This window comes from Candidatus Poriferisodalis sp., from assembly GCF_965208895.1.
In the GTDB taxonomy this organism is placed as follows: Bacteria; Actinomycetota; Acidimicrobiia; order Acidimicrobiales; family Poriferisodalaceae; genus Poriferisodalis.
In genome coordinates this window covers 967,843-1,083,185 of sequence record NZ_OZ242363.1, presented here as the reverse complement: position 1 = coordinate 1,083,185, position 115,343 = coordinate 967,843, and the positions used below count along the sequence as shown (strand labels likewise).

Annotated in this window: 102 protein-coding genes, 2 tRNA genes, 3 pseudogenes and 1 riboswitch (2 of these 108 only partly in view); of the genes and pseudogenes, 79 read left to right on the top strand and 28 right to left on the bottom strand. The window is 67.7% G+C overall.

Annotated features, from left to right (window positions below; all coding sequences use genetic code 11):
* Both metX and ACOGJB_RS04890 read right to left on the bottom strand, forming a co-directional pair.
* Positions 1-956, bottom strand: the 5' portion of a protein-coding gene (gene metX, locus ACOGJB_RS04895; RefSeq protein ID WP_419839689.1) for a homoserine O-acetyltransferase MetX. It extends 283 nt beyond the left edge of the window; only the first 956 of its 1,239 coding nucleotides appear in the window; the start codon lies at positions 954-956; its stop codon lies off the left edge, out of view.
* Between the two features lie 267 nt (positions 957-1,223).
* Positions 1,224-2,393, bottom strand: a complete 1,170-nt coding sequence (locus ACOGJB_RS04890; RefSeq protein ID WP_419839688.1) for a DEAD/DEAH box helicase — start codon at positions 2,391-2,393, stop codon at positions 1,224-1,226.
* Positions 2,394-2,596: 203 nt separating this feature from the next.
* Between ACOGJB_RS04890 and ACOGJB_RS04885 the strand changes: the two genes are divergently transcribed.
* A tRNA-Cys gene (locus ACOGJB_RS04885) sits at positions 2,597-2,667 on the top strand.
* Positions 2,668-2,747: 80 nt separating this feature from the next.
* A tRNA-Val gene (locus tag ACOGJB_RS04880) sits at positions 2,748-2,821 on the top strand.
* 331 nt (positions 2,822-3,152) lie between these two features.
* Here the strand turns inward: ACOGJB_RS04880 and ACOGJB_RS04875 are convergent.
* Together ACOGJB_RS04875 and ACOGJB_RS04870 are read right to left on the bottom strand one after the other, a co-directional pair.
* Positions 3,153-3,305, bottom strand: coding sequence for a hypothetical protein (locus ACOGJB_RS04875; protein WP_419839687.1), 153 nt, complete (start codon positions 3,303-3,305; stop codon positions 3,153-3,155).
* 51 nt (positions 3,306-3,356) lie between these two features.
* Positions 3,357-3,497, bottom strand: a complete 141-nt coding sequence (locus tag ACOGJB_RS04870; protein ID WP_419839686.1) for a helix-turn-helix domain-containing protein — start codon at positions 3,495-3,497, stop codon at positions 3,357-3,359.
* Positions 3,498-4,054: 557 nt separating this feature from the next.
* Between ACOGJB_RS04870 and ACOGJB_RS04865 the strand changes: the two genes are divergently transcribed.
* Both ACOGJB_RS04865 and ACOGJB_RS04860 read left to right on the top strand, forming a co-directional pair.
* On the top strand, positions 4,055-7,357 hold the full coding sequence (locus ACOGJB_RS04865; RefSeq protein WP_419839685.1) for an N-6 DNA methylase: 3,303 nt from the start codon (positions 4,055-4,057) through the stop codon (positions 7,355-7,357).
* Between the two features lie 136 nt (positions 7,358-7,493).
* The gene (locus ACOGJB_RS04860) at positions 7,494-8,411 is read left to right on the top strand and encodes a hypothetical protein (RefSeq protein WP_419839684.1); all 918 of its coding nucleotides are present in this window, start codon (positions 7,494-7,496) and stop codon (positions 8,409-8,411) included.
* Positions 8,412-8,573: 162 nt separating this feature from the next.
* On the opposite strand, the gene ACOGJB_RS04855 is transcribed toward ACOGJB_RS04860, so the two are convergent.
* Complete coding sequence (locus ACOGJB_RS04855; protein WP_419840685.1) at positions 8,574-9,746, bottom strand: ISAzo13 family transposase; 1,173 nt, start codon at positions 9,744-9,746, stop codon at positions 8,574-8,576.
* Between the two features lie 345 nt (positions 9,747-10,091).
* On the opposite strand from ACOGJB_RS04855, the gene ACOGJB_RS04850 reads away from it, so the two are divergent.
* Positions 10,092-10,649: a hypothetical protein gene (locus tag ACOGJB_RS04850; protein ID WP_419839683.1), complete on the top strand. Its 558-nt coding sequence runs from the start codon at positions 10,092-10,094 to the stop codon at positions 10,647-10,649.
* Positions 10,650-10,994: 345 nt separating this feature from the next.
* Positions 10,995-11,453 carry an HNH endonuclease gene (locus ACOGJB_RS04845; protein WP_419839682.1) on the top strand — a complete coding sequence of 153 codons (459 nt, stop codon included), beginning with the start codon at positions 10,995-10,997 and terminating at the stop codon, positions 11,451-11,453.
* Positions 11,454-11,670: 217 nt separating this feature from the next.
* Here ACOGJB_RS04845 and ACOGJB_RS04840 read toward each other — a convergent pair whose 3' ends face one another.
* Positions 11,671-12,450, bottom strand: a complete 780-nt coding sequence (locus tag ACOGJB_RS04840; protein ID WP_419839681.1) for an HNH endonuclease — start codon at positions 12,448-12,450, stop codon at positions 11,671-11,673.
* A gap of 139 nt (positions 12,451-12,589) precedes the next feature.
* Here ACOGJB_RS04840 and ACOGJB_RS04835 point away from each other — a divergent pair, with 139 nt between their 5' ends.
* Positions 12,590-12,772, top strand: a complete 183-nt coding sequence (locus tag ACOGJB_RS04835; RefSeq protein ID WP_419839680.1) for a hypothetical protein — start codon at positions 12,590-12,592, stop codon at positions 12,770-12,772.
* A gap of 127 nt (positions 12,773-12,899) precedes the next feature.
* Here the strand turns inward: ACOGJB_RS04835 and ACOGJB_RS04830 are convergent.
* Positions 12,900-13,592, bottom strand: a pseudogene (locus ACOGJB_RS04830) (IS110 family transposase); the annotation flags it as partial.
* Between the two features lie 570 nt (positions 13,593-14,162).
* On the opposite strand from ACOGJB_RS04830, the pseudogene ACOGJB_RS04825 reads away from it, so the two are divergent.
* From ACOGJB_RS04825 to ACOGJB_RS04790, 8 genes and pseudogenes are all read left to right on the top strand, one after another.
* Positions 14,163-14,393: pseudogene (locus ACOGJB_RS04825) on the top strand (transposase); the annotation flags it as partial.
* Positions 14,394-14,484: 91 nt separating this feature from the next.
* Complete coding sequence (locus ACOGJB_RS04820) at positions 14,485-15,453, top strand: IS256 family transposase (protein ID WP_419839679.1); 969 nt, start codon at positions 14,485-14,487, stop codon at positions 15,451-15,453.
* Positions 15,454-15,600: 147 nt separating this feature from the next.
* On the top strand, positions 15,601-16,980 hold the full coding sequence (locus ACOGJB_RS04815; RefSeq protein ID WP_419839678.1) for a Fic family protein: 1,380 nt from the start codon (positions 15,601-15,603) through the stop codon (positions 16,978-16,980).
* 1,267 nt (positions 16,981-18,247) lie between these two features.
* Positions 18,248-18,808, top strand: a complete 561-nt coding sequence (locus ACOGJB_RS04810; protein ID WP_419839677.1) for an RDD family protein — start codon at positions 18,248-18,250, stop codon at positions 18,806-18,808.
* A 369-nt stretch (positions 18,809-19,177) separates the two neighbouring features.
* Positions 19,178-19,996 (top strand): hypothetical protein, encoded by an 819-nt coding sequence (locus ACOGJB_RS04805; protein WP_419839676.1) that lies wholly within the window; start codon positions 19,178-19,180, stop codon positions 19,994-19,996.
* Positions 19,997-20,013: 17 nt separating this feature from the next.
* Positions 20,014-20,412, top strand: a complete 399-nt coding sequence (locus ACOGJB_RS04800; RefSeq protein WP_419839675.1) for a hypothetical protein — start codon at positions 20,014-20,016, stop codon at positions 20,410-20,412.
* Between the two features lie 112 nt (positions 20,413-20,524).
* Positions 20,525-22,237 (top strand): IS1634 family transposase, encoded by a 1,713-nt coding sequence (locus ACOGJB_RS04795; RefSeq protein WP_419839674.1) that lies wholly within the window; start codon positions 20,525-20,527, stop codon positions 22,235-22,237.
* A gap of 27 nt (positions 22,238-22,264) precedes the next feature.
* Complete coding sequence (locus tag ACOGJB_RS04790; protein WP_419839673.1) at positions 22,265-22,969, top strand: hypothetical protein; 705 nt, start codon at positions 22,265-22,267, stop codon at positions 22,967-22,969.
* A 261-nt stretch (positions 22,970-23,230) separates the two neighbouring features.
* On the opposite strand, the gene ACOGJB_RS04785 is transcribed toward ACOGJB_RS04790, so the two are convergent.
* The 5 genes from ACOGJB_RS04785 to ACOGJB_RS04765 form a co-directional block, all read right to left on the bottom strand.
* On the bottom strand, positions 23,231-24,943 hold the full coding sequence (locus ACOGJB_RS04785) for an IS1634 family transposase (RefSeq protein WP_419839672.1): 1,713 nt from the start codon (positions 24,941-24,943) through the stop codon (positions 23,231-23,233).
* A gap of 200 nt (positions 24,944-25,143) precedes the next feature.
* Positions 25,144-25,509, bottom strand: a complete 366-nt coding sequence (locus tag ACOGJB_RS04780; RefSeq protein ID WP_419839671.1) for a hypothetical protein — start codon at positions 25,507-25,509, stop codon at positions 25,144-25,146.
* A gap of 23 nt (positions 25,510-25,532) precedes the next feature.
* A complete protein-coding gene (locus ACOGJB_RS04775; protein ID WP_419839670.1) occupies positions 25,533-25,892 on the bottom strand; it encodes a DUF5678 domain-containing protein in 360 nt (119 codons plus the stop codon).
* Between the two features lie 478 nt (positions 25,893-26,370).
* Positions 26,371-27,795, bottom strand: a complete 1,425-nt coding sequence (locus ACOGJB_RS04770; RefSeq protein WP_419839669.1) for an ATP-binding protein — start codon at positions 27,793-27,795, stop codon at positions 26,371-26,373.
* Between the two features lie 86 nt (positions 27,796-27,881).
* Positions 27,882-29,171: a serpin family protein gene (locus ACOGJB_RS04765; protein ID WP_419839668.1), complete on the bottom strand. Its 1,290-nt coding sequence runs from the start codon at positions 29,169-29,171 to the stop codon at positions 27,882-27,884.
* 366 nt (positions 29,172-29,537) lie between these two features.
* On the opposite strand from ACOGJB_RS04765, the gene ACOGJB_RS04760 reads away from it, so the two are divergent.
* The 5 genes from ACOGJB_RS04760 to ACOGJB_RS04740 all read left to right on the top strand — a co-directional run bounded on the left by ACOGJB_RS04760 (position 29,538) and on the right by ACOGJB_RS04740 (position 36,745).
* The gene (locus ACOGJB_RS04760; RefSeq protein WP_419839667.1) at positions 29,538-30,932 is read left to right on the top strand and encodes an ATP-binding protein; all 1,395 of its coding nucleotides are present in this window, start codon (positions 29,538-29,540) and stop codon (positions 30,930-30,932) included.
* 130 nt (positions 30,933-31,062) lie between these two features.
* Positions 31,063-32,265 carry a CaiB/BaiF CoA transferase family protein gene (locus tag ACOGJB_RS04755; protein ID WP_419839666.1) on the top strand — a complete coding sequence of 401 codons (1,203 nt, stop codon included), beginning with the start codon at positions 31,063-31,065 and terminating at the stop codon, positions 32,263-32,265.
* 198 nt (positions 32,266-32,463) lie between these two features.
* Positions 32,464-33,531, top strand: a complete 1,068-nt coding sequence (locus ACOGJB_RS04750) for a 6-phosphofructokinase (RefSeq protein ID WP_419839665.1) — start codon at positions 32,464-32,466, stop codon at positions 33,529-33,531.
* Between the two features lie 144 nt (positions 33,532-33,675).
* A riboswitch (TPP riboswitch) is annotated at positions 33,676-33,784 on the top strand.
* Positions 33,772-34,908 carry a thiamine ABC transporter substrate-binding protein gene (locus ACOGJB_RS04745; RefSeq protein ID WP_419839664.1) on the top strand — a complete coding sequence of 379 codons (1,137 nt, stop codon included), beginning with the start codon at positions 33,772-33,774 and terminating at the stop codon, positions 34,906-34,908. It overlaps the preceding riboswitch by 13 nt.
* A 115-nt stretch (positions 34,909-35,023) precedes the next feature.
* Positions 35,024-36,745, top strand: coding sequence for an ABC transporter permease (locus tag ACOGJB_RS04740; RefSeq protein WP_419840684.1), 1,722 nt, complete (start codon positions 35,024-35,026; stop codon positions 36,743-36,745).
* A 14-nt stretch (positions 36,746-36,759) separates the two neighbouring features.
* Here the strand turns inward: ACOGJB_RS04740 and ACOGJB_RS04735 are convergent, their stop codons facing one another.
* Together ACOGJB_RS04735 and ACOGJB_RS04730 are read right to left on the bottom strand one after the other, a co-directional pair.
* Positions 36,760-37,188: a hypothetical protein gene (locus ACOGJB_RS04735; RefSeq protein ID WP_419839663.1), complete on the bottom strand. Its 429-nt coding sequence runs from the start codon at positions 37,186-37,188 to the stop codon at positions 36,760-36,762.
* A gap of 140 nt (positions 37,189-37,328) precedes the next feature.
* The gene (locus ACOGJB_RS04730) at positions 37,329-39,455 is read right to left on the bottom strand and encodes an acetoacetate--CoA ligase (RefSeq protein WP_419839662.1); all 2,127 of its coding nucleotides are present in this window, start codon (positions 39,453-39,455) and stop codon (positions 37,329-37,331) included.
* Positions 39,456-39,614: 159 nt separating this feature from the next.
* Between ACOGJB_RS04730 and ACOGJB_RS04725 the strand changes: the two genes are divergently transcribed.
* From ACOGJB_RS04725 to ACOGJB_RS04695, 7 genes are all read left to right on the top strand, one after another.
* A complete protein-coding gene (locus tag ACOGJB_RS04725) occupies positions 39,615-40,394 on the top strand; it encodes a TIGR03084 family metal-binding protein (protein ID WP_419839661.1) in 780 nt (259 codons plus the stop codon).
* Positions 40,395-40,407: 13 nt separating this feature from the next.
* Positions 40,408-41,103: a dephospho-CoA kinase gene (coaE, locus tag ACOGJB_RS04720; protein WP_419839660.1), complete on the top strand. Its 696-nt coding sequence runs from the start codon at positions 40,408-40,410 to the stop codon at positions 41,101-41,103.
* On the top strand, positions 41,100-42,050 hold the full coding sequence (locus ACOGJB_RS04715) for a hypothetical protein (RefSeq protein ID WP_419839659.1): 951 nt from the start codon (positions 41,100-41,102) through the stop codon (positions 42,048-42,050). Before coaE ends, ACOGJB_RS04715 begins: the two co-directional genes overlap by 4 nt.
* Positions 42,051-42,157: 107 nt before the next feature.
* On the top strand, positions 42,158-43,075 hold the full coding sequence (locus ACOGJB_RS04710) for an HAD family hydrolase (RefSeq protein ID WP_419839658.1): 918 nt from the start codon (positions 42,158-42,160) through the stop codon (positions 43,073-43,075).
* On the top strand, positions 43,068-43,604 hold the full coding sequence (locus ACOGJB_RS04705) for a hypothetical protein (protein WP_419839657.1): 537 nt from the start codon (positions 43,068-43,070) through the stop codon (positions 43,602-43,604). Before ACOGJB_RS04710 ends, ACOGJB_RS04705 begins: the two co-directional genes overlap by 8 nt.
* A 118-nt stretch (positions 43,605-43,722) precedes the next feature.
* Complete coding sequence (locus ACOGJB_RS04700) at positions 43,723-45,000, top strand: acyl-CoA dehydrogenase family protein (RefSeq protein ID WP_419839656.1); 1,278 nt, start codon at positions 43,723-43,725, stop codon at positions 44,998-45,000.
* Between the two features lie 180 nt (positions 45,001-45,180).
* Positions 45,181-46,575, top strand: coding sequence for a hypothetical protein (locus ACOGJB_RS04695; RefSeq protein WP_419839655.1), 1,395 nt, complete (start codon positions 45,181-45,183; stop codon positions 46,573-46,575).
* Positions 46,576-46,726: 151 nt separating this feature from the next.
* On the opposite strand, the gene ACOGJB_RS04690 is transcribed toward ACOGJB_RS04695, so the two are convergent.
* The 6 genes from ACOGJB_RS04690 to ACOGJB_RS04665 all read right to left on the bottom strand — a co-directional run bounded on the left by ACOGJB_RS04690 (position 46,727) and on the right by ACOGJB_RS04665 (position 55,958).
* Complete coding sequence (locus tag ACOGJB_RS04690) at positions 46,727-49,201, bottom strand: hypothetical protein (RefSeq protein ID WP_419839654.1); 2,475 nt, start codon at positions 49,199-49,201, stop codon at positions 46,727-46,729.
* Positions 49,202-49,595: 394 nt separating this feature from the next.
* Complete coding sequence (locus ACOGJB_RS04685; RefSeq protein ID WP_419839653.1) at positions 49,596-50,306, bottom strand: PaaI family thioesterase; 711 nt, start codon at positions 50,304-50,306, stop codon at positions 49,596-49,598.
* Between the two features lie 6 nt (positions 50,307-50,312).
* The gene (locus tag ACOGJB_RS04680) at positions 50,313-50,858 is read right to left on the bottom strand and encodes a nuclear transport factor 2 family protein (RefSeq protein WP_419839652.1); all 546 of its coding nucleotides are present in this window, start codon (positions 50,856-50,858) and stop codon (positions 50,313-50,315) included.
* Between the two features lie 166 nt (positions 50,859-51,024).
* A complete protein-coding gene (locus ACOGJB_RS04675) occupies positions 51,025-51,837 on the bottom strand; it encodes an ABC transporter ATP-binding protein (protein WP_419839651.1) in 813 nt (270 codons plus the stop codon).
* 6 nt (positions 51,838-51,843) lie between these two features.
* Complete coding sequence (locus ACOGJB_RS04670; protein ID WP_419839650.1) at positions 51,844-54,012, bottom strand: ABC transporter ATP-binding protein; 2,169 nt, start codon at positions 54,010-54,012, stop codon at positions 51,844-51,846.
* On the bottom strand, positions 54,006-55,958 hold the full coding sequence (locus ACOGJB_RS04665) for an ABC transporter ATP-binding protein (RefSeq protein WP_419839649.1): 1,953 nt from the start codon (positions 55,956-55,958) through the stop codon (positions 54,006-54,008). Before ACOGJB_RS04665 ends, ACOGJB_RS04670 begins: the two co-directional genes overlap by 7 nt.
* A gap of 97 nt (positions 55,959-56,055) precedes the next feature.
* On the opposite strand from ACOGJB_RS04665, the gene ACOGJB_RS04660 reads away from it, so the two are divergent.
* The 3 genes from ACOGJB_RS04660 (at position 56,056) to lysS (ending at position 60,338) form a co-directional block, all read left to right on the top strand.
* A complete protein-coding gene (locus ACOGJB_RS04660) occupies positions 56,056-57,513 on the top strand; it encodes a hemolysin family protein (RefSeq protein ID WP_419839648.1) in 1,458 nt (485 codons plus the stop codon).
* Entirely contained in the window at positions 57,510-58,634 is a 1,125-nt protein-coding gene (locus ACOGJB_RS04655) for a hemolysin family protein (protein WP_419839647.1), read from the top strand. Before ACOGJB_RS04660 ends, ACOGJB_RS04655 begins: the two co-directional genes overlap by 4 nt.
* Before the next feature lie 138 nt (positions 58,635-58,772).
* Positions 58,773-60,338, top strand: a complete 1,566-nt coding sequence (lysS, locus tag ACOGJB_RS04650; RefSeq protein WP_419839646.1) for a lysine--tRNA ligase — start codon at positions 58,773-58,775, stop codon at positions 60,336-60,338.
* Here lysS and ACOGJB_RS04645 read toward each other — a convergent pair.
* Both ACOGJB_RS04645 and fabI read right to left on the bottom strand, forming a co-directional pair.
* Complete coding sequence (locus tag ACOGJB_RS04645; RefSeq protein WP_419839645.1) at positions 60,318-60,524, bottom strand: hypothetical protein; 207 nt, start codon at positions 60,522-60,524, stop codon at positions 60,318-60,320. The two genes, lysS and ACOGJB_RS04645, sit on opposite strands and share 21 nt — an antisense overlap.
* A 26-nt stretch (positions 60,525-60,550) precedes the next feature.
* Positions 60,551-61,330: an enoyl-ACP reductase FabI gene (fabI, locus tag ACOGJB_RS04640; protein WP_419840683.1), complete on the bottom strand. Its 780-nt coding sequence runs from the start codon at positions 61,328-61,330 to the stop codon at positions 60,551-60,553.
* Between the two features lie 217 nt (positions 61,331-61,547).
* Between fabI and npdG the strand changes: the two genes are divergently transcribed.
* From npdG to ACOGJB_RS04610, 6 genes are all read left to right on the top strand, one after another.
* Complete coding sequence (gene npdG, locus ACOGJB_RS04635) at positions 61,548-62,384, top strand: NADPH-dependent F420 reductase (protein ID WP_419839644.1); 837 nt, start codon at positions 61,548-61,550, stop codon at positions 62,382-62,384.
* A 66-nt stretch (positions 62,385-62,450) separates the two neighbouring features.
* Positions 62,451-63,536, top strand: a complete 1,086-nt coding sequence (locus ACOGJB_RS04630) for a cysteine--tRNA ligase (RefSeq protein ID WP_419839643.1) — start codon at positions 62,451-62,453, stop codon at positions 63,534-63,536.
* A 40-nt stretch (positions 63,537-63,576) separates the two neighbouring features.
* Complete coding sequence (locus tag ACOGJB_RS04625) at positions 63,577-64,212, top strand: hypothetical protein (protein ID WP_419839642.1); 636 nt, start codon at positions 63,577-63,579, stop codon at positions 64,210-64,212.
* Between the two features lie 2 nt (positions 64,213-64,214).
* Positions 64,215-64,808 carry a CDP-alcohol phosphatidyltransferase family protein gene (locus ACOGJB_RS04620; RefSeq protein WP_419839641.1) on the top strand — a complete coding sequence of 198 codons (594 nt, stop codon included), beginning with the start codon at positions 64,215-64,217 and terminating at the stop codon, positions 64,806-64,808.
* Positions 64,809-65,011: 203 nt separating this feature from the next.
* Complete coding sequence (locus ACOGJB_RS04615) at positions 65,012-65,965, top strand: phosphatidylinositol mannoside acyltransferase (RefSeq protein ID WP_419839640.1); 954 nt, start codon at positions 65,012-65,014, stop codon at positions 65,963-65,965.
* 144 nt (positions 65,966-66,109) lie between these two features.
* On the top strand, positions 66,110-67,189 hold the full coding sequence (locus tag ACOGJB_RS04610; RefSeq protein ID WP_419839639.1) for a glycosyltransferase family 4 protein: 1,080 nt from the start codon (positions 66,110-66,112) through the stop codon (positions 67,187-67,189).
* A 19-nt stretch (positions 67,190-67,208) separates the two neighbouring features.
* Here ACOGJB_RS04610 and ACOGJB_RS04605 read toward each other — a convergent pair whose 3' ends face one another.
* Positions 67,209-67,415, bottom strand: a complete 207-nt coding sequence (locus tag ACOGJB_RS04605; protein ID WP_419839638.1) for a hypothetical protein — start codon at positions 67,413-67,415, stop codon at positions 67,209-67,211.
* Positions 67,416-67,506: 91 nt separating this feature from the next.
* On the opposite strand from ACOGJB_RS04605, the gene ACOGJB_RS04600 reads away from it, so the two are divergent.
* The 12 genes and pseudogenes from ACOGJB_RS04600 (at position 67,507) to secF (ending at position 79,713) form a co-directional block, all read left to right on the top strand.
* Positions 67,507-68,313, top strand: a complete 807-nt coding sequence (locus ACOGJB_RS04600) for a M48 family metalloprotease (protein WP_419839637.1) — start codon at positions 67,507-67,509, stop codon at positions 68,311-68,313.
* A gap of 96 nt (positions 68,314-68,409) precedes the next feature.
* Positions 68,410-69,315 (top strand): pyridoxal 5'-phosphate synthase lyase subunit PdxS, encoded by a 906-nt coding sequence (gene pdxS, locus ACOGJB_RS04595; RefSeq protein WP_419840682.1) that lies wholly within the window; start codon positions 68,410-68,412, stop codon positions 69,313-69,315.
* 24 nt (positions 69,316-69,339) lie between these two features.
* Positions 69,340-69,993, top strand: a complete 654-nt coding sequence (pdxT, locus tag ACOGJB_RS04590) for a pyridoxal 5'-phosphate synthase glutaminase subunit PdxT (RefSeq protein ID WP_419839636.1) — start codon at positions 69,340-69,342, stop codon at positions 69,991-69,993.
* A gap of 219 nt (positions 69,994-70,212) precedes the next feature.
* Entirely contained in the window at positions 70,213-70,986 is a 774-nt protein-coding gene (locus ACOGJB_RS04585) for a YebC/PmpR family DNA-binding transcriptional regulator (RefSeq protein ID WP_419839635.1), read from the top strand.
* A 93-nt stretch (positions 70,987-71,079) separates the two neighbouring features.
* A complete protein-coding gene (gene ruvC, locus ACOGJB_RS04580; protein WP_419839634.1) occupies positions 71,080-71,610 on the top strand; it encodes a crossover junction endodeoxyribonuclease RuvC in 531 nt (176 codons plus the stop codon).
* Entirely contained in the window at positions 71,607-72,227 is a 621-nt protein-coding gene (gene ruvA, locus ACOGJB_RS04575; RefSeq protein WP_419839633.1) for a Holliday junction branch migration protein RuvA, read from the top strand. Before ruvC ends, ruvA begins: the two co-directional genes overlap by 4 nt.
* A 67-nt stretch (positions 72,228-72,294) precedes the next feature.
* Positions 72,295-73,356 (top strand): annotated as a pseudogene (gene ruvB, locus ACOGJB_RS04570) (Holliday junction branch migration DNA helicase RuvB); the annotation flags it as partial.
* Positions 73,357-73,654: 298 nt separating this feature from the next.
* A complete protein-coding gene (locus ACOGJB_RS04565) occupies positions 73,655-74,935 on the top strand; it encodes an S-adenosylmethionine:tRNA ribosyltransferase-isomerase (protein ID WP_419839632.1) in 1,281 nt (426 codons plus the stop codon).
* Positions 74,932-76,365 (top strand): tRNA guanosine(34) transglycosylase Tgt, encoded by a 1,434-nt coding sequence (gene tgt, locus ACOGJB_RS04560; protein ID WP_419839631.1) that lies wholly within the window; start codon positions 74,932-74,934, stop codon positions 76,363-76,365. The genes ACOGJB_RS04565 and tgt overlap by 4 nt, the downstream gene beginning before the upstream one ends.
* 167 nt (positions 76,366-76,532) lie before the next feature.
* A complete protein-coding gene (yajC, locus tag ACOGJB_RS04555) occupies positions 76,533-76,847 on the top strand; it encodes a preprotein translocase subunit YajC (protein ID WP_419839630.1) in 315 nt (104 codons plus the stop codon).
* Positions 76,848-76,891: 44 nt separating this feature from the next.
* Positions 76,892-78,532 carry a protein translocase subunit SecD gene (secD, locus tag ACOGJB_RS04550; RefSeq protein WP_419839629.1) on the top strand — a complete coding sequence of 547 codons (1,641 nt, stop codon included), beginning with the start codon at positions 76,892-76,894 and terminating at the stop codon, positions 78,530-78,532.
* A complete protein-coding gene (gene secF / locus ACOGJB_RS04545) occupies positions 78,529-79,713 on the top strand; it encodes a protein translocase subunit SecF (RefSeq protein ID WP_419839628.1) in 1,185 nt (394 codons plus the stop codon). Before secD ends, secF begins: the two co-directional genes overlap by 4 nt.
* Positions 79,714-79,764: 51 nt before the next feature.
* Here secF and ACOGJB_RS04540 read toward each other — a convergent pair whose 3' ends face one another.
* Positions 79,765-81,054 (bottom strand): ATP-binding protein, encoded by a 1,290-nt coding sequence (locus ACOGJB_RS04540; RefSeq protein ID WP_419839627.1) that lies wholly within the window; start codon positions 81,052-81,054, stop codon positions 79,765-79,767.
* 322 nt (positions 81,055-81,376) lie between these two features.
* Here ACOGJB_RS04540 and ACOGJB_RS04535 point away from each other — a divergent pair, with 322 nt between their 5' ends.
* The 6 genes from ACOGJB_RS04535 (at position 81,377) to ACOGJB_RS04510 (ending at position 89,189) form a co-directional block, all read left to right on the top strand.
* Positions 81,377-82,570 carry an HNH endonuclease family protein gene (locus tag ACOGJB_RS04535; RefSeq protein ID WP_419839626.1) on the top strand — a complete coding sequence of 398 codons (1,194 nt, stop codon included), beginning with the start codon at positions 81,377-81,379 and terminating at the stop codon, positions 82,568-82,570.
* A 229-nt stretch (positions 82,571-82,799) separates the two neighbouring features.
* Complete coding sequence (locus ACOGJB_RS04530) at positions 82,800-85,073, top strand: RelA/SpoT family protein (RefSeq protein WP_419839625.1); 2,274 nt, start codon at positions 82,800-82,802, stop codon at positions 85,071-85,073.
* 52 nt (positions 85,074-85,125) lie between these two features.
* Entirely contained in the window at positions 85,126-86,532 is a 1,407-nt protein-coding gene (gene hisS / locus ACOGJB_RS04525; RefSeq protein WP_419839624.1) for a histidine--tRNA ligase, read from the top strand.
* 31 nt (positions 86,533-86,563) lie between these two features.
* On the top strand, positions 86,564-88,378 hold the full coding sequence (gene aspS / locus ACOGJB_RS04520; protein ID WP_419840681.1) for an aspartate--tRNA ligase: 1,815 nt from the start codon (positions 86,564-86,566) through the stop codon (positions 88,376-88,378).
* Between the two features lie 81 nt (positions 88,379-88,459).
* Positions 88,460-88,885, top strand: a complete 426-nt coding sequence (locus tag ACOGJB_RS04515; protein ID WP_419839623.1) for a hypothetical protein — start codon at positions 88,460-88,462, stop codon at positions 88,883-88,885.
* Position 88,886: 1 nt separating this feature from the next.
* On the top strand, positions 88,887-89,189 hold the full coding sequence (locus ACOGJB_RS04510; RefSeq protein WP_419839622.1) for a hypothetical protein: 303 nt from the start codon (positions 88,887-88,889) through the stop codon (positions 89,187-89,189).
* Between the two features lie 84 nt (positions 89,190-89,273).
* Here the strand turns inward: ACOGJB_RS04510 and ACOGJB_RS04505 are convergent, their stop codons facing one another.
* Both ACOGJB_RS04505 and ACOGJB_RS04500 read right to left on the bottom strand, forming a co-directional pair.
* A complete protein-coding gene (locus ACOGJB_RS04505) occupies positions 89,274-89,438 on the bottom strand; it encodes a hypothetical protein (protein ID WP_419839621.1) in 165 nt (54 codons plus the stop codon).
* Positions 89,435-89,710 (bottom strand): hypothetical protein, encoded by a 276-nt coding sequence (locus tag ACOGJB_RS04500; RefSeq protein ID WP_419839620.1) that lies wholly within the window; start codon positions 89,708-89,710, stop codon positions 89,435-89,437. The genes ACOGJB_RS04505 and ACOGJB_RS04500 overlap by 4 nt, the downstream gene beginning before the upstream one ends.
* Positions 89,711-89,839: 129 nt before the next feature.
* On the opposite strand from ACOGJB_RS04500, the gene alaS reads away from it, so the two are divergent.
* The 21 genes from alaS (at position 89,840) to ACOGJB_RS04395 (ending at position 110,323) form a co-directional block, all read left to right on the top strand.
* Entirely contained in the window at positions 89,840-92,470 is a 2,631-nt protein-coding gene (gene alaS, locus ACOGJB_RS04495) for an alanine--tRNA ligase (RefSeq protein WP_419839619.1), read from the top strand.
* A gap of 34 nt (positions 92,471-92,504) precedes the next feature.
* Positions 92,505-92,933: a Holliday junction resolvase RuvX gene (gene ruvX, locus ACOGJB_RS04490; protein WP_419839618.1), complete on the top strand. Its 429-nt coding sequence runs from the start codon at positions 92,505-92,507 to the stop codon at positions 92,931-92,933.
* Complete coding sequence (mltG, locus tag ACOGJB_RS04485; RefSeq protein WP_419839617.1) at positions 92,926-94,344, top strand: endolytic transglycosylase MltG; 1,419 nt, start codon at positions 92,926-92,928, stop codon at positions 94,342-94,344. Before ruvX ends, mltG begins: the two co-directional genes overlap by 8 nt.
* Before the next feature lie 86 nt (positions 94,345-94,430).
* A complete protein-coding gene (locus tag ACOGJB_RS04480) occupies positions 94,431-95,336 on the top strand; it encodes a shikimate dehydrogenase family protein (protein WP_419839616.1) in 906 nt (301 codons plus the stop codon).
* Between the two features lie 110 nt (positions 95,337-95,446).
* Positions 95,447-96,145, top strand: coding sequence for a hypothetical protein (locus ACOGJB_RS04475; protein WP_419839615.1), 699 nt, complete (start codon positions 95,447-95,449; stop codon positions 96,143-96,145).
* Positions 96,146-96,200: 55 nt separating this feature from the next.
* Positions 96,201-97,400 (top strand): 3-dehydroquinate synthase family protein, encoded by a 1,200-nt coding sequence (locus ACOGJB_RS04470; RefSeq protein ID WP_419839614.1) that lies wholly within the window; start codon positions 96,201-96,203, stop codon positions 97,398-97,400.
* Positions 97,401-97,408: 8 nt separating this feature from the next.
* Positions 97,409-97,915, top strand: a complete 507-nt coding sequence (locus tag ACOGJB_RS04465; RefSeq protein ID WP_419839613.1) for a type II 3-dehydroquinate dehydratase — start codon at positions 97,409-97,411, stop codon at positions 97,913-97,915.
* Positions 97,916-98,003: 88 nt separating this feature from the next.
* Positions 98,004-98,570, top strand: a complete 567-nt coding sequence (gene efp, locus ACOGJB_RS04460; RefSeq protein WP_419839612.1) for an elongation factor P — start codon at positions 98,004-98,006, stop codon at positions 98,568-98,570.
* Positions 98,571-98,608: 38 nt separating this feature from the next.
* Positions 98,609-99,034: a transcription antitermination factor NusB gene (locus ACOGJB_RS04455; RefSeq protein ID WP_419839611.1), complete on the top strand. Its 426-nt coding sequence runs from the start codon at positions 98,609-98,611 to the stop codon at positions 99,032-99,034.
* A gap of 311 nt (positions 99,035-99,345) precedes the next feature.
* Positions 99,346-101,256 (top strand): hypothetical protein, encoded by a 1,911-nt coding sequence (locus tag ACOGJB_RS04450; protein ID WP_419839610.1) that lies wholly within the window; start codon positions 99,346-99,348, stop codon positions 101,254-101,256.
* Entirely contained in the window at positions 101,253-103,529 is a 2,277-nt protein-coding gene (locus ACOGJB_RS04445) for a hypothetical protein (RefSeq protein ID WP_419839609.1), read from the top strand. The genes ACOGJB_RS04450 and ACOGJB_RS04445 overlap by 4 nt, the downstream gene beginning before the upstream one ends.
* The gene (locus ACOGJB_RS04440; protein ID WP_419839608.1) at positions 103,526-104,257 is read left to right on the top strand and encodes a hypothetical protein; all 732 of its coding nucleotides are present in this window, start codon (positions 103,526-103,528) and stop codon (positions 104,255-104,257) included. Before ACOGJB_RS04445 ends, ACOGJB_RS04440 begins: the two co-directional genes overlap by 4 nt.
* Before the next feature lie 3 nt (positions 104,258-104,260).
* Entirely contained in the window at positions 104,261-106,297 is a 2,037-nt protein-coding gene (locus ACOGJB_RS04435; protein WP_419839607.1) for an ATPase, T2SS/T4P/T4SS family, read from the top strand.
* Entirely contained in the window at positions 106,291-107,064 is a 774-nt protein-coding gene (locus ACOGJB_RS04430; RefSeq protein WP_419839606.1) for a hypothetical protein, read from the top strand. The genes ACOGJB_RS04435 and ACOGJB_RS04430 overlap by 7 nt, the downstream gene beginning before the upstream one ends.
* 55 nt (positions 107,065-107,119) lie before the next feature.
* A complete protein-coding gene (locus tag ACOGJB_RS04425; RefSeq protein WP_419839605.1) occupies positions 107,120-107,887 on the top strand; it encodes a type II secretion system F family protein in 768 nt (255 codons plus the stop codon).
* Between the two features lie 178 nt (positions 107,888-108,065).
* Positions 108,066-108,263 carry a hypothetical protein gene (locus ACOGJB_RS04420; protein ID WP_419839604.1) on the top strand — a complete coding sequence of 66 codons (198 nt, stop codon included), beginning with the start codon at positions 108,066-108,068 and terminating at the stop codon, positions 108,261-108,263.
* Positions 108,264-108,321: 58 nt separating this feature from the next.
* Positions 108,322-108,738, top strand: a complete 417-nt coding sequence (locus tag ACOGJB_RS04415) for a hypothetical protein (protein ID WP_419839603.1) — start codon at positions 108,322-108,324, stop codon at positions 108,736-108,738.
* A gap of 48 nt (positions 108,739-108,786) precedes the next feature.
* On the top strand, positions 108,787-109,326 hold the full coding sequence (locus ACOGJB_RS04410; RefSeq protein ID WP_419839602.1) for a hypothetical protein: 540 nt from the start codon (positions 108,787-108,789) through the stop codon (positions 109,324-109,326).
* 70 nt (positions 109,327-109,396) lie between these two features.
* Positions 109,397-109,786 carry a hypothetical protein gene (locus ACOGJB_RS04405; RefSeq protein WP_419839601.1) on the top strand — a complete coding sequence of 130 codons (390 nt, stop codon included), beginning with the start codon at positions 109,397-109,399 and terminating at the stop codon, positions 109,784-109,786.
* Between the two features lie 4 nt (positions 109,787-109,790).
* Positions 109,791-110,012 (top strand): hypothetical protein, encoded by a 222-nt coding sequence (locus tag ACOGJB_RS04400; RefSeq protein WP_419839600.1) that lies wholly within the window; start codon positions 109,791-109,793, stop codon positions 110,010-110,012.
* Complete coding sequence (locus tag ACOGJB_RS04395; protein ID WP_419839599.1) at positions 110,009-110,323, top strand: hypothetical protein; 315 nt, start codon at positions 110,009-110,011, stop codon at positions 110,321-110,323. Before ACOGJB_RS04400 ends, ACOGJB_RS04395 begins: the two co-directional genes overlap by 4 nt.
* A gap of 45 nt (positions 110,324-110,368) precedes the next feature.
* Here the strand turns inward: ACOGJB_RS04395 and ACOGJB_RS04390 are convergent, their stop codons facing one another.
* Both ACOGJB_RS04390 and ACOGJB_RS04385 read right to left on the bottom strand, forming a co-directional pair.
* Positions 110,369-110,785, bottom strand: coding sequence for a PIN domain-containing protein (locus ACOGJB_RS04390; protein ID WP_419839598.1), 417 nt, complete (start codon positions 110,783-110,785; stop codon positions 110,369-110,371).
* Positions 110,782-110,988, bottom strand: coding sequence for a CopG family transcriptional regulator (locus tag ACOGJB_RS04385; RefSeq protein ID WP_419839597.1), 207 nt, complete (start codon positions 110,986-110,988; stop codon positions 110,782-110,784). Before ACOGJB_RS04385 ends, ACOGJB_RS04390 begins: the two co-directional genes overlap by 4 nt.
* Positions 110,989-111,407: 419 nt before the next feature.
* On the opposite strand from ACOGJB_RS04385, the gene pyrR reads away from it, so the two are divergent.
* The 4 genes in view from pyrR to carA are tightly spaced (each overlapping or abutting the next) and all read left to right on the top strand, a layout consistent with a single transcriptional unit that may run on beyond the window.
* Entirely contained in the window at positions 111,408-111,953 is a 546-nt protein-coding gene (gene pyrR / locus ACOGJB_RS04380) for a bifunctional pyr operon transcriptional regulator/uracil phosphoribosyltransferase PyrR (protein WP_419840680.1), read from the top strand.
* On the top strand, positions 111,950-113,023 hold the full coding sequence (locus ACOGJB_RS04375) for an aspartate carbamoyltransferase catalytic subunit (RefSeq protein ID WP_419839596.1): 1,074 nt from the start codon (positions 111,950-111,952) through the stop codon (positions 113,021-113,023). Before pyrR ends, ACOGJB_RS04375 begins: the two co-directional genes overlap by 4 nt.
* Complete coding sequence (locus ACOGJB_RS04370; RefSeq protein WP_419839595.1) at positions 113,016-114,377, top strand: dihydroorotase; 1,362 nt, start codon at positions 113,016-113,018, stop codon at positions 114,375-114,377. Before ACOGJB_RS04375 ends, ACOGJB_RS04370 begins: the two co-directional genes overlap by 8 nt.
* A protein-coding gene (gene carA, locus ACOGJB_RS04365; RefSeq protein WP_419839594.1) for a glutamine-hydrolyzing carbamoyl-phosphate synthase small subunit crosses the window boundary here: on the top strand, positions 114,374-115,343 show its 5' portion. It continues 209 nt past the right edge of the window; 970 of the gene's 1,179 nt are visible here — the first part of the coding sequence; its start codon is at positions 114,374-114,376; its stop codon lies off the right edge, out of view. The genes ACOGJB_RS04370 and carA overlap by 4 nt, the downstream gene beginning before the upstream one ends.

The following is a 115,343-nucleotide window of genomic DNA, read 5'->3' as shown; positions in this document are numbered from 1 at the left end:
ACGTCGTGCAGGTCCATCATCTTGTTCAGCACCAGGTAGGTGTTGGCGTCGAAGCGGGGCACGAACTTTGCCCCCTGGTAGTCGAGGTAGCTCTCCACGTCGAAGCGCTGGCCCCCTCGCAGCGGGAGGATCGGGTCTTCGCTGTGGCGGTCGAACCGGCGGTCGAACTCGTCGCCCGAGCGGTAGTGGATCATGGCGATCCGGCGTGCGTTGGCGAGGCCTCGATGCGGCCCGTCCCCATCGGCGGCGTCGTAGTAGCGGCCGCCACGGAACTTGGGATCGTCCAGGATTGCTTGGCGGCCGACCTTGCTCCAGGCGATCTGCTGCGCGGAGGCTTCGGCCGCGGACGCGATCACCACCAGCGAGCCGACCCGTCGGGGATAGGTGATGCCCCACTCCAGCACGGTCATGCCGCCCATCGAGCCGCCGACCACCGAGAGCCAGCGGTCGATGCCCAAGTGCCGTCCCAGCGCCCACTGCGACCGCACGACGTCGCGGTTGGTGACGACCGGAAAATCGGGCCCGTAGCGCTCGCCCGTCGCCGGGTTGACCGACGAGGGGCCGGTGCTGCCTTGGCAGCCGCCGAGCACGTTGGCGCACACCACGAAGTAGCGGTTGGTGTCGAGGGGGCGGCCGGGGCCGATGAAGTCGTTCCACCAGCCTTCGGTGGGCTGCGACGGCGGATGTGCGGGGCCATGCGCGTGCGCGTCGCCGGTCAGCGCATGGCACACGAGCACGGCGTTGGCGGCGTCGGCGTCAAGGGCGCCCCATGTCTCATATGCGAGTACCGGGCACTGCAGGGTGCCGCCGCCCTCCAGCGTGAACGGACGATCCGGGGACAGCTCGTAGAAGCGCCGCTCGGCCGCGCCGAGGCCCGGGTGCCATGCACCCGAGGCGGGCAGCGGCCAGGCCGCCGCACCGTCGTTCGGGGCGCTTGTGCGCCTCGCACTGTCCACAGCTGAGCCTTCGTCCTGGGCCTTCGAATCCGGAGGGCCTACCTCCAGCGGTCAATGTGCCGCTGGATAGGCAAGGGTACCGGTCGTCTCCGGCCTGTCTAAAGGGAATATCAGCGGCCTGCACCCTGCTGCTGAGGAACCTCTTGCCTCCCGCTCTTGTTCGCTGCGCTCACGGGCCGCTGGGGCCACGGCTTCGCCCTGTGCTTCCCGCGCTAGCTCGCTTCGCTCGCGGGCCGCTCGGGCCCGGGGCTCAGCCTCTGGCGGATATCAGCGGCTGGCGTTGTCGTCGCTGGCGGCGAACGCTGCGAGGTCGTCGAGCCGTTCGTCGTTCGAGAACACGTCATGCAACGGCAGCCGCAGGCCGAGCCGCCGCTGCAGCTGGCGGACCTCGAGCTCTTCGTCCCACAGGAACATCGTCACCGCGGTGCCGCTGCGACCCGCCCGAGCCGTACGCCCCGAGCGATGCAAATAGGTCTTGTGCTCGGGCGGAACGTTGTAATGCACCACCACGTCGACTTCGTCGATGTGCAGCCCGCGAGCGGCGACGTCGGTGGCGACGAGTGCGGCCAGCTTGCCCTTGGTGAAGTTGGCGAGCGCACGTTCCCGCTTGACCTGCGGCAGGTCGCCGTGAATGGCGCCCGCTTGCACGCCGGCCTCTCGCAGCTCACGGGTGAGCTGGTCGGCACCGCGCTTGGTGCGGGTGAACAGCAGTGTGCGCCCGTTCGCCTCGATGATGCGTGCAGCGACTTGCACCCGGTTCATCTTGTGGACAGACAGGAACAGGTGGCCCATCTCCGAGACGGTCACCTCGCGTTCGGTCACTTCGTGGAAGACCGGGTCGCGCAGGTGTCGCTTGACGAGCGTGTCGACGACACCGTCGAGCGTCGCTGAGTAGAGCAGTGTCTGGTGCTGGCCGTCGATGTGGCGCAGCACCCACTCGACTTGGGGCAGGAACCCCATGTCGGCCATGCGATCGGCTTCGTCCACGACGACCCGCTGGATGCCCGACACGTTGACTGCACCGCGGTCGATGAGGTCGATGAGCCGCCCCGGTGTGGCGATGACGACGTCCATGCCGGCTGCCAGCAGCTCGATCTGGCGGTCGAGGTTCGTGCCGCCGTAGGTGGCGATCGAACGCAGGTCGGCGGCCTTGGCCAGCGGCTCGACCACGGCGGCGATCTGGTTGGCCAGCTCGCGGGTCGGGGTGAGCATGAGGGTGGTGGGGTGGCCGTTCTTGGCCCGGGGGGTTAGCGCCAGCATCGGCAGGCTGAACGCCAGCGTCTTGCCGGAGCCCGTCTTGGCCTTGCCGCAGACGTCGCGGCCAGCGAGCGCTTCGCCGATGGTCAATTCCTGAATGGCGAACGGCTCGGTGATGCCTTGATCAGCCAGGGTGTCGCACAGGGGCGCAGGTACGCCCAATTCACTAAAAGTTGTCACGGGGGTCTCTTCGAAGGTGGTGGCCCGCAGGGTTGCGGCGCCGCGACCTCGGCTGCGACAACGCTGGGCAGTGGGGCCACACGGCGAACTGCCTTGGCTGCCGAGTGTATGGGACAAGCCCTGATCGCGGCGGATCTCGGGCGAGTGCCGCCGCGATAATCAGCGTTCAAGTCGGGGCGGGGCCACTACCCTGCGGACACCCTGGCGGAGTGGCCGAGTGGTTAGGCAGCGGCCTGCAAAGCCGTGTACGCCGGTTCGAATCCGGTCTCCGCCTCGCCGGCCGGGCCGGGTGCCGAGTGGGCCTGCGGCGATGGCCGGGCGAAGTGGGCACGGTGCTAGCGTGAGTCGCCCTCCGGGCGATTGGCGCAGTTGGTTAGCGCGCTTGCATGACACGCAAGAGGTCACAGGTTCGACTCCTGTATCGCCCACCCCGGGCATGTTTGCGATTTATTGGGTCTGATGTTTGCGAGTTAGCCGGACTCGCGCGTCTTGAGGGCAGTCGACGGCGCGTGCGTTGAATTCCTGGGTCCAAGGGGGCTGCGCCGCCGTTCGGTGAGCGCGGCTGCATGCGTTCAGGGCGCTTTTGGACGCGACAATGCATGAATCACACCGGTTTTGGTGGAGACTCTGGGGGTCCCTGACTTTGGTGGAGGAGGATTACTTGATTCATGCTGCCGGTTTGTGTTGGTGTCGCCGCTTGGTCTTGGGCGACCCGCGGCCATGCACCCGCCAGCCGCCACCAGGCGGGACCTTGCCGACCTACTTGACGTCGAGATGGACCAGCTCGCCCGGAGACGGCCGCTCATAGCGGCGAATCACCTGCCCGGTGGGGCGGTCCATCCACGACAACCGGTTCAGCCCATGACGCTTGAGAACCCGCCAGATCGTCGCCTGGGGCACCCCGGTGCGCATAGACAGATACGCCGGGCCGCGCTTGGTGCTGCGACGCACACGGCAGATCCGCTACTCCACGTTGGAGTCGGTGCGGCGAGGGGTCCGATGGAGCCGGCTGGAACGATCCCGAAGCCCCGCCTCGCCCTCAGCCCGATAGCGATGCCACCACTTCGCGACCGTGTCCCTCGGCAAATGCATCTGGCTGGCCACCTCGACCTAGGTCGTCCCCGCCTCGATCCGCTCGACCAAGATCAGCCGCCCAGCGGGCGTCAAACGAGCATTGGCGAGAGAATTCGAGCCTCCTGATGTGTTCGCGGTTGTTGTCGCCAACACCACGCTCGCACAGGAGGCTCGGCCCATCACCCTGCCACGAACCTCTATGTCCAGTACATTTGGTTTCTTCAAGAACGGAATATAGAAACGTTTTCGACATTGGGGGCATAACTCCCAGGCGATCGCCCAGTATTGTGAGTGTGGGCGTTCTGGCATACCGATTGATACCGAATAGAGCAGCATTTCTTTGTCGAATCGTCGACGATATATGCGAAATGAGTTAAGTCAAGTAATTCAGTGTGTGTGGGCTCGCCGCTTTATTTCTTGCGCAGGCGCTACGGAGGCAAGCTCTCAACTAATGGCATTTCACCGTGAGCGAGTGACCTACTTCCGGGCTATTGGCGGAGTGCATTGACGTTTGGATCGGTGGAGCGTGGGCGGACCGCTATACTGCCGATCCGACTGACGGTCGTGACTCACGGAGGCACCCATTGATGGTGGATACAAGTAGCGAGGCGCCGCAAGACCAGCTCGCTGTGGCGTGTGCTGCAGCGAAGGACGGCTGGAACGAATCCGACTTGCGTCACCGTTTATGGGAGTTCTTTGGACCGTGGGCGCGCGAAGTGCTTGAAATGCCCGACAGTGCTTTGAAGCAAGAAGGCACTGGTCGTGCGGGCAGGTATGACTCGCGTATCGGTCGGGCGATCATTGAGTACAAGACGCCAGGATTTCTCGCTGAAGGGAATGCCGCCAATCGCAGAGATGCTGCCGTGCAGGCGCTTGACTATATCGACGACCCGCAGATGGGTGCGGACGTTGTAGTCCTGACAGATGGCAGAGTATGGGCGCACTACCGTGACGCCTCGTCAGGGGTTGAGATCAACGAGCAGGGAAGCCTTGATCTTGGTTTGGACGCTGGTGAGCGTCCAGCAGTTGATCGATTTCTGTGGCGTTCGAACCATCCCGAGAGTCTGGCGAGGATTCTGAGTCTCGTCGCCACGGTTCGTTCCGAGCCTGTCACCGTCAGCACTATCGCTGACAAGCTCGGCAGCAGCAGGTCCGAGGTGCAGCGTCTGATCGAGGCGCTCGCTGAGCAGCTTCGGCGGCGGCAGCCAGATGACCGCACTGACGTTTCCTTTCGGCAATGGCTCCAGATGTCCGGTGTCTCGTATGGAATCAACGCGGTCGACAGTCCATGGCCGAATCGAAAGAGTGCCGCCGAGATGCTCGGCTCCGAACTCGACAAGCTGCTGCGCGGCTGTACCTATGCGGAGTCGCTTTATGTGCTGCACACCTACATCGCTCTCGCGGCGAAGATCGTCGGCATCGAACTGCTCGCGCTGGGCGCGAACAAACCAGAGAGGAGACCGACGAGCTGGAGTTCGCTGAGCGATGGGGATCTGATCGGGGAATTGCGCCGTGTTGAAGACGGCACTCTGCTGAACGAGCTGCGTTCACCGGGTCTGTTCGCTGGCGATCTGTTCGGCTGGTACGCGTTTGCGCCGCTCGATTCCGCCGAGTTCGTGGCCCATGTGCGTCGTTTGCTGATCGTTCTCGACGAACTGGCGTGGATGCGCGTCGTGAACCGTGCGACTGGTATCACCGGTGACGTGATGCGCGAGTTCTATATGCACACGATTCCGCGGCCATTGAGAAAGGCGCTTGGTGAGTTCTTCACCCCGCAGTGGCTAGCCGAGCACACCCTGAGCCAAGCGATCGCTCTCTCGGACACGAGCGACGGCGAGTGCCGCGTGCTTGACCCGGCTTGCGGCTCGGGGACGTTTCTTGTCGCAGCATTGAGACGGGCGCTGGTTGTGGCAGAGTCGCAGGAAGGCTTGAGTCCCGCTGAGGTTGCCCGGTCGGCGCTGGAGAGCGTCACTGGCTTCGACATCAATCCGGTGTCGGTTCTCATGAGCCGCATCAATTTGCTGCTCGCGTTGGGCGATCGCATCGAGTACTTGACCGAGGTAGTGCCGCATGTCTATCAGACTGACTCGATTCTCATTCCTGATGTCAAAGAGCACAATCTCGACACCGCAGACATCGAGCTTCTCGAAGTCAGCTTGTCGGTCGGCGCTTTTGCCATTCCGAAAGTGCTCGCGACCTTGCATCGGATCGGCATTCTCCGCGAAATGATCGAAACAGGTGTTCGGCTCGGACGCGACATCGACTTGTGGAACGTGCAGATCAAGGCGGCGTATTCGGACGAGGGCATCCCGGAGGGCGATCTTCCCGCAGTGATCGACGCATGCGAAGCCGTCTATCACCAGATGCGTCGCCTGAACGAAGAGGGCAGGGACGGCGTATGGGCGCGGGTGATCGAGCAGTTCTTCGCGCCGACGATGTTCGAACCTGCCGACGTAGTCGTGGGTAACCCTCCGTGGATTAACTGGAAGCATCTTCCCGACAGCTGGCAAGCTCAATCCGAGATAGCCTGGGTTCGGTGGGGTCTGTGGGCAACCAAATCAGGCAAGGGCGGCATCCCACTCAGCGACATCTCCGTGCTGCTCCTCGCTCGAAGCATCGCCGACTACGCGAAGCCCGGAGGGATCGTCGGATTTGTGATGCCCGAGTCCGTACTGATCGCAGATCCCGGCAACAGCCGTATCCGCAGGTGCTCGCTGGGACCGAAAGACGAGACTGCACCTCCGGTTGCGTTCCGACCGGTACACGTTGACGACTGGACTGCGCTCAATCCGTTCAGCCCTGACGCGGCGAACAAACCGGTGAGCATTTATGTCAAGAGCGGCGAAAGCCAGAAGTGGCCCGTCGAGAAGATCGTGTGGCAGCGGAAGCGTCCTGGGTCACGTCTCCGATCTGGGGATTCCTGGGGCGAGACGGCATCGTTGTTGAAGCAATCGTCGAACAAGATCGGACCTTTGGACCCCAACGAGCCGGGTTCCCGCTGGGTTGTTCCTCCCGAGCCGGGGGTGCTGCGGTCGGCGGTGCAGAGGCCCGGATATCGATGGGGACTTGGATTTCATACCCACGGTGCTGATTCGATATTCACAGTCAAGATGCTGAGCGCTGCTCCCGATCAGGGACTGGTGTCGGTGCGACGCGTAGACAACGCTGGAAGCAACAGCGCGATCCCGGAAATTTCTGAGGGCAATGCGGAGATACCCGATCAGCAATCTCTGGAGGCTGCATACTTGTGGCCGCTTATTCGCGGCGGAAACGTGCAGCCATTCCGTGTCGAGAGTTCCAATCAGTACATGATTCTCGCCCATCACCCTGACGACCTTCGCAAAGTTATGTCCGACGCTGACTTAGCAGCGAACGCGAAACGGCTATTGGACTATCTGGCACCATTCAAGACGCAACTTTCGCAACGATTCATCTATCAGCCGCTTGACCCGACGGCGGACCCATATGGCGTTCGCGGCCCGACCGCGCACATCACCCGAACCAAGCCCCTCGTCGTGAGCCGGTATATGGAACCCAATCGTCGTCCGCCAGCGGCAGTGATTCTTCCCGTGCACGACCAACGGCTTGGCTTTAAAACTGTTAGTTACCCGAACAACAAGTGCAATGTTCGGGTCTGCGAGACTGAAGCCGAAGCATACTATATGGCAGCTTGGGTCAATTCCGAACCGGCGCAGTCGGCGATAGCCGCGATTTCGTCCTCAACGACGATCGGACCAAACGTGCTCGAACGCCTCGCAATGCCCCGCTACAACCCCGATGACGAAGCGCACGCTGCCCTCAGCGAGTTCGGCAAGCAGGCTCACGAAGCACCCGACTTCGACGCCCAACAGCTCGATGATCTAGTCAGGGCGACCCTCGGAAGCCAGTGAACGAGAACAATGTGGCAAATCGGGCTTGAACATCTTGGCTGCTAACGTTGAGCACCGCGACAGAGTTTTGTCATCAATACGTGAGCCGAACGGTTAACTGCACTAGAAAATATTGCAGCTGAATTATCCCTGTGCGATGGAGAAGCGGCCGATGCCCACTACACCTGACGAAAATGTCATGCAATACATGTCGTCAGGTCTGCAGGCAATTGCGACACTGGACAATGTCTATTTCGACACGAACAGTGTCCGCACAGACTCGCCATCGGAAGCGGAAGACCTCCTGTCTAGACGAGACGGTGTAGATCCGGTGACCGATATTGTCTCGATACCTGGCACGCGTCTTCATTTGCGAATGAAGCTCTACGCCGTTCGCGAGCATCTGCTTGGCGCTCTGTATTTGATCGGGTCGCAAGCGGAGCGAACGCCTGCTAACCCGATCGAAGTTCTTGCTAGGAGTGCAATGGAAGGGTCCGCAATCTCCCTTTGGTTGTGCAACAATCACATATGTTGGGATGAACGACTGCGAAGACACAGTCAACTGCACCTCAATTCAACCTACACGAGCCTGAGAGAAGCTGGAATTGATCCGAGTCACGCTTCAAATCTGTCGGAACGGCACCCAGCAATTGAGGAGACTGTGGCAGAATGCAATACGATTATCGAATGGGTGATCGGGCGCGGCTGGACCTGTCGAAAGGGAAAGAACAAGGGAAAGCCCCCGACACCAGCCAGGTGGGTCAAGGAACTGCCGAGCTTCACAGAGATAATTCAAAGCGCCGCGGACTTCCTGCCAATTGATCCCGAACTACTGCGAGTGCGCTATTCGATCTCAAGCAGGTCGGTGCATACGGATCCTGTAACAGTTGCAGATGATTCCTCAGAAGAGCATGAGCGGATGAGGGTTTTTCGTGCCCTCAGTGCAACCTCGACAGCCATAATGTTCTATGCGTTGGCGTGGAATTTGGTAGCCGGTTGGAGTGGCGTCCCCTATCCAGAAGACGACATCAAGCGCCAACTGACTGCACTGGATGACTCCGTGCCGAGCGTGTGATGAGCACCGGGGCACTCTGCCGCGCCAACCCGCCGCGTTCTTGTTTGTCCCTGTCTGAACGGACAGCACGGACAAACGAGCGACGCTCTACCCAGTGACCGACGCTCGCCAACGTCTGCTGCGCTCGGCAGCCTGCCGTCTGCGCTTAGGGTTCGCCGCGGGTTAGGTCGCGTGGTTGGGTGTGATGGTGTAGTTCCATTCGCCGTGCCATTGGTGGGGTTGCAGCGGGATTTGTTTCATCTGTTTGTCGGTGATTTTGATGCCGCGTTGGTACCAGTTGGGGTCGTGGGCTGCTTGGACGGTGAGTCCGGTTTGGGTGGTGGTGGAGGCGATGAGCTCGACGATGGTGGCGATGTCGGTGAGTGGTCTGCCTCGCCAGTTCATGGTGATGAAGCTGAAGAGGCGGTGTTCGATCTTGTTCCATTTGCTGGTGCCGGGCGGGTAGTGGACGACGGTGATCTCGAGGCCGGTGTCGGCGGCGAGGCGGGCGAGGAACCATTTCCAGGCGCGTGGCCGGTATCCGTTGGATCCGCCGGCGTCGGCGGTGATGAGCAGCCGGGTCGCGTCGGGGAACCGCTGCTGTCCGAGGGTGTCCCACCAGCGGGCGATGGAGTTGACGGCGAACTCGGCGGTGTCTGCGGTGTCGCCGACGCTGACCCAGCCGTCGTTGTTGGCGAGGTCGTAGACGCCGTAGCCGATGGCCTTGGCGAACTCGCCCAGTGAGCGGTCCGCGAAGTCGTGCACGTTGACGCGCTGCGGCTCGCCGGCGGGCTGCCATTCGGTGCCTTTGTTGGCGTAGTTCCCGATCAGCTCTTTCTTTTTGGTGTCCACGCTGACCGCGGGCTCGCCGGCGTCGAGGAACTCCTGCGCTAGGCCGTTGAGATAGGCGAACTGGGCGTCGCGGTCGGGATGGGACGTGCCTTCGTTCTGCTTGGCGGGCGCCTGCAGCGAGTAGCCCATCTGGTGCAGGAGCCGCCGCACCAGCTCCGCGGACGCCTTGAAGCCCTGCGCGGCGAGCTCGCGTGCGAGCTGATAGGTCGACTTCAAGGTCCAGCGCAGCGCAGAGGTCGGGCTGCCGCGCGTGCTGGGATGCACCAGCTCGTCGAGCGCCTCGGCCAGGCCGGGCTGCTTGACGACCGCCGGGCGGTCCCCGCCGCCCTCCGCCCGCTGACGGTGCGACGGCTCGACCCCGGCGCGCACCTCGCGCACCGCCCGCGACACCGTCGAGGTCGACATCGCCGACGCCTCCACAACGAACGCCTGCCCGCCGCGGCCCAGCGCCTCGGCCAGCGCTCCTGCCGCCACACGCCGCTGACGCTCGCCCAGATGCGGCATCACCGTGTCGAAGAACACTCCCGCCGCGTCCGCCGACAACTCCACACACCCGACACTACACCACACGATTTATCTTATGGCGAACCCTTACGGGACCTGGACATCGTGACGATTCGTGACAGACCGGCAGAGAGCCGCGTGCGGGAATCCTTTCGGCAAACCGTTGCTCGTCAAGGGCAACTTGAGCGAGAATCCGACGTGATCGCTGTCGGAGAGACCTGAATTAGCAACCGGGCATCACGACAGCCGATGAGGTGATCAAGGTGGCGAGGCGGGTTTGCTGTCGGGCGGGTGTGAGCACAGCGGAGTCGCTGACAGCGGACACGCCGTCGCTACGGTGCCGGTGTGGCTGAACGATCATCTCCGCAGAACCGGTACCGGGTCGAATTCCCGACAGACGGTTCGGAGCCGTTCGTGCGGTTGCCTCTCGGGAGCAACTGGACAAGTCATCCCGAGGCTGCGGCGATCGGCGTTGAGCTTCCTGGGCGGCAACGCTCCGGCAATCATCAGCGCGCTATGACAGTCGCCGACTGCGTTGAAGCGGTCGTCGTGGCACGACGGCACAGACGTGGTGATGACGCCCACAACAATCCGGTGGCGGCGAAGGTCAGCGATGGCGCAGGACGTGTCGTCAAGAAGCTCCAGCGCTGTCTCGAAGCTCTCGCTGATGCGAATGTGGAGGGAGCAGCCGAGGCGTTGCGCGACGTATTTGAAGACGCCTCCGAATCGCTGCCAGCGTCAGGGTCTCAAATGCCATCACCGTCGGCGGACTTCGACGCCGCAGCGGCGAGCGATGCGACTGCTTGGGTTGTGCGCAGCGGACGTGAGGGCTTGGACACGGTCGATTTCAATCTGCGCGAAGGCGTGGTGACGCTGGGCTGGGGCGACTGGGTGTTCGATTAGGCAGTCGGCGAGCACGGCGATCGAGCGGCGCTGGACCGTCACTTCGCCGAGCATTTCTCGCGTGAGTCCGTCAAGCACAGGCGCAATGCGCGGAACTCGATTCTGAGTTTTCGCGACAAGATCTCGATCGGGGACATCGTCGTGATGCGCCTCGGAGAATCGCGGGTCTCGACGGGCTGGATCGCGATCGGGCAAGTGACCGGCTCGACGGTATGTGACCCACAGCTGGACTATGGCAAGCGGCTTCAGCGTTCAGTTCGATGGCTGCATACCGACGTACCCGACGACGACAATGTCGGGCCAGACCTCCGCGCGTCTGTCAACGGTCAACGCACCGTGCATCGCGTGCTGGCACCGAATTCGGTGCAACGTCTGGTCAGTCTCGCGGAGCGCGGCTTCGACCCCGGTCCTGACGGCATCAGCGCGCTGCACTTAGCAGGCGAGGCAGCAGGTGTGCTCGACGCCGATGGCAACGTGATCGAGGGTGCGAGCAAACGCGTTTCGGTTCTGCGATACGAGACCGACCGCCGAGCACGAGCACAATGCATCGCCGAGCACGGCACAACCTGCCAAGTCTGCGACATCGACTTCGGAGCGGTCTACGGCGATTTTGCCGACGGCTACATCCACGTGCACCACAAGACACCGGTGCATCAAGCCGCAGCTGACGGCGAATACCAACTCGACCCCATCAACGACCTCGTACCGGTCTGCCCGAACTGCCACGCCATGCTTCACCGCCATCCCGACAAGCCCTGCAGCGTGGAGGAACTGCGGCGGCTGATGGAAGTGGTGCAATCGTGACTCGTGCGGAGTGCACCAGCGGGCACCCTGGCAGTTTGTTCCCAGACTCGCTTGTGGACGGGGCGCGACGCTTTGGCGAATGCGGATGTGCTCCTGACGACCCTGTGAGTCCAACGCGCAATCCCACGTCGACGTTGAGAATCCGGAATCCGCACTCGTCCTCTCCGAGCCTGAACGGTGGTGGTGTTGTTGCCGACGGGAGCGCGCTGCTGGCCGGTTAGGTTTCTTTCAGGCGAGCGAGCAGGTAGTCCATCGACCTGTTGCCCTTGATGCTGTTGCAGTTGTTACAAAGCAACTGAAGGTTGTCGGTTTCGTTGCCGCCGCTTTTAGACACCGGTTTGATGTGGTCCAGCGTCAGGTCTTTGGGTTCGTAGCTGATTTCGCAGCCGTTACACCGCCCCTGCTGATCTGCGTATAGCTGCCTGCGGGTGTAAGACGACACAGCGTTCCCCATGTCGGGCTTGCGATGCCCCATCGCACGGCGGATACCGGCCCCCGCAGCCTCCGCTCCCGCTGCCACCCGCTTGCCCACCGCAGTCCCCGACGCCGCGATGGCTATACCGGCCACGGACGCGCCGGCTGCGGCTCCCTTGCTGACAGCAGGTGCTGCCTTAGCCGCTGCTTGCTTGACGGTCTTCATGGCCTTCGCAGCGGTCTCGTCCACGGGCACGCCAAGACCCTTCAACGCGAGAACAGTCCCAGCACCGATCAGCGCTCCGCCCGCTATGACCGGACCCGCCGCCACTCCGAAAGCGCCACCAGCCATCGCCACCCCGATCCCACCAGCGCCGGTAGCCAACGCCGCCGCCGTGCCACCCACAGCGCCACCCACAGCGGCAGTAGCAGCCGCCGTCGCGACGGCCGCTCCCGTGCCGTCACCCGGCCCCGATTCATCTCCGGCGTCGCTGTCTCCGTCAGACACAGACTCAGACGCAGGCTGGTCGTCCGACCCGTCATCCATCTCGGGGTCGTCCGAACGCTCAGAACGGGAGGACATTTCAGCCAAAGGTAGCCGCCCAGTTGCGCCGAATACGGGGTGCTACGAGTTCGCCGCGCGATCTGATTAAGTCTCGGGGCGCCGAACCGAGTGCGCAAGTCCGCGTCGTTGCAGGGAAATGGGCCTGTCGGACGCTCCCTTGTCAAGCGGCGAGCGCGAATGGTTGTTTTCGGGCGGTTTCGTCGCGCCACATTCGGCGGATGACGCGGTTGGCGAGCTGGCGTTTGTGGGCTCGTCGGGCTTCGCGTCGGGTTTTGCCTTCGCCGGCTTTTTTGGCGAGGTAGGCGACGGCTTGGGGCTGGGTGCGCTGCTGGGTGACTGACGCGATGTGCAGCACTGAGTTGATGCGCCGGTTGCCTGTGAAGTCGAGCCGGTGCTTGACGGGGTCGCCGCTGCCTTCGCCTGAGGAGAGCGCGACGGCGCCGGTGCCGCACCAGCGTGCGAACTCGGGTCTCGCGGTCGAAACGTGTGGGGTCGCCGACTTCGCACAGCAGTGTGGCTGCGGCGATGGGGCCGATGCCTGGCTTGTCGCGCAGGGTGGTGCCGTGGGTGTCGAGCAGCTCGTCGATGAGACGTTCGAGGCGGCGGATCTCGCTGCGGGCACCACGGTCCTGGCCGATGAAGTTCTGGAGCCAGGCGAGCCGATATTTGCCCGCTGGGGTCGTGCATGTGGCAGGGTCGATCTGCTCGAGGCGGCGCAGTCGGGCTTCGATCTTGCCGGTCGTGGCGGGCTGGTCGCGTATCTCGGCGCCAGCTCGGGTGATCTGGTCCGCGACGTGGTGACCCATCAAAGTGCGAGCAGCCACAAGGCTTTTGCGGTGTTCGAGCACTGCCTCGATCTCGGCCACGAGCGGGTCGTAGACCTCCAGAGCCTGCACCGGTCCCAAGGTCGGCTCGGCCAGCAGCGCCCTCGCTGAGGCGACGGCGTCGGTCTTTTCGAGCCGCCGGCTGCGGCGCTGCGCCGCGGAACGCGACGCAGGCACCTCGCGGGCGTCGAACCCTGCCGCTGCGAGCGCGACTGCGACGTGCGCGCCCCACTTGGCGGACCCTTCCACGCCGACCTGGCGGACGCTGTGAGCGTCGAGCAGGTCGATCGCGGCGCCGTAGCCGGCGGCGGTGTTGTCGAACGTGTCGTGAGTGATCTCGACTCCGTGATGGTCGACGATGCCGACGGTGAAGGTGTCCTGGTGGGGGTCGATATCCGCCGACTGGCGGTGTCATGGGGTGCTCCTGCTGGAAGTGAAACTCCGGTGGGTCCGGGAACGGCAGGGGCGCTTCGTCACAACCGAGTCGAGACAGTCAGGCTCCCTACTGGACAGGAGCGCTCCTGCGGGTCCCACGCTCGACGCGACAGGTCTGACAACAGGCACACGGCCAAAATTTTGTGGAGTCATCGCCGAGCGCAGGACCGGACCGCAGCCCCCTGGCTGGAGGCCCCGGCGACATCAACAGTGACACTCGGAAAGTTTGTGTAAGCGGCGTGGTCTGAGGGTCCGCAGCGATGGGCTGTGGACTGGGACCGATCATGTCTGCGGCTGATCAGAATATGGGGGCTGTGCCGGCGGGAGAGGCCGTCGGCGAGACGGCGATGACCGACTGGGCCGAGCTTTTGGTGGCCCAGGCACGCGCTGAGGGCGTGGAGCCGGCCGGCGACGGCGGCCTGCTGACCGGGCTGGTGCGCCAGGTGCCCCCGGATCGGCCTCGAGGTCGAGATGAGCGAGCATCTGGGCTACGAGCGTCACGCCGTTGCGGGCCGCGGGTCGGGCAACTCTCGCAACGGGTCGACCCCCAAGACGGTCACCACCGAGATCGGCGAGGTCGACCTTCGGGTGCCTCGTGACCGTGCGGGCACGTTCTGCCCTGTGACGGTCCCCAAGCACCGGCGCCGGCTGGACGGCCTGTCGGGCAACGTGATCAGCCTCTATGCGAAGGGGCTCACCACCGGCGAGATCCAGGACCATCTGGCTGAGATCTATGACACCTCGGTGAGCCGGGAGACGATCCCGGTAGATCACCGACGAGATCGTCGCCGACATGGCGGTGTGGCAGAACCGCACCGCTCGACCCGGTCTATGCGGTGCTGGGTTCGACGCGATCGTCGTCAAGGTCCGCGACTCCCAGGTCGCCAACAGGCCCGTCTATGTGGCCATAGGCGTGGATCTTCAAGGAGAACGCGACGTATTGGGCATGTGGCTGGGCCCATCGGGCGGCGAGGGCGCCAAGCAGTGGGCCACGATGCTGACCGAGCTGCGAAACCGGGGTCTCGCCGACGCTTTGATCGTGTGCTGCGACGGCCTCAAGGGCCTGCCCTCGGCGATCCGGGCGACCTGGCCCGAAGCGACGGTTCAGACGTGCGTGGTGCACATGGTCCGCAACAGCCTGCGGTACGCGTCCCGCAAGCACTGGAGCCAGATCACCAAGGCCATGCGCGACATCTCTGCACCTCAGCGACCGTCGAGGCCGCCCAGACGCGGTTCGCCCAGTTCGCCGACGACTGGGAGGACACCCTGCCCCGCGATGATCCGGTCGTGGCGCAACTCCTGGGACGAGTTCGTGCCGTTCGGGGAGTTCCCCGCCGAGCTGCGCAGAGTCGTCTATACCACCAACGCCATAGAAAGCCTCAACGCCAGATTCCGACGGGCAGTGCGCCATCGAGGACACTTCCCCAACGAACAGGCCGCGATGAAAGTCCACCTGCCTCATCGCCACCGCCAGACGCAAGAACCGAACCAACCTCACCGGCAAGACCAACGGCTGGAAAGCCATCCTGAACACCTTGATCGTCCACTACGGCGACCGAATCGCCGACCACATCCGATGAAAACCACCACAGCCGGATACACAAAAAATATGACAGTCCCCCCACGCCCGCCAACCGCCAATCGGTGGATTCAGGGTAAGTGCAACCAGCACAACATCAGCCTGGGCGGCGCAGACGGATCGGCGCAACAACCCATCCACGCCACCATGCGGAGAGCTTCCCGGGGACTCGCCTCCACCTAAGTCAGGGACCCCTAGAGCCTGCGCAATGGCCGGTGAGGTTCGATGCCGACGAGCGGCTCGGCGCTGTTGCGACGCAAAGGCGACGGTTTGCGTCATTGAAGTGCAGAATGTGTCGCAAATGCAGTCTGTTCGGTTACGCTCGCCGGCATGGGCAGCATGGTGCCGCAGCTGCACGCCTACTGGTTCCGGACTTCCCAGCAGGTCGATCATTATGAGGCGTACCTGCCGCATCCGCTCACCGGATGGACTCCGAGAATCCAAGCAGAGACCGTTGCGCGCGGCCACGAAGCAGCAAACCGTCTCGCGGCGACGAGCGCACGAATCGCCAGCACGCCCGAAGCAGCCCTGTGCCTCGCTCGCGCGGACGGCATCGCGTCCAGCCGCATCGAAGGCATCATCGCTTCGCTGAGAGAAGTCTCGCTGTGGGACACAGCGCGCCCGAATTCGCAAGCTCGGCGAAGCGGCCGCCTCGTCGACGGCGCCTCACGGATCGCCGTCGCAGCCCACGCCGTCGGCAGCGACCGTCGCGAGCCGATGCGAACCAACGACCTGCTCACCCTGCACAAGACGCTTTTCGAGGACGCGGGCGCCGACATCGACGCAGGGCGGTTCCGCACCGGCCCGGTGTGGGTCGGCAGCAGCGCAACGAATCTGCCGAGCAGGGCACGGTTCGTGCCGGCCCCCCATGCCGAAGTGCCCGCACTCGTCGACGATCTTCTCGCGTGGGCCAGCAGCCGGCAATGCATGGCAGCGGCCGGGCCAGTCGGCGCTGCTGCTGTCGCCCACGCACAGTTCGAGACCATCCATCCGTTCGAGGACGGCAACGGACGAGTCGGGCGGGCGTTCATGCACGCCTGCCTCGCACGGCACAGCCCTTACCCTGCGCCGTTGCCGGTCTCCGCAGCCATCGATGCCCGGAAAATGGCCTACATGGACGCGCTCGGATCATTCGACAGCTACCTCGGCGGCCCCGACGACGACGAACGCTCCCAAAGTGTCACGATCATGATCGAATGGACAGCGACAGCCGTCGAAGTCGCATGCGCCTATGCCGAAGCCGTCGCCGACGAAGTTGACGCCTGCGTCCGACAGGCCGCATCCATGCGTCACGGAACCGCCCGCCGCGCCGTCTTGGACCAGTTGATCTCATCGCCGGCAGCGGCTGTCCCCGACCTGGCAGCGCGACTCGGCCTGTCGCCGAGAACAGCCCAGAGAACCGCACGCAGACTCGAAGACGACGGCCTCGTCCGCGTCACCCGTGAACGATCACCCGGCGAACCGCTCGTCGCAGAAATCCCGTCGCTGATCGACATCGTGGACACACGCACAGCGCTGCTGACAGCCCTGTGGCAGCAGACCGACAACGGACAAGCCCCAGATACTGCAACGGCTCTCCACGACATCGTGCCGAGAGTCGAATTGCCCGAACCCGCGCCCGCAGGGACATGCCCTCATATCGGCGTGCGTTCCCGAGTGCGATGCGTCCTGTCTTCGGGACACAACGGCCCCCACAGATACGTCTGCTGATCCCGTTCGCGACGCGAAGCTGCGACCCGGTTTCGGACGGTTCGACGTGCTGCTGGCAGTCGGAATCGGGACCGAAAAGCGTCAGGCAAACCGGCTAAGCCCGTTCGGCAAGCCGGCTGTCGGCACCCGATACCACAGGTCAGCGAATTTCCCGCAAACCCCCGTCCTCATCCTCGCGGCCGAAATCGCCGCAACAGCCGACGGCACGCACGCCTGAACCCAAAGCGAAGATGCCCGAAGCAGCGCATCATGCACGTCACTGACAGGCTCCACATTTGGCATCGCGACGCTGTGACCAGCACGAACACCTGCCGCCGCAAGCTTCCGAAGACGCAGAATCACGCACGAAACGGCTCGCAGAGGGCATCGGATGCGCCTCGACGCGCCAACAAGAGCGCTCTGCACATTGGCGATACGCGCCAAAATGTCATCTGACCTGCACAAACGCGACTCAAGGGCGGCGCGGAACGGCCCGGAGAGGGCAGATCGCAAATGTGGAGTACCCCCTGTTTGAAATGTGGAGCCTCCTTCTGGAGCCTCAGCAGGCCGAGCAAACCCGCAGGTCAGAGGCACCGGGCGCTAACCCGCAAACAAGCCACCCTGGTCAGGGCGTTGATCTGGTGGCCTTGATCTGAAGCCCACCACGCGGGCCGGGCATGCGCACAGACTCTGTAATAGTCATTGGGCAATGAAGGCGTCGGAGCCAGCAGAGACCGCTCGCGAGGCGCTTCGGCGTCTGCACGAGCTGCATCTGACTGAGTCCGAATCGGAAGCAGTGGTGGAACTGATCTTTGGCACAGAGCTCGGAACACGGCCCGCGACTGTTGCTGTGTCGGGTCGCGATCTGACAAGCGGCCTCAGAAGGTCCGAGATCATCCGCGTGGACGATTTGTTTCCTCCAGACGCGGGCGTCCCGACGGTCCGTGTCTAGCTGTGGGTTCTCGTGAGGTTGTGTGCGCGTGATGCGGGTGGGCCGCCAACAGCGGTGTGGTGTCGGCCTCGATCCGCTCGACCAAGAACAGCCGCCCAGCGGGCGTCGAGCGAGCATTAGCGCGAGACATCGAGCCTCCTTGTGCGTTCGTGGGTCTCTTCCAAGCACCACGCCCGCTCAGGAGGCTCGACCCATCACCTTGCTACCGGCCGCTATGTTCACGACATCTAGCAGCCTGTTGATTCCTCGGCGACTCAGTAACTCAGATTTCGCACCATAGTGCGGTAGCGGGCTTCAGAGATCGTGTAAGAATGATTATCCGTGAGGGGCGCATTCATGACCAATTCCTCTCCAGATCGAAAACCTGCGGAAAACCAAGAAGTGGAATGCGCCGATCTCTTTGTGCGCTTCAGTGCCTGGATAGTCGATTTATTGCTGCTGATCGTCATGTTTGTTCCTGTCTTGATCTTTCTTCTGTTCTATTGGTACGCGACATATGGCAACCCTGTTGGTGGCGGACATAGTTCGGAAGAACTGACGGTAATGTGGCTCGTTCCAATAGGAACACTAGTTGTCTACGGCTTTCATCGGGTCTATCGCCTTGTCGTCAGCGGCCAATCGCGGGGGATGCGGCTTTCTGGAATCGAGATTGTCCGCCTTGACGATGGCAAGCGTATTTCCTTTCCCGGAGCCCTCGTACGAACGGCACTTTCGCCTGCAGTCGCGGCGCTCGGGTTCACTGCGGCGACACTTGCAGGTTTCGAGTATCCCCTGTGGGGAGTGCTTCTGTGGCTGGTGTTTCCGATTCCGGCACTTTGGAATCCAGCGAATCGCGGGTGGCATGATCAGATTGCGGGAGCCGTTGTCGTGACCAAAAGGACCGCAAGCCAGCATTGACGGACCTGGCCACCGTCACGCCCCAGCAGGCAATTTGTCAGACGACGGCATCGTCAAGCCGCTGTCGTGGACACAGAGGTTGGCAGCAGGGCGATGGGCTGAGTCTCCTGCGCGAGCGCGGCATGGTGGACACTGATGCGCTGGTCTGTGGCATGGCGTGTCATGAGGGCTGTACGGTCAGCGGCGAGGGCGGGGCCGATGGTGCGAGCTGAGCGACCGATGCACATCGGCGGCGGTCGGCCGAGGCGTGCGCAGTCGCGGTGGTGGCTGGTCTTGGCGGCCTGCTTGGCGGTGTCGGTGCTGGCAGTGTCGGGGGTGGGGGCCGCTGAGGAGCCTGAGAACGCTGTGGAGTCCGACGGTGATGCGTCTGTGTCCGCAGACTCGGTTGAGGTTGTTCGGGGTGTCGCTCCTGAGTGGCCTTTTGTCGGCATCGCTGAATCACGGTATGACTGGGAGCATGGGGAAATCATTGTGGAGTATTGGGATTCGAACACCGGCGCTTTCCGCGAAGTCCTTGTGTCTGATTTGCCAGCCGACAGTTGGGTACTTGGTTGCCCTGGCAGTCTCTCTGTGAGCCCGCTTGGCGTCCTCTATTCGACTCATACTGACTTAGGCTATTTGGAGGTTGTCGTTCCGTGGGATGATGACGCATATCCGGTCTTTTGGTCGGAACGGTTTATCGACCACTATGCCCCTGCTGGCCAGCTTCACACAGACGGCAGCGATGCCAGGCAACTGGATATCGACATGCAGTACGGCATTCTGCGGGTGGATAACTCGGCCGATGTCGGCTACTACGTGTTGGAGTATATTCTCGAAGGAGCCGGGCAAGAACTCGTTCCCGTCGGTCCGCGCGAGGGCGAGGAAGCCTTTGCGTCCGAACCCGATGATGAAGAAATGACGTGGGGGTCCATTAGTCGAGAGATCGGCTCTGCGGGCTTCTATTACGGCTTCGAGGTGCAGCATTCCGAGCCCGCCTGCATACAAGCGGCTACCTATGTCGTCGACGGGCGGAACGGCGAACTGGTGCAGTGCTCCGTATATTTCGGAGGCCGCTCGCTGGTTTTCATCGGGGCATCTTCGCTCCGCACCCTTGAACTTCCGAAACCTCATTCCAGCGCAGCATGTGATGGCTTCGACTTGGGAAAGCTCGATCCGAGCGGCGAGCACGAGCGAGAACCAGGCTGATGCCCCGCTCACGCGTCGTGTCCCTATCGGTCGCACTGATGGTCCTCTATGGCTGCGCGAGCGAAGAACCCGCAAACACGCCGCCAGCGACGCCTGAGACCTCGACGACTCCGTCGGGCACAACGCCGTTGTCGACGACGCCGACATCCACCGATGCGGAACCGGTGCAGAGCGCGCCTGCGCCCGCTCAGGGCACCGAGGCTGTCCCTGAGACCAGTGCACCCGACACCACCACCGGCAGAGCCGAAGACGGTGTTGCCGATGCCGAAGGCACGCTTGAAGAGCAGGACGCCGTCGCAGAGCCTCGTGCACTGCGCTTCAGCACCGGCAGCGCGCCCGAGTGGCCGTTTTCTGGACTGATTCAGCTCTGGGCCGATGTCTATGACCCGAATTTGGCGCCTTGGGGCGGTTTTTGATGGGTGTCAGGTCTGTGACCTGCGGTTTTGTGTTCTGCGGGGTGTTTCGTGATGGAAATGTAGGGGCGACACATTGCCGTCTTCGGCGGCGTTTGCGTGCTATGGTTTGGGCATGTTCGTGAAGACGACGCGGCGTCGCAGGGGCGACAAGACGTACGAGTACCTGTCGTTGGCGGAATCGGTGCGCGAGGGCGCGAAGACCCGTCATCGGACGCTGCTGCGCCTCGGCGAGGTCACCGAGCTGCGCCGCTCGGGCCGGCTGGACCGCATCGTCGCGGCACTGGCGAAGCATCTCGAGGCCGAGGAGGCCGAACGCGTCGATGTGTCCGCGCTGGAATCCGACGGGGCGCCCGCGGCGGGCGGCGTCGCGTGCGCCGCGGCGCTGTGGCAGCGACTGGGCCTCGACGGCTGGTTCGCGGCTGCCGGCGCGGAGCGCGACGCGGACCGGTTCGCCGACGCGGTGTTCGCGATGGCCGCGAACCGTCTGGCGGCGCCGTGCTCCAAACGGCGTCTATTCGAGTGGGCCCAGGCCGATGCGGTGATGCCCGAGGGCTGGCAGGCGCCGTCGCCGTGGCAGTACTACCGGGCCTTGGACGCTGTCGCGGATCTCAAGGAGGGCACCGAGGAGTTCTTGTTCGCCCGGCTGTGCGACCTGACCAGCATGGACCTGAGATTCGTCTGCTACGACCTGACCTCCACCTATCTCGAAGGCACGACCGCGCCCTCGGAGCGGTTCGAGTCCAAACGGTTCGGCTATTCCCGTGACCATCGCGGCGACCGGCCCCAGGTCGTGATCGGGCTGCTGTGCACCGGCGACGGGATCCCGATCGCGCATCACGTGTTCGCCGGCAACACCTCCGACGCGTCCACCCTCGCGGGCGTGCTCGCCGATCTCGCCGAACGGTTCGCAGTCGGCCGGATCTGCGTCGTCGCCGACAGGGGCCTGATCTCCGCCGGCAACGTCGCCGCTGTCGCCGAGGCCGGCTGCGACCACGTTTTGGCCACCCGCCTGCACCGAGACAAAGCCTGCCAGGAGGCCCTCGAGACCATCGACGACACCACCGAATGGGCCGACGCGGCCGGCTTGAGGTGCCGCGCCGCCGAAGCGGCCCTCGCCGACGGCACCCGCGCGGTGATCGTCGAGTCCGACGCCCGCATGAGACGCGACACCAAACGAACAGCCGAGCCCCTCGCCCGAACAGAAACCGCGCTGCTCGCCCTCGAAGAACGCGTCCGCGCCGGACGGCTCACCGACCCCGCGAAGATCGGACGCGCCGCCCAGCGCATCATCGGCCCAAGCGGCGTCGCCCGCCTGTTCGACCTCGACATCGGCCCCGGACGATTCGTGTATCACTACGACCCCGACGCCCACGCCTACGAAAAGCTGCTCGCGGGCCGCTACGTGCTCACCACCAGCCTCACCACCGACCAAGCTTCGACACAGCGCGTGGCGGCCGCGTACCGCCAGCTCGCCGACGTCGAAGCCCGCTTCCGCACCCTCAAAGACTTCCTGCGGCTGCGCCCCATCCGGCACTGGACCGAACAACGCGTCAGAGGCCACATCGCAGTGTGCGTCTACGCCGCCGTCATCGAGACCCTCATCACACGCGACCTGCAAACCGCCGGAATCGCAGACCCCGACGTGGGCGGCCAGCACCTCACCGCCGCCCGCGCCCTGCGAGAGCTCGACCGCATCCGCGAAGTCCGCCTCCACGCAGACCACAAGCCGGTCACCCTCACCACCCGCCGCAGCGCCTTGCAGACAGCGATCCTCGCCGCCACCCGCACCCCCACCCGCCACTGGGACAAAGCCCGCACCGGCTGACACACCACCCCCCTCTGAGACGATGTAGTGGAAACACCCATCCGCCGCGCCCCCGCTGACCAGCACAAACGCAAAACACGCGCCAAATTCGGGGCTGACGACGAATCGGTCTGGCGCGTCCGCTACTGGCACTGGCCCTCGACACACATCGACGGTTCTGAGGTGCTGCTGCGCGGCTTCGAAACGGACTGCGTCGGCCAGACATCTGTCGTGGTGCACGGCTCTGACGGCATCGAGATCGGCGTCTCGGACGGTAATGCCCAGTCCTCCTACTGGCTCGCGTGGGGCGAAACAGCGCACGCAACAGAAGCACCCACCGAAGAACTCATCAACGAAGCCGCGACACGGGCCTCCAACGTCGAAGTCCGCACCGAAGGCGACCTGCTGCACCTTGCCATAGGGGAGCAGTCACAGACGTATGTCCTGCGCGAGCCCGTGCGAACCGATGGCCAGCGATGGATTGCCCAAGCCCGCCACGACGGCGATGTGCTCGTGATCACTGTGCACCCCGCGCACCTGCCGTGCTTCTCGGGCGTGACGTGGCTCAGCGACGCGCGCACCGGTGAACTGGTCGGCTGCGGCGCCAGCACCCATGTTGTGCGTTTCGTCTCACCAACGCCGCCATCGGATTACGGCCTCGTCCTTCCCGACCCGGACGCGTTCGGCACATACCTCGATCTCTCGTGCGCGCCACCGTTCGATATCAGAGCTGTCGAGCTACTGATCCGATGACCCCCCAATGCCCCGAAACCTCGACGGCGATCTACTGGATCTACTCGCCGCCGCTGGGCCTCGCTGTACGCCAAGTCGTCGCCGTGAATCCGGTGAGGTTCACCTCTTGCACTGCTGGGCGACGCAACGCCATTCTCGGTGCCCCTGCGTGTGAGACATGGTTGTCAGACCCGAGTTTGGCGCGTGTTTTGCGTTTGTGCTGGTCAGCGGGGGCGCGGCGGACCGGTGTTTCCACTACATCGTCTCGGCAGGTGGGGTGTGTCAGCCGATGCGGGCTTTGTCCCAGTGGCGGGTGGGGGTCGCGGTGGCGGCGAGGATCTGTGTTTGCAGCGGGCTGCGGCGGGTGGTGAGGGTGACGGGTTTGGCGTCGGCGGTGAGGCGGACTTCGCGTATGCGGTCGAGTTCGCGCAGGGCTCGGGCGGCGGTGAGGTGCTGGCCGTCCAGGTCGGGGTCTTCGATTCGGGCTGTTTTGAGGTCGCGTGTGATGATGGTCTCCGCGACGGCGGCGTAGACGCATACCGCGATGTGGCCGCGGACGCGTTGTTCGGTCCAGTGCCGGATGGGGCGCAGCCGCAGGAAGTCCTTGAGGGTCCGGAAGCGGGCTTCGACGTCTGCGAGCTGCCGATAGGCGGCCACCACGCGCTCGATGGATGCTTGGTCTGGGGTGAGGCTGGTGGTGAGCACGTAGCGGCCAGCGAGCAGCTCCTCATAGGCGTGGGCGTCTTCGTTGTAGTGGTAGGTGAACCGTCGGTCGCCGATGTCGAGGTCGAACAGACGCGGCACACCGCTTTGGCCGATGATGCGCTGCGCGGCGCGTCCGATCTTCGCGGGATCGGTGAGCCGTCCCGCGCGGACGCGTTCTTCGAGAGCGAGCAGCGCTGTTTCGGTTCGGGCGACGAGCTCGGCGGTTCGGCGGGTGTCGCGTCTCATCCGGGCGTCTGACTCCACGACTATTGCGCGGGTGCCGTCAGCCAGGACGGCCTGCGCAGCACGGCACCTCAAGCCGGGCACCTCTGCCCATTCGGTGTCGTCGTCGACGGTCTCGAGGGCTTCGCGGCATGTCTTGTCTCGGTGCAGGCGGGTGGCCAAAACGTGGTCGCAGCCGGCCTGGGCGACAGCGGCGACGTTGTCCGCGGAGATCAGGCCGCGGTCAGCGACCACACAGATCCGGCCCGCCGCGAACCGCTCGGTCAGGTCCGCGAGCACGCTGGGCAGGGTGGACGCGTCGGCGGTGTTGCCGGCGAACACGTGATGCGCGATCGGGATCCCGTCGCCGGTGCACAACAGGCCGATCACGATCTGAGGACGGTCGGGGCGGCGGTCACGCGAATAGCCGAACCGCTTCGACTCGAACCTCTCAGAAGGACTCGTTGCGCCCTCCAGATAGGTCGACGTCAGGTCGTAGCACACGAATTTCAGGTCGATGTTGGTCAGGTCGCACAGCAGTGCGAACAAGAACTCCTCGGTGCCCTCTTTGAGGTCCGCGACGATGTCGAGGGCCCGGTAGTACTGCCACGTCGACGGCGCCTCCCAGCCCTGGGGCATGACCACATCGGATTGTGCCCACTCGCCAAGCCTCCGCTTGGAGCACGGCGCGACCAGACGGTTCGCGGCCATCGCGAACACCGCGTCGCCGAACCGGGCCGCGTCGCGCTCGGCTCCCGCAGCCGCGAACCAGCCGTCGAGGCCGAGGCGCTGCCACACCGCAGCGGCGCACGCAACCCCGCCCACCGCAGGCGCCGCCTCCGCCGACAGCTCGGCCACGTCGACGCGTTCGGCCGCTTCGGTCTCGAGGTGCTTTTGCAGTGCAGCGACGATGCGGTCCAGCCGGCCCGAGCGGCGCAAAGCAGTGACCTCGCCGAGGCGCAGCAGCGTGCGATGACGGGTCTTGGCGCCGTCTCGCACCGACTCCACCAACGACAAATACTCGTACGTCTTGTCGCCCCTGCGACGCCGCGTCGTCTTCACGAACATACCCGCACCATAGCGCGCAAGCACCGCCGCAGACGGCAATGTGTCGCCCCTACATTTCTGTCACGAAACACCCCCGCAGAACACAAAACCGCAGGTCACAGCCCTGACACCCACCAAAACCCGCCCCGAGGCGCCAAATTCGGGTCAGATCGCGTTCGGCGAGTGGCGCTGACAACGATGTCGAGAGCGCCGGTTCGCTCCTAGGTCGGCCATTCAAGAGCGAGGCGGTCGGCCGGCATGTCGAAGTCCAGCCGGGCGACGCTCAGGATGTCGCGTCCGAGCAACGACGGGACCCGAGCCGTCGTATCGTCCAATGCGATCTTGGCGTGGATGAGTTCCAGCAGCAAACCGTTGTTCTCGGTGCGGAAGTAGAACTCTGCGTCCTCGGTGCCGTACTGGACGGGCGCGCCGGCGATCCCCGACGCGTCGCTCTGTCCAGCGAACGTCGTGTGTTCGGGGAGCGGCTTGCCGTTGGCGTCGCGCAGTCTCTTGCGGTCGGCCCAGTGGATGGATGTGGCGTCCGCGCCGGTGTCCACCAGCAGGCGCATGTCGGCGAAGACGCGCAAGCGAGGAAAGTGAACGCGCGCAATTACATACGGGCGTCGCCTCGTTCCGCTGAACGCGCCCTCCACGCGGCGCATCGGCTCCCTTCGACAAGCAGCCAGGTGGAGTCCTCGACGCCTGCGTGGTGAAGCACGGCACCGCTGACGTCCTCATCGGCCTCACGGAGTTCTGCCAATACGTCGTCCGCAGTGTCTCCGTGCGCTACGACCCGCAAGTGCACGATTCCGATCCACTGATCCGGATACTGCTCCTTCAAGCGCTCGCGGTTGTTCTCCAGGTATTCCTGATCGGCCTTGAACCGGCGTTCGCCTTCAAGGATGGCTTCCAGGCCGCCAACGGACGCGGCCATCTCGCGAACCCGATCCTCGGAAACGACGGTGCTCACCTGATCTCACCTCCGGATCGAGACAGCAGGCAAGGATGGTGCCAGCTAACCCACGCGCGACCGAGCAATGCCTGATGTTGGTCTGTGCGTTGCCTGTCGCACAACACGAGTTTACCGAGGGCACGGTCCGCGCTACGGCCAGAGCTGGGATCTTCGAGACCGCAGCAATTTCGGGAACCTGACCTGCGCTTTCGCGAATCCCGGTGAGCACTCCAAATGCAAGACCGATCTGGGTTCCCCCAGGATTTAGGAGGCGTGCTCTACGAATAACACGGGAGCTGTTCCTGAGACAAGAAGATGGTTCGATCCGGAGTTCCGTGCCGGTGCGGCTGCGGCGACGCAGTGACCTGCGGGCTGCTGTTTCGCCGAGCGGCGGCAGGCACGAGTCGGCGCCGACTCGGCTTGATGCATCTCCTGCACAGCAGTACCACTCGCAGCGTGGAGGCCGGAGAGCGCGAGTCGAATAGTCCGCTGTGAATCAACCGAGTGGGTTTCGCACCCTCCAGAAGGCCTGCGGATCAGTGCGTGATTGGCCCACCCACTCGATGAGGCCCAGGTCTCGGAGCCGGCGCAGGTCCCCGAGCACCGCAGGACGGGACCGGCCGCTCGCATCGACCGCATCGCCGGTGGACAGCCCGTCATGGGCGCGCAGCAGGGTGAGAAGCTGCTTCTGCGGCGCGGTGAGCTGCTGCTCGAGTTCCACGTTCACCGTGAAGCTCGACAGCGTGAGCTGTACCGATGTCGATGTCTGGGTGTAGGTGGGGTCGGCGAGCCCGGCGCCTCGCATCTCGTCGAATATGCGCCTGATTCCCTCGCCGAGTTCCTGTCCGTAGCGCAGCTCGGCGCACACGCGGGCGATCCGCGGATTCTGGGCAAAGCGCATGACCTCGCGCGGATCGCCGAGGTCGGACAGGCCGGGAAAGCGCCCTGGGCTGTGAACCTCGATCCGATCGTCGAAAATCTCGAAGCGAATGTGGTCGCCCCCGTAGCTGTAGGAGCGATGAACCACCGCGTTCACCAAGCCTTCGAGCCACGCATCTGCGGGAATAATCGGCATGTCCACAAAGCGTCCGCCGCGCCCCAATGCGCGTCGAGTCGGGACTAGGCGCGCTGCGGTCTCTCGCGCCGCTTCGAGCTGGTGTGGCAGCGGTCCGTCGATGCGCACGTCGTCGACCATCTGCTGGCGACTCCCCGTTCCTCGTTCACGGCCGCGGTAGCGCACGATGCGAACGTCTGCATGAGGCAGCCAGGTCTGCGGTGCCCGGGCGAACAGCAACGCGGCGGCAACGGTGACCGTGCCGCCGTCAGTCACGAGTCCTCGGGCGGTCAGGAGCCGCCGGACGTCCGAAGAGCCTGTCGCCTGCGCATATTCATCAAGAAGCGCCGCATCGAGGTGCTCGATGCGCAGGTCGGGCAGCGGTGTCGCCTCGTAGGCCGCTTGCCCCTTGTCGGCCAGCAGCTCACGGCGCTGGTCAAAGCGCAGCTTGCGCGTTTCATCGCCGACTCGCAAAAACGCGGTGTCGTCGGTGGTGGTGTGCACAACGCCGGATGCCTGAATGCGTATGACGAGCAGTTGGTCCTGCTCGCCGCGGTGATTGATGCACTCCACGAGCCGGGCCTCGCACGGGACAGTCGGCATCGTGAAGTCCATGGCGGCCTGCTGCCAGCCGGACAGCCACTTGGGCCCCGCAGCATTGATGCCCTCCACCCGTCCGTCCCCGAGTCCGACGACGATGGTTCCGCCGTCAGCATTGGCGAATCCCACGAGCACCTCGCTGAGCTGTCGCGCCCCGAGCCGCGGGCCTTTGCGGTCGAACCACTGGTCTTCGGCCAACTGGAGCAGCAGCGCTCCGCGCAATCGCACCTCGGCGGCCAAGGCGAGGTCGGCGGTCCTGGCTGTCATGGTCAGGCTCCCGATGTCGTGTCCCCTGCTCTAATCTACTCTTAAAGATTTAGAGTAGATTAGAGCAGGCCCGACACCCGAACCGCTCACGCGGGGTTGGTGAGGCGGCCGACGAAGAGGATGGCCTGGGTGTCGTTGTGGATGATCGCCCACAGGAACGGGCGGTCGGCGACGACGGTCAGGTCGGGCGGCGGAGGCATCGACATGTCGCCCTCAATTACCGTCGCTGCTGCGGCTTCGGTGCCCTTCTCGTCGACGATCACCTTGGCGCCGTGCAGCGCTGCGGTGATGAAGATGCCCGGAGCGATGCCGTCGAACCCGGCGCCGGCGCAGAAGCCCCGCGGGCACAGCCACTCGAACAGGTCGGCGGGCGGAAGCGTCTGTTCCCACTTAGGCATAGTGAGGTCGACCGTGCCTGTTCGGGCAATCCCGCTCAGATCGGCCAATGCCGCTGCGTCGAGTGAGGCCTCGACGGCCGCGAGGCCGTCAGACTCATGCGGGACGATGAGCCACATGGCCAGCTCGCGGCGAACGTAGGGCAGCTCCACCGCGTCGGCGCCCTCCAGTTGGACGTAACGGCGGATGATCGCTTCGTCGTCGCGCATGAACGGCACGGTCACCTGCTGGCCAATGCCGGTTGTGAAAGTGCCGTCGCGGGTGAGATCTGCCCAGAAAGGCGTGCGCCAGTCGGCCTTGAGGTACACGGTGTTCACCAGGACCAGTTCTTGGTCTTGCACTGCGGCCTGGTTGACGATCACAGGGATGAGGCCGCGGGTGCGCCCCGACACCCAGTCGTTGATGACGCCAGCCGCAGCGTCGCCGTCGGCGGTGTCGACTGGCTGGATGGTCGCTCCGTAGTGCGCCGCTGCGGTCTCCAAGAACTCGGGCCGCGGCGAGAAGCCATCGTCGGGGAAGAGACGGTTAGCCACCTCCACGATGTTCGGTTCCGCCGAGGCCTCGGACAGCGAGAGATCCACGGCGTTGGCGGCGCCGTGGTTGCCCTGTTCGGGAAACCCGAAGATCTCATCGAGCACCGCGGCGGTGTCTGCCGACGCCCCGGCCCGGCTCAGGCTGAATGCGACGCCGATGCTCAGCGGGCTGGACACAGCGTTGCCCCCCAAGTGCCGGTGGAAGTCCCAACCGGCCGCGTTCACCCCGGCGACCCACTCGGCCATCGGCGACTCGGAATCAACCGCCAGACGGTCAGTGACCGGTTCGAACGCTGGGGGGACAGCGGGCTCAGCAGCGAGCGTGCCGGAGGACTTCGCCGGGGTGGCGCCTGACCCGTTGGCGGCGGGAACGTTGGAGTCCGCCGAGGTGCCACAGGCCGCCACCACGAAGGACAACACGACCAGGAGTGCGAGCAACCTGTTCACGCCAATTCGACGCTACAGCGGCCCGTCGGGTTCCCGAAGACGCTGACAAGCAGTTCATGCTCGCATGCCGAGGCGTCGCGAGAAGTACCCACCCAGCCAGATGACTTCGGAGGGCCGAGCGACGCTGGCCGCTGGAGCTGCACGGTGCTGCAAGCAGGCGAGTCGGTCACGCTGCGCGGCTAGACCATCACCGTCACAGTCGACGACAGCGCAACCCACGCCATCACCATTTCCCGCAGCGACTGAATCAACCCTCCGACAGCGACACTTCTGCAACCATCTCGGCATCCTTCGGCCAGCCTCATTCTCCTTTTTTCGAGGCGAATTTGGTGATAATTTCTCCTTTTGAAAAGGAGAAACTGCGTCATGGCATCATCGTCGGACGACGACTGGAAGCGAACGGCCGCGGCGCAGGCGCCTTCGTCGCAACTTCGCCACACCTTCTTCGCTCGGCTGGAGGAGGTGCGCCGGCCCGCCGCGCTCACCCCGCGTCGCATCAGCGGGCGGACGGTGTTCGCCGGCAAGGCAACTGCCGTGATCGGCATGCGCCGGGCGGGCAAGACGACGTATCTGCACCAGCTGCGCGCCGAACGCACCGACGCCGGCGTCCCGGCCGAGCTCCTTCCTTTTGTCTCCTTGGAGGACGAACGCCTCGGGGGACTCGAAGCGCCGACGCTGGGCGCGCTGATCGACGAGTACACCGATCGGCATCGAGCCACTGCGTTGGAGAGGGCACACACTCCGATGTGCTGGTTCCTCGACGAGATCCAGGTCGTGCCGGGATGGGAACGGCTCGTGCGGCGATTGCTCGATGCCGACGGCGCTGAGGTGTTCCTCTCAGGTTCCTCGGCGGCCTTGCTGTCTCGCGAAATCGCTACCGAGCTCCGGGGCAGGGCATGGCAGGTCCTCATGCATCCGTTCGGTTTCGACGAGGCATTGCGGCATCGAGGCGCAACGCTGCCTGAGTCCCCCCGATTGATGCGCCGCGCTGAGCGTGCGGATGTCGAGACAGCGTTCGTCGAGTGGCTCGAGACCGGCGGCTTCCCGGAGGCACAGGGATTGGACCTCGCGACACGGCGGCGCTTGCTGACCGATTATGTGGACGTCGCCCTGCTGAGGGACGTGATCGATCGTCACGGGGCGACCAATGTGGTCGGGCTGCGATGGCTGGCACGTCAGCTGCTGGCCAACGCCGGTGCAATGTTCAGCGTCGAGAAGTTCCATCGATCGCTGCGTTCTGGGGGCATCGCGATTGCGCGAGACACCGTGCATCAGCATCTGAGCTGGCTTGAGGACAGCTTCTTGGTGCGGACGGTGTGGATGGAGGCCGCATCAGAACGGCAGCGGATGGTCAACCCCCGCAAGGCGTACCCGGTCGATTCGGGCCTCATCGCAGTCTTTGACCGCACAGGGCGGGCGAACACGGGTCATGCCCTCGAGACGGCAGTCCTGATCGAATTGGAGCGTCGCGGCAGCGAGGTCACCTACTTCCGAACGCCCGAAGGCTTCGAGGTTGACTTCTTGGCGCGCCATCTCGACGGGACCACCGAGCTCATCCAGGTATGCGCGGACGCCACCGAAGCGGGCACGGCCGCGCGGGAGTTCCGTGCTCTCGCTGCAGCGGGGCAGGCATTCCCAGCTGCTGAACAGACCTTGCTCACGCTCGACCACCGAGCCCTTCCCGACCAGGTGCCCACCGGCGTGCATGCTCAACCCGCCTACGAGTGGATCCTGAACGCCGCGGTCGAGCCGGCGTGCTAGTGCCAGCGAAGACTGGGATGCTGGCGCCGGCCGCTCGCGCCGTTGGCAGGTGCAGCGCTGTTGCGCGTCGCGTTGCCGTGCCTCATCGCTGAGCGTGCGCCGCGTGAGCCGTGCCAGAATTCGCGGCGCTATGTCAGACGCACACCAAGGCGCAGCGGGGGAGCGGCCGCTCGACGGCATCCGGGTGCTGGACTTCACCCGTGTGGTGGCGGGGCCGCTGGCCACGCGGATGATGGCCGACCTGGGGGCCGAGGTCATCAAGATCGAGCCGACCGACGGCGACCTCAGCCGCACCTTCCCGCCCTATGTGCCCGGCGATGTCAACCCGTACTTCTCCCAGCAGAACGCCGGCAAGCGCTTCTGCTCGATCGACCTGCGTGCACCTGGAGCCACCGATCTGGTGCGTGAGCTCATCGGCCGCTGCGACGCCGTGGTGGAGAACTACCGCCCGGGCGTGATGGCCAAGTTCGGCCTGGGCGCGGAGGAGATGTGCGCCGCTCACCCGGCGCTCGTGTACTGCTCGATCACGGGCTTCGGCCAGACCGGGCCGTGGGCCAACAAGCGTGCCTATGCACCCGTCGGCCACATGGAATCGGGCTACATCGACTACGCCATGCGCGAGACCGGCGCCCAACCCCAGAATCCGCCGTTGGTGGTGGGCGACATCGTGACCGCCATGTCGGCCGCCGCGACCGTCAACGCGATGCTGGTCAAGGCGGCGCGTACGGGCCGCGGCGGCCACATCGACGTCTGCATGGTCGAAGCGATGGTGTACATCCAGGAATGGTCGGCGCTGGAGCTGGCCGGCGGCTGGGAAGGGCCCAATGCCGGTCTCGCCCACGAGTGCCCGATCCTGGTGCTGCCCGACGGGCGGGTGTGGGCCATCGCCGGCAACCCCGCAGCGTGGTTCGACGACCTGCTCAAAGCCATGGGCCGGCCCGAGCTGGCCGACGACCCTCGATTCGCCACGCCTGCCGCACGCATGGCCAACCGCTACGAGCTGTACGACGAGATGACCCAGTGGGCGGCGGGCTTTGCCGACGTGGAGGCTTTCCGGCGCACCATCGAGGCCGGCACTCCGTTCAGCGTGGCCGAGATGCGCTCGCTCACTGAGCTGGCGGAGACCGACTGGGCCGCGCATCGCGGGCTGCTGGCCGAGACTGCCTCGGGCTTCAAGGTTCCCGCGCGCCCCGCGCTCGGCTCGGGCATCGGCACCGACGGCCATGTCGCCGCCCGCGGCGCGGACAACCGCGATGTCATCGGCGAGCTACTCGGGTACCGGGACGATCGGCTCGACCAGCTCGAATCAGCCGGCGTGCTCGTCACCGCCTGAGTCCGGTCGTGCTGTGCCCAGCACCCTCCGTCGCGATGCGCCCGCTCACGGGCGTGCTGGCTGTGACGGCATTGGTGTGCGAGTCTCGGGCCGCTCTCGTTCTTGGCACAAAAGTGTTCGCTATGCGACGATTCTTGTGCCAAGAAGTGCAGCGTGCCCGTAAGCGGAGGTATCGGGGCGCGCCAGTAGCGTGAGCCCGTGCAGATCGGGGTGCTCACCGGCGGCGGCGACTGTGCCGGGCTGAATGCGGCACTCCGGGCGGTGGTGCGCATGGCCGGCCACGAGCTCGACCGCAACGTCGTCGGCTACCGGCGGGGCTGGAACGGCGTGCTCGAGGGCGACACCGTCACGCTGGATGCCGAGGCGATGCGCGGGGTGCTGCCGCGAGGCGGCACGATGCTCGGGACATCTCGCAGCAGCCGTCGGCTGGAGACCGAGGGCCCGACGCCGCTGATCGCGCAGCTCGAGCGCGACGGCGTCGAGGCGCTGGTGACGATCGGCGGCGACGGAACGCTGATCACCGCCGGTCGACTGGCCGATGCCGGATTCCCGGTGGTCGCGGTGCCCAAGACCATCGACAACGACGTGTGCGGCACCGACATCTGCATCGGCTTCGACACTGCGCTGGGCGTCGCCACCGAGGCGGTCGACCGGCTGCACACCACGGCCGAGTCGCACAACCGGATCATGGTGCTCGAGGTCATGGGACGCGACGCCGGACACATCGCGGCCGGTGCAGGCATCGCCGGGGGCGCGGCGGCCGTCCTGGTCCCCGAGGTGCCCTTCAATATCGACGAGATTGCCGAGCGCCTGATCGCCCGTCATGACCGTGATCGCAATGCGTCGATCGTGGTGGTGGCCGAAGGCGCCATTCCCGACAGCAGCGTCGAGACCCCCGACACGGGATCCGACGAATGGGGCAATCGCGTCCTGGACGGCATGGGGCAGTTCGTCGGCGACCTGCTGGCGGAACGAACCGGGTTCGACACTCGCACGACAGTGCTGGGCTACATCCAGCGGGGCGGGCCGCCCACGCCGGCGGACCGGCTGCTGGGCAGCCGGCTCGGCGCGCGAGCCGTGGAGGTGCTCATGGAGGGGCAGTCGGGCTGCCTGGTGGGGGTCCACTCCACCGGCATCGCACACCCGCCGCTCGACGAGGTCGCCGGGCGCACCCGCTACCTGAGCGCAGACCAGCTCGAGCTGCTGGATTACATCTCGACGGCGCCGGTGTTGACCCGCCACAGCCCCTCTCGTCGCTGGTTCTGAGCCTGACCGATCACCTGGCTCGACGGAGGCTCGCACGCAGCGAACAGCCACGATGCTGGCCGGCATTGCGTCGGTATCGACCGACCACGCCGCGCACGCAGCGAACAGCCAGCGAAACGACGCCGCGCGGTAGGGTGAGCGCGACAACACACACCGGGGAGCCCGTGGGGCTGAGAGGGCGACAGCAAGGCTGTCGCCGACCCGAGAACCTGATCTGGGTAATGCCAGCGGAGGAAGCACATGACCGAACACCGAATGCGCAGACCGTTTCGTCTCACCGTGGCTGTCGCGGCCACGATGCTGCTCGTCGCGGCATGCGGCGACGGCGACGTCCCCGAGACCGATTTTCCGGCCCCGCCGCCCGAAACAGAGTCTCCGTCGGCGGCCGCTCCCCAAACCGATGAGCCGGCCGAAGAGGCACCGTCGATCGACGGCACGACGGTCACGCTGATCACTCATGACTCGTTCAATCTGTCGGACGGCACGCTCGAGGAGTTCACGGCACAGACCGGTGTGACGGTGGAGCTGCTCGAGGTCGGAGACACCGGCACGCTCGTGGCCGAGGCGATCTTGACCAAGGACGCACCCCTGGGCGACGTGCTGTTCGGCATCGACAACACGTTCCTGCAGCGCGGCCTCGACGCCGGCATCTTCGAGCGGTACGAATCACCGGCGCTCGCCGGCGTGCCCGAGGAATTGCAGCTCGACCCTCGCCACCGGGTCACCCCCGTCGACTACGGCGACGTGTGCGTGAACTACTGGAAAGATGCCGTGCCGTGGGAGCCCGTGACACTCGATGAGCTGGCCTTCCCCGAGTTCGCCGACCAGTTGGTCGTGCAGCATCCCGAGACTTCCTCGCCGGGCTTGGCCTTCCTGCTCGCCACCATTGCCTTCTACGGTGACCGCTGGGAGCTGTACTGGGAGGACTTGCGGGCGAACGGCGTCGCGGTGACTGCTGGCTGGGAAGACGCCTACTACGGGGAGTTCGTTGCCGGCGGCGGCGACCGGTCGGTGGTCGTGTCCTATGCGTCGAGCCCCCCTGCCGAGGTGATCTACGCCGACCCGCCGACCGACACCGCGCCCACGGGGGTCATCACCGACTCGTGCTACCGCCAAGTCGAGTTCGCTGGCATCCTGCGGGGGACCGACAACGAGGCGGGCGCACAGGCGCTCATCGACTTCATGCTGAGCGAGACGTGGCAGAACGACGTGCCGCTCAACATGTTCGTGTATCCCGTCATCGAGAATGCGACGCTCCCGCCCGAATTCGTCGAGCACACCGCAGTGCCCCCGCATCCGCTGATGCTCGACCCGGCCGAGATCGAGGCCAACCGCGACGCGTGGACCGAGCGCTGGGTGGAGATCGTGCTGCGCTAGCCCATGTTCAGACGCACCCCTGCAGGGCTGCAGCGGCACTCAACGTCGGCCAGTGCGAGCAGGGGCAGATACTGAGGCCGTGAACGCTGTGCCCTCCCGAGGGGCTCTGGCCGGCATGCGGTCGCCGCAGCGCATGACGCGACTGGCGGCGCTGGCCGTCTGGGTGCTCGCCGCTGCTGCACCGCTCGCCTTCGTGGCGGTGTTCTTCGCGTACCCGGTGCTCACCGTCATCGGCGACGGGTTCAGCGGCCTCGGCGATGTGCTGGGCCGCTCCGCGATTCGGGGCGTGCTGTGGTTCACGGTCTGGCAGGCGGTGGCCTCCACGGCTCTCACACTGGCCGTCGGCATTCCTGCTGCAGCGGCGTTGGCGCGCCTGAAACCGAGGACGCGACGAATCGCTCGCGCCGTCATCACCGTGCCGTTCGTGCTGCCGACGGTGGTCGTGGCCGGCGCCTTCGAAGCGGTCTTCGATCGCTTCGGCCTCAAAGACGGCGCCCTGCCGCTGCACCACACCGTGTGGGCGATCCTGCTGGCGCACGTCTTCTTCAACTACGCCGTGGTCGTGCGGACGGTCGGATCGTGGTGGGCCGGCCTCGACGGCCGCAACGCCGATGCAGCAGCCGTGCTCGGGGCGACGCCGGTGCGCGCTTTCCGGCACGTCACCTGGCCGCTCTTGCGCCCGGCTGTCGCGGCTGCTGCGGCGGTCACGTTCCTGTTCTCGTTCACCTCGTTCGGGGTGATCCTGATTCTCGGCGGGCCTGCCCGGGCCACGGTCGAAACCGAGATCTACCGTTACGCCATCACCCGGCTCGACTTCGAGACGGCCGCTGCGCTGGCGCTGTGCCAGCTCGTTGCCGTAGCAGCGCTGGTCACGCTGGCAGGCGTAGCCGAGCGGCGCCGGGCGGTCGCTCGGCGGGCACCGGGGCGCACAGCACCGCGGCGCCGGCACGGTGTGATCGCTGTGAATGCCGCAGTCGCGTTCGGGCTGCTGGGCGTGCCGATTCTCACACTGGTGGAGCGGGCGTTTGCGACCGGCGAGGGCTACGGCGTGGCCAATTTCGCTGCGCTCGCGGAACGCGTGCAGATGCTGCCGACTTCCGCGCTTGCGGCACTGCGCCATTCGCTGGGATTCGCCGTGATGGCAACGGCGATCGCCACGGCGGTCGGCTCGCTGGCGTCGGCGGTCGTAGTGGGCAGCCGGCCGAGCACCGCCGGGCGCCACGTCGCCGTCCGGCGAGAGCCCGTGACGTCGCACGGTGCCATGCGCCCTCGGATGCGCGGCGGGCCACACCGCCGGAACGGCACGGCATGGCTGCGGCGCCTCTTCGATATCGGATTGACGCTGCCGCTCGGCGTGTCTGCGGTGACCGTGGGGCTCGGCATGCTGCTGGCGCTGGACACGCCGCCAGTGAACTTCCGCACAGCGTGGTGGATCATCCCCGTCGCTCATGCCCTGGTCGGCACGCCGTTCGTCGTGCGGACGCTGGTGCCGACGCTGCGTTCGATCGACGACCGGCTGCGAGAGGCAGCGTCTGTGCTCGGTGCGTCACCTCTGCGCACCCGCCGCGAGGTCGACGTGCCGATTGCGTCGCGAGCGGTGGCGGTGGGTGCAGCGTTCGCCTTCGCCGCGTCGCTCGGCGAGTTCGGTGCGACGGCGTTCCTGCCGCGGCGACCGGACACGCTGACCGCCCCGCTGGCACTGTTCCGCCTCCTCGGCACGCCGGGTGAGAGCCTGCGCGGTCAGGCGATGGCGCTCGCGGTCGTGCTCATGGCTGCAACAGCAGCATCGGTGCTGATCATCGAAGGATTGCGGCGCACCGACGAGTCGCTGTTCTGAGCTTCCCCGGCGGCTCAGGCTGACTTCCAGAGTCGGTGCCCTTCGATCCACAGCAGCACGGGCAGCGTGGTGTCGATGATGTGCCAGATGGTGCCATTGCCCCCGTGCGCCCACGTGGCAGAGAACCAGTTGGGCATGAAGGCGATGGTCATGACGACCGTGGCTACGAACATGGCGCCGGCGTTGCGATCTCGCGGACTCGCCGATCGCCGCCGCCAGGTCGTGAGCAGCGCCGCCGCCAAGGCGACCGCCATGAACCAGTTCAAGACGAGCCACAGGTCGGTGTTCGCGGGATCGTCAGGGCTGTCGCCCGGCCCGTAGAACGGGTAGACGAAGAAGTTGACTACCACGGCGGCGGCAACCAGTTTGAAGTAGACCGCCACAGGCTTGGCAATAATCATGGGTTGGGGCTCCTCGGTCAGCACGCTCGGTTCCATCACCATGGTGCATGCTGCGATGAGGAAGCGCCAATAGGTGAACACTTGCGATGTTGCACCAGTCGCTTCCCGCTCTTGTTCCCCATCCTCATGCGATTGGGCTCACGGGCCGCTCGGGCCACGGCTTCGCCTATCGGCTCAGCCTCCTATGTGTCCAGTGCGAGATGGTTGGCGAAGTGGGCGAGCGCATCGGGGTCGTCGATGGCCTCGATGTTCGTCACCGAGCGGCCTTCGACGATGTCTCGAATCGCCAGTTCCACGAGCTTGCCCGAACGGGTGCGGGGGATCGCGGGCACTTGGGCGACGACCGCAGGGACATGTCGAGGTGACGCTCCTGAACGGATCTGCGAGCGGATTTTGCCGGTGAGCGAGTCGTCGAGCGTGAGCCCGTCGCGCAGCTTCACGAACAGCACGACCTGAATGTCGCTGCTGGCCGTCGATCCGTCGCCCGCAGGCACTCGCTGGCCGATGACCACGCTCTCGAGCACCTCGTCGACCTGGTCGACCTGCCGGTAGATCTCCGCGGTGCCGATGCGTACTCCACCGGGATTCAACGTCGCGTCGGAGCGTCCGCTGATGATCATCCCGCCGCTCGGGGTCCATTCGGCGAAGTCGCCGTGATGCCACACGCCGTCGAAGCGCTCGAAGTAGGCAGACCGGTAGCGAGCGTTGTCGGCGTCGTCCCAGAAGCGCAGCGGCATAGACACGAATGCGTTGCGGCACACCAGCTCGCCCTGGGAACCCGCCCCGAGCGACGCACCATCGGCAGCCGCCACGTCGACATCGAGGCCGAGCGCAGCCACCTGGATCTCGCCGCAGCGCACCGGACCCGTCGGGTCGCCGATCACGAAGCCGCCGCAGATGTCGGTGCCGCCCGAGAACGAAGCCAGGTGGACGTCGGCCTTCACGTGGGAGTACACCCAGTCGAAACCCTCCGGCGCCAAGGGAGAACCTGTCGAAGAGATCGTGCGCACGGTGTCGAGCGCATGGGTCTGCGCCGGTCGCAGGCCGGCCTTCATGGCGCCTTCGATGAACTTGGCGCTGACGCCGAACAGCGTGACGCCGCAGTGGTCGGCCACGTCGAACAGCCGCGCCGGACCGGGATGGAACGGCGACCCGTCGTAGAGCACCAGCGATGCGCCGCTGGCCAGCCCGGCGACGAGCCAGTTCCACATCATCCAGCCGGTGGTGGTGAAGTACATGACACGATCGCCCGGGCGGACATCGAAGTGCAGGCGCTGCTCGCTCCACAGCTTGAGCAGCGCGCCGCCGGCCCGGTGAACGATGCACTTCGGCTTCCCGGTGGTGCCCGATGAGTACAAGATGTACACGGGCTGGTCGAAGTCGAGCCGTTCGAAGGTGAGATCGTCGCCGGTTGCGGCGCGGTGAGGCGCCAGCCACTCAGCCCACGATGTCGACGATTCCGGCACGTCGCCGGATGACTCGGCCGCGCCGCGGTCGCCGCGCGAACCGGCTGCGCTGCGGCCGGTGCTGGCGTCATCGCTGCGGTCGTAGGGAGCGATGACGAGCCGCCGCAGCGATGCACCCGAGCTCGCCAGGCTGGAGGCCACCTCGACGGCTTTACCTGCGGTGCGGTGGCGCGTGCCGTTGTAGAAGTAGCCATCCACGGCAACCATCACGGTCGGGGAGATCTGGCCGAAGCGGTCGAGCACGCCGTCGATGCCGAAATCGGGGCTGACCGAGGAATACACCGCGCCCAGCGACGCCGCGGCCAAGAACACGATGAGCGCCTCGGGGCCGTTGGGGAGCATGGTGGCGACCCGGTCGCCTACGCCGACCCCGTCAGCCGCCAGCGCCCGTTGGCACGCCGCCACCTCGGCCCGCAGCTCGCCGTGGGTCATGGTCAGCTCGGTCCCGTCCTCGCCGATGAAGGTCAGGGCGGTGTGAGTGGGTGACGGGCCGCCCGCAGATGCCGGCCGCAGGTAGTGCTCGGCGATGTTCAGCCTCGAGCCGGCGAAGAATTCAAGACCAGGCCCTGGCAGGCCATTGCTTCCCCCGCCCGACCCCTCGCCCAGAAATTCGGGGCCCAGCTCGCCGATGCCGTCGCAGAACTCCCACACGGCGCGCCAGAACGCCCCGGGATGGCGCACCGACCACGCGTGCAGTTCCGCGTAGGAGTGGCTGCTGAGCCCCATGCCGACCTGTTCGGCGAACTGCCAGAGTTGGGTCGAGGCGCATCGCGGTGCGTCGGGCCGCCACAGCACGCCTGCGTCGGCGACTGCGGATTTGTCGCTGTCTCGAGAGCTGCTCATCGAGCGCAACATAGTCAGCCGCTGTCACACGCTTTGGTCTGACGGCCCGCTCGGCAAACCCAGCATCGCCCGGGGGCGTGTGGGCGGAGCCCGTTACCAGAGCAGTCGGCGCTGATCGCCACAGAATCGCCTGCAGGGGCGCGGGTAGGGTCCGCACCCATGGACGAGATCTGCGACGACCTTCAGGCAGAAACCGACGCGCTCGGCGATGTGGTCAGCGACCTCAGCGAGGAGCAATGGCACCTGCCCACGCCTGCGGAGGGCTGGGACAGCCGCGAAACGATGGTGCACCTGGGCATGACCGACTGGGTGGCGACGCTGGCTGTCGTCGATCCCGAGCGTTTCGGCGGGTTCACGGCCGCGGCCGAACGGGGCGAGATGGACCTGCACACCGCAGCGGGTTTCGACTTCGCCTCCATGTCGGGAGCGGAGATCTGGGACTGGATGTGCGCCGAGCGCTCCAAGATGCTCGATGCGGTGCGCCCGCTTGACCGCAAAGACCGGATTCCGTGGTTTGGCCCGTCGATGGGCGCCCTGTCGTTCGTGACTGCCCGGCTCATGGAGACGTGGTCGCACGGCCATGACGTGGCCGACACCCACGGTCGGGAATTGCCGCGCACCGATCGGCTGCGTCATGTCGCCCACATCGGTGTGGGCACTCGTGGCTGGAGCTATGCGAACCGGGGCCTCGAGGCGCCAGACGGTCCCGTGCGGGTGGAATTGGATGCCCCGAGCGGGGCTGTGTGGACGTGGGGGCCAGACGACGCTGCCGACAAGGTGAGCGGCGACGCCTATGAGTTCTGCCTGGCAGTGACCCAGCGGCGTTTCCACACCGAGACGGGCCTGTCGGTCACCGGGCCACTGGCGAAGGGGTGGATGGACATCGCCCAAGCCTTCGCCGGCCCGCCCACTGACGCCGAGGGCCGCCGCACAGAGTGACCGGGGTGCTGATGTGCGCGCAGGGTGCGGTGCGGGTGCGCGCTCTGGGTGGCGCGATGCTGATGTGCGTGCGGGGTGCGCCGTGCTGATCGTCGGTTTGACGGGCGGCATCGGCTCCGGCAAGAGCACGGTCGCGCAGCTGCTTGGCGCACACGGCGCAGCAGTCGTGGACGTCGATGCGCTCGGGCGCGAGATCGTTGCCCCAGACGGCTCGGCCGTCGAAGCGGTGCTCGAACGATTCGGCCGCCATCTGGCGGGTCCCGATGGGGGCATCGACCGTGCTGCGCTCGCGGCGATCGTGTTCAACGACCCTGACGAGCTCGCTGCGCTCAACGCGATCAGCCATCCGGCGATCAACGAGCTCCTCGACGAGCGCGTCGGCGCCATCGCCGCCGCCGGTGCCACCGATGTCGTGGTGCTGGACATGGCGGTCCTGGTGGAAAGCACGCTCGGCCGTGACACAGCGTTCCCCTATGAAGTGGTGGTGACAGTGGAGGCGCTGCCCGACGTGCGCATGGAGCGGCTGATCCAGCGGGGTATGTCAACCGATGACGCCAAGGCCCGCCTGGGGTCGCAGGCCACCGACGAACAGCGCAGGGACGCGGCCAACTTCGTCATTCACAACGGCGGTGGCGCCGACGAGCTTGCCGATGCGACGGCTCAGCTCTGGGATGCTCTGCGCCGGCTCGCTGACGAGCGGGCCGCATGAACGCCGAATCGGCGCCGAGCGACCGGTTGAGCGGCGCTGAGGCGGACAGGTCAGGCGGCGACCGCGAGACCGTCGACAATCCGGCGCCCGCCAGCCCGTCGGCGAACAGGCCGGCCCGCTACCCGCCGCAGGATCACATCCTGCGGCACCTGCGCCTCAGCCATCAGATGACGGGCGACGGCACGCTGACGGCCACCATGCCCATCCTCGACGATCTTGCCGACAGGCCCTTGGCCGACGGCGGCTGGCTGCGGCTCGGCGCCGTCGCCACGCTGGTGGATTCGGTGGCGGGGCATCACGCCGTCCTGCAGGTGACGCCCGACTGGTCGGCCACGCTGCACCTGTCGACGGTGCTGGCCGCACGGGCTGAGGGTTCGCTGGCGATCGCCCGTTGCTCGCCGCTGCGGGTCGGCCGGAACCAGGTTGTCACCGAGACGTCGGTGACCGACGAAGCCGGGACCGAGATCGCTCGCTCCACGTGTACCTATGCCCGGCTGCCCCGCCGGGACGACACCCCGGTGGTGGACTCCACGGCCCGGGAGAACACCGTCGACTACCGCGAGGACCACGAGCTGGATCCCCGACCGCCGCTGGACGACTACTTGCGGATCACCCCGGTGCCCGGCGAGGCCCGCATCGAGCTGCCGATGCACAACCGCATCCGCAATTCGTTCGGCTCGCTGCAGGGCGGGGCGTCGATAGTGGTCGCCGAGGTGATGAGCACGCACCTGGCGCAGATGAACGACAGCAGCGGGCGCCCGTCTCGTTGTGTGTTCGCTGACATGCACTACCTGGCGCCTGGCCGCGGTGGGCCATTCCGGGTCGAGGGCGAGGTGCTGGCAAGCACTGGCCACCTTGTGACAACCCGGACACGCATCTTCGAGACCGCCGGCGAGACCGACCGGCTGCTGCAAACCGCAACCGCAACCGCCGAGTACCTGGACTGAGCTCAGGGTCCGGTCCGAGCTCGAGGTACCGAATCCTCCGGGACCTCCGCGCACCGGGCCGAAAAGGCGAGTGACGTGTGTCACACCGGCCCTCTACCGTGCATGCCATGACCACCTCGCCACTTGGCACTTCGGCTCGGCCTCCAGCCGAATTGCCGCGGGTGGCGGCGTTCGACATCGACGGCACGCTCCTGACTCGCCACGGGACGATCACCGAGCGGACCGCCGCTGCGCTCGGGGCGCTTGCTGAAGCCGGCGTCATTACGGCGCTGGCCACCGGCCGGCCGTGGCCGCAGGCAGCTTGGGTCCTGCGCAGGGCGGCGGGGCTGTCGTACGCGGTGTGCCTCAACGGTGCGGTGGTGATGGATGCTGGGGCCGGGGAGCAGATCGCAGACCGGTCCATGACGCACTTCGAGGCCATCGAAGCTGCCGAGATCGCCCGCAAGCTCCTTCCCGCTGTGAGCCTCGGGCTCGACATGGCCGACGGCCGGCACTTGTGGGAGCACAGGTTCGCTCCCCAGATGCCAGCCGACCTGATCGCAGACCTCAGTGAGTCGCGAGTCGCCGACGCCATCGCAGCAGTCGACGGGCCGGTGCTGACCTGGCTCGTTCACGTGCCGGGCATGAGCACGCTCGACATCGTGGACGAGCTCTCGTCACATATGCCGCTGGGCACCGAAATCCGCCCTTCCGGTTTGGACATGGCAGAAATCGCAGCCGCGGGCGTCAGCAAGTCGACCGGCCTCGAGATCGTCTGCCAGCGGTACGGCATTGCAGCTTCCGATGTCGTGGCGTTCGGTGACGGCCTCAACGATGTCGACATGCTGCGGTGGGCGGGCCACGGCGTCGCGATGTCGAACGCTGCGCAGATGGTCCAGGACGCAGCCGACAGCATCGCACCGAGCAACGAAGACGACGGCGTGGCCGTAGTCGTCGAGGCGATGCTGGCCGGGGAGAGCTGGCCCCCAGTCCCGGGCGGCAGTACGTTCGCTGCGACATCGCCGGACGGGGGGCCCGATGGCTGAAGGGGACAGCGGCACGCCAGCGGGTGAACCACCTGCGCGGAACAGCTCTGGTGACAGCAGGTCCAGGCGACCGTCGATATGGGAGCGGATGCGTCGCGGCATGGCCGACCACAACGCGACGGCACCCAGTGGGCCTATGGGTATTCCCGATGCCCCCAAGTCCTCCTCCGATGATCCCGACGCCATCGGCGATGACGCCGCCGGTGGGGACGACGGCCCGACCACCGAGTTGGTGCTCGAGCGCATCCATCACTACCGAGACACCATTCGCAGTTATCAAGTGCTCATCGAGGGTCAGCGCGTCGGACTGATCCGCGACAGCAAATCCGAGAGCTTCGTGCTGCGGCCCGGCAGCTACACACTGAGGTTGCAGCTTCTGTGGATCTTCAGCCCCAAGATCGTCGTGGAGCTGCCGGCGGGAGGGCAGACGCGGATGGTCTGCGGCCCCAACGGCGGGATCTTGCACGCATGGCGGCTGTTCTTCGCCCCGACCACGGCGATCTTCCTGAGGTTTGCCGAGGAGGCGTGACACCTGCTCCGTTTTGCATACGAATCGTGGCACAGGCTCCGTTTTGCGGAGGAAGCGTGACACAGCCTGAGGTTTGCAGACGAATCCTGAGCAGGGGTCGCCGGTAGGGTTCGGCGCCATGAGCGTGCGGCAGGCATCGGCCAGCGCGACCTCGGGTGATGAGCTCAGGTCCGAGCTCGACGCGTGGCTCGCAGACAACTGGGATCCCGGCATCAGCGTGCGGGAGTGGTGGGGTCGCCTCGCCGCAGCGCGACTGTCCAATCCGACGCTGCCCGAGCCGTTCGGTCGGGGCTGGGGGCGCGACGAGACACGCGTGCTGGTCGAAGCCATCCGCGCTGCGGGCGCCATCGGCTCACCGGCGGGCCTGGGCATGCTGCTGGCGGCGCAAACCATCCTTGAGCACGGCACACCCGATCAGATCGAGCGCTTCGTACCGGCCATTCTGAACGGCACCGAGTCGTGGTGCCAGCTGTTCTCCGAGCCTGGCGCCGGCAGCGACCTCGCCGGCCTGCAGACCAAGGCCGTCCGTGATGGCGACGAGTGGATCATCACCGGTCAGAAGGTGTGGACGTCGGAAGGCTCCCACGCAGATCTGGGCATGCTCGTCGCGCGCACCGATCCCGAGTCGCCCAAGCACCGCGGCCTCACCTGGTTCGCCTTCGACATGGCCCAAGACGGCGTGGAAGTGCGCCCCTTGCGCGAGATGACCGGCAGGTCGCTGTTCAACGAGGTGTTCATCGACGGTGCCCGGGTGCCCCACGCAAACATCATCGGCGAACTGAACGACGGCTGGCGCGTGACCAACACGACCCTGATGGTCGAGCGAGCAGGCATCGGCGGCAGCCACGGCCTTGCGTTCGCAGCGGCGCATCCTGGCACGGTCGCCGGTCATCTCGACCGGCCGGCCGGCACCTTCCGCGGCAAGCGGCTCGCGCTGGCGGCCGGGGGAGTGGGCGCAGGCACGTTCAATCAGCTCAGCGAAGAGGCCCGCACCCGCGGCCGTCGCGGCGACCCGGTCGTCCGCCAGGAGCTCGCAGCGCTGCATACCGACCTCGAGGTGATGCGGCTGTCGGCAATGCGCAGCCGGCAAAAGTCTCAGCGCACCGGCGGCGAAGGCAATCTGGCGAAGCTGCGCATGACCGCGGCGCTGCGCCGGGCCCGGTCGCTGGCCAGCACCATTCTCGGCGCCGATATGACCCTGTGGGGCGCCGAAGCGGCCACCGACGGGGTGCTGCAGGAGATGACGGTGTTCTCACCGGCGCCGTCGATCTACGGCGGCACCGACGAGATCCAACGGAACATCCTGGGCGAGCGGGTGCTGGGGCTCCCCAGGGAACCCGGCCCCGATCCGGCCACGCCGTTCCGGGAGCTTCCCCAGAACGCCACGTCGTGGTAGCGCGCCGTGCTGGCAGGACGCGCCAATAGGTGAACCTTCCCGTGTTCGCACCAGCGTCGAGCGCTCGCGTTCGCTGCCGCTCACGGGCCGCTGCGGCCGCGGCTTCGACATTCGGCGCAGGCTCTCAGCTCGAGGCCATCGGAACGTGCGGCCCCAGCAGGCGGCACAGAATGTGATCCGGTGAGCATCCCCGAACCGCCGCAGGGCACCCAAGCGCCGCATGGCCTCGAGATCCTGCCCGAGAGCGGGGCCGACTTTGCCGGCGTGCAGGAGACGGTGATTGAGCGACGACCATCGTCGGCACCGCGCCTGGCTGCTTTCGCAGCACTCGCAGCGGCACTGGCCGTCGCTGCATTGGCCGTGGCGTGGGTGCGCAGCGGCGGCGACGAGCCCGACGCGGCGATTGCGGCGACCACCACGACAACCGAGCCCCCGGCCACCACCACGACGGCCGGTCCCACTCGGCCGCCGCGCACGACGCTGCCGCCGCCGACGGCACTGGACGGTCCCATCGGCGACTTGCCGCCCGCACGCCCCGCCGCCGAGTTGGTTGCCACGCTCGCCGGAGATCCCACCGGCAATGTCCGCGGCTTGCTGTTTCAGCTCGACCTGGTGAGCGGAGCGGCGCAGTACGTGCCGCTGCCCCGCCTGCCGCACACCTTGTTCGAGCTCGACGGCGAGATCGTGGTCGGTATCGGGCGTGACGTGCTGCGCGTCGATACCGCCACCGGAGACCTCGTCGTCATCGCTGAAGACGTGACCGAGATGCTGCCTGCGCACAGCCCGCCGGGGATCGTCGCGGTGGTGCGCGGCAGCGAGCATCTCTTCGCCCGTGTGGTCGGCCCCGACGGCGTGTTCCGCTCCGCAGTGCAGATGCCCAACGCGGCCGTCGTGCATGGTGCTCTCGGCGACCATGTCGTGGTGTCCATGGCGGGCAGCGTGATGGCGCTCGACGGGCGAAATCAGGCGCTCCAGCTCGGCCCCGGCCGGGTGCTTGCCGTCGGCGACGGGCATGTCGTGCGATTGCAGTGCGAGGAATACGGCTGTCAGATCACCGATACCTCATTCAGCGCCAGCGTGGGCCCCGATCGACGCGACGACTGGTGCGACGACATCTGCGCAGAAGCCTCAGGCCGCTTCGGCGAACGCGACGACCAAGCCGAGATGGAGGAGAACTGCTCGACGCTGTGCGAGGACTACCCGATCGTCACCGGCGCGATCACCGAACGGCGGGTGGAACTGCCAGCGGAGCTGCTTGCGGCGTCGCCGGATCGCTGGAGCGAGCAGGGTCTGATGTCGCCCGATGGCAACCGGATCGCGTTGAGGCTCCTGCACGGCGACGGAGCCCCGGCGGGAGTCGTTGTGGTCGACCTTGAGCAGCAATGGGGTCGCCACTCGCCCGAGATCGGCGTCGATCTCGGAGACATGGCGTGGGCGCCCGACAGCCGGTTCCTGCTGTACACGCTCGACAACGACGTCATGGTGTGGGACGTCGAGGCCGCCGAGGGCGAGCTGCCCTCAGGCCGCGCGCATATCGGCGAACCACTGGAGCAGATCATCCTACGTGGGTCCTGAGCTGCGATCCATCGGCCGGGCTGCCTGCTGGGCCTGCGCCGGGTCTGGAGTGATTCGGGTGCCGGGATGAGCCGGTTCGCTTCGTGGACCGAGTGATCTGGGCTTTGAGATGCGTCGTTCGTGCTGATGAGTGGGCTGGCCGGGACCCGGGTCAGCCGGCCTCTTGGAGCCTCATGAGTTCTACGAGGACCGGGAACCAGCGGGGCCAGCCCATGTCGACGTATGACCGGGCTTCTGCGACGGTGATCGGCTCGATGCCCGGATAGTCATTGGCGCCCAGCGCTTCCAGCGCCCGCTTCCAGCGCGTGACGTGCTCGGCGCCGAGGTGGGTCTCGGCGACGTAGCTGCGGACATCGGTGATCAGCTGCGGGTCAGGGGCCGGCGCCTGCGGTTGGGTGCCGCCCTGTTGCTGAGTTCCCTGAGGCACCTGCTGGGTGCCGCCTTGTTGCTGGGCTCCCTGAGGCGCCTGCTGGGTGCCGCCGCCTGGCTGCTGCTGCTGTTGTGCGTCCTGCTGGGGTTGTTGCTGTTGGGTGCCGACGTCTTGTGGTTGCTGTTGAGGCACGTCCTGCTGCTGCCCGTCCTGCTGCTGTGCATCCTGCTGCTGTGCATCCTGCTGCTGTGCATCCTGCTGCTGTGCGTCCTGCTGCTGTGCATCCTGCTGCTGCTGCTGTGCGTCCTGCTGCTGTGCATCCTGCTGCTGTGCATCCTGCTGCTGCTGCTGGGTGCCGCCGCCTGGCTGCTGCTGTTGCTGTGCGTCCTGCTGGGGTTGTTGCTGTTGGGTGCCGACGTCTTGTGGTTGCTGTTGAGGCACGTCCTGCTGCTGCGCATCCTGCTGCTGCTGGGTGCCGCCGCCTGGCTGCTGCTGCTGTTGTGCGTCCTGCTGGGGCTGCTGCTGCTGCTGTTCGTCGTCGGCCGGTTGGGTGTTGAGGGTGGTGAGATGCTCGACGGGCAGCTCGGTGAGGTGTCGTTTGTCGAGGTAGTGCAGCAGCCGTCCGTCGGTGTTGTCGGTGTCGCGGTACATGCGCACGTACACCCGTCGTGGGGTGTTCCAGTTGGAGCCGTTGAACGAATAGGTCCGCGACCGGTGCGACTCGGCGTTGTAGTTCCGCCTGAACAGGCTGTCGGCGGGGAACGGCGCGTCCCACATCGCGAACGGCTGGGCTCCCTTGTTCCATTTCTCGGTGATGGTGCTCACCTTGAGGCCGACGCTGCTCGAGGGGCGGTGGCTGAGCCGCACCGTGTAGAACACGTCGGAGTCGCCGGGCTGCCAGCGCCGTGTCCCGAGCAGCAGCGGGTTGTCGGCGCCGAGCGGGTTGCCGTCGGCGTCCTCGAAGATCACCTGCGTGTTGGCAAACGTGTCGTCGTCGGCGACGTGGCCGACGATCCCGAGCCGCTCGGGGGCGTCGTTCACCAACGTTGATCGCCACGTCCCGCCGAACGTGTGCTTGACCACGAACGTCTCCCAGAACATGTCGTCGTCGTGCGCGGCGCGTACCGTGAACGACTTGGTGGTCTGCCAGTCCGCCGCGGTCCACGACAGCATCGGCGGGTCGAACGTCACCTGTGCCCGCTGCCATTCCGGCGTGTACAGCAGCTCATAGATCGCCGAGGTGTCAAACGAAGGCGTCACTGTCTGGGTCACCCCAGCCGCTGGGGGGGCGGTCAGCTTCACCGAATAGGTAGCCGACCCGCCCTCTGGCACCCGCAGGCACGGTGCGTTGAACTGATTTGGGCCCGTGCACCCCGACACCGACCCGGTGAACTCCGGGTGGCCCACCTCGTCATCGAGGATCCGCAAGCGCACTGGTGCCACCCTGGTGTTCGGCATCCCGTTCACCGTGATGCGCAGGTCCACCACCCGGTCGCCCTTGCGCAGTTCGTCATCAGGAACTCTGAACAGGACCGTACGCAGGTGCTCCGAGATGTCGGGTGTGAAGAGGTCGTAGTTCAGATTGACGGTCGCGACGTAGCCGATAAGCGACAGCAACCCACCCGTGGACAGCTCGAGGCCGGGTGCCGAAATCCGCACACTCGCGCCGTTGGACAGCCCGCCGGGCACTGTGCCGAGGATCAGTACGCCTTCCCCGCCGGCGAGGTCGGAGTCTTGGCCCTCGCGCAGCAGAACCTCTGGAGTGCTCACTCCGATAGTGGTGATCTGCGGGTCGTTCTCCACGATCGTCAAGGGCGCCCGCCCGACCCGCACTGCGTGACCGCCGCTGAGCACCTCCACCGAACCGATCACCGTCCGGTCGCCGTCGTGCACGTCGTCGTCGCGAGTCTCGATATTGAACTGGTGCAGGGCGTTCGCCGACCCCGCGGTGATCGTGGTGCGGTTGTCGCAGCGCTGCGTGGTCAGCACTTTGTCAGTCGAATCGGTGGTGCTCTGCTTGTATGCCTTGAAGTCCCATCCGCCTGAGTAGCCGAACTGGATCGCCGTGCCGCCCCACAGGCACACCCGAAGCTGCACATCGGCCGACGGCCCCGCAGGATCCGACCAGGCGACCGTGAACACCGCCGTGCCGCCCTCAGTCAACGAACTCGGCGTCACGGCGATCACCACGCCTGCGGCGGTCTGCGCTCCCGCAGCACCCACACCCGCTAGCAGCCCCGACACTGCCGCCAGCACCGCTGCCGCCGCGACGGCACGCCTGAGGGGACGCCGACGTCCGCCGGTCAGACCGTGTCTGTCACCACCGGCACCGCCAAGCCGCTCCGCCGGCTGTCGATCCTGGGGGGGGGGGGGTCGTCGCGTCGTCGAACATCATCACGTCACTCCTCGATGGAACAAACGCAGCCCCGCAGCGGCGTAGACGCGGAGACTACAAGCCACGAGCACCGCGGTCGCGGTTCGACGCGTCGAGCTTGCGCGGCGGCGTGCGCACACACGCGGCCCGGCTGGCGCTTGGGGCCGCCTGTGGGTCCGAAGCGGCGTTTCAGCTCGGGACGAAGCCGAGGGGGCGGTGACCCCAGCAGGTCAGGGTGGCGGAGACGGTCAGCCCGTACGAAATGCTGCGGCCGCTTCAGGTGTTGTCGGCGAGCTGATCGGCGGTGACTATTACGAACAGGCCCGCTGCCTCGATGAGTGGGGGAGCGTCGGGCGGCGCGCCCGCAGTGTGCACGGTGAGTTCGACTTGTGACTTGCGGCCTTCGCGGCTGGTCTCGTGCGCGATATAGGTTACGGGTTGGTCGATTGGTACGCCGCCTCGGTAGTCGATCTCTAGGCGGGCGGTGTAGGCGGCGATTCCCAAGCAGACCATGAGGTAGCCGAGCACGTCGTCGGCTACGGCACACACTGCGCCGCCATGGACCCGGCCCGGGGCGCTCTCGAAGGCAGCACCGAAGGTCACCGTGGCACGGACGCCTTCGCCGTGGCGGCGCATGTCCATGTCCATGGCGGTCGGATTGGCGGGGCCGCTGAATGCTCGGTCGCTGAACGCCATGACCTCAGCGCCGTCGGGCGGTCTCGGATCGGCGTAGCGGCGGGCGAAGTAATCGGCCGGGCGCGGCACTGCTGCTGAGCCGGCTTCGAGCCGCCCGGCGGTGGCGTCGGCCCACGCGGCGATCTCCGCCAGCGTGTCGGCATCGGTGCGATGCCTCACGAAGGCATGCGCTAGCCGCCGCAACGCCCCCGCCGCCGCGCTGCGCTGCGCGAGTTGAGGATCGGGATAGATCAGATGCAGGTCGCTGCGTGCATCGACGCTGGTCTCGTCATGGGGCGACAGGTCGTCCACGGGGCCTCAGCCGCCGAGCCGGCCGGGCTCGCCGTAGGGATAGTCGACCAATTCGCTGGAGAGGTGCTCGAGATCGAACGTCCAGTACTGGCGGATCTCGGCAATCAGCCGATCGCCCCCCTCGACGTGCGGGCCGAAGTCGTAGTGCTCGCTGCCGCGCACCGCGAACGGCACGCCGCCGCTGTGCGCCTCCGGGCCGTCGGCGTCGCTGCGCGTCGCGGGGTCGCTGGAGTCGCTCCGAGGTGCAGACATCGTGCCGGACATCCTCCACTCGATCGCCGCAGTGTCGCCGTCGGTGACCAGCCGCTCACAGTGCCACGATGCGCCCTGCCACTTGGAGGCAATGCGCGACCAGAAGCGACCGATCGTCGCTGCCCCCCGCACGGGTGCGTGGTTGGTGTCGTACACCACGGCGTCATCGGTGAAATGGGCGGCTACGGCCGCGGCATCGCCGGAGGTGCATGCGTCGAAATAGCCGGTGATCCGCGTTTCGATGCCCGCCGCTGCGCTCGCAGCTTCGCCGGTGGTGTTCGTGTCAGCCTGCTCGCCCATGTCGCCAGTCTCACCGATCTGTGTGCAGAAATGCTGCTCGTCACGGCAATTCTGCACACAGAATCGGTCCCCGCCGTTCCCTTTGCAGCGATGCCGCCCGTGACGGCATCTCTGCACGCAGAAGCGAGCGTGCGCGGGGCTGACCTGCCCGCACGCAACAGCGGCGCTATGTCACCGCCCAGGACAGCCAGCGGCCGTCACGCCGTTCAAGGCGCAGCTTGTGCGAGAAGCACTCCGACAGCGTCTCGGCGGTGAGCACCTCGCCCAGGGCTCCGCACACGAGCGGCGCGCCGTCCCGCAGGAGCAGTCCATGTGTGAACGACGGGGGGATCTCGTCGGTGTGATGGGTCACCAGCACGGTGGCCGGCGTCTGGGGGTCTGCGGCCAGCGATTCCAAGCTGGCCACGAGCTGTTCGCGGCCCGCTAGGTCCAGACCGGCGGTCGGCTCGTCGAGCAGCAAGAGCTCGGGGCGACCCATGAGCGTGCGGGCGAGCTGCACCCGCTGCTGCTCGCCTGACGACAGGGTGGCGAACGCCCGATCAGCGAGCCGGGATGCTCCGACGCGCTTCAAGCAGGCGAGCGCAGTCGCCCGGTCTGCCTCGGTGTAGGTGTGCCACCAGGTCTCCAGCGCCGCGTAGCGCGCCGTCATCACGATGTCGAGGGCGCTGATGTCTGCCCGGAATTGGTCTCGCAGCGACGAGCTGGCCAGCCCGATGCGCCGACGGTGCTCCCGCACGTCGACCGAGCCCCAGCGCTCGCCCAGCACGTCGACGGTGCCGGTGGTGGGGAAGCGGTACAGCGACAGGATCTTGATGAGGCTCGTCTTGCCCGAGCCGTTGGGCCCCAGCACGATCCACCGCTCGTGCGGGGCGATGTCCCAGTCGAGCGGCCCCAGCACGGTCGTGCCGTCGTAGACGACCGACACATTCCGCAGCGAGGCGGTCGGCTGGACAGTGGGCTGATGCCGGGCGTCACTCACGAGTGCTCACTTCTCGTTGGGGCGGCCCTCGCCGGCGTGCGACACCCACGTGGCGTACATCTCGGCGTACCGGCCGCCCAGCGCCACCAGCTCGTCGTGGGTGCCCAGCTCCATCACGCCGCCCTCGTCGATGACCGCGATCCGGTCTGCCCGCATGGCCGTCGCCAGCCGGTGGGCGATCAGCACCGCCGTTCGGCCCTCGAGCAGCAGGTCGAGTGCGCCTTCGATCTCGGCCTCAGTGCTGAGGTCGACGCTGGAGGTTGCCTCGTCGAGCACGATCACCCGGGGCCGGGCCACGAACGCCCGCGCCAGCGCCAGAAGCTGCCGCTCGCCTGCCGACAGCGACACGCCCCGTTCGTGCACCGGCGTGTCGGCCCCCGCGGGCAGGCTCTCGATGAGCCGGCGCAGTCCGACCAGGTCGAGCGCGGCGTCGATGTCGGCGTCGAGCTGGGCGTCGTCGTCTCGGCCCCTGCGGCGCAAGCCGAAGGCGATGTTGTCGCGGATGGTGCCGTGGAACAGGAATGGCTCCTGGGGCACCACGCCGAGCTGCTCGCGCAGCGACGACAGCGTCACGTCGCGCAGGTCCCAGTCGTCGATCGTGATCCGGCCCTGCGTCGGGTCGTAGAAGCGGATGATCAGCTTCGCGATCGTGCTCTTGCCCGCCCCCGTCGGCCCCACCAGGGCGAAGGTCTCTCCTGGGCGGATGTCCAAACTGACGTCGCTCAGCACCTCGGGCAGTTCGGGTTCGACGGGTTCGCCGCTGTCGACGTCTCGGCCGTCGCCGCCGTGCTCCGCTCCGGCGCCGTTGCCCAGCGCCGGCAAGCCCATCGGGTCGAATGACGCAGCGAACGGTCCAGCGGGCTGTCTCGCCGCGCCGTCGGCGCCCGCACCGTGGGGTCCCTCGCCGGTGCCCCCGTCGCCGTCGCTGTCGCCCGACGCAGCATCGTCGTCGTAAGCGAATGACACGTTCTCGAGCCGGATGTGACCGCTGACCGGCGGCAGGTCGGCTGCGTCGGGGTCCTGGCGCACGGTCGGCTGGGTGGCCAGCACCCCGCTGATCTTGCGCAGACCCGATTGACCTTGCTGGTAGGTGCTGTAGAGCTGCGCGAGCTGCTGGATCGGGGCAAAGAACGTCGTGACGTACAGCACGAATGCGCCCAGCTCCCCGATGGTGAGACCGCCCCGCTGCACCATCGCCCCGCCGATCGCCAGCACCAGCCCCTGGGCTGCAATGCCGATGGCCTCGGTGCTGGGCCCGTAGATGGCCTGGACCCTTGACATCGACAGGTTGGCGTCGCGGAAGCGAGCGGTCACTTTGCGGTGCCGCACGGCGTTCTCCAGGCGACGACCCGTGGCCGCAATCACCCGGATTCCCGCCAGGTTCTCCGACAGGTCGGCCAATACGTCGGCGATGCGGTCGCGAATCTCGCCGTAACCGGTCTCGCTGCGGACTCGGAACCACAGCGTCAGTGCCACCAGCGGCGGGATGATGCACCCGAGCAGGATCATCGCCAGGAGCGGGCTGTAGAGGAACAGCACGACGGTCACGACGGCCACCGTGAGCACCTGGATGAGCAGGTTGACGAAACCTTCGTTGATGAGCAGCCCGACGTACTCCATGTCGGAGGTCATGCGGCTGAGCAGCACCCCGGATTTCGACGTCGTGTACCAGTCGAGCGAGAGCCGCTGGTAGTGGCTGAACAGGCGCAGCCGCAGGTCGAACATGACCTGTTCGGCGATGCGCCCGTTCAGGCGCTGACGCAGCCGACTGAGCAGGATGCTGATGGCCACAACGCCCACAAACACCAGCACGACCATGTTGAGAGCGAAACGGTCGCCGGCCCTGATGCCGCGATCGATGCCCTGCTGGAAGAGCACCGGCACCGCCTGCATCGCCGCGGTCTCGGCGCCGAGCAGCAGCAGCGCCAGCGAGACGCCCCAGCTATGGGGCACCAGCATGGCTCGAAGGTCGAACGGGCGGCCTCGCCGGGGGTCGGCGCGCTCTGCCACGTGGTCGAAATCGACGTGGGGCTCTGGGTGTTCGGGCTCGTGCGCCAGCAGCCGGTTGGCGCCTTCCTGCATCTCGGTGGGGACACCGGCGAACGGCAGCCCCGCCGCGGCGCTGGCCTGCGTCGCGGTCGGCCCCATGTGCCCCGGGCCGCCGACCATCACCATGATCTGCCGCTCCGCAGCGTGCCGTCGCCTGCGACGGCGAGCGGCTCGGGGTCGTTGGTGTCGCCGCCCGCAGCCAGCACCTCGACGTAGCGCGGCTCGGTGGCCATGAGCTCTGCGTGAGTGCCGTTGGCCGCCACTTTCCCGCCGTCGAGCAGGATCACCCGGTCGGCCAGGCTGATCGTGGACAGCCGGTGAGCGATGACGATGGTCGTGCGCTCGGCGAGCAACTCGGTGAGCGCGTCGTGGATTCGTGCCTCGTGTGCGACGTCGATGGAACTCGTGGCGTCGTCGAGGATCAGCACGGCAGGATCGGCGAGGATCGCCCGCGCTATGGCGATGCGCTGGCGCTGGCCGCCCGACAGGTCGTACCCGCGCTCGCCGACCACCGTGTCGTAACCCTCGTCGAGCTCGCTGATGAAGTCGTGGGCCTGCGCGGCGGTGGCGGCGGCAATCACGTCAGACCGGGCGGCACGGGGGCGCGCATAGGCGATGTTGTCGTGAATGCTGGCTGAGAAGAGGAACGGCTCGTCGGGAACGAGACCCACGGCTCGGCGCAGGCTGTCGCCGGTGAGGACGTTCACGTCGTGACCGTCAATGGAGATCGTGCCGTCGCTGAGGCTGTAGAAGCGCATCAGCAGCCGGGCGAGCGTCGACTTGCCGCAGCCGGTGCGCCCGACGATGGCAACTCGCTCACCGGCGCCGATGTGCAGGTTCAGCCCGTCGAAGACCTGCGGCACGTCGCGTTCGGCACTTGCGGCTCCCGCGACGCCTCCCACCGTCTCGGTGCCGTAGGCGAAGCGGACCTGATCGAAGCGCACCGGAATGCCCGAAGGCCGTCCGGCGGGGCCTTGGCGCTGCGGCAGGTCGACCGCGCCGGGCCGATCGGCGACGAGCACCGGCTCATCGAGCACTTCGAAGATGCGTTCTGCGGACGCCTTGGCCCGTTGGCCGAAGATGAAGATCATCCCGATGAAGCGGAACGGCGCCTGCAGGAGCAGGATGTACAGGTAGAAGGTGGCCAGGTCGCCCACTGAGGCCGAGCCGCCGATGATCAGGTGCCCGCCCACCAGCAGCACCATTGCCATCGCGAGGCGTGGAAGGTTCTCGATGACCGGCGTGTAGTGCGCCCTGGTGTTGTGCTGCATCAGGTTGGCCCAGCGCAGCCGCTGCGTCGCTGCGGCCATCTCCTCCACCTGCCGTGCCTCGGCCGCGAAGGCTTTCACGACCCGCACGCCGTTGACGCTCTCGTGGGTCACGGTGGCGACCTCGGCGTTGCGCGACTGGATGATCCATGACAGCGGGAACATGATGTGCCGCAGCCGCTGGCCGAGCACGTACACGGCGGGCATGATCAGCATCGTGATGGCGGTCAGCGGCAGGCTGATCCATGCCATGACCGAGATCGCCACCACAAAGCTCAACAGCTGCACCGACACGATCGGCGCGAAGGCCAGATACATCTGCACCGAGCGGATGTCGGAGTTGGAGCGCGAGATGATCTCACCGGTCTGCACCCGGTCGTAGAACGCGAACGACAGCCGGCTGAGGTGAGCGAACAGCAGCGTGCGCAGCTGGAACTCGACCCGGTGGCCCATGGCGAAGAGCCCGTAGCGGTAGATGTAGGTGAAGATGCCACGGGCGACGCCGAGCACCACCAGTGCGATGACGAACGCCCACAGTGAGCCCCCCCCGGTGCCGTCGGTGCCGCTCACCGCCGCATCGACGGCGTAGCCGGCCACTCTCGGCGCGATGGCGCCCGCACCCGTCGCCAAGATGGCCGCGATCAGCGCGACGACGACGCGTGCCCGCTGACGTCGCAACAGCGGGCTCAGCCGCCGGATCCAGCTCAGCGAGCGGTCAGCGCGGATCCAGTCCCCGTCGAATTCGTCGTCGGGATGGGGTTGCGCGCCTGGTTCCGCGGGCGCAGTGCTGGGGGCTACCCGCATCCCGGCGAGGCTACCGGCGGCCCTGTTCGGCGAACCGGATCGACCCCGGTACCGTAAGAGGCTGAGCCGATAGGCGAAGCCGTGGCCCGAGCGGCCCGTGAGCGACAGCGAACAAGAGCGGGAAACAACTGGTGCGACAGCGGGAAGGTTCACCTATCCGCGCATCTTCTCAGAGCGTGCACGGTGGCGCTCGGGGGTGCTCGGCACTGGCATGACGCTGGGACTCATTGCAGGACTTGGGATTGTCGTCGCGCTCATCGTCTTGAACGGCGTGTACGTGGCGGGCGAGTTCTGCCTGCTCGCTGTCGACACCTCCCAAGTCGACGTTCGGGCCGCCCAGGGGCAGCGTCGGGCCCGCGGCGTGAGAGCCCTGCTGCGGCGGCTCAATTTCCATCTCGCCGGCGCCCAACTCGGCATCACGCTGACCTCGCTGGTGCTCGGCATCATCGCCGAGGACACCATCGGCGGGCTCATCGAGTGGTTGCTGGGGGGCTGGGGCGCCACGTTGGCATCGGCCGGGGCGGTCGCGGTGGTGGCGATCGCGCTGGCGGCGGTCATCCAGATGGTGTTCGGCGAGTTGCTCCCCAAGAACCTGGCCGTGTCGCGCCCGCTGGGCACCGCGCTGTCGCTGGCACCGGTGCTGCGGCTCTACGGCACGATCGCTGCGCCGGTCACGCTGGCGTTCAACGGCATCGCCAACGCCACGGTGCGCGGGCTCGGACTCGAGCCCACCGAGGAACTGCGCATCGTGCGAACACGCGACGAGCTGGAGTACGTGGTGCGCTCGTCTCGCCGCAGGACGCTCAGCGACGGCCAAGCCGATCTGCTGGTGCGAACGCTGCGCCTGGGTCGCAAGGACGCCGCCGACGCACTGACGCCGCGCACGGCGATGTCAGCAATCGGCGCTGCGGCGACTCTGCCCGAACTGGTCGAGCTGGCACGCGCCAGCGGGCACTCGCGCTTCCCGGTTCTGGGCGCCAGTTCCGACGACGTGCTCGGCGTTGCCGAAGTGCGCGACGTGTTCGGCATCGATGCAACCGAGCGGGACGTCACGCGAGTGGAGGCGATCATGCGTCCGGTCGTGGCGGTAGCCGAGAGCCGCAAGCTCGACGGCGTCCTCGCCGACATGGCGGCGTCGGACTGCCGTTTGTGCGTGGTGGTGGACGAGCACGGCGGCACTGCGGGGATCGTGACGCGCGAAGACATCGCCGAGGAACTCGTGGGCGACATCGCCGATGAGTTCGACGAGCCCGCCGTGCTCACCGCCCGGCGGCCCGGCCAGCCGGTGACGCTGGCGGGCACAACGACGCTCGACGAGCTGGAGGAGGCCACCGGTCTGGCCGCACCCGAAGGCCCCTATGAGACGCTGGCCGGATTCGTGCTCGAGCAGCTCGGCGAGATCCCTGCTGCGGGCACATTGATCTCGTGGAACGGTTGGCGACTGGCCGTCACCGAGATTGACGGGCTGCGCATTGCCGAAGTCGGCGTCAGCATCGAGACACCCCCCACGCGTGACGCGGATGCGAACGGGGCGCCCGACGGAGGCGGCCAGTGACCACGCTGGCCATCGCGGTGGGTCTCGTGCTGATCGTGTTCAACGGCGCGTTCGTGGCGATCGAGTTCGGCCTCATCGGCGCCAAGCGCGCCGCAGTAGACGGCCACGCGGCGACCGGCAAACGCTCGGCCCTGGTAGCCCAGCGCATGCAGTCCGACGTGCTGACCACTCTCGGAGGCGCCCAGCTCGGCATCACCCTGTGCTCGCTCGCGGTCGGCCGCCTCACCGAGCCGGCCATCGCGAGGCTCATCGAGCGGGCAGTGGCCGGAATCGTCGAGATCCCCGATGCGGTGCTGCACACCATCGGTTTCGGCATCGGGCTGGGAATCGTGACCGTGCTGCACATGGTGTTCGGCGAGATGGTGCCAAAAAACCTGGCGCTCATCGGGCCCGAGCGCACGCTGCTCGTGCTGGCTCGGCCGATGGCTGCGTACCTCTACGTCGCCCGCCCGATCGCCGCGGCGCTGCAGTGGGTGGCCAACGGCATGACCCGGATCCTGCGCGTCGAGCCCACGTCGGAGCTGGCCGATGTGGCGACGCCAGCCGAGTTGGCGCTCATGGCGCGTGACTCGTTGGCCGAGGGGCATATCGCATCCGCCGACGTGGCTCTGCTGGAGCGGGCCATGCGCTTCGGGGCGACACAGGTGAGCGACGTCATGGCGCCAGCAGGCGAAGTCGCGGCGGTGCGGTTGGACGATTCGATTCCCGAGGTCGAGCAGGAGTTCGCCCGCACGGGCCACTCCCGCCTGATAGTGCTCGGAGCAGGTCCCGACGACGTGCGGGGCATGCTCCACAGCAGCGATTTGGCGGCGTCGACGCAGCGCGACGCTGCGGACCTGGCCGAGGCCGACCGGCGCGTCGCTGCGGGCCAGCGCCACGGTCGCGGTCTCGTGCGCCGGATGCTCCAACTCGGTCCTCAGGTAGCGCTCGACGAGGCACTGCGCCGCATGCAGCGCACGCGCATCCACCTCGCTGTCGTCGCCGACGCCGGGGGCCGCACTCTCGGCGTGGTCGCGCTCGACGACCTGCTGCGCAGCTTGATCGGCGATCCGGACGCCGCCGACGAGGAGAAAACTGCCGCGACAGGCGGGCCCGGGAGTGGCACACTCCGTTCTGAATAGGCCCGTCTGGTTAGGCTTCGACGCTCGTTGCGAGGCCCCGTGCGGCCGAAGGCCCCACATCATGACTTGGATCGACAAAGCGCTCGACGGCTGCCTGTTTCGCCGCCAGACCCGAAGCAGCCCGCTGCACACTGCGTCATGACTTGGATTGACAAGGCTCTCGACGGCTGCGCTGGGCAAGTCGTGATCAACGATTCCAAGACGCCCAGCGGCCGTGCCCACGTCGGCTCGCTGCGGGGCGTGCTGATCCACGATGCGGTGGCCCGGGCGGCCCGCGAGCGGGGTTTGGACGCCATCTTCATGTACGGCTGCGACGACATGGACGCGGTCGACGAGATCCCCCACGGAACCGGCGAGCACTTCATGGAGCACCTCGGCAAGCCGTTGTGGAGCGCCCCGCCCCCGCCAGGCCTTGACGGCGCGTCGATGGCCGAGGCGTACTTCACCGAATTCACCGCGACGTTCGACAAGCTCGGCGTCGAGGTCGACTTCTACCGAATGAGCGACATCTACCGGTCCGGCCAGCTCGACGGAATCATCGACACCTTTCTGCGAGCCGCCCCCAAAGTCCGCGAGATCTACCTCAAGCTCAGCGGCGCAGAGCGTTCCGAAGACTGGCTGCCCTTCCAGCCGATCTGCGAAGCCTGCGGCCGAATAGGCACCACCTACGCCACCGACTACGACGGCAAGACCGTCGCGTACGAGTGCCGAACCGATCTGGTGACTTGGGCCGAGGGCTGCGGGCACAGCGGTCGGATCAGCCCGTTCGGCGGCAACGGCAAGCTGCCTTGGAAGCTCGAGTGGGCAGCCAAGTGGAAGCTCTTCGGCGTCTCGATCGAAGGCGCCGGCAAAGACCACATGGCCGCCAGCGGATCCCACGAAGTCTCCTCCGCGCTCGCCCGTCAAGTCCTGCAGTGCCAGGTGCCCATACCGGTGCCGTACGAGTTCTTCACGCTCGGCGGAGCCAAGATGAGTTCTTCGCGGGGCATCGGCATGACCGCATCAGAGCTCACCGAACTGCTCCCCCCCGACCTCCTGCGCTACCTAGTCCTGCGAACCCAGCCACGCCGATCCATCAACTTCGACCTCGACGTCCCCAGCCTCAACAAGGCATTCGTCGAATACGAACGCCTCTGGCGCTCCGCAGCAGCCAAAGACCCCCGCCCCAACGAAAGTCAGCTCTACGCGATCTCGAGCGCAATCCCAGAGGCGAACGTGGCCCCGGCGCCCAACTTCAGCCCACCATTCGACTCAGTACTCAGCCTCGTCCAGCAACCCCACGTCAACCTGACGGCCCACGTAGAGGCACTCGGCGTAGCCATGGCCGAAGCCGAAGCCAACTGGCTCGTTGTGAAGGCGAACACAGCGCAGGGGCTCATTCGCAGCCGTCCGGACCTAGCCGGCCAGCTCAAGATGCTGACGCAACCCGAGGCAGCGAAGCAGCGAAGCGCACTGGAAGACCGCCAACGCGACTTCCTCGAACAGCTTGCACAACGCTTGGACAAGCTGTCCGCGTGGGAAGCCCGAACTATCCAGGACGCCGTCTTCGAATCAGCTCGCGATGTGGGCATCGACCCAAAGACCGACGCAGCACTCGTATTCGAAGCCCTGTACAAGGTGCTCTTCGGCGCCAACACCGGTCCAAGAGCAGGCAGCTACCTCGCCTTCATAGGACGAGAAGAATCACTCCACCGCCTGCGCTAACCAGCCGCTCAGCACACATGCCGCCACCGGTAAGGGCACAGATGCCAGAGCTGGGGAGGCGGCAGGAGACTCTGCGACGTTGCGACCGGTTCCAGAGGTGATGCACCGAGATGCGTCGATGACGTCGGTGAGAAATGCGGTGCGGTACGCATCTCTCGCTGCCGGATCGCGGGAGCAGAGGCTCATGCCGCCTCCCCAGCGGGCGCAAAAAGCTAAGCACCCATAGCGTGATACCCACCATCCACATGCACAATCTCACCAGTAGTCCCGCAGAACCAGTCCGACAGAAGTGCAAGCGTGCTGCGAGCCACCGCCTCGCTGTCGGTGATGTCCCACCCCAGCGGAGCACGCTCAGTCCAAGCATCTTCGAACTCGGCAAAGCCGGGAATCGACTTGGCGGCCATAGTGCGGATCGGTCCCGCGGAGATCAGATTCACCCGGACGCCTTGGGGCCCCAGCGACTTGGCCAGATAGCGAGCCGCCGATTCGAACGCGGCCTTGGCGACGCCCATCCAGTCGTAGACGGGCCACGCCACGCTCGCATCGAAGGTGAGCCCCACCACTGAGCCCTTGGCCTCGGCCAGCAGCGGCGCCATCGGCGATGTCAGCGAAGCGAGGCTGTAGGCGGAGATGTTCAGCGCCGTGGCGACATCGTCCCAGGGGGCGTGCAGGAAGTTGCCGCCCAAGCAGCTCGCAGGCGCGAAGCCGATGGCGTGCAGCAGGCCGTCGAGGCGACCCCACCGTTGTTCCAGATCGGCGCGCACCGCCTCGATCTCGTCGGGCACGGTGACATCGCACGGCAGCACGTCGGGCGGGTCGGGCAGCCGCCGGGCGGCTCGCTCAGTGAGCCGGATGCCGCGTCCGGCGCCGGTCAGCACCACCTCGGCGCCGTGTTCTTGTGCGAGGCGGGCCACGTTGAAGGCCAGCGACGCATCGGTCAGCACGCCGGTGATGAGGAATTTCTTGCCTTCCACGATGCCGCTGCCCGCCACGCTCTTGCCTCCGGTCTCGTCATCGCCACGGCAGCCTGCGGTGCCGCCCACCGCCGGACGCTACCGCCGTGCCGTTCACGGGTTCGGCTCCCCGGGCGTTTGCGCGCATGTCCATCCGATCCCGCCGACGCACCGATCACCGGGTTCGGCCTCTCGGGCATTCGCGCATGGCGCCCCGCCATTGCCGTAGAGCGCGCCCGCCCGTACCGTGGCTGCCGTGCCAGCAGACGCGACCGCCAACGGAACCGCGGACGGGGTCGCAGCAGCCGAGCCCGCCAGCAGCGGCGAACCCACCCGCATCGGCATCATCGGCGGCACCGGGCCGGCGGGCGCGGCACTCGCGACCCGGCTGGCCGACATCGGCTGCGAGGTGACGCTGGGCTCGCGTTCGAAGTACCGCTCGATGGAGGTGGTCGACAACATCTTGGACCGCTGGCCCGACCGCCACCTGTGCATCCATCCCGGCGCCAACAGCCTCGCCGCGCAAGAGCCCACGGTGGTGATGGCAACGCCTTGGGACGCGGCAGCCATCACCGCCAGGGGTGTGGCCGAGCACCTGCGCGGCAAGGTGGTGGCGACCATGTCCAACGCGCTGGCCCGCGTCGACGACGAGTTCGTGCCGCTCATCCCGCCGCGGGGCTCGGTGGCGGCGTCGGTCCAGGCCAGCCTGCCCGATTCCTTGGTGGCGGCTGCCCTGCAGCATGTCCCGGCGACCGAGCTCGGCAATCTCGACGAGCCCGTGCACGGCGACATTCTCATTTGCAGCGACCACCGCGAGGCCACCTGGCACATCGCGGAGATTGTCGATCGCATGCCCGGCGCACGTGCGCTCGACTGCGGCAACCTGTCCAATGCCACCGCCATCGAAGCGTTCACCGCCGTGCTGATGCAGCTCAACACCCGCTACCGCACCCGTGTCGCGCTCCGACTCGTCGGGCTGGATCACGTCCCGATCAGCGTGCTGGGCGGCGGTCCGAGCCGCCCTGAAGGCCATGAGACGGCCGATGTGACCGCTGAGACCGCTCAGCCCGATGCCGAGACGGTCCTCGACTGAGCACCCGATGAGCCGAGCCCGCGGCGCTGGGCGATGAGGCTGTACGAGACGCGGCAACGGGCTGTCGTGCCGCTCGCCGCGAGCCCCGCAAGCACGGTGCGCATGTACGTGTGCGGGATCACGCCCTACGACGCGACCCACGTCGGCCATGCGGCCACATTCCTGGCCTACGACGTGCTCCAGCGCAGGCTGCGCGACCTGGGCTGTCGCACCCGCTGTGTGCGCAACATCACCGACGTGGACGACGACCTGCTGGCACGGGCGCGAGCGATGGGCGTGCACTATCTGGATCTGGCGGCAGGTTCGCTGGCCGCGTTCGACGCCGACATGGCAGCGCTCGGCCTGCTGCCTGCCGACGCCGAGCCGCGCGCCACCTCGGCCATATCCGACATCCGGCGACTGATCGGCAGAGTGCTCGACAGCGGGCACGCATATCGCAGCGGCGACGACGTGTTCTTCGACATCTCGACGGTGCCCAGTTTCGGCGAGCTGTGCGGTCTCGACGCCGCGGAGATGGTGGTGCTGGCGCGCAGCCATGGCGGACGACCCGACGACCCGAACAAGCGCAACCCGCTCGATTTCGTGCTCTGGCAGCGTTCGGCACCCGGCGAGCCGGAATGGTCCTCTGCGTGGGGCCTGGGCCGACCGGGATGGCACGTGGAGTGCTCTGCGCTGGCACTGGCGCACCTCGGCGAGACGATCGACGTGCACGGCGGGGGCAGCGACCTGGTGTTCCCCCATCACGAGTGCTCGCAGGCGCAATCGCAGGCCGTGACGCGGCGACCGTTCGTGCGCCACTGGATGCACACGTCGATGGTGTGCCTCGGCGGCGTCAAGATGTCGAAGTCGGCGGGCAACCTGGCGTTCGTGGCTGACCTGCGTGAGCGCTGGGATCCCATGGCGGTGCGGCTGGCGTTGCTGGGCACGCACTACCGGACAGATTGGGAGTGGTCCGAGGGCCGGGTCGCCGACGCAGCCCGGCGTCTGGAACGCTGGCGCGCCGCGGGCCGCGGCGACGGTGCGCTGGCGCATGTGCGTGAGCGCCTCGACGACGATCTTGATACCCCCGGCGCACTCGCAGCCATCGACGCAGCCGTCGAACAAGGCGCGCCGGTCAGCGACGCAGCAGCCCTGCTCGGCGTCGTGCTGTAGCCGGCGGTCGGCTGGGGGAGCGGCGGTAGCGTTGGCGCCGATGGCCGAGGCATCCGATCGCCCCGCCGGCGCCGATTCTGCGGAGGCGCCCGGCGCCACGGCAGCCGAACTCGACGATGTGCGTGACGTGCTTCCCGACGACTTGGATCGCGGCTTCGTCGGCGAGTACAAGTTCCCCGACAACTCGCGGCGCAGGATCACGGGCGCGCTCCTCTTTGCGGCAGGCGTCTGGGCGGCCACGGCGGCACTCGCCGCGGACAGCGAGGCGGTCCTGCTCAACACCGGAGTGGTCACGGGCGGCGTGATGCTCGCCCTCGCCGGCTTGTACCAGTTCGCCGCAGGACGCCGATTTGGGGTCAATGAGAACGAGGCTCTGGTTGCCGCAGTGGCCGACGTCGGCTTCACTGCCGGGCACGCCAGCGCGCAGCTCGGCTGGCGCGGCTGGCTGAGCCGCCCGACCTGGCGGGTGCTCGTGTACTCCGCAGAAGATCCGCCTGAACGCAGGGGGTTGGTGCTGGTGGACGCCTTGGGCGGCGCCGTGCTGGAGAAATGGGTGGAAGACAACCCCGAGACCTGGATCGAGACGGCACCCGCACCCGACGCCGACGAGCCGCACGAGTCTGAGTCCGCCAGCAACGCCGCTCCAGCGACCTCGGGGCCTGCCGACGGGGGCTGACGATGTTCGACGGCGTGTTCCGCAAGGGTGTCGACAGCGTCACGGCGCCGATCGGGCGTGGCCTCGCCGCCATCGGCCTGAGCGCGGACGTGCTCACCGGTCTTGGACTCGTCATGTCTGGCGCGAGTGCGGTTGCCATCGGCGCCGGCAGGCTCGGCCTCGGCACCGTGCTGCTGGTCGTGACGGCGCTTGCTGACCTGTTCGACGGGCCTGTGGCCGCTGCTCGGGGGACGTCGTCGAGCCGGGGTGCCTTCTTCGACTCGACGGCCGACCGGGTCACCGACGGCTTGCTGCTGGGCGGCATTGCCTGGTATCTGGCCGGCGAGCACGGCGCCCAGTGGGCCGTGCTGCCGATGGCGGTGCTCGGCGTCAGCGCAGTGATCTCCTACGAGCGCGCTAAGGCCGAGCTGTTGGGCTTCGAGGCCAAGGGCGGTCTGATGGAACGTGCCGAGCGCACGGTGGTGCTCGCCGTCGCTGTCGCCTTCGAAGTGTTGCTCATCCCCTTGCTCTGGGTGCTGCTCGGGCTCTCGACGATCACTGCGGTGATGCGCTTCGTGAAGGTGTGGCGCCAGGCCAGCGCACGTATGTCGCAGTGAACGCAGTGTCGCCTCGAGAGCGCGCGCAGGTCCTCGTGCGCCGCCTTCCAGGACGGCCCACGAAACGCCGCTGGCAACGACGGCATCCAGCATTCAGCGAGCAGGGGCCGGGCAAGACGCGCCGCGTGCGAAGCCGCAACAGGGCACGCCGCCTGCGAGGGCGGGACAGGGCACGCCGCCTGCGAGGGCGGGACAGGGCGACAGTGCTGGCGTACCAGGTGGGCGCGTCGGCTGCCCGGCTGGCTCCGCTGTGGCTCACCGAGCGTGTTGCCGGGCTCGCCGGGCCGGCACTGGCCCGCCTGATGCCGGCCAAGGCCGCGATGGTGCGGCGGCACCAGGCCCGGGCACAGCGCTGGGTCGCCGACGGAGCCGGGCACCCTGATACCGTCCCGGCAATTGCTCCCGCATCGGCCACAGACTCCCCAGACGATCTGCAGCGGGCCACTGCGGCGGCGTTCAGCTCCTATGCCCGCTACTGGCTGGAGTCGTTCCGCCTGCCGGCGCTGAGCGAGCTGACGCTGGATCGCGGCATCGACGTCCCGGCGTACCACCACGTGGAGGAAGCCCTCGAACGCGGCAACGGCGTCATCTTGGCTCTCCCGCACTTGGGGGGCTGGGAGTGGGCCGGGTTCTGGATGGCCACGGTCAACCGGCTGCCGATCACGGTCGTGGTCGAGCCCCTGCAGCCGCTCGAGTTGTTCGAGTGGTTCGCCGACTTCCGTGAGCGACTGGGCATGCGCGTCGTGCCGCTCGGACCCGACGCCGGCCGCGAGGTACTCGGCGCGCTGCGACGCAACGAGATCGTCTGCCTGCTGTGCGACAGAGACATCAGCGGCGACGGCATCGAGGTGACTTTCGGCGACGAGCGAACGACCCTGCCCGCGGGCCCGGCGATGCTGGCGCTGCGATCAGGAGCAGCCCTGCTGCCGACTGCCGTGTACTTCCGCCCCCGCGGCCGGCACCTGGGCACTGTCCGCCCGCCGATCGACGTCACACGCCACGGGCGCCTGCGCGACGACGTCACCGCAGTCACCCAAAGCCTCGCCGACGAGCTGGCGAACCTGATCGCCGCAGAACCCCACCAGTGGCACCTCTTCGGCCCAAACTGGCCATCAGATCAATCCGCCGACACCGCCGACACAGCCGAGGACTCCTGAGAGTTTGAGCCGTGGCGCGATCGCACTTGTTGGGGCATCTGCGCCGCGCCTAGCGTCAAGTCGGCAGTGAGGTTTCCCGCGCGGATGGCCGGCGACGTTCGCCCGTCCGTTGCGACCGTCCATTCGACAGTGAGGAACGACCGAGTGAGGATCGGGATCATCTCGCCGTACAGCCTGACCAGCGCCGGTGGCGTTCAGGTGCAGGTGCTGGGCTTGGCCCGCGCGTTGTCCGCGAAAGGCCACGACGCCCGGGTGCTCGCTCCGTGCGACGGCGCGCCGCCCCAGACCGGTGTCACGCCGCTCGGCGCGAGCATCCCTACGTTCGCGAACGGTTCGGTCGCGCCGATTGCTCCCGACTTCGCCTGCACGCTGCGCACGGTGCGCGCGCTGCGCGACGAAGCGTTCGACGTCGTGCACCTGCACGAGCCGCTGTGCCCCGGGCCGACGCAGACGGCGCTGTTCCTGCGCAGCGCACCCACCGTGGGCACCTGGCACGCTGCAGGGGGCAGCCTCGCCTACCTCGTGCCCGGAACGCGCTGGCTGGCGACGCGCATGGAAATACGGGCCGCGGTCTCAGCCGATGCCGCCGAGATGGCCCACGACGGCGTCGGCGGCGAGTACGAGCTGGTGTTCAACGGCGTCGAGCTCGACCTCTTCGACAGCGCGAAACCGAAGCGAAACGGTGCGCCCACCATCGCCTACATCGGTCGCCATGAGCCGCGCAAGGGCCTCACGGTTCTGCTTGACGCCATGTCACGGCTGCCCGAGGGCATCCGGCTGTGGGTGATGTCGCGCGGCCCGCAGACCGAAGAGCTGCAGCGCAGGTACCAGCGCGACACGCGCATCGAGTGGCTGGGACGGGTCAGCGAGACCGAGAAGCTGGCGCGCATCAAGGGCGCCGACGTGTTCTGCGTGCCGTCGCTGCACGGCGAGAGCTTCGGCGTGGTGCTGCTGGAGGCGATGGCGGCGCGCACGCCGGTCGTAGCCAGCGACCTAGGGGGCTATCGCAACGTGGTGCGCGTCGGCGACGAGGCCGTGCTGGTGCCTCCCGGCGACCCCGCAGCGCTGGCGTCGGCGCTCATCGACGTGCTCACCCAGCCCGACCGAGCCGCCGACCTCGTCGCTGCGGGCCGCCAGCGAGCCGAGCAGTTCTCGATGTCCCGGCTGGCGGACATCTACCTCGACATGTACGAGCGCGCCATTGCGCAGCGCACTTCAGCTTGACAACGGCACCGAGCGGCCTTCACTCGCTGAGCTTGCCTACCTTGTCGGCGATGCTCAGCAGTAGCTCGGTATGGCCTGTCAGCGCCTCAGCTGTCTCGCGCTGCGATGCCTCGATATTGCGCTGCGATGCCTCGACCCGTCGCAGGGCGGCACGCTGGACTGCGAACGTCGCGTCGAGTGCCTCGCCGACTGGCGGCAGCGAATCGGGGACTTCCTCGTCGGCCATGGCGTCAACATACCGCGACACCTCATCGTCAGCGCGCGCATTTTTCGTGCCTGCTGTGTTGCAAGTGCGCGGACACGGTTGAATGCAACGCGTGGACCCGCTGTTCGCCATCTATCGCAGCCGAGCCGACAAGCTGCTGGCGGAGTTCTGGGCCGTGCACGTCGTCGCAGCCGCGCTCGCGGGTGTCGCGGCGGCACTGTTCACGTCGCTCGGCTGGTGGGTGGTCCCGCTCGCGGTGGTGGCTGCGTGCGGGTTGGCCGCAGGGGAGCTGGCGGTCGGGGAACGGCGCCTGCGCAAGTTGCTCGTCGGCACCAGCTCCAGCGAGCTCGATCCCCCCGACGAACCTCGCTTGGCCAACGTCGTCGACGGTGTGTGCCTGCTGGTGGGCGTTCCCGTGCCGGAACTAGTGGTCGCGCCCAGCAGTGCGGTGAACGCCACTGCGTTCGGCCGGCGGCCTGGTCAATCCACCGTCGTCGTCACCAGGGGCTTGCTCGATTCGCTGAATCGCATCGAGCTCGAGGCGGTAGTCGCACGGTTGGCGACCCAGATTCGTGACGGGCGTGCCGCCTACCTCACCACCCTTGTCACCACGGTCGGGCTTCCGGCGCTGCTGTGGCCCGCCCTGTGGCCGCTGGTGCAGGCCCGCACCGAGCGCGAGGCCAGCACGGGCAGCGACTTCCACGACGACGCCGAGGCCGTGCGGCTGACGCGCTACCCGCCGGGCCTCGCAAATGCGCTGGAGTCGATGTCGTCGGCAGGCGTACGCAGCGACGCGCCGCGGGTGACCTGGCCGCTGTGGCTGGCCGATCCCCGATCCGCGGAGACGGCGGCCACCGACGACCTGCCCGACTACCGGGCAGACCTCGAGACGCGGGTCGCTGTCCTGCGCGAGTTCTGAGCGCAGCGTGCGCATCCCCGGGGCAGCACCGGGGCCGCTCCCTACACTGACCCCATGAATTCAGGCCCCACGAGCACAGGCCAGGCTGGCATCTCGATGCCCTCCCATGCGCAAGCCGCAGAGTCCCAGATGGTGGGAACCGTGCGGGTCAAGCGCGGGCTTGCCGACATGCTCCGCGGCGGCGTCATCATGGACGTGGTCACGCCCGAGCAGGCCAAGATTGCGGAAGATGCCGGGGCGGTCGCCGTCATGGCGCTCGAACGGGTTCCCGCCGACATCCGCCGCGACGGCGGTGTGGCCCGCATGAGCGACCCGGCAATGATCGAGGGCATCCAGGCGGCAGTGACGATCCCGGTCATGGCCAAGGCTCGCATCGGCCACTTCGGCGAGGCCCAGGTGCTCGAGGCGCTCGACGTCGACTACATCGACGAGTCTGAGGTGCTCACGCCCGCAGACGAGACCCATCACATCGACAAGTGGGCGTTCACCGTCCCGTTCGTGTGCGGTGCCACGAACCTGGGCGAGGCGCTGCGACGCATCTCCGAGGGCGCCTGCTTGATTCGCTCGAAGGGCGAGGCAGGCACTGGCAACATCGTGGAGGCCGTCCGGCACCTGCGCTCGATCACTGGCGACATCGCCAAGATCACCCAGGCCGATTCCGCCGAGCTGTTCGATTGGGCGAAGCAGCTGCAGTCGCCGCTCGGCCTGGTGCAGGAGATCGCTGAGACCGGCCGTTTGCCGGTGCCTCTGTTCTGCGCAGGCGGCATCGCGACGCCCGCCGACGCTTCGCTGGTGTGCCAGCTCGGCGCCGAAGCCGTCTTCGTCGGGTCGGGGATCTTCAAGAGCGAAGACCCTGGGCCACGCGCCGAGGCGATCGTCGAGGCCACAACGCACTACCGCGATCCGTCAGTGGTGGCCAAGGTCAGCCGGGGGCTCGGCAGCGCCATGCCGGGTCTCGAGATGGAAGGTCTCGAAACCAAGCTCGCCGATCGCGGCTGGTAAGAGGCTGAGCCGTCCGGCAAAGCAGTGGCCGCGAGCAATAGCCAGTCGCTGATCGGCGTCGTCGCGCTGCAAGGAGCAGCGGCCGAGCATGTCGCCGCCTTCCGGCGCGTCGGAGCGCGAGCTGTCGAAGTGCGTGTGCCCGCAGACCTCGATGGCGTCGATGCGGTGGCGCTTCCCGGCGGAGAGTCGACCACGATGTCGCACCTGCTGCGCACCAGCGGTCTGTTCGATGCGCTGTCGGCCCGTCTGGCCGACGGCATGCCGGCGTTCGGCACCTGCGCGGGCATGATCCTGCTGGCGGCGGAGGTGCTCGACGGTCGACCCGATCAGCGATGCTTCGGCGCCATCGACATCTCTGTGCGCCGCAACGCCTTCGGCCGCCAGGTTGCGAGCTTCGAGGCGAGTCTCGCCACCCAGGGCCTCGACAAGCCCTTTCACGCCGTGTTCATTCGAGCCCCATGGGTGGAGCGCTCCGGTGACGGCGTGGAGGTGCTCGCCGAGATCCGGCCCGCCGCAAACTCGACGGGCCGCGATGTTCACGCACCTGTCCCGGTGCTGTGCCGATCAGGCCCGATCTTGGTGTCGAGCTTTCACCCCGAGCTGACTGCGGATGATCGCATTCACCAGATCTTCCTGGACATGGTCGTTACTGCTGCTGCACCGGGCCGAATGCCGTAAGGCTTCTTTCCAAGAGGGATCCCCAGCAAGCGGCCCCCTCTCCCACGGATGTCTGTTCGAGCACTTGGGCGCCGCGCCCGAGGGCTTGGAAGTACAGCAGCATCGTGTTTGTCGCCAAGACTTCGGCTGAGCTGGCGCGTCGGGCAGACTGTCCGAACTGCTACGAGCGCATGCGTTGCGGCGCACGCTGCTCGGCATGTCTCATGTGGGAGGGGGTTTGTGTCCGGTCATTCCAAGTGGGCGACGATCAAGTACCGCAAGGGTGCCGCCGACAAGGCGCGCGGGAAGCTGTTCGCCAAGCTGATCCGCCAGGTGGAGGTTGCGGCGCGTGAGGGCGGCGGCGACCTCGACTCCAACGCCACGCTGCGCACGACGTACCAGAAGGCCCGTGACAACTCGGTGCCGCTCGACACGATCGAGCGGGCCATCAAGCGGGGCACCGGCGAGCTGGAGGGCGTGTCGTATGAGCAGGTCACCTACGAGGGCTATGCGCCCGGCGGGGTTGCCATGTTCGTGGACGTGCTCACCGACAATCGCAATCGCACCGGCTCGGAGATTCGCAGCGTGTTCACGCGCGCCGGCGGCTCGCTGGCCGAGCCGGGCGCTGTCGCGTGGCAATTCGAGCGCCAGGGCGTGGTGGTGGTGCCCGCGGTGGCATCGGAGCCTGACGCGGCCGATCCCGATGAGGACGAACTGATGCTGGCGGCGCTGGACGCAGGCGCCGAGGACATCGAGCGCGAGGGCGACACCTGGCGCGTCATCACCGAGCCGGCCGACACCATGGCAGTGCGCGAGGCAATCGAGGCGGCGGGCATTGCGGTGAGCTCGGCAGATCTGACCTATGCGCCGCAGAATCTCATCGAGCTGACCAGCGTGTCGTCGGCCAAGCAGGTCATGGCAGTGCTCGACGCGCTCGACGACCACGACGACGTGCAAGGCGTCTACGCCAACTTCGACATCAGCGAATCCCTGCTGGAGTCGATCGCCAACTGACGCAGGCGCCGGGCTCGCAATGCCGATCGCGCACGGGCCGCATGCCTGTCCCATACCCGGCCGGCGAGGCGGCAAAGGCTACGGTTCGTACTGATGTTCGTACTTGGGATCGACCCTGGACTGTCGCGCTGCGGATACGGCGTGATCGAACAGATTCGCGGCTCTGGCGCGCAGCGCACCCGCAATGAGGCAGTGGCGCTGGGCGTTGTGCGCACCGATCCCGCAGAGCCCCAAGCGGTGCGGCTGGCCGCGCACATGGCAGAGCTGCAGAACCTTCTTGGCGAGTTCCAGCCCTCGGTGGTGGCCGTGGAGCGTGTCTTCTTTCAGGTGAATGTCCGTACGGCGATCGGCGTGGCGCAGGTGGCCGGCTTGGCCATGGCACTCGCGGCGGCCGCGGGGATCGAGGTGGTCGAGTACACGCCGACCCAGATCAAGCAGGCCATCTCCGGCTGGGGCGGGGCCGACAAAGACCAGATGAAGCGCATGGTCGGCGAGCTGCTGGCGCTGCCGGGGCCTCCCGAGCCGGCCGATGCCGCCGATGCTGCTGCGGTTGCGCTGTGCCACCTGTCCCAAGCGTCGTGGCAGCTTGCTGCGGCCTCGCCCCGGGCAGGCTTGCGAGCATGATCGGCTCGGTGCGCGGGCGTCTGCTCGACAAGGATCCTGGCGGCGAACTGCTGATCGAGGCCGGCGGGGTGGGGTACCGCGTCACTGTTGGGGCCGCCGCGCTGGCCGGTGCGGGACCGGTGGGCGACGAGTGCTTCGTGTACGTCCACCATCACGTGCGTGAAGACAGCTCAGACCTCTACGGGTTCGCCGAGCTCGATGAGCGACGCTGCTTCGAGGCGCTGCTGAGCGCGCACGGCGTGGGGCCCGCGCTGGCGCTTGCGGTGCTCTCACACCTGCCGCCCGACGAGCTGCGGCGGGCAGTTGCCGCCGATGATGCCGCCGCGCTGGAGCTGGTGCCCGGCATCGGCGCCAAGACGTCCAAGCGCATGGTGCTCGACTTGAAATCTCGGCTCGGCGCGCCCGAGATGGCCGGGGGTGCTACGGCGGTTGGTCCCGGCGGCGACGGTGCGGGCAGCGCCGTAGCCGAGGTTCGTGCGGCGCTCGGCCAGATGGGATTCGGGCCCGCCGAGATCCGTGAGGCCATGGCCGCCGTTGCGGTTGAAGCCGCACGTGACGGGGCCGCCGACACGGGTGCCCTGCTGCGCGTGGCGCTGCAAGAGCTGGGTCCGCGATGAGCGGCATCGCCAAGGGTTGCCCATCGGTGTCGGTGCATGCACGCCGAGGTATGGACCGGTTGCAGCGATGAGCGCTGCGAGCGGGCGCAGCGAGGGTTACCGGCGGGTGGAATCGGCGGCGCAGCCCGACTCAGGCCGGAGCGAGGTCACCGATCCGGCGCGCTCGGTGGCCGACGACGGCGACGCCGAGACAACGCTGCGGCCCCGCTCACTGGATGAGTTCGTGGGCCAGCCCGAAGTGCGAGAGCATGTCGCCATCACGCTGCGGGCGGCGATGGCCCGCGGCCAGTCGCCCGACCACCTGCTGTTCGCCGGCCCACCGGGGCTCGGCAAGACGACGCTGGCGGCGATCATCGCCCAGGAGCTGAACGCGGCGCTGCATCAGACGTCGGGCCCAGCCGTGGAGCGGGCAGGCGACCTCGCGGCGATCCTGACCAATCTGGCCGACGGCGATGTGCTGTTCATCGACGAGATCCATCGGCTGCCCAAGATCGTCGAAGAGGTGCTCTACCCCGCGATGGAGGACTTCGCGATTGACATCGTGCTGGGCAAGGGACCGGCGGCGCGCTCCATCCGATTCGACCTGCCCCGCTTCACCTTGGTGGGCGCTACGACCCGTACTGGGCTGATCTCGGGACCGTTGCGTGATCGCTTCGGCCTCGTCGAACGTCTCGACTACTACTCCACCGACGATCTGACGGCGATCGTGACCCGTGCCGGGGGGATTCTCGGCGTGCAGATCGACGGCGACGGCGCTGCGGAGATCGCCTCGCGCAGCCGGGGCACGCCGCGGATCGCCAACCGGCTGCTGCGCCGCGTGCGTGACTTCGCCGAGGTGCGCGCCGGCGGTGCGGTCGACGTCGCGGTGGCCCGCGAGGGGCTTGCCGCGTTCGGCGTCGACGAACTCGGGCTCGACAAGGTCGACCGCGCCATCCTGGATGCGCTCGCGGTGACCCACGCCGGTCAGCCGCTGGGCCTGTCGACGCTGGCCATCACCGTGGGCGAGCAGACCGAGACGGTGGAAGACGTGTACGAGCCGTTCCTGATCCAGCGCGGGCTGCTGCAGCGCACGCCCCGCGGCCGCATTGCCACCGCTGCGGCCTACGCACACATCGGCGTCGACCTGCCGCCCACCGCGGCGTATGCGAGCAGCCCCGCGGTAGCCGACGCCGAGAACACGTTGTTCGAAGCGCCGGACTCTGCCGCCGCATTCGAGGATGCGGCGCCCGCTGAGTCTGAGGTTGAGGCTTCGAGAAGGGACTCGCTGGCTGCACCCGTCGACGTTGAGCCTGCGGATGCGCCGGTACAGGTCGACGATGCGCCCTGGTGAGACTCCCGCAAGCGACGCGCTGTTGCGACTTCGGCAGGCTTGCATCGCATCGCCCGGCAGCGTTCCGATTCGTCGTCAGCCGTAGCCTCGGCTGGCGATGAGCGGGCCGCGGCTGCGGATGGACGAGTTCGGCTACGAGCTGCCACCGTCGGCGATTGCACATGTGCCCACCGAGCCGCGCGACGCGGCCCGCCTGCTGGTGGACCGCGGCCCGGGCAAGGCCCCTGAGCACCGCCGCATCAGCGACCTCGGGGCGCTGCTGGAGGCGGGGGACCTGCTGGTTGTCAACGAGACGCGGGTGATGCCCGCTCGCCTGCCGCTTCGCAAGCGCACCGGCGGAACGGCCGAAGTGCTGCTGCTCGAGCCCCTGGCCGCGGGTGCCACCGCAGGCTCACTGGCTGCCGCTGCGAGGCGTGCGGCAAGCGAGATCGTGCCGGATCGGGCGGGAGGCGAGTCGCTGCGTGCTGCGGGTGCCCCCGGTGGCGGCTCGGTGTTGTGGGCTGCGCTTGTGCGGCCCTCGCGGCGGATCGCCGACGGCACCGTGCTGGTGTCCGAACGCGACCCGAACGTCGAGGTGGTCGTTGGCACGCGACTGGATCGCCAGCGTCGGGCGGTGAGAGTTCTCGTCGGCGGTGCGCCCCTGGTCGATGCATCGCAGACTCGGCTGCTCGAGCGCGCCGGGGAGACGCCGCTGCCGCCGTACATCGATGCCGACACCGTGCGATCAGCGGTCGCGCAGCGCATCGGAGTGGACGCCCCCGACGGCGACGCAACCCGGGCAGCTCTGGCCGACCGCTACCAGACCGTCTATGCCCGCGCTGATGGATCGGCGGCGGCACCTACCGCGGGGCTGCATCTGACGGAGCGCGTCCTGGATGCGCTGCGATCGAAAGGCGTGGGTGTCGCTACTGTCGACCTGACCGTGGGGTTGGCGACGTTCGCGCCGGTTACTGCTGAGTATGCAGACGAGCACGAGATGCACACCGAGCACTACCGGGTGCCTGCGGAGACGCTTGCCGCCTGCGCCGGCGCCGAGCGGGTGGTGGCCGTGGGCACCACCACCGTGCGAGCACTCGAGGCTGCGGCCCGTCAGCAGCGGCTCGCGTGCCGCCACGACGGTGACGACCCGGGCGCTGACGATCGGCGTAACGCTGACGTGTGCGGCTCGACCGATCTGTTCCTGCAGCGCGGCGAGGAGTTCTTGGTGGTCGACGCGATGCTCACCAACTTTCACCTGCCGCGATCGTCGCTGCTGTTGCTCATCGATGCGTTCATCGGGCCGCGCTGGCGGGATCTGTACGAGGCAGCGCTCGCGGAGGGTTACCGCTTCCTGTCGTTCGGCGATGCCATGCTGCTGCGTCGCGGCGGTGAGCAATGAGCCGCCCGAGCGGCGCCGCTGATGGCACTCTCGGCGCGGCATCTGCCGTCGCAGCGTCGTCCGGAGCAGGTTCGGCCAGCAGGGCTGCGTTCGAGTTGCTGGCATCGGACGGCTCGGCCCGGCGGGGGCATATCACGACTGCCCGAGGAACCATCCAGACGCCGGTGTTCATGCCCGTGGGGACCCGTGGTGCGGTTATCCATCTCGACGCCACCGACTACGAGCACCTGGGCCTCGCCGTGGTCCTCGCCAACACCTATCACTTGCTGGCGCGGCCGGGTGTGGAGGTGGTGGAGTCGCTCGGCGGGCTGCACAAGTTCACCGGCTGGGACGGACACTTCCTCACCGACTCCGGCGGCTTCCAGATCATGTCCCTCGGCCGCCGTCCCGGCGGCGGGGACCAGCACAGCCGCCGTCCCGGCGGCGGGGACCAGCACAGCCGCCGTCCCGGCGGCGGGGACCAGCACAGCCGCCGTCCCGGCGGCGGGGACCAGCACAGCCGCCGTCCCGGCGGCGGGGACCAGCACAGCCGCCGTCCCGGCGGCGGGGACCAGCACAGCCGCCGTCCCGGCGGCGCGGGCACTTCCCCGCAGGATGCGAAATCCAAGGTGGACGACGAGGGCGTGACGTTCCGTTCGACCTATGACGGCACCCGGATGCGGCTGACGCCCGAGGGTGCCGTGGATGCGCAGCGCCGCCTGGGATCCGACATCCAGATGGCACTCGATGTCTGCCCAGAGTTGCCCGCGCCTCCCGCTGAAATCCGCCTGGCGACCGAACGCACCCACCTGTGGGCAGCCAGGGCCGCGTCGGCTATGGATGACGCCCGCCGGCGCGGCACCGCTGGCGGGCAGGCGTTGTTCGGCATCTGCCAGGGCGGGATCGATCCGGGGCTGCGGCGCAGCAGCGCAGAGACGCTGGCCTCGATCGGGTTCGACGGCTACGGCATCGGCGGACTCTCGGTGGGGGAGTCTCGCGGCGAGATGGGTCCCGCCCTGCGGGCAGCCACCGACGTGCTGCCCGTCGAGAAGCCCCGCTACCTGATGGGCGTTGGCGATCCGGCCCGCATCGTTGACGCCATCGCTGCTGGGGTGGACATGTTCGACTGTGTCCTGCCCAGCCGGCTCGGCCGCCACGGCACTGCGCTCACGCCGCAGGGTCGGATCAACATTCGAAATGCCCGATTTGCTCGCGACCTCACGCCGCTTGACCCCCGCCCGGTCGCCGGCGACGGGCGCCCGCAGCCGGGCGCTCGCTTCAGCCGCGGCTACCTCCGGCACCTGATGAGCGTGAACGAACCGACGGCCAGTCGCATCTTGACGTTGCATAACATCGCATTCTTGAACGACTTGGTCGCCGACGCACGCGCCGCCATCGAAGCCGGCCAGTTCGGCGCATTCCGCGAGCGGGTCAATGAAGTCTGGAGATGAGCCGCTGCCGGCGCGGGCAGGCCGGTACGCTGACCCGCCGTGCCGGCCTCGAATCAGCAGCGTGCTGCACTCAGGGTGCTGCGCTTGGGGGCCTTCCGCACCGCGCCACGTGCCAGCAGTTGCTGGCGAGAAGCCCCACCGATCGACGCCACGCCGAGGAGCACGTCATGAGTTCGATCATCTTGCTCGTTGCCCTGTTCGGACTCATGTACTTCCTGATGATCCGGCCGCAGCGCAAGCGCGCCGCAGAGCGCGCCGCGATGCTGCGCGCCGCCGACATCGGTGACGTGGTCGCCACGGTCGGCGGGGTCATCGGCAAGATCGTGGCGGTCGAAGAGCCCGGCGAGGTTGTCTGCATCGAGGTCGACAGCGACGTGGAGCTGCGGGTGCAGCGCCGCGCGATCGGCGAGATCGTGACGCGCGCCGACGATGAGGTCGCCGGCGACCCGCCTCCATCGGATGACGTCGACGCACCGGAGTGATCCCGGCTTGACGCGTCCCGGCCCTCAACAACGCTGCATCTGAAATGCGCCGTTCGCAGATCGTCTCGCTCCTGCTCGCGATCCTGATCGGATTCGGCTCGCTCGCCGGCGTGCTGGCTGCGGGCTGGGCGCCGGTGCTGGGCGTGCAGCTCCAGGGCGGTGTGGAGGTGCTGCTGCGCCCCACAGCGCCGGCCGACGATGAGCAGCTCGATCGTGCGATCGAGATCATCCGGTCGCGTGTCGACGCACTCGGCGTGGCGGAACCCGACATCACACGTCAAGGCGAGCAAGTCGTCGTACAGCTCCCTGGCGTCAAGGACAAGCAGCGTGCCGTCGACTTGGTCGGGCAGACGGCCGAACTGCGCTTCCGTCCCGTGCTGCTGACGTTCAGTGCTTTCGATGAGGCCGAGTTCCGCTCGGCGCTGGACTTCGCCGACGCGTACAACGGCTCGATCGGCGCAGTCGACGGGGCCGTCGAAGCTGCAACCGACTCCGACACAGATACTGAGTCTGCGTCCGCCAGCGAGGCTGCCAGCGACTCATTGGGCGATTCCCCCGCCGATCAGGCGGGCGGGCCGCCCGAGACCCTAGAACCACCCGAGATCATCGAGCCCGAAGCCGCCGAATCGACCGCTGACGACCCGGTCGAGATCGAAGTCGAAGAGCGGCTCGACTTCACCTCTGCCGAGGACGACATCGCCGATCATGCCGTCGTGATCGGCGACCGCGGCGGGCTGACCGGTTACGTGCTCGGCCCGGCTGAGCTCACCGGCGAGGCAGTCGCCGAGGCAGCGGCGACGTTCAACAACGAGTGGGTCGTCAACGTAGATCTCACAGACGAGGGAGCGGTCGGCTTCGACGAGATCGCCGCCAGGTACTTCGGCCAGCAGGTGGCGATCGTGCTCGACGGCGTCGTCGAGTCGGCCCCCGTCATCCGTGCCACAGAGTTCGGGGGCACTGCGGTCATCTCGGGCACCTTCGACGAGCAAGGTGCGCGCGACCTCGCCGTCGCGCTGCGCTTCGGTGCGCTGCCTGTCGAATTCGAGCAGGACGACGTGCGGACCGTGTCGGCCACCCTCGGCGAGGGCACGCTGCGTGCGGGCGTGATCGCCGGCATCGTCGGGCTGATCCTCGTCGGCCTGTACATGCTGTTCTATTACCGGCTGCTCGGCATCGTGGCCGTGGCCAGCTTGGCCATCAGCGGTTCGATCCTGTGGTCGCTCATCAGCTGGCTCGGCGAGAGCCGGGGCCTGGCGCTGACGCTGGCCGGCACCACCGGCATCATCGTGTCGATCGGTGTGCAGGTCGACTCGAACATTGTCTATTACGAGCGGATCAAAGAAGAGGTGCGGCGTGGTCGGGCGGTTCGCTCGGCGGCCGATGCCAGCTTCAAGGGCGCGTTCGCAACCATTGTCTGGGCTGACTTGGCGTCGCTCATCGGTGCGGGCGTGCTGTACCAGCTCACCAGTGGCACCGTCCGCGGCTTCGCCCTGTATCTCGGGCTGGCAACGCTGATCGACTTGGCGGTGTCGTACTTCTTCATGAGGCCGCTGGTGGTGTTCGTCGCCCGGCGGCTGGTGAGAGAGCAGCCTCGGCGCTTGGGCGTGCTGCCGTCGGAGGGCGACGATGTCGCTGCGACTGCCGCGCCAGGTGCGGCCGCCGCGCCCGCGGGAGGCACATCGTGATCGCAACGCTGCGCAGCTTCTACCGAGGCGAGAACAGCTGGGACATCTTGCGTGTGTCACGCAAAGTGCTCATCGGCTCGGCGTTGGCGGTGCTCATCTGCGTGGTGGCGCTGGTCGTGCGGGGTCTGAACCTCGGCATCGAGTTCGAAGGCGGCTCGGTGTGGGAGATTCCCGCGTCGTCGGCCGCCGAGGGCCTCGATAACGGGTCGGAGGCCGCGGCCGGCGAGGACGCGGCAACCGACGGCGCGGCTGGGAACGATAGAGCGGCCGGCGAATCCGAGACGTCAGCCAGCAGCTCCGGCGACGACGTGACGACCGACGTCGTGGCCGCTGTGGCCGCGGCGGCCGGGGTGCCCGATGCGCGTGTGCAGTTCGTGGTGGTGACCGGCGCGCCCGACATCTTCCGGGTGCGCGGCGTGCTGGGCCCTGACGCCGACAGCGCTGCGGTTGCCACAGCGCTGGCCGATGCCGTCGGCGTCGACGTGGAGAGCCTGTCGACTCGCCAGGTCAGCCCGTCTTTCGGCGACGAGGTCGCCGGCAAGGCACGCCGGGCGCTCGTGGTGTTCTTCGTGCTGATCGCGCTGTACTTGTGGTTCCGCTTCGAGTGGAAAATGTCAGTCGGTGCGCTGATTGCGGTGGGTCACGACATCGTGCTGACCGTCGGTGCCTATGCGCTGTTCGGGTTCGAAGTGACGCCGGCGACGGTGGTGGCGTTCCTCACGATCATGGGCTACTCGCTCTACGACACGATCGTTGTGTTCGACCGTGTCAAATCGAATGAGCGGTCCTTGCCGGCGCGCAGCCACTTCACGTACCACGCGCTCGCGAACGTGTCGCTCAACCAGGTGCTGACGCGATCGGTGAATACATCGATCACCTCGGTGCTGCCGGTGTTGTCGTTGCTGGTCGTGGGCGCCGGGTTCCTCGGCGCCGGCACCCTGGCGGAGTTCGCCACCGCACTGCTGATCGGCCTGCTCGTGGGTTCATACAGCTCGATCTTCGTGGCGATGCCGACGGTCGCGTGGCTGAAGGGCTACGAGCCGGGCTGGGCTGCTGCGCAGGTCGCAGCCGATGCCGCCGGCCGCCTCGATTCGATGGAAGCCGCCACCCAGGCGCTCGCCGCAGAGAACTACACCCGCAGCGCCCCGCCGCGCCCCCGCAAGAAGGGCCGCCGCCGCTAGCGCACTCGCCGCCGTCGCCGTGCTCCATACGCGCGCCCGGACGGCTGAGGTTCAGGGGCCGAGGGCTGTGATTGGCACCACCGTGACGCCGTCGGGGCGTTCGTAGCCGTATCCCGCGGCGGTGATCACGAGCCTCTTCGCTGGCTCACCTGCCTTAGATACGTCGATCTGCTCGCATGCACGATTCAGCGTCGCCGCAGCTTCGTCCAGCCGTTCTCCCGAGCCCAGCTTGACTTCCACGGCCAGCCACCTGCCGTCGCCATGAATGACGACTGCGTCCAATTCGTGGCCGTTGCTGTCCTGGTAGTGGTGAACCGTGGCGTCGTTGGCCTCGGCGTAGATGCGTAGGTCGCGCACGACCAGCGACTCGAAGGCCTGACCCAGATAGCCAGTGTCGCGCCATAGACGCTCTGGGCCCGCGCGCAAGGTGGCCGCTGCCAACGACGGATCGGCAAGGTGGCGCTTGGGTGATCGCCGCAGTCGTGCCCGAGATCGCAGGTGCACTGCCCACGCGGGCAGGTCTTCCACCACGAATACTCGCCGCAGTGCCTCCAGGTACGCGGCCACAGCGGCCCTCGACGGCGACCCGTCGCCTGCGATGTCCCCGGACAGTGTGGTTGCCGCCGCTGTCGTGGCAATGTTGCGGCTCAGCGATTCCAGCAGTCTGAGTACCGGTTCAGGACGGTGCAGCCTGCGGCCCAACCGGGGAATGTCCGCTCGGGCGACTTCTGCGAGATAGGCGCGACACAGCGCTTGAGCGCTTGCCACCGGCATATCGACGTGACGGGGCCAGCCTCCTCGACAAAGCGCCTCGACGACGTCTTCGATGGTGGCGCCGGGCGACGCGCCCGAGCAATCGTGGCCCCCGAGCATCGAAGCCAGCGATACCTGCGCTGTGGACTCGCCTGATTCCGCCAGGGACATCGGGCGCATCCGGACTCGCATCACCCGGCCAGCGCCGGAGTGGCGCGTCCGGTCATCGGGGGGATGAGCCGAGCCTGCGAAAATGAATTGGCCCGACCCGGGCTCAGCGTCGACGGCATGTCGGGCGAAGTTCCAGAGGCTCGGCGCCAGTTGCCACTCATCGATCAGTCGCGGCTTGGCTCCCTCCAGCACGCTATTGGGCCGCAACAACGCAGCTTCGGGGGCACCCGGATCGCTGTCGAGCCGAACTTGGCTGTGTGCATGACGCAGGCCGGTCCACGACTTGCCCGTGCCTCTGGCGCCTTCGACGACCACGATGGGCGCCGCAACGAGCGCCTGGGCCATCACCGTGTCGGTGACCCGCGGCAAGTACCCCTGCGGCATCAGCGGCGACGGCTCGCCTTGGTGAGCGATCATCGCCGCAGTGTAACTGGCGTCACGCTGTATCGAACAGATTGCAGGACTATTACCTGACAGATTGCAGGTCTTGTAGAGTACACATTGCAGGGGAATCTCCGTACGAATTGCAGAGATCTTGGGGGTCCCTGCGACAGGGACTGTCGAGTTCTTGTGTATCCGGTCGTGGTGGTGTTCATCGGATGTGGTCGGGGGCTGGACGGAGACGGCCGGCGGTCTGGGTGGGGCTGGGCGTCGGGGAGCGCGAGACCTCGGAGCGGTGGGCGCGACGGGATCTCATTGAAGCCTGCCGCCGGGAACTGCGGAGTTACTCTCTGCCGCAGTGGCGCTTGAGCCGATCGTTGCCGCTGTGAGACGGAATCGCGGGCGCCGCGCTCTGGTCTTCGTGTGTGCAGTGCTGGCTGGCGCTTGCGGGATTGGCGTCGAGCCTGCCAACGACGTCACCGCCACGGCGGCCCCGGCTCCGAAGCCAGTAGCCGCGACGGCCGCGAGCGGTGGCACCGCTGCAGCCGAGCCGTTGGCGCCGCTGTCGAGCGAAGGCACAGGCGCGGCTCACGCTTTGGTGCCGTCAGCGACCCCGCAGACTGCCGGAGCTGACGCTGCGCGGGGTGGCACCAGCCAGGCTTCGCCACCGCTGACGTCCACCGACGAGTCGTCGTCGGCTCGCGGAGATGCGGAGATAGACCGAGCGGAATTCCCTGACGCAACATTCCCCGAAGCGTCGGTTCGCGACCCGCAAGCCGAGGCGGCCGATCTCGAGCGGCGTCGCAGCGTCATCGGCCTCTTCGAGCGGCTGCGCGTCGAAGCAGAGCGCCGTGGCGGCTACCGACGCGATGCAGTCTTTGCCGGATGGCTGTACAGCGCAGGCCAATCGACGAGAGACCATGTGCTTGCCGAGGAACAACTGGCGAACGGCACGTGGCTCTCTGCGTATGACGCATCGGTCGTGGCTGCGTCGTCTGAGTTGGACATCGACCATCTCGTGCCGCTGGCGGAGGCGTGGGAGTCTGGCGGGCACGAGTGGGCAGCCGAAACGTGGACTCGCTTCGCCAACGACAGCGCGGACCCGCGCTCGCTGATTGCGGTGAGTGCGGCGACCAATCGCAGCAAGGGTGCACGAGACCCTGCCGAATGGTGGCCGCCGAGTTCGTCGTATCGCTGCCAGTACGCAGTCGACTGGATCGCCGTCAAGACCCGCTGGGATCTTGCGGTGGATGCTGATGAACAAGCATCACTCGATGTGCAACTCGGCCAGTGCGCCGGTGCCGATTTCACCTTCTCTGCCCCCGCGCCAGCGCTCGTTGTTCGGGCGTCTACGGCACGAGCGCCGACGGAGACCGCATTGCCGGCGACAGGCAGGTGCCACCCTGCCTACGAGCCCTGCATTCCGCACCGTGCCGGTGACGCGCTCAACTGCGGCGATCTGAGCCGCGATCAGCGGCCCGTTTATCTGATCGACGCAGGCGATGACCCGTACCGGCTCGACCGTGACGGCGACGGCATAGGCTGCCAGTAGCACCTGCGACCGCATCAGTTCCGGCTCGTGCGGGACTGCCGCTCCAAGACGGTGAGGCCGTGGTCTGGCTCGTTCCCCACGTCTTCATGCTCACGGACGCTGCGATCTGGTCGGTTGTACGAGCGTTGTCAACGGCGTTCATGTCGGGCACGGCAGAATGAGAGCGTGAGTTCCCGCCGGTTCGACCCTGCTCGGGTCGAACACCACCTGGGTCAGCTTGGCTAGGGCCATGCCTGCGGTGTCGCGCGTTCTGCCGTGGCGGCGCATCGCGAACACGGTCGCGGCCGACATCTCGCCGGTGGTCGAGCGCTACCGCCAGCGCTGGCCGAGGCGGTCGCCCGAACTGGTCATCCGGGCCTATGAAGCAGCCGCAGAAGCGCACGAAGGCCAACGCCGAAAGACCGGCGAGGCGTACATCACCCATCCCGTGGCAGTGGCGGGCGTTGTGGCCGATCTCGGTCTCGACGACACCTCGATTGCCGCAGCGCTGCTGCATGACGCAGTCGAGGACACCAGCGTCGAGCTGGTTGGGCTGGCCGACGACTTCGGCCCCGAGGTCGCGGCCATTGTGGACGGGGTCACCAAGCTCGACCGGGTGCGGTTCGCCTCCAAGCAGGCACAGCAGGCTGCCACGCTGCGCAAGATGCTCGTAGCGATCGCGAACGATCCCCGAGTGCTGATGATCAAGCTGTCGGACCGGCTGCACAACATGCGCACGATCGGGGCGCTCGGTGCCACCAAGCAGGCCGATGTGGCCCGCGAGACCCTCGACATCTACGCCCCGCTCGCCAACAGGCTGGGCATGCAGCAGGTGCGCGACGAGCTCGAGGATCTGGCCTTCGCCGCGCTGTACCCGAAGCGTTACGCCGAGATCGACCGGATGCTCGCCGATCGCACTCCCGAACAGGAGCGCTACGTGGACCGGGTGCTGGAAGAGGTCCGCTCCCAGCTTGGCCGCATGAAGATCGAGGCCACGGTGACCGGGCGCAAGAAGCACCACTGGAGCGTCTACGAGAAGATGGTCATCAAGAACCGCTCGTTCGACGAGATCTTCGACCTGGTGGGCATCCGGGTCGTGGTGCCGACCATCCGTGATGCCTACGCCGCCCTGGGCTCCATTCACGCGACGTGGAAGCCGGTGACCGGCCGGTTCAAGGACTACATCGCGATGCCCAAGTTCAATCTGTACCAGTCGCTGCACACGACCGTGGTCGGCCCGTCGGGCACGGCTGTCGAAGTGCAGATCCGCACCGAGGAGATGCACCAGCGAGCCGAGTTCGGGGTGGCGGCCCATTGGCGCTACAAGGCCGAGCGCAACGGCAGCGGCAGCAAGGGCAGCAAGTCCGAGCGGCACCCCAGCGCAGCCGCCGAGGCCGACATGCCGTGGCTGAGCCGGCTGGTCGAATGGCAGGCCGAATCTGACGACCCGGCCGAGTTCATGCGCACCATTGCCAGCGACCTCGGTCACGGCGAGGTGTACGTGTTCACGCCCAAGGGCGACGTGGTGACGCTGCCGACCGGCGCCACGCCCATCGACTTCGCATACGCCATCCACACCGATATCGGCGACTCGCTCATCGGCGCCAAAATCGACGGCCGGCTGGTGCCGCTGGATCGGCCATTGCGCTCGGGCGACACCGTCGAGGCGTTCACCTCCGACGATCCCGGCACTCGGCCGTCGCGTGACTGGCTCGAGGTCGCTGTCACGCCGCGGGCCCGTTACAGCATCCGTCGCTGGTTCGCCCGTTCTGACCGGTCCGAATGGGTGGCTGCGGGGCGGGAGGCGGTCTCCGACGAGCTGCGCTCAGAAGGGCTCAAGGCTTCGCTGGTCATCGACGGCGACGAGATGAGCGCCGTGGCGCAGCAGTTCAGTCGGGCCGACCTCGAAACGCTGTTCGAAGCGGTTGGCAAGGGCGACGTGGGGGCCCACTCGGTGGCCAAGCGACTGGTCAGCAACCTGCGAGGCGAGGGCGACGGCGCGCAGCTCCCGGCCCGTCCTGCCCGTCAGCGGGGCTCACGCCGCCGCCGCTCCGCGGGCGTGCACGTCGACGGCCACGACGACGCGCTGGTGCGGCTGGCCCGTTGCTGCAGCCCGGTGCGCGGCGACGAGGTCTTGGGGTTCGCGACCAGCGGGCGTGGCCTCTCGGTCCACCGTGCCGACTGCGCCAACGCGGGCGAATTGGCGACATCGTCCAATGCCCGACAGGTCGAGGTGGAGTGGGACGAGAGCTGGGCGGGCGAATACGCCGCAGCGCTCGAGGTCCGCGGCCTGGACCGCAACCGCCTGCTGCTCGACGTGGTGCAGATCGTGTCGGGCCGTCACGGCCTGTCGATTGCGAGCTGCGACACGTTCGTGGGCGACGATCAAGTAGCGGTGATGCAGTTCGAGGTCGAGGTCGGCGATCCGATCCTGCTCGACCAGCTCCTGGCCGCATTGCGCGAAGTGCCAGGCGTGTTCGACGCCTACCGCACGATCGAAGGCCTCGCCCGCACCGAGTACTGAAGGCTCGCGACAGCTAGGACCCACGGCGGCAGGGCCGTAGCCTTCGCTGGTCATGTCCGCTATGCCTTCGACGCCAGCCAGCCCTCCTGACGGCGGCGATGCGGCGGCCCCGAAGTCGTTCCGCACGCCCATCGGGACGCACGACTTGGCACCGCCTGAATCGGGCCGCTGGGTGGCGCTGCTGGGCACGTTCATCGCCGCGGCGGACCGTGCTGGGTTCGGTTACTTGCAGACGCCGATCTTCGAGGACATCGGTGTCTTCGCCCGCATCGGGGAGGGCACCGACGTGGTCGGCAAGGAGATGTACGAGTTCTTCGATCGCAGCGACCGCCACCTGGCGCTGCGACCCGAGTGCACGGCGTCGGTGTGCCGTGCCTTCGCGCAGCACCGCCCCACCACGCCGTGGAAGGTCTGGTATCAGGGGCCGTTCTTCCGCTACGAAGCGCCCCAGGCCGGCCGTTACCGCCAGTTCCACCAGATCGGGGCCGAAACGCTCGGCACCGACGACCCTGACGCCGATGTCGAGATCATCGCCCTGGCTGCGGAGTTCTTCAGGGCGATCGGGCTGCGGCGGGTGCCGCTGCTGGTGAATTCGATGGGCGACGCCGACACTCGCGCCGCATACAACGACGCGCTCAGCGCCTACCTGCAACAGCGGGCCGGCGACGTCGACCCGGCGGATCGGGACAAGATCGAGCGCCACCCGCTGCGCATCCTGGATTCCAAGCGTGCCGCCACCGCTGCAGTCGCCGCCGAAGCCCCGCAGATCACCGACTATCTCTCTGCGGACACGGCGGTCCACTTCGAGCGGGTGCGTGAGGGCCTGGACGCGCTCGGGATCGAGCACGCCGTGGAGCCCAAGCTGGTGCGCGGGCTCGACTACTACACACGCACCACGTTCGAGTTCCGTGCCGCGAGCTTGGATGCTGCCCAGGACACGATCTGCGGCGGTGGTCGCTACAACGGGCTGGTGGAGGCGCTCGGCGGGCCGCCGACGCCCGGCATCGGCTTCGCGCTGGGCATCGAGCGTCTGCTGCTGGCCTGCGATGCCGAGGGCGTGTTCGACGTGCCGACGCAACGGGCGGAAGTGTGGGTGGTCGACACGGCGGGCGGCACCGCTGCACGCGATCTCACCCACGAGCTGCGCTCGGTCGGCATCCGGGCCGACCGCGCCTTCGACGACCGGTCGATACGGGCGCAGATGCGCGCCGCGAACCGCTCGGGTGCAGAGATCGCGCTCATCGTGGGAACCGACGAAATCGATGCCGGCACCGTCACCGTCCGGCCGCTGCGGCGCCCTGACGGCGGCGACGCCGACATGGCGCAGCAGGCCGTGCCGCGGTCTGAACTGCTGAGCACACTGCGAGCCACGTTCGACGCGTTGAACGCCCCAGCGCTGAATACCCCAGCGCCAAATACCCCAGTGCCGGCCTCTGATGACACCTCAAGCCCAGCTTGAACCCCGAAGGACTGACCGAGTGAACACCCTGATGCGAACCGACTACTGCGGGCGGCTGAGCCGCGCCGACATCGGCCGGGAAATCACCGTGTGCGGCTGGGTCTCCCGGCGGCGTGAACATGGCGAGCATCTCGCCTTCGTCGACTTGCGTGACCGCACCGGCATCGTGCAATGCGTGGTGGATCACGCGCACGACCTGCGCTCGGAGTACGTGCTGTCGGTGACGGGCACCGTGCGCGAACGACCCGAAGACACCGCCAACGCCGATCTGGCCACCGGCGAGATCGAGATCGGCGATGCAAGCGTCGAGGTGCTCTCTCGCTCGGAGCCGCCGCCGTTCCAGATCGACGGCCGCACCGAGGTCGACGAGATGCTGCGCATCCGCCATCGCTACCTCGACCTGCGAAACCCTCGCATGCACTCGAACCTGGTCAAGCGGGCACGGGTGAACGCAGCGATCCGCCGCTCGATGGAGGCTGCGGAGTTCATCGAGGTCGAGACGCCCACGCTCGTGGCCTCCACCCCCGAAGGCGCCCGCGACTTCGTGGTGCCCAGCCGGCTGCATCAGGGTCGCTTCTACGCATTGCCGCAGAGCCCCCAGTTGTTCAAGCAGCTCTGCATGGTGGGCGGCATCGACCGCTACTACCAGATTGCGCGCTGCCTGCGAGACGAGGACCTGCGGGCCGATCGGCAGTTCGAGTTCACCCAGCTCGACTTGGAGATGAGCTTCGCCACCGGCGCCGAGGTGCGGGCCGTGATCAGCGAAGCAGTGGCCGAAGCGGCCGAAGAGATCACCGGCGTGCGCCCTGCGGCGATGGATGAGATCACTTGGCACGAGGCGATCGACCGCTACGGATCCGACAAGCCCGACCTGCGATTCGGGCTCAAGCTGGTCGAGCTCAGCGACCTGTTCGCCGAGACCGGCTTCAACGCCTTCAAGGCGCCTGCGGTGCGGGGTATCCGGGTGCCCGGCGGCGGCGACATCAGCCGCAACGCGGTCGACGATCTCACCAAGCAGTGCCAGCGATGGGGTGCCAAGGGTCTCGTGTGGATGCGCGTCAGCGCCGGCGAGCCGCTGGCCGAAGGCGCCCGCAGCGCGGCAGGCGGCCGGCTGGCGGTCACCTCGCCGGTGGCGAAGTTCATGTCCGACGCCGAGATCGACGGCGTGCTGGAGCGCCTCGGGGCCGAGGCCGGCGACATGTGCTACTTGGTGGCCGACACCTGGCGCAGGGCCAGCGGTGTGCTCGGCCTGCTGCGGCTGGAGCTGGGCCGCCCGCCAGTCAACGAGGGCGGCTTGCACTTCTTGTGGGTGGTCGACTTCCCGCTGTTCGAGGATGTGAACGCCGACGGGCTCCCCGTTCCCGCACACCATCCCTTCACGATGCCTCACGTCGACGATCTCGACGCTGTCGCCGCGGCCTCGCAGCGCATGGCCTCGGGCGGGGGGTTCGATGCCGACACGCTGCTGGGCGTGCGATCGCAGGCCTACGACCTGGTGCTGAACGGCTGGGAGCTCGGCTCGGGCAGCGTGCGGATCCATCGGGGCGACATCCAGCAGCAGATCTTCGATCTGCTGGGCATCGAGCCGGCCACGGCGCAGGAGCGTTTCGGCTTCCTGCTCGATGCATTCCGCTACGGCGCTCCGCCCCATGCCGGCTTCGCGTTCGGCATCGACCGTCTGGCGGCGCTGCTGTGCGGCGAGGAGAACATCCGCGAGGTGATCGCGTTCCCCAAGAGCCAGTCCGGCGCCGACCCGCTCACCAACGCCCCGTCTGCCATCTCAGCGGTACAGCTCGACGAGCTGGGTCTCACGCTGGCCGCCGTCGATGAGTCAGGAGACGAATGATGGGAGTCTGGGACGGGGCATCTGCGGGCGACAGACGAAGGGGACGGTGACGGCAATGCCAGAGCATCTCTGGGGTCACCCATGAGCAGCAGCGATCTCGCAGCCGTGGTGGTGACGGTCTGCGTGGTGGTCGCGTTGGCGGCGCTGATCGTCGTGCTGACCCAAGCGTTCGCATTGATGCGGGAGTTCCGGCGCAAGCTCGCCGACTTCGACGCCAAAGTCGGCCCGGCGCTGAGCCAGCTGGCGGACACTGCCGAGATGGCTCAGGCTGAGATCAGCCGCCTGCGGGACCTGCTGAACATTGCACAGAAGGTCGCAGGGATGGCCGACGCTGCCGGGGGTGCCGCTGCGCGCGTTGCCGGAGTGCCGGTCGACAAAGTTCGCTCGGCAGTCGCAGCGCTGCGGGGCAAGGCCGCTGACGAGGGGCGCGAGAATGCTCGCGGCGGCCAGGACACGTCTGCCGGCTCTGCGATCGCATCCGCAGGCCGCGACCACAGGGAGCGTTGACATGCTGAAGCGGTTGCGCTGGCTGACCTTGGGCGCCGGACTGGGCGTGGGTGCCTCGCTGTGGGCGCAGCGGCGGCTGCGATATCTCCTCGACCGTTACGCACCAGTTCGGGGCACCGCGACGGTGCTCGGTTCGGCGCGCCGGATGCGACGCGACGCGACCGACGCTTGGCAGGAGCGGCGTCAGCGCTTGGAGGGCGCGTGGGAGGACGGCAGGCGGCAGATGCGCGACGCCGAACAGCGACTACGAGACGAGCGAGAGCGCCGCTGGGCCGAACGCCGCCAACGCCGCGAAGCCGCCTGAGCTGACCTCGTTGAATTCGGCGGGCGGTGCCGACGCCGCGGCTCGATCAGTGCCGCCCTGACGAGTCGCGATGCCTCGGGGCTGTTACGCCCGGTCGGCCGTCGCGGGCCTTGGCAGCGGGCGCCAAGTCGAGAGCATGCGGTCGAGTTCCTCGTCGGTGAACTCGCGTCTCGCGAACTCCTCCGACCAGCGCGTCCACTTCTCGGTGTTCTCGTCGTCGATGATCGTGATCTCGTCAGCTTCGCTCATAATCTCAGCTTCTTCAGATGGACTCGAAGGCGACCAGTCAGCGCCATAGCGTGGATGACAATGGGTTCGTCAGCGGGGTTGTCGTCGGCTTCAAGATATACCAACTCCAAGAAGTTGCCGGCATGGTCGGGGCTGATGCGGAGCCGTTTCGGGGGATCGTGTCCGGCATCCACGGATAGATCGCCAACCCCGAATTCCCATGCGTGCTTGATCTCCGAGGCCGCGATGCCGTGGCGCAGCGCTGATCGATGTATCCGCACCCGACCCACCATAGGGGGATACTTCCATTTATTTCAGTATATTTTGTTCCCGAACGCCAGTCGGGGAAGCAGGAGTGCTGCCAACGCCGCGAAGCCGCCTGAGCCACGGAGGCCGCGAAGGCTCCTCGGTATCCTCTGGGAATGCGCGCCGAGGAACTGCGTGAAGCCTTCAGCTCGTTCTGGTCGGAGCGGGGTCACGAAGTCCGCGCCTCTGCGAGCCTGATTCCCCACGAGCCGTCGCTGCTGTTCACGGTGGCCGGGATGGTGCCGTTCATGCCGTACTTCCTCGGCGAGGAGGTGCCGCCGACGCGCCGCATGGTCACCATCCAAAAGTGCGTCCGGGCAGGCGGCAAGCACAACGATCTCGACGACATCGGCCGCACCAACCGGCACTTCACGTTCTTCGAGATGATGGGCAACTTCAGCTTCGGCGACTACTTCAAGGCCGAAGCCATCGGTTGGGCGTGGGAGTTCGTCACCGACGTGCTCGGCCTGGAACGCGACAAGCTCTGGGTGACCGTGCACGTCAGCGACGACGAGGCCGCAAAGATCTGGCAGAGCGCCGTCGGTGTTCCGCCCGAGCGCATCCAGCGGCTCGACAAGGACAACTGGTGGGCGGCAGGCGACGTCGGACCGTGCGGGCCCTGCAGCGAGATCTTCTACGACATCGGGTCCGAACATGGCGCCGACGGCGGCCCTGCACACGGTGGCGAAGACCGCTTCGTGGAGATCTGGAATCTTGTGTTCATGCAGTTCGCCGCCGACGGCACCGGCGAGCTGACGCCGCTGGAAGCCCCCGGCATCGACACGGGTGCGGGCCTCGAGCGGATCCTGGCGGTGCTGCAGGGCGTGCCCGCAGCGTGGGACATCGACCTGTTCGCGCCGCTGCTCGCCGAGGCCGAGCGCATCTGCGGCAAGACCTACGGCGCTGATCCCGAGACCGATGTCTCCATGCGCATCTTCGCCGACCACGCCCGCACGACGGCGATGCTCATCTCCGACGGCGTCTTCCCCTCCAACGAAGACCGCGGCTACGTGCTGCGGCGCATCATCCGCCGGGCCGTGCGCCACGCCTGGGTGCTCGGTGTCACCGATGTCGTGATGCCTCGCCTGGTCGAGATCGTGGTGGACGTGATGGGCGGCCACTACACCGACCTGGTAAAGAACCGGCAGTTCATCGCCGACGTCGTGGCCCGCGAGGAGGAGCGCTTCCGCACCACGCTCGCCGCCGGCGTGAAGATTCTCGACGAGGCGACGACCGGTCTGGACTCGGGCGATGTGGCCAAGGCCGTGCTTGAGGGCGAGACGGCCTTCTTGCTGCATGACACGCATGGCTTCCCGGTGGAGGTGACCGAAGAGATCCTGGCCGAAAGGGGCCTGCGCCTCGACCGCGAGGGTTTTGAAGCCGCCATGGATAAGCAGCGGGCACGAGCCCGTGCGGGACGGGCAGGCGGCCCGACGTTCGCAGACGGGCGCTACCGGGAAATCCTGGCGCAATTCGGCGCCACCCATTTCGTGCGAGACAACGCGACGGTGCCCGATGCCCGGGTGCTTGCGGTGTTCGAGCTGCCCCAAGGCGACGAACACGGCACCGATGCGCACGACGGCGACCGTCTCGTCGAAGTGTTCCTGGACCGCACGCCGTTCTACGCCGAGAGCGGCGGGCAGATCGGCGACATCGGCACCATCACCGGCGCTGACGGCGGCATCGAGGTGCGCGACTGCACCTATGCGCTCGCCGGCCTGCACCGCCACGTCGGGCGTGTCGTCGGCGAGGGCGTCGACGCCGGATCGCTGGTGACCGCAGAGATCGACGACGAACGGCGGGCGGCGATACGGCGCAACCACACGGGCACCCACGTCTTGCACTGGGCGCTGCGAGAGGTTCTGGGCGACCACGTCAAGCAGGCAGGCTCGCTGGTGTCACCTGATCGCCTGCGATTCGACTTCAGCCATTACGAGGGCGTCAGCCGCGATCAGCTGCGCGAGATCGAGCAGGTAGCCAACGCCGAGATCATCGCCAACGGCCGCTGCCGCCACTACGAGACGTCGATGAGCCATGCGCAGGCCATCGGCGCCATTGCGTTCTTCGGCGACAAGTACGGCGACATCGTGCGGGTGCTCGAAGCCGGAGAGCATTCGGTGGAGCTCTGCGGCGGCACCCATGTGGCCGCGCTGGGCGACATCGGTCACCTGCGCATCGCGTCCGAGTCGAGCATCGGCTCGAACATGCGCCGCATCGAAGCAATCACGGGCCTTGCGACCGTCGATCGGCTCGCCGACGCCGAGGACACCCTGGACTCGCTGGCCGAGATGCTGAACGCGCAGCCCGACGAGATTGCGTCCGCCGTGCAGCGGCGCCTCGACGAGACCAAGGAGCTGCGCCGGCAGGTCCGTGACCTGCAACGTGCGATGGCGTCGTCGAGGGCCGACGAATTGGCAGCCGCAGCCGACGACGGCGTCGTCATTGCCGACCTCGGCGACCTCGAACGCGACTCGCTGAGGGATCTGGCTGTGTCGGTGCGCGACCGCCAAGGCATCCGTGCTGTCGTGCTGGCCTCCGCGCCCGCAGCCGGGGGAGTGGCCTTGGTCGCAGCGGTGGACCCGGCCGGCGATCTGTCTGCAGGCGACCTGTTGCGTGACGCCGCCCGCACGGTCGGCGGCGGTTTCGGCGCCAAGGGCGACCCGCCGCTCGTCGTGGCGGGCGGCCGCAACCCCGACGGCATCGGCGACGCCCTTGCCCAGGCCCGAGTGGCGGCACTCGGGGCGTGAGGCGCACCGCATCCCCGGACTCGACAGGCCAGCCGTGCCGGGCCCCATGATGCGGGCGATCGGCGTCGATCTGGGCTCGGTGCGCATTGGTGTGGCCTTCGCACCTGCGGACGCTGCGGTGGCAGTGCCCTATGAAGTCCTCGAGCGCAGCGGCACGCGTGCCCGTGACCACGAAGCGCTCGCAGGTATGGTCGCTGAGGTGGCTGCGGAGGTGGTCGTCATCGGTCTGCCGACCTCGCTTGACGGCAGCGAGGGACCGTCCGCCGCCGCCGCACGGGCCGAGGCCGGTGAGATCGCAGCAGCCCTCGATGTGCCGGTGGTCTTGCATGATGAGCGCTATACGACGGTGACGGCGGAGCGCATCCTTGCCGACCAGGGCGTGCGCGGCCCTGCCCGTCGCAAGGTCGTCGACAAGGTGGCGGCCGCCGTCATCTTGCAGTCGTGGCTCGACGCACGTGACTGACGGCCGCACCGAAGCTCCCCGTGGCGGTGACGAGCCCAGCGGCACGACTGCCGACAGCGGCCGTGCAACTGCGTTGAGAACGCCGCCGGCGGTGAGACGGCTGGCGGGACGGCTCGTCGGCATGGTCGGCCTGGCGCCGCAGGGCTCCTCGCCGGGTGCTGAGCCGGGCCTCGCGCCGGGTCCGGACGTCGGCGCGGAAACCGGCGCGGCTTCATCACCGGAGCGGGCGCGACGATCGGCGGAGGCGAGGACGCCGGGATCGCAGCCGGCGCCTGAGGTCGGCGCGGAGCATCCGCCGCCGGTCGGGGGTCGCCGGGGCGTCGACTACGAGGTGGTGAGCACACGGCGCGGTCTGGGCACAGCCGGAGCGCTGCTGTTCCTGGTCGTGCTCGGCATCGTCGCTTGGATGGTGGGCAGCCGCGGCTACCGCTGGGTGGCCGAACAGCTCGACCCGCCCGGCGATCCCGCCGGCGAGATCGTGCTGACGCTGCCGCCCGGATCGAGCACGGCGAGCATCTCCGACCTGCTCGCAGAGCACAGCGTCGTTCCCAGCTCACGGGCCTACGAGTGGTACGTGAGGTTCAAGGGCGGCCCGGCGTTCCAGGCCGGCGAGTACACGTTCCAGTCGAACTCATCGGTGTGGGAGACCATGGCCGTGCTCGAGGCCGGGCCGAGCCGTGTCGCGCAGGCCGCTCAGCAACCGCTCACGATTCCCGAGGGCCTGACCGTGGCGCAGATGGCCGCGCTGCTCGACGAGGTCGCCGGCCTGAGCTTCAACGGCAGAGACTTCCTCGAGGCCGTGCGGGCGCGGCCGGTCCTCTCGCTGGTGGCACCGGTGCCTGCGGTGCTGCCCGACGGAGTCATCGATCCCGCCGAAGGCCAGCTCTTCGCCGACACGTACTTCTTCGACTCCCAGACGAGCGCGGAGCAGCTCGCCGCACTGATGGTCGACCGGCTCGATGCCGTGCTCACCGAGCTGGGTTACGACGAAGCCCCGCGTCGGGTGGGCCTGACGCCGTACGAGGCGTTGATCGTGGCCAGCATGATCGAACGCGAGGCCCAACTGCCCGAAGACCGGGCCAAGGTGGCGCGGGTGATCTACAACCGGCTGGCCCGGGGATGGTCGCTCGGCCTTGACGCCACCGTTGTCTACGCCGTCGGGACCCAGGAGCTGACCGCCGAGCTGCTGGCGGTGAACTCCCCGTACAACACCCGGGTGCTCGTCGGGCTGCCGCCGACGCCGATTGCCGCACCGGGTAGGGCGTCGCTCGAGGCAGCGCTGAATCCGCAGGACGGGCCGTGGATGTTCTTCGTGCTGACGTCGCCGGACGGAACCCTGTCGTTCTCGGAGACCGACGAGGAATTCCAGCGCGACAAGGCGGTCTGCCAGGAGCTGGGGCTCTGCGGCTGATCAACCGTAGCTGTCGGTGGGAGATGCTCACATAAGATTGCAGTGTGCTCATGTCGGGCGGGCCATCGGGTGGGGAGAATATGCCGATGGTCGTTCCAACAGGCAGCACACGCCTTGCAGGCGTGATCGGTGATCCGGTACGCCACTCGCTGAGTCCGGCGCTGCACAACGCTGCATTTGCCCGCTTGGGCCTTGACTGGACCTACGTGGCGTTCGAGATTCCTGCTGGCCGCGCCGCCGCTGCGCTCGGCGCGATGCGAGTGCTCGGCATCGAGGGCTTGTCGGTCACCATGCCGCACAAGGACGCTGCCGCCGCTGCCTGTGACGAGCTGTCGCCTGCTGCGGAGCTGCTCGGGGCTGTCAACTGCGTGCGCCGCGACGGCGACCGTCTGATCGGCGAGAATACCGATGGTGCTGGGTTCCTGCGCTCGCTTTGCACCCAAGCAGGTGCGGACCCCACGGGATTGCACGCCGTCGTGCTGGGCGCTGGCGGCGCGGCGCGGGCGGTGATTGTTGCCCTGGCGGACGCGGGGGCGTCGGTGACCGTCGTGAATCGATCACCGCATGCCGCCGAGCGGGCGGTCGCATTGGGGGCAGCGGCGGGTGCTGCGGCGGCTGCGGCACTGGGTGCGGCAGCGGGCGGCGCAACAACCGGGGCGTCCGGCGGGCCGTCAGGCTCGGCGGTGGTCGGCCCCGCCGAAGCGGTGCGCGACGCCGATGTCGTGGTGAACGCCACGCCGCTCGGCATGAACGCGGGCGATCCGCTGCCGTTCGATCCGGCGTTGCTGAGCGGCGGCCAGATCGTGGTCGATCTCATCTACCGGCCTGAGCGAACGCCACTGCTCGAAGCAGCCGCCCAGGCAGGCGCCACCACGCTCAATGGCACCGGAATGCTCTTGTTTCAAGCCGCCGAGCAGTTCAGTATGTGGACCGGCCACGACGCTCCCGTCGACGAGATGGCAGCGGCTGTCGGCCTGCGCATCGCCGGGTAGCACCCCGGACCACAAGCGGCCCCTGTGGCCGCGGGAGACCGGGGAGTCGTCAGCATGAGCATCGAGACCGCTGATCGAAGTGAACGACGGACCCGCCGCCGGGTCGGCTCGTGTACGGGCAGCGACACGTCCGCTGTGACAACGGCCCGATGATGGCGGGTCATGTCGTCGCGGTTGCGACAGCCGGACTCGGCGGGATTGCAGCAGGCGTCGTGATCATGCGCTGGGCACAACGCGGCTTCGGCGTCGGCCTGCATGGGGCTTCGGCGATTGCGGGGTGCGTTGTGACCGCAGCGGCGCTGGCGCTGCGCTTCCACCACAGCGCCTACCTCGCTCCGTTGCTCGCATTCGGCTGGGCAGGCGCGCTCATCTCGGGTATCGACCTGCGGACCCATCTGATCCCGACGCGTTTGTTGGGCGCCTGTGCGGCCGTCGCCGTCCTGTTGCTGTGCTTGGCCGCAGCGCTCGACGGCGGTCTCGCGGGCTTAGAGCGTGCCTGCGTCGCAGCAGCCATTGGGGCTGCGCTCGGCTGGGGATCGATGCATGTCATCTGGCGAGCTGCTCGGGGCGGGCTCGGGTACGGCGACGTGCGGCTGGGCGGATATCTCGGCATGCACCTCGGTCTCGGCGGGTTTGTGATGGTGTGGTGGGGCCTGCTGGCCGGTTTCGCCGTAGCAGCGCTCGTCGGCGCAGTCGGGGTGGTAGTGCTGCGCCGCGGCGCCGACTACCGGTTTGCTCTCGGACCGTCGCTGATCGCTGGCGCGCTGGCAGCCATTTGGTGGTCTGCGCCGACAGGTCTCGCCGTTTGAGCCCCGACGCCCCCGCCCACAGCCGCTCGGTGCAGCGTCGGTACCCTCGCCCGTGATGTCGAGGCCCATCATCGTGACGGTGCCGCTACGAGAACGCGCCTACCCCGTGCTCGTGGGCGATGGCGCATGTGCCGAATTGGCGAGCGTCGTCCCGGTGGGTTCGAGCCGGGCTGCCGTGGTGACCCAAGCGGGCATCGGAGTTGCTGTCGATCCTGGCATCCCTTTCGAGACGTTCGCTATTCCCGACGGCGAGCAGGCCAAGGAGATGGCGACAGTCATTGGTCTGTGCCGTGAGTTCGCCCGTTTCGGCCTGACAAGACGTGACGTCGTCGTCAGCGTCGGCGGCGGTGTGGTCACCGACGTGGCGGGCTTCGCTGCGGCCGTGTACCACCGTGGCGTCGCTGTAGTGCATGTCCCGACGACGCTGCTGGGTCAGATCGACGCTGCTATCGGCGGTAAAACAGGAGTGAACCTGCCGGAGGGCAAGAACCTCATCGGCGCTTTCTGGCAGCCGAGCGGGGTACTGTGCGATACCAGCCCCGAGGTGCTCGGGAAGCTGCCCGCACGCGAGATGCGCGCGGGCTACGGCGAGTTAGCCAAGTACCACTTCATCGGCTGCTCTGCGGAGGCAGCGAACCTCATAGGGGAAGCGAGTCTGACGCTGTATCTGATGGGCAACCCTCAGGTGGATGGCGATTCACCGCTGTTTCGCAGCCTTGCAAGGCTGCGCCGGGGTTGGCCACACGAGGACGAGTCATCGGGTCGGCTGCCAGAAGGCGAGCTGGCGGCACGGCTGCGGGGCGGCACAGCGCTCGAAGAACTGCAAGGTGCAGAACTGGTGGCCGCGTGCGTCGCCATCAAGGCCGAGGTGGTGGGTTCGGATGAGACCGAGAGCGGCCGGCGGGCGTTGCTGAACTACGGTCACACCCTGGGTCACGCGCTCGAAATCGCCGGACGGTTCGATCTGCGCCATGGCGAGGCCGTGGCCATCGGGCTGCGGTATGCGGCAGTGGTGGCCCGCCTGCTCGGACGCATCGATGACGATCGGGTGGCCGCCCACGAGCGGGTGCTGGAGTCCTACGGCCTCGATACGGCGCTGCCTGCGGGCATCGACCACGACGAGATCATCGAGCTGTTCGGCCGCGACAAGAAGGCCGCCGACGGCATCACGTTCGTGCTTGACGGCCCCCGGGGCCTCGAAGTGGTGCCCGGCGTCGACCCCGGCGTGCTGCGCAGCGCGCTCGAGCGGATGTGAGTGCTGCCATGCCTCGCCACGTCGTGCTGCTGCTGTCGGGTCCGAACTTGAACCTGCTGGGCACCCGCCAGCCCGAGATCTACGGCACTGACACGCTGCTCGACCACGTACAGGCCGCTCGCCGGGCCGCCACCGGGTGCGGCTGGGACCTCGAGCACTGCCAGAGCAACCACGAAGGCGACCTCGTCGATGCCGTGCACGCGGGCATCGGCCGGGTCGAGGCGATCGTGGTGAACCCCGGCGCCCTCACCCACTACGGCTGGTCGCTGCATGACGCGCTCGCAGCCTTCGAGGGGCCGATCGTGGAGCTGCACCTGTCCGAACCCCGCGAGCGCGAGCCGTGGCGGCACCACTCGGTGGTGGAGCCGTTGGCGACCGCCCGGGTGGCGGGCCAAGGCGGCGCCGGCTACCCCCAGGCGGTCGCGCTGGCCATTGAGGCGGCGGCTGGCGAGGCCCCCACCGCCGTGCCCGACACCGGCGACGCAGCCGACACTGGCGATTCTGGCGACCGGTGATCGTGGCAGGCCGTCGTGACGGCTAGCTGTGCTTGTACCGTCCCGCTGCGAACCTGTGAAGCACCCAGGCTGACTCCGAGGCGTTGACATGGCCATTTCCACTGCCGACTTCCGCAACGGCATGACGCTCGATCTCGCCGACGGGCTGTTCCAGCTCACCGAGTTCCAGCACGTCAAGCCCGGCAAGGGCGGCGCTTTCGTGCGGACCACGCTCAAGAACGTTCGCACCGGTGCCACCTTGGAGCGTACGTTCCGGGCGGGCGAGCGCATGGAACGCGCCGTCATCGACCAGCGAGACATGCAGTACCTCTACGACGACGGCGACTCCTTGGTGTTCATGGACACCGACAGCTACGAGCAGCTCCCGGTGAGCCGGGCGGCCGCCGGCAGCGCCACGAACTTCCTCGTGGAAGGCGAGATGGCCACCGTGGTGCGCTACGGCGACGAGGTGCTCGGCGTGGAGCTGGCTGCCTCGGTGGCGCTGGAGGTGGCCGACACCGACCCTGGCGTGCAGGGCGACCGGGTGTCGGGCGCCCGCAAGCCGGCCACCATGTCCACCGGGCTGGTGGTGCAGGTTCCCCTGTTCATCGAGACCGGCGAGCGGCTGAGAATCGACACCCGCAGCGGCGACTACATCGAGCGGTCCCGCGGCTGACGCCGCAGGGTCGTTGATCGGGGCCGAGGCCCGCTGCCATGAACCGTCCCGCCGACCCGTTCGCCGCTCCCGACGAGCCGACTCGCCGCCGGGAGGCGCGCCAGCGCTCGGTGGAACTGCTGTACGAGGCCGAGATGAAGTCGTGCGAGCTGGCAGACGTGCTTGCCGAGCAAGTCAGCGACCTCGATCCGTTTGCACTCTTGCTGGCCTCCAGCGTCGCCTCCCAGCGTGACGCCCTGGTCGAGCGGCTGGCCGGGCTGCTGGCTGAGGGCTGGACGCCCGAGCGCCTTGGCATTTGCGATCGTCTGATCCTGCTGCAGGGACTCTTCGAGCTTGAGCGAGGGTCTGCTCCCGCCGCCGTGGTCATCAATGAAGCCGTCGAGCTGGCGCACCGCCTCGGCGCCACCGATCGCAGCGGCGCCCTCGTGAACGGCGTGCTCGCTGCGGCCCACAGCAGATCATGACGGCCAGAACGTGATGGCCAGATCGTGATGTACAGGTCGTGAGTCCGGCCGGCGGCCCGCTGCCGCCGCGGCGGATCGGCGTTCGCGCACGCAGGCGGTCGTGACCGAGGCGTTTCCCGTGCTGTTTCAAATGAAGTGAAAATAACTGGCATGGCATGACACGACTCGCCTAGAACTCGCCATGACTCCCCAGCAACGGCCCCGACGAAGTGAGGCGGCTGCGGGAGCGAGTTCTCAGGAGTGGTGCGATGGTCATGTTTCGATGCCCGAGGGTGAAGGGTGGGCGCCGAGCGCGTGCCGCAGCGGCTGTGATGGCGGTGCTTGGGGCCGCATGCAGCCCGGGTGACCCCGAACCAGTCGATCTCGACCCATCCATCTCAGCAGCGCCGAGCGTTGCCACCACCGAGGTGGATGCCGAAGCGCTGCAGCCGCAACCGGCCACCGATCCACGGCCGCTGCCGCAATCGGCCACAGATCCACGCAGGATCATCTCTGGCGACGGCAGCTTCCCGGTCTACCTGCCGACGCAGCAGCCGCCGGATCTGCCCTCTGCGATCAGCATCTACGGCGGGCGCATCTGGGTGCCGTGGCCGCCATATCCCGATCCGGCGGAGACCGACGCGCAGCAGGTGTCCGGTTCGCACTCGGAACTCGATGCCGACGTGCAGGCGGGTCGCCGCTTCGTCGTTGAGCGTCGGGCTCGATGGGACACGATGCCGCCATATCTGCCTTCTGTGCAGGCTGCATTCGCCGAGGGCACGCGGGTTGCGCGGCGGCGTGCGGGCACCGAGTCTGCTTGGGAGCTCGTCGTGGACACCGCCGGTCTGAGCCACGAGACGCGACTGACCGAGGATCGGTCGGCCGCCTACGACCACGTGTCACTGTGCCCGCCGCACCCGACCGCAGAGGTGCTGGGTGTCGACGTCGGCGATACCCCAGCCGAACGCGATCGGGCCGGCGCTGCAATCGCGGCCTTCATCGTGGGAATGCGCTCGCCCGGCGGCCGCCCGATGCACTCATGGGGAACCACGGTCAACAACGTGGCCCTGCTGCTCGTGTACAGCCCCGGTGAGCCGATGGAGCTTGCGCTCGGCGGTCACAGCCACGCCGACATCGGGCTGTTCCCAGGTGACTGGTCTACCCAGGCCAAGCAGTGGCTGACCCGGCGGGCAGCCCAGGGTGCCGTCACAGACTCGCTGGTCGGCCACGCGGTGCTGAGCGTTGGTCCTGAGACGCTGTGGGAAGCGTGCAGCGATCTGGCCACGATCATCCCCGGCGTGTACACCGCGTCCCACCGCACCCAGCGGCTGGAGTCGCTGTGGGCCCGCGGACTGCGGCTGGAATTCACCGCGCCGCCTGTTGAGCGGGCATGGATCGCCGACATCAGCTCTGCGGGCCATGCGCTCGCAGTTGTCTGCCATGAGCCTGGGCAGTCGTTTCTGATCGATGCCTCGACAGGTGAGCGACTCGATGCCGGCGCCGAACACCCAGCGCAGGTGGAGGCCATGTGGCTTACCTGGTCGCGTCACAGCTACCGGGTGCTGCGAAATGCACTTTTCGAGGGCGCCTGTGAGAGCGAAGCCTTCGGTCGCGCTGTGCAGTGGCTGGCTGAGGCCAAGGACACCCGCGCTGCCACGGTCGATTGGACCGAGCCGCGTGCTTGGGGCTCGGGCGTGCGCAACCAGTGGATCGCCGTCCGCGAATGGGTGGAGGTGCCCCAGTCCGAGGCGTGGCAGGCGCACCGCGATAACGGGTGGCACTTGGCGTTCTGGTGCCAGACCGGCATTCCCAACGGCACATTGGTCAACGGCGAATTGCGGCGGCCTGAGCTAGAGCCGCATTGCACCCCTGCGCAATGGAGCGCGATGGCCGAGGCAGCGGCGGACGCGCCTGAAGTGACCACAGAGCTCTCCGCCACGATCTGGGAAACCGGCGCGAGCTGGCACGAGCGCATGTATCTCTCGCCGTTCAAGTCGCTCGAGCAGGTGCTCGGATGCCCTGCGGATCCCGACCTCATCGAAGAAGCGCTCGCACGGCCGATTGAGCGACAGGCCAAGAAGCCGTGGCCGCCGGGCTCGCTGCCGCTCACCGAGGCCGGGCGTGCGTATCCGCGGCCGATGCCGCCGTGTCCGCAGGCCGGCTGGCCGCCGCAGACCGACCGCTACTGGTGGCCCGCCTCAGCACCGTTGGCCGAAGCATCGCCGGCTGAGGCGTCGTCATGAGCGACCCGCGTGGCTTGGCGGCCGAGCCTCGTGGGGGACGTGGAGGCGGCGTGCGGCACGCGGCTTGGTGGACGCTTGCCGTCCTGGGGGCGGCGCTCCCGCTGGCAGTGATGACTGAGAGCGACGATGCTGCCGCGGCGCAGACATCGGTGGCGCCGGTGCTGAGCTGCGGCGGGGGCATGGTGCTCGACAGCGCCAGCGGGACATGCCTCACCCAGCGCACCGAGACCGCGCTTCGCCCCTCGTCGTGCCCGGCTGGCGCCACGAGGGTCGGCGGCGAGTACGGCGGCCATGTGTGCCAGACCAAGGTGACCACAACGGTGAACACCGGGCGGACGCGGCAGGTCTACAGCCACACGACCTATTCGAAGGTGTGGATACCGACAGGCACCGAGACCGTCCAGACCGGCACGAATCGCGCTTGGGTACCGCCGCGCACGACAGTGGAGCCGCTGGTGCCTCCCGTGCGAGTGCGCACCGGCACGTCCCGGCGGTGCGACTTCGATCCCGTCCTCGGCGCACAGTTCAACTGCCGGAATGTGCCTGTGTACGGGTACCGGACGTCGCAGACGGTCACCATCCCGGGCTATTGGAGCGAAACGCCCATCTACGAGACGCGTGAGACCGGCTACTGGGATCGGGTGCCGACGATCCATTACACGACCGTGCCCGTCTATGAGACGGTCGTCGAGTGGGTGACCTCGGCGGTGACGCCGGGCCCGTGCCCCGCCGGATGGCGGTCCGCGGGGAGTCAGTGTTCGCGCACCGTGCTGGGTCCGCCGTCAGCGGCGCCGGCCCAGAGCTGCCCGTCGGGCACTGCGCCCCTCTATGGGGATGCGTTCGACGGCACGGGTCCTTCGGTGCTGACATGCCAATTGACTGCGCCCAGCTCAGAACCTGACACCGCCAACGAACAGGAGGACAGCGGCGGCTCGGAGACCTCGCCAGACGGCGCGCGTCCGCTGCACCATCTCGCCGGCGAGAGCGATGAGCGGCTCGCCGAACTGGGCATCCACCGGTGCGCTGACGGGCTGCTGTCCTACGTGCCCTGCGACGAGCTGCCGGGACGTACCTGGGAGAGCGACCCCGGCACCTGCGACGGCATCGACGGCACGACGTACCGGCCCGACCATGGAGGGAGCTGCGTCACCGAGAGCGACCTGCTCAACAAGTGCACGACGCCCGGCGACTGCTCCGAGACCACCATCCGCACCTACTGCCCTGCGATCGGGGAGCTGGCAGACACGCAGATACAAGAGCACGCCCACCCCGATCGCGGCGCGGAGACCTACCGGGTGTGCATCTTCGACTGTTCGAGCTTCGCGACGCTGCCCCCGTACGTGCAGTCGCGCATCAATGGCTCCTACGACTACGCCTGCCTGCCGGCGCCCGAAGAGGAGCCATCGCCGACCACCACCAGCACGACGGCCCCGACCACGACCACCACCACCGAGCCTGGCGAAGAAGACAGCGACGGCGACGACGACCGTGACGAGGACGACGACCCGGGCGACCCGCCCGATGTCGACCAGCGCGATACGACCGAGCCCGACACGACCGAGCCCGACTCCACTGAGCCTGACACTAATGAACCCGATACCACCGAGCCCCCCGACGACGAGTGCGCATCGGTTCCCCCGACTCGTGCTGCCGCCGGCGCCCTCAGTGGGCTGACGTTGGTGTCCCATGTCCGCGCGGCCAGCCCCGGCACGTCGCCGCAGCGACACCTGCCCGGCGGCGGGCGCTACCTGCAAGTCGCCCCCGGTCGCGGCTGGGTCGAGGTCGGCGGCTCGGTCGAGGTCTCCGAGCGGGAGTGTCGGTGGGCCGCGACATGGGTGCGTGCTTCGTGGGAGGACCTGCGGCCGTGGGAGGCCACCGATCGTCAAGCCATGGAGGCGAGTGCCGACACGCGGCACCTGGTGAAGCGGTGGGATTCGCTCAGTGCCGACCAGCAGCAGCTCGTGAAGCGGTGGCGGCCCAATGCCGTACGGGCCGGGATGGCATGCACGGTCGGCGACGCCTCCGGATCGGGCGCATCGACGTCGTGCGGGTGGGTGCTCGCACATCCGGCGGCATACGAGTGGGGAGCACAGATGTGCTTTGAACTCAAGGAGGGGGAGGGCAGATCGCGGTTCGCGCCGTCGCGTGGTCGCAAGCCCGCTGCGACCCATCCGTGCTGGGTGTCAGTCGCCTCAGGGGTGGACTGGATTCGCTCGGTCGGCGACTACGCCGACGGGCGCGTGACCATTGCCCAGAGCGGGAGCGGCTCGTGACTCTCGCGGGGCCGGCGGGCTACGCGGGCGACGATCAGCCCCCGCGGCGCGGCGGCCTGGCTCGGCACGGCCCTGAGCCATGGCGCCTCGGGGCTGCAGTGCTGATCGTTGCCACCGTGGTGGCCGCCATCTGGCTGTGGGGTCGCCCGCACGCGGCGCCACCGGCCGCGCTTGTGGCAGTCGCGTCCGAGCCGTGGACGGCGGGCCAGCCGCCGGGCGCGTTCGAGGTCGTCGAAGTGGCAGCACAGCTCGCTGATCAATTTGCTGATCCCGACTCCATCGCGGGAAGCGTCGCAACCCATGACATCCCGTCGGGAACGTTCGTAACGCCTGGCTTGCTCGGACTCGCGGGCGATGTCAGCGGCGCTCTCACCGCGATGCGCTTCGCGGCGGACACCACGGCATGGCCGGCACCTGGTCCGAGCGCTGGCAGCCGGGCCGTGGTATCGGGCGTGCTGGGGGGCTGCGCGCTCGACGTGACCACCTTGGCAGGCGGTGCCGAGGGGAGCATCGTGGTTCGCGTCGACGCGCCTGGGGCTGCTCGCTACGCGAACGCTGCCGAGCTCGACGGGCTCGTGGTCTGGCCGGCGCCGCCCGATGGCTGGCCCGAATGCCGATCGCCGAGCGCTCGCACCGGCGTCGGGTCCGCATTCGGCGGCCGGACGCCGACTGGATTCGCCAGCGCGGCTCCGTCGGGGGCGCCATCTGAGGAAGCTGCGGGGGGCTGAGGCGTGCTGCTCGTGCTGTGCGACGACGCCATGAGGCCTGCGGCGCGTGACTGGTGCCGTGACGCATTGCACACAGGGCTGTCCGCCGCTGCGGGTCGGGCCTTCATCTGGTCGGACATGTCTTCGACATCGCTCCCTGAGGCCTCGGGCGAGCCGTGCGTGGTGTGGCTGACCAGCAGTGCCGAGCGCGATGTCGTCGCGGCGGCTGCTGCGGCAGCCAGCGAGATCGTGCTGCTGCTCGCTTCCTCTCTCGGATTGTCCGCAACCCGATCCAGCGACGGCACCCAGGCGACGCAATCCTGGCATGCCGCGTTGGCGGTCACGGTGCCGCGGGTCGCTGTCTGGCTGCCTGCTGCCGACGGGGATCGGGGAGATCCCACGGGCGAGCTCTCCGAAGCGCTCGGGGCGGATCGGGTCGTGCGCATCAAGCGGATGGGCAAGCGCAGCGCCTACCGGCAGATGCACCGGCTGGGCCGCTCGCTGACATCGGCTGCATGCGCACCCCAGCGGCTCGACCGTTCCGACGGCGCCGTGCGGCGGCGCAATGCCGCCCGCGCCGCCACCGATGCTCTGGAGGACCTGCTGGCCGAGCCAGACGTCGAGGAATTCCAGATTCGCGGCGGGGAATCCATGCTGGTCCAGTACGCCGGGGGTCGTGTCGAGCGCCGCCCGTCGCCGTTCGCTGCCGACGAGGACCTCGTCGAGGCGGTGCGGTTTCTCGCCGGCTACTCCGGCGACCGCCCGCAGCGTTTCGACGAATTGGACCCGCGCCTCGATGTGCGTGTCGGGGATCGTTGGCGGCTGCACGCCGAGGCATTCGTGACCAGTCCGCCGAACGTGGTGCTGCGTTCCAATATGGCCGGTCGGATCCGTCTCGACGATCTCGGTGTTGCTTCACCGGAGCTGGGCAGCGTGCTGATCGAGGCCATCACCGGTCGGGTGCGGGCGAATGTTGTGGTGGCAGCGGCTATGGGCGGCGGCAAGACGACGCTGTGCCAAGCGCTGCTCGCCGCCGTGCCCGATCACGAGCGCATCGACACGATCGAGGACACCCCCGAGCTGCGCCTGCACGAGTACGGCATTCACCCCAACACCTACGAGCGATTGACCCGCGATCCCAACCAGGACGGTCACGGGCGCCATTCCATGGCCGATCACATCCGGGATGCCAAGCGGGCCAATGCCGCCAAGCTCGTGGTGGGCGAGATCCGCGGCGAGGGCTGCGAGGCGTTGCTCGACGCCATGTCGTCGGGGCTGGACGGCTGCCTGGTCACGCTGCACTCCCAGCCCGGCAAGGGCGTGCTCGAGAAGCTCGTCGCCTACGCCTGCTCGGAGGGCGCCGAGCCTGACTACGCCCGCCGCCAGATCGCGGCGGCAGTGGATCTGTGCGTTTGGCTGGGCCGCAATGACGCCGGCGAGCGCGTCGTCGCAGACGTCACCCAGCTCACCGGCATCGACGAGCTGTCGGGTGTCATCTCCACGACGTGCCTGTGGGCCCTGCGTCGGGGTGATCGCTGGGCGACGCCCCGAGGCCGTCCCGTGGGCCGAATGACGCAGATCTACGGCGCCGCCGGCGTCGCATTCGCCAGCGAGCCCCTGCCGCACGGCCCGACGCTGTTCTCCCAGATCGTCGACACACCGGCACTCGACCCGGCGACGGCCGACGCACTCGCTTCTGAGCGACCGCTCTCGCCTGCGTCTGCCGAAGCCTTGATTCCCGAGCCCGCACCCGCTGGCGGCCCCGCGCTCCGCCCCGGCATCGGCAACCTGGCCCCATCGCCGCAGCCGTCTGAAGGGCCGCAATTCGATGCGGGCCCAGTCGCAGCACCGGCGCCGGCTGAGCCGCAGCCAGATCCGCCGATGTTCGATGCGGCGCTCTGCGCAGAGACGAACGGGGGCGACGCCCTGTGGGATCCGGGACCGCTGGTGCCGATTGATGACCCGCCGCCCTACGAGCCCCTCGTCGACGAATCGTGGTCGCGCAGGTCAGTGTCCGACGGTGTCGGCGACGACCGCCGTGTCGAGGAGGCTGCGTGCTGAACTTCGCAGCACTCGGCGCGGTCGGTGCGGGCGCCGCACTGTGGACCCTGTTTTCTGACGTCGTCCCGGTTCGGCGTGCCGAGCGCACCTCGCTTCGCTGGCCGTGGCTCCTCAGCGGGGCAGCGGCCTTCGTCGCGGGCTCGCTGCTCGGGCCCGCCGCGGCCGGCTTGACGGCTGCCGTCGTGGGCGTCGGCGCGTGGTGCGCTGCGACAGTCGTGCGCAGCCGCCGGCGCGTGGCTGCAGCGGAGTCGGTAGCGCAGTTCGCAGCGGTCCTGGCGAACCAGGCGCAGGTCTCTCGAACAGTCGTGGACGCGCTTGAAACGTCGGCGCCGCTGGCCTCCGGACCGATCGCCCAGACTGCGGCCAAGTTCGTGGCGGAATGCCGCAGCATCGGTGTCGAGGCGGCAGCCCAGCGGTTCGCGGCCGGCGACGAGGGTGAGGTCGCAGCGTGGCTGGCGGATGCCGTGGCTGTGGCCGCGTCCAGCGGCGGTGAGTGGGTGCCGATCCTGGAGGTCGTGGAGTCCGAGGCGGCAGAGGCCGCTGCAACCGCCCGACACTTCCACCGCCACGTTGCGGCAAACCTGCCCCAGCTCGGCCTTGCCGCCGCGCTCGGCGCGGCCGTCGCGTTGGGCAGCGCCCTCGTGAGTCCAGATGCCTGGGCATGGCTGAGCGGGCCGCAAGGCCAGCGCGTCGGCCTCGCCGCAACCGTGGTCGGCGTCGCCCTGTGCGCCCGCCCGCTCGCGTCAGCGTGGGAGATGCTGCGATGAGCGGCACCCTCCTGCTTCTCGACTGTTCGCCTGCTGCGGCCCGGGAGATCCTCGAGTGAGCGGTCCGCTTCCACCGCTCGGCACTGTCGCGCTGTGGGCTCTGGCAGGGTTTGGCGCGTTGGCCGCGCTCGGCACGCTCTTGGCGACTGAACGCAAGCGCCGCAACCGCCGGAGCTTGGCCGCGTTGGGCTGGAGCACCGCTCGTCTCACGATGCTCACTGTCGCTGTGGCAGTCGCGGCCATCGCGGTGGGCTTCGTGGCCGGGGCACGGCTGCCTGCACAAGGCGCAGCCTCGCCTGATTCAGCCATGGCGTGGTCGCTGCTGGTTGCCGTTGTGGCGTCGTGGGTTGTGCCGGCCGTGATCACCAGTGCTGTGCTGTCGGGTCATCGCCGCCGGCTGGACGGGGCCGTGCTGCTGTGGCTGCGCCGCATCCGCTTGTTCGTCGCAGCCGGACGGCCCATCGGCGTGGCCGTGCTCGACGCGGCGGAGCGAGTCACCGACCCGGCATTTGCACCAGCCGCCGGTGCCGTCAACGCAGCGGTTATCGGTGGCCGCGACCCGCTCGCTGCGGTAGCGGCGCAACTCGCCGATTCGCCGACCGCCTCGCTGCTGTGCACGGTGGACGCCGCCGAACGATCCGGTGCTGCCGCATCGCAACTGCTCGACCGCGTCCTGGACCGTGTGGTGCGAGCCATCGACGACCGCCGCCGCGAAGCCATCGACCGCCTCGGCCGAACCGTCGGCGCATCGGCCTCGCTGCTCGCCGTCGTGGCCTCCGCCGTCGTCATGGTCACCATCGTCATGACCCTGCCGAGCGTGTGAGGCCGCTCGCCATGCCCTGCCGTCGCCATGAGCACTGCCACCGCGTCTTCGCGGACGACGAGCGAGCGCCTCTCATGGCATCGCCGGCGGGGTGCGCCTGCGCCATCCCGCCTGCCGGATTCGTTCCCTGAAACCCGCAAGTCCCAAACACCCGAAGAAACGGCCAAGGAGCCAACTCATGGATTCACCAGTCACCAAGCTGATCTTCATCGCCGCCGCGGTCGCCGCCTCAGTACTGGTGGTGACGGTCATGTGGACCACGCTGGGCAACAACGCCCCTCAGTCCACTGACGACGAAGTCAAGTACTCGAAGATCCAAACAGAGGCGCTGTGCAAGGCCGTGGGCGGCACTTGGGCCAGCAATGCGTGCAGCTAGCAGCCCCTGTGTACCGACGAGTTCTTGCCTTCGCCTGTCGATGATGGGGTAGGCGGGTATGGACGGCCCAATATCGATCCTGCGCCTGTTCAGCGTGTTGGCGGTGTTCATGGCGCTGGTGATCTCGCTGTTCACCCGACAGGTCGGCGCTGCAGCGGCGCAGGGCGCGGCCGACGCCGCGGCCATCGCCGTGACCGATCTCGTCCCGCCAGACTGGGACTGCAGCGAAGCGAGCCTTCCCGTCGATGCAACGACCACAGCGGCACAAGCAGCAGTGGACCGCACGGCGCAGCTCGCCGCTGTCCAGCCCACGGCTGTCGACGTGCGGGCCGATGGCACATGCTCGGTCATCGTGTCGGTCCGTGTCGCTTCCGACGGCTGGCTTGGATCGCGCGGCGCTCTCGGCGTGGCCTGTCGCCGCCCGCCATCCGCCACCGGCGCCGCGCTTCGAGCTCCCGTGGCACCGCCATGCTGAGCACAGCAGACAGCCATCCGGTCTGGGAATGGTGTTGCCGGTCGCCTCGTGACCGCACGGCTCGATGCTGGCCTGCTCGGCGCCGACGCAGCGGAGACGTGTCGTTCGGTGGCCGCACCGTTCGTGAGCAACAAGTTCGGGCCATGTCGTCTCAGGGGACGCGGGCTCATGGATGAGAGCGTCGGGATGCTCAGTGCGGCGGCCGTGCTGGTGTTCGGCATCTGGCTGGTGGACTACTCGGGTGACGCGACCCGTGCTGCGGGCAGCGTCCATGCGGCCAGCGTCGAGGCGGCGCATTACGCCGCGAGCGCCCTCTCGTCGCCGCCGGATATCAGCGCTGCCGAGCTCGACGGCCATGCCGCAGATATCGCGGCGCGCGTCGTCGGTGCTGCGTCCGTGTCTGACTGCGACATCGCCGATGCTCGCTTCGACGTCGCCGCGGCAGTGCACCGCCTGCCAGGTGACCCTGCACCGGCAGCACTCAGCGTCGAAGTGACCTGCCCGCTGGCGGTGTCGCCGCTCTTCGCCGACACCGTCCGCGCCCGAGTCGCCGTGCCCGTGCCAGCGCGCGCAGGTACAGGGTCGTGACCTCGCTGCCTAATGCCGCCGGGCACGCCGGTGCTGCGACGGCCGCAGTCTTGCGATTGAGCGCCCCGACATGAGCACGCCCCTCGTGGCGCTGGCGCTGGCTGCGATGTGCGCACTCTTCAGCGCTGCCGCAGCAGACACCGCCCAGGCCATCGGGCTGCGCAACCACGCCGCGAACGAGGCCCGACGGGTGGCGACGGTCACGCTCGACTCGTGCGCCGTCGGCAACGCCACGTCCCAGAGGTGCACGCTTCCGCCGGGTTGTGCCGCTCCGGCCTGCGGAGTGTGCCGGCACGGCGACGCCGTGCGAGCCGATGTGTCGCTGGACTGGTCGCCCGTGATCCTGCGAGGCCTCGCCCCAGCACACGGCCGCCACGCGCTCGACCTCAACAAGCTCAACGTCGGCCACCTCGCTGGCACCAGTCTCGCCGTCTGCACTTCGCCGAGTTCCACACCCTGACGCAGTGATCCCGTCCGTCGCAGCGAGCGCGTATAAGCACGGGATTTCTGAAGAGGACATCTTGCACGCCTATCGCAATCCGATCCGGTTGTACTACCAACACCATCGAGTGCTGCTCGTCGGCGGCGGTTGGGGCGGGAACATCTTGGAGATCGGCGTCGAAGAGTGCGAGGAGCGAGACGTCATCATCCACGCGATGCCGGCGCGGGATAAGTTTCTCCAATGAGCACAGCCCGCCGTCCGGCTGAGGAGATCCACTCACGGGCTGATGAGCTGGCGGTTTGGTTCGAGGGCTTCGATCCTTCCGAGGCGCACGAGGTCCCCGTCGCCGAGTACCTGCTCGAGCGAGCTGCGCGGGCCCAGACCTTGTGCGAGCGTGAAGTCGCCTTGGCAGTCGGCGAGGCGCGCGCCGGCGGTGCCACTTGGTGTCGGATCGGCGAGATTCTCGGCGTGGGCGAGCGGCACGCACGCGAGACGTACGGTTCCGGCGAAGATCAACCGGCCGAGACTGGCACGGCGCACCCAGTCGAACTCTGACGACGAGATTCACCCTGCTCACACCGGGCTCTCATTCGAGCTCTGCTAGTCCGGAACGATGTTGAGCGGTTCGCCGGCGAGGGATCGCAGTGCGCCGAAGTGCCTGCGGTCCAGCGTGAGGATGGTGTCGGTCCCGTAGCGCGCGGCGAGCACCACCAGCGAAGCATCGGTGATTCCGATACCGAGGCCTCGGTATCGAGCGATGAGATCTGCGGCCAGCGCGATGTCGGCGGCGCTCATCGCAGCGAGTTCGTAAGCGCCTCCGGCCAGTTCGGCCAGCACAGCCAACTCGGCGTCGACGCCCTTGCGCGTGGCCACGAGATAGTCGAGCTCGGCCACGACGTACGGCGAGACGATCATCAGCTCGCCGTGGGCTTTGAGCCATGCACTCACGTCATCGTGCTGGGCGCCCGATTCGCTGTAGAACGCGACCAAGGCGCTGGTGTCGGCGACGACGGTCACTCGCCGAAGCCCGTGAGCAACTCGTCGACTTCGAGCGCCCATGCGCTGTCGCCCCCGATGATGCCCGATCGGGGGGCGGGCCGCGTCACGGCGTCGGCGACGGCTTGGCGGATCACCTCGGCTTCGGAGCACGACCGAAGCCGGGCCTCGCGTTCTATACCGGCCTTGATCTTCTCAGGAAGGTAGACGGTGGTCTTATGCATGCCATATATGGTACCAGTGCCAGCACATCGTGGGCCGACACTGTCAGAACTCTGCATGAGGCGGCTCATACACGAATTGTCGATGAGTCGCTCTGCAAATCCTGGGTTAGTGGTCACGTAGATTGTTGGTTAGCCACAATGCAGATTGCGGGTTAGTAGGCATGCAGATTGTCGGTTAGCCACTATGCAGATTGCGGGTTAGTGGGCATGCAGGTGGCCGTTCAGCCAAGCCGAACTGCGGGAATCCGCCGAGCAGTGCCCGCACAACGTGGTCGAGCAGTGGTCGGCCCGCCTTCGGAGCGCAATTGCACGCTGGGTCGGGGGAGGCCCGCGCTAGGGTGCGGTTCTGACCGTGAAGCGGGTCCGGTGAGGCCCGTACGGACAGGAAGGACCTGCGCGTGGCAGACCGCGAGCGACGTATGACGCCCCCCTTTGGGGGCGTTTTCGTTGCCCGGACCACCATTCTCGATTCCAGCGGGATCCACCGGGCGCTCACCCGCATCAGCCACGAGATCATCGAGCGCAACGAGGGCCTCGACAACCTTGTGGTAGTGGGCCTGCAGACCGGCGGCGTGCAGGTTGCGCTGCGGATCGTGCGCCTGCTGTTCGAGATCGACGGCACCGACGTGCCCTTCGGCACGCTCGACGTGGTGATGCACCGTGACGACATCGCGCTGCGCCCGGTCATGGCCGAAGCCGTCACCGACATCCCCTTCGACCTCGACGCCATGACCGTCGTGCTGGTCGACGACGTGCTGTTCACCGGCCGCACCATCCGCGCCGCGCTCGACGCCCTGAACGACTTCGGGCGGCCCCGCGCCGTGCAGCTCGCCGTGGTGATCGACCGCGGCCACCGAGAGCTGCCCATCCGCCCCGATTTCGTCGGCAAGAACCTGCCCACCGGCCGTGACGAGATGGTGGACGTCACGCTCGAGGGCGTGCTGCTGGGGGAGATGCGCAAGTGAGCGGACACCTGCTGACGTTGGGCCAGCTGGGCACTGACGGCATCGCCGAACTGCTGTCGCTCACCGATCGATTCGTCGAAGTGGGCCGCCGGCCGATTCCCAGAGTGCCAGCGCTGCGGGGCCGCACCGTGGCCACGATGTTCTTCGAGGAATCCACGCGGACCCGGCTCGCCTTCGAGACGGCTGCCAAGCGGCTCTCGGCCGACGTGCTCAACTTCTCGGCGGCCTCGTCGTCGCTGGCCAAGGGCGAGTCGATCCGCGACACGTTCGAGACCGTCCAGGCGATGGGCATCCATGCGGCGGTAATACGGCATCGCAGCGCCGGGGTGCCCGCCCAGATCGCCCGGTGGGCCGATGACGGCGTCGCTGTGCTCAACGGCGGCGACGGGTGGCACGCCCATCCCACTCAAGGCCTGCAAGACGCCTACACGCTGTGGCGGCACTTCACCCCGATGACCGACGGCCAGCCAGGCGCCCCCGATACTGACGAGCCCACGCTGGCCGGGCTGCGCATCGGCATCGTCGGCGACATCGTGCACAGCCGCGTGGCTCGCAGCGACATCGAGGCCTACACCGCCCTCGGCGCCAGCATCGTGCTGGTCGCACCGCCGACGCTGCTGCCCGCCCAGCCGCGTGATTGGATCGACTGCTGGCTCCCGACCGAAGCAGCCAAGCGTGTCGAGATCACCCACAGCCTCGACGACGTGCTCGACGAACTCGACGTGGTGGGTCTGCTGCGCTGCCAGCGCGAGCGCATGATCGACGGGCTGATCGGATCGGTTCCCGAGTACGTGGCTCGTTACGGACTCACCGCCGAGCGAGCCCAGCGCCTGGCACCCGACGCGGTCATCACCCATCCCGGTCCGATGAACCGCGGCATCGAGATCGCCGGCGCGGTCTTCGAAGACCTTGCGGCGAGCCGCGTGCTGGTCACCCAGCAGGTGTCCCACGGCGTGGCCGCCCGCATGGCCGTGCTGTTCCGCCTGATCGGATCGGGAACAGCGCTGCCGAGCGCAGACATCACCGGGGCCGAACCCGCCGCGGCGTCAACGAGCCAGGGCGGTGCTTGAAGTGTCGGAGACGCCGCTGCCGACCGCCGGTGAGCCGTTTGTGCTCGCGGGCGGCGAGATCGTCGAGCGTGCTGGTCGCCGGCGTGCGGACATCACCGTCGCAGACGGACACATCGCCGCAGTGGACCCGCCCGGCACAGACCGCCACGGTTCCGTGCACGTCGTCGATGCAACCGGATGCGTCGTCGCCTCGGGTCTGATCGACTTGTTCGCACGTCTCGGCGAGCCGGGTAACGAAGAGGCCGAGACCGTCGCCACCGGCGCTGCGGCCGCAGCACTCGGCGGGTTCACCGCCGTGCTCGCACAGCCCGACACCGACCCGCCGCTCGATCGGTTGGGACAGCTTGCCGAGCTGCGCCGCAACGCTGCCGCGGGATGCTGCGCCGTCATCGCGGCTGCCACGATCACCGCCGACCGGGCCGGGCTGCGCCTGTCGCCGATGGCAGAGTTGGCCGACGCTGGTGTCCGCTGGTTCACCGACGTGTGCCCGCTGGCAGACATCGGCCTGCTGCGCCGCGCGCTGCAGTACGCCGGGCCGCTCGGCGCAACCGTGTCGGTGCGCCCAGCCACGGCGCATCTTCACGGAACGGCCGCCGTTGCCGAGGGCGCAGTGTCGGCACGGATGGGCCTGGCGGGCGAACCCGCAGCCTCCGAAGAGCTCGCCGCCGCCGCCGCCATCGGCGTTGCACGGCTCACCGGAGGGCGCCTGCACCTCGACCGCATCAGTGCGGCCCGCACGGTCGAGTTGGTGCGCGCCGCCAAGGCCGAGGGCTTGGACATCTCTGCATCGGTCACTGCCGAGCACCTGCTCTTCGTCGACGCCGATGCCGACGGCTACGACACGCTCATGCGCGCCGAGCCGCCGTACCGCACCTCGGACGATCAGGAGGCGCTCATCGCCGGTGTCAGCGACCGCACCATCGACGCCGTGGTCAGTGGCCACTCCCCGGTGCCGCCGCAGGCAAAGGATCTTCCCTTCGACGAGGCGTTGCCCGGCGTGGCGGCGCTGGAAACCTGCGCTGCAATCGTCTTCGGCCACCCCCGGATCAGCCTCGAAACAGCGTTGGACGCGCTCGCCTGGCGACCCGCCGAGCTGACTGGCGCCACGCATCTGGGCGGAGGTGCGATCGAGTCCGGGCAGCCGGCCAATCTCGCGGTGCTCGATCTTGATCGCCCGTGGACCTTGGCCGAGCGAGGTTCGGTCTCGATGGCGCGCAACACCCCGCACCGAGACCACCAGATGGACGTGATGGTGACGGCGACAGTCGTTGCCGGACGTCTTGTCGTGGCCGGCGGTGCACTGCGCAGCCCTGCCGGTACCGTCGCTGCGCTCGCCGCAGGAACGACCCGATGACCGCAGCCGCAGACAACCTCGCCGCACCCGCGCCCGGTGCACTGGTCCTCGCCGACGGAACGGTCTTCGAGGGCGAGACGATCGGCGCGCTCGCTCCTGAGCCGGCGGGGACGGCCTCGGGCGAAGTCGTGTTCAACACGGTGATGACCGGCTACCAGGAGGTCATCACCGACCCGTCGTACGCGGGCCAGATCATCGCGTTCACCTATCCCCATATCGGCAACTACGGAACAACGGCCGCCGACGCGGAGTCTCGCCGTCCCTTCTGCCGTGGCGTCGTTGTCCGCGATCTGGCCCGCCGCCGCTCCAACTGGCGTTCCGACAGCGACCTCGACGCCTACCTCACCCGCCACGGCATCGCCGGCATCGCCGGCGTGGACACGCGGCGGCTCACACGACATGTGCGCGACTGCGGCGCCATGCCCGGAGCCTTCGGCCCCGCGCCCGACGATGCGGCACTGGATCGGCTCGCTGCCGAAGCCCAAGCCGAGCCCGGCACCGCGGGGGTCGATCTCGTCAGCGAGGTCACCACCGCCGAGCCATACACCGTCGGCGACGGGCCGTGGCGCGTCGTCGCCTACGACCTGGGCATCAAGCGCGCCATTACCGCGAATCTCGGGCGCATCGCAACCGTCGAGGTCGTGCCGGCCGGCACCGCCGCGGACGAGGTGCTCGCCCGCGAGCCCCACGGCGTGTTCCTCTCGAACGGCCCCGGCGATCCCCAGATGGCCGGCAGCGTCACCACCGCGCTGGGCGATCTGCTCGGCGAGGTGCCGATCTTCGGCATCTGCCTCGGCCAGCAGGTGCTCGGGCTCGCGCTCGGAGGCCGCTCCTACAAGCTGCCCTTCGGCCACCACGGCGGCAACGTGCCGGTGCGTGACGAGTCCACCGGCCGCATCGAGATCACCAGCCAGAACCACAACTTCGCCATCGAGTCGGGCTCGGTGCCCGGGGTCGACGAGACCC

What these genes read in the sequence shown, in the direction of transcription:
- ruvC (WP_419839634.1), top strand. Translation starts at nt 71,080, where the DNA reads ATGTTCGTACTTGGGATCGACCCTGGACTGTCGCGCTGCGGATACGGC.
- ACOGJB_RS04605 (WP_419839638.1), bottom strand. Translation starts at nt 67,415, where the DNA reads ATGGCCGACGAGGAAGTCCCCGATTCGCTGCCGCCAGTCGGCGAGGCA.
- ACOGJB_RS04745 (WP_419839664.1), top strand. Translation starts at nt 33,772, where the DNA reads ATGACCGAACACCGAATGCGCAGACCGTTTCGTCTCACCGTGGCTGTC.
- ACOGJB_RS04795 (WP_419839674.1), top strand. Translation starts at nt 20,525, where the DNA reads ATGTTCGTGAAGACGACGCGGCGTCGCAGGGGCGACAAGACGTACGAG.
- ACOGJB_RS04760 (WP_419839667.1), top strand. Translation starts at nt 29,538, where the DNA reads ATGGCATCATCGTCGGACGACGACTGGAAGCGAACGGCCGCGGCGCAG.
- ACOGJB_RS04735 (WP_419839663.1), bottom strand. Translation starts at nt 37,188, where the DNA reads ATGGTGATGGAACCGAGCGTGCTGACCGAGGAGCCCCAACCCATGATT.
- ACOGJB_RS04680 (WP_419839652.1), bottom strand. Translation starts at nt 50,858, where the DNA reads ATGGGCGAGCAGGCTGACACGAACACCACCGGCGAAGCTGCGAGCGCA.
- ACOGJB_RS04405 (WP_419839601.1), top strand. Translation starts at nt 109,397, where the DNA reads ATGAGCACGCCCCTCGTGGCGCTGGCGCTGGCTGCGATGTGCGCACTC.
- ACOGJB_RS04855 (WP_419840685.1), bottom strand. Translation starts at nt 9,746, where the DNA reads ATGCCGCATCTGGGCGAGCGTCAGCGGCGTGTGGCGGCAGGAGCGCTG.
- ruvA (WP_419839633.1), top strand. Translation starts at nt 71,607, where the DNA reads ATGATCGGCTCGGTGCGCGGGCGTCTGCTCGACAAGGATCCTGGCGGC.
- ACOGJB_RS04465 (WP_419839613.1), top strand. Translation starts at nt 97,409, where the DNA reads ATGCCTCGCCACGTCGTGCTGCTGCTGTCGGGTCCGAACTTGAACCTG.
- ACOGJB_RS04645 (WP_419839645.1), bottom strand. Translation starts at nt 60,524, where the DNA reads ATGAGCCTCTGCTCCCGCGATCCGGCAGCGAGAGATGCGTACCGCACC.
- ACOGJB_RS04480 (WP_419839616.1), top strand. Translation starts at nt 94,431, where the DNA reads ATGGTCGTTCCAACAGGCAGCACACGCCTTGCAGGCGTGATCGGTGAT.
- ACOGJB_RS04515 (WP_419839623.1), top strand. Translation starts at nt 88,460, where the DNA reads ATGAGCAGCAGCGATCTCGCAGCCGTGGTGGTGACGGTCTGCGTGGTG.
- ACOGJB_RS04710 (WP_419839658.1), top strand. Translation starts at nt 42,158, where the DNA reads ATGACCACCTCGCCACTTGGCACTTCGGCTCGGCCTCCAGCCGAATTG.
- ACOGJB_RS04445 (WP_419839609.1), top strand. Translation starts at nt 101,253, where the DNA reads ATGAGCGACCCGCGTGGCTTGGCGGCCGAGCCTCGTGGGGGACGTGGA.
- ACOGJB_RS04620 (WP_419839641.1), top strand. Translation starts at nt 64,215, where the DNA reads ATGTTCGACGGCGTGTTCCGCAAGGGTGTCGACAGCGTCACGGCGCCG.
- ACOGJB_RS04785 (WP_419839672.1), bottom strand. Translation starts at nt 24,943, where the DNA reads ATGTTCGTGAAGACGACGCGGCGTCGCAGGGGCGACAAGACGTACGAG.
- ACOGJB_RS04500 (WP_419839620.1), bottom strand. Translation starts at nt 89,710, where the DNA reads ATGGTGGGTCGGGTGCGGATACATCGATCAGCGCTGCGCCACGGCATC.
- ACOGJB_RS04415 (WP_419839603.1), top strand. Translation starts at nt 108,322, where the DNA reads ATGGACGGCCCAATATCGATCCTGCGCCTGTTCAGCGTGTTGGCGGTG.
- ACOGJB_RS04875 (WP_419839687.1), bottom strand. Translation starts at nt 3,305, where the DNA reads ATGCGCACCGGGGTGCCCCAGGCGACGATCTGGCGGGTTCTCAAGCGT.
- lysS (WP_419839646.1), top strand. Translation starts at nt 58,773, where the DNA reads ATGACTTGGATTGACAAGGCTCTCGACGGCTGCGCTGGGCAAGTCGTG.
- ACOGJB_RS04665 (WP_419839649.1), bottom strand. Translation starts at nt 55,958, where the DNA reads ATGCGGGTAGCCCCCAGCACTGCGCCCGCGGAACCAGGCGCGCAACCC.
- yajC (WP_419839630.1), top strand. Translation starts at nt 76,533, where the DNA reads ATGAGTTCGATCATCTTGCTCGTTGCCCTGTTCGGACTCATGTACTTC.
- ACOGJB_RS04395 (WP_419839599.1), top strand. Translation starts at nt 110,009, where the DNA reads ATGAGCACAGCCCGCCGTCCGGCTGAGGAGATCCACTCACGGGCTGAT.
- hisS (WP_419839624.1), top strand. Translation starts at nt 85,126, where the DNA reads ATGTCCGCTATGCCTTCGACGCCAGCCAGCCCTCCTGACGGCGGCGAT.
- ACOGJB_RS04815 (WP_419839678.1), top strand. Translation starts at nt 15,601, where the DNA reads ATGGGCAGCATGGTGCCGCAGCTGCACGCCTACTGGTTCCGGACTTCC.
- ACOGJB_RS04730 (WP_419839662.1), bottom strand. Translation starts at nt 39,455, where the DNA reads ATGAGCAGCTCTCGAGACAGCGACAAATCCGCAGTCGCCGACGCAGGC.
- ACOGJB_RS04420 (WP_419839604.1), top strand. Translation starts at nt 108,066, where the DNA reads ATGGATTCACCAGTCACCAAGCTGATCTTCATCGCCGCCGCGGTCGCC.
- ACOGJB_RS04740 (WP_419840684.1), top strand. Translation starts at nt 35,024, where the DNA reads ATGCGGTCGCCGCAGCGCATGACGCGACTGGCGGCGCTGGCCGTCTGG.
- ACOGJB_RS04725 (WP_419839661.1), top strand. Translation starts at nt 39,615, where the DNA reads ATGGACGAGATCTGCGACGACCTTCAGGCAGAAACCGACGCGCTCGGC.
- ACOGJB_RS04715 (WP_419839659.1), top strand. Translation starts at nt 41,100, where the DNA reads ATGAACGCCGAATCGGCGCCGAGCGACCGGTTGAGCGGCGCTGAGGCG.
- secD (WP_419839629.1), top strand. Translation starts at nt 76,892, where the DNA reads ATGCGCCGTTCGCAGATCGTCTCGCTCCTGCTCGCGATCCTGATCGGA.
- alaS (WP_419839619.1), top strand. Translation starts at nt 89,840, where the DNA reads ATGCGCGCCGAGGAACTGCGTGAAGCCTTCAGCTCGTTCTGGTCGGAG.
- ACOGJB_RS04865 (WP_419839685.1), top strand. Translation starts at nt 4,055, where the DNA reads ATGGTGGATACAAGTAGCGAGGCGCCGCAAGACCAGCTCGCTGTGGCG.
- ACOGJB_RS04705 (WP_419839657.1), top strand. Translation starts at nt 43,068, where the DNA reads ATGGCTGAAGGGGACAGCGGCACGCCAGCGGGTGAACCACCTGCGCGG.
- ACOGJB_RS04820 (WP_419839679.1), top strand. Translation starts at nt 14,485, where the DNA reads ATGGCGGTGTGGCAGAACCGCACCGCTCGACCCGGTCTATGCGGTGCT.
- pyrR (WP_419840680.1), top strand. Translation starts at nt 111,408, where the DNA reads ATGACGCCCCCCTTTGGGGGCGTTTTCGTTGCCCGGACCACCATTCTC.
- ACOGJB_RS04860 (WP_419839684.1), top strand. Translation starts at nt 7,494, where the DNA reads ATGGAGAAGCGGCCGATGCCCACTACACCTGACGAAAATGTCATGCAA.
- aspS (WP_419840681.1), top strand. Translation starts at nt 86,564, where the DNA reads ATGCGAACCGACTACTGCGGGCGGCTGAGCCGCGCCGACATCGGCCGG.
- ACOGJB_RS04755 (WP_419839666.1), top strand. Translation starts at nt 31,063, where the DNA reads ATGTCAGACGCACACCAAGGCGCAGCGGGGGAGCGGCCGCTCGACGGC.
- ACOGJB_RS04540 (WP_419839627.1), bottom strand. Translation starts at nt 81,054, where the DNA reads ATGATCGCTCACCAAGGCGAGCCGTCGCCGCTGATGCCGCAGGGGTAC.
- ACOGJB_RS04625 (WP_419839642.1), top strand. Translation starts at nt 63,577, where the DNA reads ATGGCCGAGGCATCCGATCGCCCCGCCGGCGCCGATTCTGCGGAGGCG.
- ACOGJB_RS04700 (WP_419839656.1), top strand. Translation starts at nt 43,723, where the DNA reads ATGAGCGTGCGGCAGGCATCGGCCAGCGCGACCTCGGGTGATGAGCTC.
- ACOGJB_RS04450 (WP_419839610.1), top strand. Translation starts at nt 99,346, where the DNA reads ATGGCGGTGCTTGGGGCCGCATGCAGCCCGGGTGACCCCGAACCAGTC.
- ACOGJB_RS04385 (WP_419839597.1), bottom strand. Translation starts at nt 110,988, where the DNA reads ATGCATAAGACCACCGTCTACCTTCCTGAGAAGATCAAGGCCGGTATA.
- tgt (WP_419839631.1), top strand. Translation starts at nt 74,932, where the DNA reads ATGAGCCGCCCGAGCGGCGCCGCTGATGGCACTCTCGGCGCGGCATCT.
- ACOGJB_RS04565 (WP_419839632.1), top strand. Translation starts at nt 73,655, where the DNA reads ATGAGCGGGCCGCGGCTGCGGATGGACGAGTTCGGCTACGAGCTGCCA.
- ACOGJB_RS04530 (WP_419839625.1), top strand. Translation starts at nt 82,800, where the DNA reads ATGCCTGCGGTGTCGCGCGTTCTGCCGTGGCGGCGCATCGCGAACACG.
- ACOGJB_RS04455 (WP_419839611.1), top strand. Translation starts at nt 98,609, where the DNA reads ATGAACCGTCCCGCCGACCCGTTCGCCGCTCCCGACGAGCCGACTCGC.
- pdxS (WP_419840682.1), top strand. Translation starts at nt 68,410, where the DNA reads ATGCCCTCCCATGCGCAAGCCGCAGAGTCCCAGATGGTGGGAACCGTG.
- ACOGJB_RS04770 (WP_419839669.1), bottom strand. Translation starts at nt 27,795, where the DNA reads ATGACAGCCAGGACCGCCGACCTCGCCTTGGCCGCCGAGGTGCGATTG.
- ACOGJB_RS04810 (WP_419839677.1), top strand. Translation starts at nt 18,248, where the DNA reads ATGACCAATTCCTCTCCAGATCGAAAACCTGCGGAAAACCAAGAAGTG.
- ACOGJB_RS04505 (WP_419839621.1), bottom strand. Translation starts at nt 89,438, where the DNA reads ATGAGCGAAGCTGACGAGATCACGATCATCGACGACGAGAACACCGAG.
- ACOGJB_RS04840 (WP_419839681.1), bottom strand. Translation starts at nt 12,450, where the DNA reads ATGTCCTCCCGTTCTGAGCGTTCGGACGACCCCGAGATGGATGACGGG.
- ACOGJB_RS04470 (WP_419839614.1), top strand. Translation starts at nt 96,201, where the DNA reads ATGTCGAGGCCCATCATCGTGACGGTGCCGCTACGAGAACGCGCCTAC.
- ACOGJB_RS04670 (WP_419839650.1), bottom strand. Translation starts at nt 54,012, where the DNA reads ATGGTGATGGTCGGCGGCCCGGGGCACATGGGGCCGACCGCGACGCAG.
- ACOGJB_RS04510 (WP_419839622.1), top strand. Translation starts at nt 88,887, where the DNA reads ATGCTGAAGCGGTTGCGCTGGCTGACCTTGGGCGCCGGACTGGGCGTG.
- efp (WP_419839612.1), top strand. Translation starts at nt 98,004, where the DNA reads ATGGCCATTTCCACTGCCGACTTCCGCAACGGCATGACGCTCGATCTC.